The organism is Caballeronia sp. LZ065 (assembly GCF_031450975.1).
Lineage (GTDB): Bacteria > Pseudomonadota > Gammaproteobacteria > Burkholderiales > Burkholderiaceae > Caballeronia.
Map to the genome: position 1 here is coordinate 1,326,147 of NZ_JARUXV010000003.1, position 114,245 is coordinate 1,440,391.

The 114,245-nt window shown below is 63.6% G+C and carries 98 protein-coding genes and 1 pseudogene; 36 read left to right on the forward strand and 63 right to left on the reverse strand.

Translation table 11 applies throughout. From position 1 onward, the window contains the following. Positions 1-319: 319 nt before the first annotated feature. Genes QCE63_RS26055 through QCE63_RS26065 form a run of 3 tightly spaced genes read right to left on the reverse strand, consistent with a single transcriptional unit; the run spans position 320 to position 3,296 of the window. On the reverse strand, positions 320-631 hold the full coding sequence (locus QCE63_RS26055) for a hypothetical protein (RefSeq protein ID WP_309837096.1): 312 nt from the start codon (positions 629-631) through the stop codon (positions 320-322). Beyond that, positions 618-1,973 carry an acyclic terpene utilization AtuA family protein gene (locus QCE63_RS26060; protein WP_309837098.1) on the reverse strand — a complete coding sequence of 452 codons (1,356 nt, stop codon included), beginning with the start codon at positions 1,971-1,973 and terminating at the stop codon, positions 618-620. The genes QCE63_RS26055 and QCE63_RS26060 overlap by 14 nt, the downstream gene beginning before the upstream one ends. Before the next feature lie 18 nt (positions 1,974-1,991). Then, the gene (locus tag QCE63_RS26065) at positions 1,992-3,296 is read right to left on the reverse strand and encodes a citrate:proton symporter (protein ID WP_309837099.1); all 1,305 of its coding nucleotides are present in this window, start codon (positions 3,294-3,296) and stop codon (positions 1,992-1,994) included. Positions 3,297-3,396: 100 nt separating this feature from the next. Here QCE63_RS26065 and QCE63_RS26070 point away from each other — a divergent pair, with 100 nt between their 5' ends. Further along, entirely contained in the window at positions 3,397-4,287 is an 891-nt protein-coding gene (locus tag QCE63_RS26070) for a LysR family transcriptional regulator (RefSeq protein WP_309837100.1), read from the forward strand. Between the two features lie 54 nt (positions 4,288-4,341). Here QCE63_RS26070 and QCE63_RS26075 read toward each other — a convergent pair whose 3' ends face one another. Continuing rightward, on the reverse strand, positions 4,342-5,400 hold the full coding sequence (locus QCE63_RS26075; protein ID WP_309837101.1) for an NAD(P)-dependent alcohol dehydrogenase: 1,059 nt from the start codon (positions 5,398-5,400) through the stop codon (positions 4,342-4,344). A gap of 406 nt (positions 5,401-5,806) precedes the next feature. Here QCE63_RS26075 and QCE63_RS26080 point away from each other — a divergent pair, with 406 nt between their 5' ends. Then, positions 5,807-6,103 carry a hypothetical protein gene (locus QCE63_RS26080; protein WP_309837103.1) on the forward strand — a complete coding sequence of 99 codons (297 nt, stop codon included), beginning with the start codon at positions 5,807-5,809 and terminating at the stop codon, positions 6,101-6,103. Here QCE63_RS26080 and QCE63_RS26085 read toward each other — a convergent pair. Continuing rightward, positions 6,095-6,412, reverse strand: a complete 318-nt coding sequence (locus tag QCE63_RS26085) for an HNH endonuclease (protein WP_309837104.1) — start codon at positions 6,410-6,412, stop codon at positions 6,095-6,097. The genes QCE63_RS26080 and QCE63_RS26085 overlap by 9 nt on opposite strands. A 159-nt stretch (positions 6,413-6,571) precedes the next feature. Here QCE63_RS26085 and QCE63_RS26090 point away from each other — a divergent pair, with 159 nt between their 5' ends. After that, positions 6,572-6,874 carry a hypothetical protein gene (locus QCE63_RS26090; protein ID WP_309837105.1) on the forward strand — a complete coding sequence of 101 codons (303 nt, stop codon included), beginning with the start codon at positions 6,572-6,574 and terminating at the stop codon, positions 6,872-6,874. 7 nt (positions 6,875-6,881) lie between these two features. Here QCE63_RS26090 and QCE63_RS26095 read toward each other — a convergent pair whose 3' ends face one another. Further along, positions 6,882-8,087, reverse strand: a complete 1,206-nt coding sequence (locus QCE63_RS26095; RefSeq protein WP_309837107.1) for a nitronate monooxygenase family protein — start codon at positions 8,085-8,087, stop codon at positions 6,882-6,884. Positions 8,088-8,166: 79 nt separating this feature from the next. On the opposite strand from QCE63_RS26095, the gene QCE63_RS26100 reads away from it, so the two are divergent. The 6 genes and pseudogenes from QCE63_RS26100 to QCE63_RS26125 all read left to right on the forward strand — a co-directional run bounded on the left by QCE63_RS26100 (position 8,167) and on the right by QCE63_RS26125 (position 13,623). Further along, a complete protein-coding gene (locus QCE63_RS26100; protein WP_309837109.1) occupies positions 8,167-8,355 on the forward strand; it encodes a hypothetical protein in 189 nt (62 codons plus the stop codon). Positions 8,356-8,424: 69 nt separating this feature from the next. Beyond that, positions 8,425-9,311: pseudogene (cyoA, locus tag QCE63_RS26105) on the forward strand (ubiquinol oxidase subunit II). A gap of 3 nt (positions 9,312-9,314) precedes the next feature. After that, entirely contained in the window at positions 9,315-11,321 is a 2,007-nt protein-coding gene (gene cyoB, locus QCE63_RS26110; RefSeq protein WP_309837111.1) for a cytochrome o ubiquinol oxidase subunit I, read from the forward strand. Then, positions 11,322-11,930 (forward strand): cytochrome o ubiquinol oxidase subunit III, encoded by a 609-nt coding sequence (gene cyoC, locus QCE63_RS26115; protein ID WP_309837113.1) that lies wholly within the window; start codon positions 11,322-11,324, stop codon positions 11,928-11,930. Beyond that, complete coding sequence (cyoD, locus tag QCE63_RS26120; RefSeq protein WP_309837115.1) at positions 11,930-12,262, forward strand: cytochrome o ubiquinol oxidase subunit IV; 333 nt, start codon at positions 11,930-11,932, stop codon at positions 12,260-12,262. Before cyoC ends, cyoD begins: the two co-directional genes overlap by 1 nt. A gap of 194 nt (positions 12,263-12,456) precedes the next feature. Continuing rightward, a complete protein-coding gene (locus QCE63_RS26125; protein ID WP_309837352.1) occupies positions 12,457-13,623 on the forward strand; it encodes a PDDEXK nuclease domain-containing protein in 1,167 nt (388 codons plus the stop codon). A gap of 109 nt (positions 13,624-13,732) precedes the next feature. Here QCE63_RS26125 and QCE63_RS26130 read toward each other — a convergent pair whose 3' ends face one another. From QCE63_RS26130 to QCE63_RS26140, 3 genes are read right to left on the reverse strand one after another with little or no spacing between them, the layout of a single operon-like run. Next, entirely contained in the window at positions 13,733-14,011 is a 279-nt protein-coding gene (locus QCE63_RS26130) for a winged helix-turn-helix transcriptional regulator (protein ID WP_309837116.1), read from the reverse strand. Between the two features lie 15 nt (positions 14,012-14,026). After that, positions 14,027-15,889 (reverse strand): biosynthetic-type acetolactate synthase large subunit, encoded by a 1,863-nt coding sequence (gene ilvB, locus QCE63_RS26135; protein ID WP_309837118.1) that lies wholly within the window; start codon positions 15,887-15,889, stop codon positions 14,027-14,029. A 7-nt stretch (positions 15,890-15,896) separates the two neighbouring features. Then, positions 15,897-18,695, reverse strand: coding sequence for a 2-oxoglutarate dehydrogenase E1 component (locus tag QCE63_RS26140; RefSeq protein WP_309837121.1), 2,799 nt, complete (start codon positions 18,693-18,695; stop codon positions 15,897-15,899). Between the two features lie 323 nt (positions 18,696-19,018). Between QCE63_RS26140 and QCE63_RS26145 the strand changes: the two genes are divergently transcribed. Next, a complete protein-coding gene (locus QCE63_RS26145) occupies positions 19,019-20,059 on the forward strand; it encodes a GlxA family transcriptional regulator (protein WP_309837123.1) in 1,041 nt (346 codons plus the stop codon). Positions 20,060-20,061: 2 nt separating this feature from the next. Further along, complete coding sequence (mug, locus tag QCE63_RS26150) at positions 20,062-20,574, forward strand: G/U mismatch-specific DNA glycosylase (RefSeq protein WP_404990180.1); 513 nt, start codon at positions 20,062-20,064, stop codon at positions 20,572-20,574. Positions 20,575-20,585: 11 nt separating this feature from the next. Here the strand turns inward: mug and QCE63_RS26155 are convergent, their stop codons facing one another. Then, positions 20,586-21,515, reverse strand: coding sequence for a LysR family transcriptional regulator (locus QCE63_RS26155; protein WP_309837124.1), 930 nt, complete (start codon positions 21,513-21,515; stop codon positions 20,586-20,588). A gap of 272 nt (positions 21,516-21,787) precedes the next feature. Between QCE63_RS26155 and QCE63_RS26160 the strand changes: the two genes are divergently transcribed. Genes QCE63_RS26160 through QCE63_RS26175 form a run of 4 tightly spaced genes read left to right on the forward strand, consistent with a single transcriptional unit; the run spans position 21,788 to position 26,654 of the window. Next, positions 21,788-22,462, forward strand: coding sequence for an antibiotic biosynthesis monooxygenase (locus tag QCE63_RS26160; RefSeq protein WP_309837125.1), 675 nt, complete (start codon positions 21,788-21,790; stop codon positions 22,460-22,462). Further along, the gene (locus tag QCE63_RS26165; protein ID WP_309837126.1) at positions 22,459-24,024 is read left to right on the forward strand and encodes an MFS transporter; all 1,566 of its coding nucleotides are present in this window, start codon (positions 22,459-22,461) and stop codon (positions 24,022-24,024) included. Before QCE63_RS26160 ends, QCE63_RS26165 begins: the two co-directional genes overlap by 4 nt. Before the next feature lie 12 nt (positions 24,025-24,036). Further along, entirely contained in the window at positions 24,037-25,119 is a 1,083-nt protein-coding gene (locus QCE63_RS26170; RefSeq protein ID WP_309837127.1) for an HlyD family secretion protein, read from the forward strand. After that, complete coding sequence (locus tag QCE63_RS26175; RefSeq protein ID WP_309837129.1) at positions 25,116-26,654, forward strand: efflux transporter outer membrane subunit; 1,539 nt, start codon at positions 25,116-25,118, stop codon at positions 26,652-26,654. Before QCE63_RS26170 ends, QCE63_RS26175 begins: the two co-directional genes overlap by 4 nt. Before the next feature lie 122 nt (positions 26,655-26,776). Here the strand turns inward: QCE63_RS26175 and QCE63_RS26180 are convergent, their stop codons facing one another. The 6 genes from QCE63_RS26180 to QCE63_RS26205 form a co-directional block, all read right to left on the reverse strand. Beyond that, positions 26,777-26,977, reverse strand: coding sequence for a copper chaperone (locus tag QCE63_RS26180; RefSeq protein WP_309837130.1), 201 nt, complete (start codon positions 26,975-26,977; stop codon positions 26,777-26,779). Positions 26,978-27,049: 72 nt separating this feature from the next. Continuing rightward, entirely contained in the window at positions 27,050-28,603 is a 1,554-nt protein-coding gene (locus QCE63_RS26185; RefSeq protein ID WP_309837132.1) for a DHA2 family efflux MFS transporter permease subunit, read from the reverse strand. Between the two features lie 61 nt (positions 28,604-28,664). Continuing rightward, entirely contained in the window at positions 28,665-29,858 is a 1,194-nt protein-coding gene (locus tag QCE63_RS26190) for an HlyD family efflux transporter periplasmic adaptor subunit (RefSeq protein ID WP_309837134.1), read from the reverse strand. A gap of 31 nt (positions 29,859-29,889) precedes the next feature. Beyond that, positions 29,890-31,365: an efflux transporter outer membrane subunit gene (locus tag QCE63_RS26195; protein WP_309837136.1), complete on the reverse strand. Its 1,476-nt coding sequence runs from the start codon at positions 31,363-31,365 to the stop codon at positions 29,890-29,892. Between the two features lie 56 nt (positions 31,366-31,421). Beyond that, positions 31,422-31,859, reverse strand: a complete 438-nt coding sequence (locus QCE63_RS26200) for a MarR family transcriptional regulator (protein ID WP_309837138.1) — start codon at positions 31,857-31,859, stop codon at positions 31,422-31,424. 119 nt (positions 31,860-31,978) lie between these two features. Beyond that, a complete protein-coding gene (locus QCE63_RS26205; protein ID WP_309837140.1) occupies positions 31,979-32,533 on the reverse strand; it encodes a DUF4863 family protein in 555 nt (184 codons plus the stop codon). Positions 32,534-32,828: 295 nt separating this feature from the next. Here QCE63_RS26205 and QCE63_RS26210 point away from each other — a divergent pair, with 295 nt between their 5' ends. The 3 genes from QCE63_RS26210 to QCE63_RS26220 are packed head-to-tail and all read left to right on the forward strand — an operon-like array spanning position 32,829 to position 37,014. Continuing rightward, positions 32,829-34,403, forward strand: coding sequence for an MFS transporter (locus QCE63_RS26210; protein ID WP_404990181.1), 1,575 nt, complete (start codon positions 32,829-32,831; stop codon positions 34,401-34,403). A gap of 11 nt (positions 34,404-34,414) precedes the next feature. After that, positions 34,415-35,491 carry an HlyD family secretion protein gene (locus QCE63_RS26215; protein WP_309837141.1) on the forward strand — a complete coding sequence of 359 codons (1,077 nt, stop codon included), beginning with the start codon at positions 34,415-34,417 and terminating at the stop codon, positions 35,489-35,491. After that, entirely contained in the window at positions 35,488-37,014 is a 1,527-nt protein-coding gene (locus QCE63_RS26220) for an efflux transporter outer membrane subunit (RefSeq protein ID WP_309837143.1), read from the forward strand. The genes QCE63_RS26215 and QCE63_RS26220 overlap by 4 nt, the downstream gene beginning before the upstream one ends. Here QCE63_RS26220 and QCE63_RS26225 read toward each other — a convergent pair. The 8 genes from QCE63_RS26225 to QCE63_RS26260 form a co-directional block, all read right to left on the reverse strand. Then, positions 36,995-37,933, reverse strand: coding sequence for an aldo/keto reductase (locus QCE63_RS26225; protein WP_309837146.1), 939 nt, complete (start codon positions 37,931-37,933; stop codon positions 36,995-36,997). The two genes, QCE63_RS26220 and QCE63_RS26225, sit on opposite strands and share 20 nt — an antisense overlap. Before the next feature lie 16 nt (positions 37,934-37,949). Continuing rightward, on the reverse strand, positions 37,950-38,333 hold the full coding sequence (locus tag QCE63_RS26230; RefSeq protein WP_309837148.1) for a nuclear transport factor 2 family protein: 384 nt from the start codon (positions 38,331-38,333) through the stop codon (positions 37,950-37,952). Between the two features lie 36 nt (positions 38,334-38,369). Then, on the reverse strand, positions 38,370-39,689 hold the full coding sequence (locus QCE63_RS26235) for an epoxide hydrolase (RefSeq protein ID WP_309837149.1): 1,320 nt from the start codon (positions 39,687-39,689) through the stop codon (positions 38,370-38,372). Positions 39,690-39,742: 53 nt separating this feature from the next. Continuing rightward, positions 39,743-40,303, reverse strand: coding sequence for a VOC family protein (locus QCE63_RS26240; protein ID WP_309837150.1), 561 nt, complete (start codon positions 40,301-40,303; stop codon positions 39,743-39,745). A gap of 17 nt (positions 40,304-40,320) precedes the next feature. Next, positions 40,321-40,632, reverse strand: a complete 312-nt coding sequence (locus QCE63_RS26245; protein ID WP_309837152.1) for a BON domain-containing protein — start codon at positions 40,630-40,632, stop codon at positions 40,321-40,323. A gap of 183 nt (positions 40,633-40,815) precedes the next feature. Beyond that, positions 40,816-41,691: an alpha/beta hydrolase gene (locus QCE63_RS26250; RefSeq protein ID WP_309837153.1), complete on the reverse strand. Its 876-nt coding sequence runs from the start codon at positions 41,689-41,691 to the stop codon at positions 40,816-40,818. 10 nt (positions 41,692-41,701) lie between these two features. Next, positions 41,702-47,656, reverse strand: coding sequence for an AAA family ATPase (locus QCE63_RS26255; RefSeq protein ID WP_309837154.1), 5,955 nt, complete (start codon positions 47,654-47,656; stop codon positions 41,702-41,704). A gap of 144 nt (positions 47,657-47,800) precedes the next feature. Continuing rightward, positions 47,801-48,640 carry an enoyl-CoA hydratase/isomerase family protein gene (locus QCE63_RS26260; protein ID WP_309837155.1) on the reverse strand — a complete coding sequence of 280 codons (840 nt, stop codon included), beginning with the start codon at positions 48,638-48,640 and terminating at the stop codon, positions 47,801-47,803. A gap of 429 nt (positions 48,641-49,069) precedes the next feature. Here QCE63_RS26260 and QCE63_RS26265 point away from each other — a divergent pair, with 429 nt between their 5' ends. Next, complete coding sequence (locus QCE63_RS26265) at positions 49,070-49,816, forward strand: response regulator (RefSeq protein WP_309837156.1); 747 nt, start codon at positions 49,070-49,072, stop codon at positions 49,814-49,816. 8 nt (positions 49,817-49,824) lie between these two features. Here QCE63_RS26265 and QCE63_RS26270 read toward each other — a convergent pair whose 3' ends face one another. The 12 genes from QCE63_RS26270 to QCE63_RS26325 all read right to left on the reverse strand — a co-directional run bounded on the left by QCE63_RS26270 (position 49,825) and on the right by QCE63_RS26325 (position 61,713). Continuing rightward, positions 49,825-50,217: a DUF3331 domain-containing protein gene (locus tag QCE63_RS26270; RefSeq protein WP_309837157.1), complete on the reverse strand. Its 393-nt coding sequence runs from the start codon at positions 50,215-50,217 to the stop codon at positions 49,825-49,827. Positions 50,218-50,267: 50 nt separating this feature from the next. Further along, positions 50,268-51,290, reverse strand: a complete 1,023-nt coding sequence (locus QCE63_RS26275) for an alpha/beta hydrolase (protein ID WP_309837158.1) — start codon at positions 51,288-51,290, stop codon at positions 50,268-50,270. Positions 51,291-51,413: 123 nt separating this feature from the next. After that, the gene (locus QCE63_RS26280; protein WP_309837161.1) at positions 51,414-52,751 is read right to left on the reverse strand and encodes an acyl-CoA dehydrogenase family protein; all 1,338 of its coding nucleotides are present in this window, start codon (positions 52,749-52,751) and stop codon (positions 51,414-51,416) included. 89 nt (positions 52,752-52,840) lie between these two features. After that, on the reverse strand, positions 52,841-54,136 hold the full coding sequence (locus tag QCE63_RS26285) for an acyl-CoA dehydrogenase family protein (protein ID WP_309837162.1): 1,296 nt from the start codon (positions 54,134-54,136) through the stop codon (positions 52,841-52,843). 172 nt (positions 54,137-54,308) lie between these two features. Further along, entirely contained in the window at positions 54,309-54,950 is a 642-nt protein-coding gene (locus tag QCE63_RS26290; RefSeq protein WP_309837164.1) for a winged helix-turn-helix transcriptional regulator, read from the reverse strand. A gap of 83 nt (positions 54,951-55,033) precedes the next feature. Beyond that, complete coding sequence (locus QCE63_RS26295; protein WP_309837165.1) at positions 55,034-55,555, reverse strand: heme-binding protein; 522 nt, start codon at positions 55,553-55,555, stop codon at positions 55,034-55,036. A 49-nt stretch (positions 55,556-55,604) separates the two neighbouring features. After that, positions 55,605-56,282: a type 1 glutamine amidotransferase domain-containing protein gene (locus QCE63_RS26300; protein WP_309837357.1), complete on the reverse strand. Its 678-nt coding sequence runs from the start codon at positions 56,280-56,282 to the stop codon at positions 55,605-55,607. Between the two features lie 161 nt (positions 56,283-56,443). Next, on the reverse strand, positions 56,444-57,823 hold the full coding sequence (locus QCE63_RS26305) for an MFS transporter (protein ID WP_309837167.1): 1,380 nt from the start codon (positions 57,821-57,823) through the stop codon (positions 56,444-56,446). Between the two features lie 32 nt (positions 57,824-57,855). Further along, positions 57,856-58,611 (reverse strand): enoyl-CoA hydratase-related protein, encoded by a 756-nt coding sequence (locus tag QCE63_RS26310; RefSeq protein ID WP_309837359.1) that lies wholly within the window; start codon positions 58,609-58,611, stop codon positions 57,856-57,858. A gap of 88 nt (positions 58,612-58,699) precedes the next feature. Continuing rightward, entirely contained in the window at positions 58,700-59,476 is a 777-nt protein-coding gene (locus tag QCE63_RS26315; protein WP_309837361.1) for an enoyl-CoA hydratase-related protein, read from the reverse strand. A 16-nt stretch (positions 59,477-59,492) separates the two neighbouring features. Next, a complete protein-coding gene (locus QCE63_RS26320) occupies positions 59,493-60,710 on the reverse strand; it encodes a CoA transferase (RefSeq protein WP_309837169.1) in 1,218 nt (405 codons plus the stop codon). 109 nt (positions 60,711-60,819) lie between these two features. Next, complete coding sequence (locus QCE63_RS26325; protein ID WP_309837171.1) at positions 60,820-61,713, reverse strand: LysR substrate-binding domain-containing protein; 894 nt, start codon at positions 61,711-61,713, stop codon at positions 60,820-60,822. Positions 61,714-61,964: 251 nt separating this feature from the next. On the opposite strand from QCE63_RS26325, the gene QCE63_RS26330 reads away from it, so the two are divergent. Further along, the gene (locus tag QCE63_RS26330; RefSeq protein ID WP_309837173.1) at positions 61,965-67,586 is read left to right on the forward strand and encodes an AAA family ATPase; all 5,622 of its coding nucleotides are present in this window, start codon (positions 61,965-61,967) and stop codon (positions 67,584-67,586) included. Positions 67,587-67,635: 49 nt separating this feature from the next. Here QCE63_RS26330 and QCE63_RS26335 read toward each other — a convergent pair whose 3' ends face one another. Together QCE63_RS26335 and QCE63_RS26340 are read right to left on the reverse strand one after the other, a co-directional pair. Next, a complete protein-coding gene (locus tag QCE63_RS26335; protein WP_309837174.1) occupies positions 67,636-68,079 on the reverse strand; it encodes a DUF4174 domain-containing protein in 444 nt (147 codons plus the stop codon). A 54-nt stretch (positions 68,080-68,133) separates the two neighbouring features. Beyond that, a complete protein-coding gene (locus QCE63_RS26340) occupies positions 68,134-69,273 on the reverse strand; it encodes an FAD-dependent monooxygenase (RefSeq protein ID WP_309837175.1) in 1,140 nt (379 codons plus the stop codon). A gap of 151 nt (positions 69,274-69,424) precedes the next feature. On the opposite strand from QCE63_RS26340, the gene QCE63_RS26345 reads away from it, so the two are divergent. Next, complete coding sequence (locus tag QCE63_RS26345) at positions 69,425-70,357, forward strand: LysR family transcriptional regulator (RefSeq protein WP_309837177.1); 933 nt, start codon at positions 69,425-69,427, stop codon at positions 70,355-70,357. A 35-nt stretch (positions 70,358-70,392) separates the two neighbouring features. Here the strand turns inward: QCE63_RS26345 and QCE63_RS26350 are convergent, their stop codons facing one another. The 10 genes from QCE63_RS26350 to QCE63_RS26395 all read right to left on the reverse strand — a co-directional run bounded on the left by QCE63_RS26350 (position 70,393) and on the right by QCE63_RS26395 (position 80,698). Then, complete coding sequence (locus tag QCE63_RS26350) at positions 70,393-71,136, reverse strand: SDR family oxidoreductase (protein ID WP_309837179.1); 744 nt, start codon at positions 71,134-71,136, stop codon at positions 70,393-70,395. 29 nt (positions 71,137-71,165) lie between these two features. Next, on the reverse strand, positions 71,166-71,981 hold the full coding sequence (hpaI, locus tag QCE63_RS26355) for a 4-hydroxy-2-oxoheptanedioate aldolase (RefSeq protein WP_309837181.1): 816 nt from the start codon (positions 71,979-71,981) through the stop codon (positions 71,166-71,168). Positions 71,982-71,990: 9 nt separating this feature from the next. Continuing rightward, positions 71,991-72,794, reverse strand: a complete 804-nt coding sequence (gene hpaH / locus QCE63_RS26360) for a 2-oxo-hept-4-ene-1,7-dioate hydratase (protein WP_309837183.1) — start codon at positions 72,792-72,794, stop codon at positions 71,991-71,993. Positions 72,795-72,849: 55 nt separating this feature from the next. Continuing rightward, complete coding sequence (locus QCE63_RS26365) at positions 72,850-73,953, reverse strand: hypothetical protein (protein WP_309837185.1); 1,104 nt, start codon at positions 73,951-73,953, stop codon at positions 72,850-72,852. A 44-nt stretch (positions 73,954-73,997) separates the two neighbouring features. Then, positions 73,998-74,999, reverse strand: a complete 1,002-nt coding sequence (locus QCE63_RS26370; protein ID WP_309837186.1) for an ornithine cyclodeaminase family protein — start codon at positions 74,997-74,999, stop codon at positions 73,998-74,000. A gap of 63 nt (positions 75,000-75,062) precedes the next feature. Continuing rightward, on the reverse strand, positions 75,063-75,485 hold the full coding sequence (locus QCE63_RS26375) for a nuclear transport factor 2 family protein (protein WP_309837188.1): 423 nt from the start codon (positions 75,483-75,485) through the stop codon (positions 75,063-75,065). Next, a complete protein-coding gene (locus QCE63_RS26380) occupies positions 75,475-76,305 on the reverse strand; it encodes a fumarylacetoacetate hydrolase family protein (RefSeq protein WP_309837190.1) in 831 nt (276 codons plus the stop codon). Before QCE63_RS26380 ends, QCE63_RS26375 begins: the two co-directional genes overlap by 11 nt. A gap of 60 nt (positions 76,306-76,365) precedes the next feature. Then, positions 76,366-77,637: an MFS transporter gene (locus QCE63_RS26385; RefSeq protein WP_309837192.1), complete on the reverse strand. Its 1,272-nt coding sequence runs from the start codon at positions 77,635-77,637 to the stop codon at positions 76,366-76,368. Between the two features lie 112 nt (positions 77,638-77,749). Next, entirely contained in the window at positions 77,750-78,982 is a 1,233-nt protein-coding gene (locus tag QCE63_RS26390) for a porin (protein WP_309837194.1), read from the reverse strand. Positions 78,983-79,711: 729 nt separating this feature from the next. Next, positions 79,712-80,698 carry a hypothetical protein gene (locus QCE63_RS26395; protein ID WP_309837196.1) on the reverse strand — a complete coding sequence of 329 codons (987 nt, stop codon included), beginning with the start codon at positions 80,696-80,698 and terminating at the stop codon, positions 79,712-79,714. An 817-nt stretch (positions 80,699-81,515) separates the two neighbouring features. On the opposite strand from QCE63_RS26395, the gene QCE63_RS26400 reads away from it, so the two are divergent. Further along, positions 81,516-82,664 (forward strand): hypothetical protein, encoded by a 1,149-nt coding sequence (locus QCE63_RS26400; protein WP_309837197.1) that lies wholly within the window; start codon positions 81,516-81,518, stop codon positions 82,662-82,664. Then, a complete protein-coding gene (locus QCE63_RS26405; protein ID WP_309837199.1) occupies positions 82,661-83,404 on the forward strand; it encodes a hypothetical protein in 744 nt (247 codons plus the stop codon). The genes QCE63_RS26400 and QCE63_RS26405 overlap by 4 nt, the downstream gene beginning before the upstream one ends. 776 nt (positions 83,405-84,180) lie before the next feature. Here QCE63_RS26405 and QCE63_RS26410 read toward each other — a convergent pair. After that, on the reverse strand, positions 84,181-85,086 hold the full coding sequence (locus QCE63_RS26410) for a LysR family transcriptional regulator (RefSeq protein WP_309837201.1): 906 nt from the start codon (positions 85,084-85,086) through the stop codon (positions 84,181-84,183). A 167-nt stretch (positions 85,087-85,253) separates the two neighbouring features. Here QCE63_RS26410 and QCE63_RS26415 point away from each other — a divergent pair, with 167 nt between their 5' ends. Beyond that, positions 85,254-85,760: a DUF417 family protein gene (locus tag QCE63_RS26415; protein WP_309837203.1), complete on the forward strand. Its 507-nt coding sequence runs from the start codon at positions 85,254-85,256 to the stop codon at positions 85,758-85,760. A 111-nt stretch (positions 85,761-85,871) separates the two neighbouring features. Continuing rightward, entirely contained in the window at positions 85,872-87,302 is a 1,431-nt protein-coding gene (locus QCE63_RS26420) for an alpha/beta fold hydrolase (RefSeq protein WP_309837205.1), read from the forward strand. Positions 87,303-87,643: 341 nt separating this feature from the next. Here the strand turns inward: QCE63_RS26420 and QCE63_RS26425 are convergent, their stop codons facing one another. Further along, a complete protein-coding gene (locus QCE63_RS26425; RefSeq protein WP_309837206.1) occupies positions 87,644-89,890 on the reverse strand; it encodes a CheR family methyltransferase in 2,247 nt (748 codons plus the stop codon). After that, positions 89,805-90,074, reverse strand: coding sequence for a chemotaxis protein CheB (locus tag QCE63_RS26430; protein WP_309837207.1), 270 nt, complete (start codon positions 90,072-90,074; stop codon positions 89,805-89,807). Before QCE63_RS26430 ends, QCE63_RS26425 begins: the two co-directional genes overlap by 86 nt. Positions 90,075-90,602: 528 nt before the next feature. On the opposite strand from QCE63_RS26430, the gene QCE63_RS26435 reads away from it, so the two are divergent. Next, positions 90,603-92,414 carry an ATP-binding protein gene (locus QCE63_RS26435; RefSeq protein WP_309837208.1) on the forward strand — a complete coding sequence of 604 codons (1,812 nt, stop codon included), beginning with the start codon at positions 90,603-90,605 and terminating at the stop codon, positions 92,412-92,414. 63 nt (positions 92,415-92,477) lie between these two features. Continuing rightward, positions 92,478-93,272 carry an IclR family transcriptional regulator gene (locus QCE63_RS26440; RefSeq protein ID WP_309837210.1) on the forward strand — a complete coding sequence of 265 codons (795 nt, stop codon included), beginning with the start codon at positions 92,478-92,480 and terminating at the stop codon, positions 93,270-93,272. Here the strand turns inward: QCE63_RS26440 and QCE63_RS26445 are convergent. Then, positions 93,269-94,630 carry an AarF/UbiB family protein gene (locus QCE63_RS26445; RefSeq protein ID WP_309837212.1) on the reverse strand — a complete coding sequence of 454 codons (1,362 nt, stop codon included), beginning with the start codon at positions 94,628-94,630 and terminating at the stop codon, positions 93,269-93,271. The genes QCE63_RS26440 and QCE63_RS26445 overlap by 4 nt on opposite strands. Before the next feature lie 479 nt (positions 94,631-95,109). Here QCE63_RS26445 and QCE63_RS26450 point away from each other — a divergent pair, with 479 nt between their 5' ends. After that, positions 95,110-95,520, forward strand: a complete 411-nt coding sequence (locus QCE63_RS26450; RefSeq protein WP_309837214.1) for a hypothetical protein — start codon at positions 95,110-95,112, stop codon at positions 95,518-95,520. 11 nt (positions 95,521-95,531) lie between these two features. On the opposite strand, the gene QCE63_RS26455 is transcribed toward QCE63_RS26450, so the two are convergent. Then, complete coding sequence (locus tag QCE63_RS26455) at positions 95,532-95,996, reverse strand: response regulator (protein WP_309837216.1); 465 nt, start codon at positions 95,994-95,996, stop codon at positions 95,532-95,534. Positions 95,997-96,220: 224 nt separating this feature from the next. Here QCE63_RS26455 and QCE63_RS26460 point away from each other — a divergent pair, with 224 nt between their 5' ends. Further along, entirely contained in the window at positions 96,221-96,460 is a 240-nt protein-coding gene (locus tag QCE63_RS26460) for a hypothetical protein (RefSeq protein ID WP_309837218.1), read from the forward strand. Here the strand turns inward: QCE63_RS26460 and QCE63_RS26465 are convergent. Genes QCE63_RS26465 through QCE63_RS26475 form a run of 3 tightly spaced genes read right to left on the reverse strand, consistent with a single transcriptional unit; the run spans position 96,457 to position 100,784 of the window. Then, positions 96,457-98,007, reverse strand: a complete 1,551-nt coding sequence (locus tag QCE63_RS26465; protein WP_309837220.1) for an efflux transporter outer membrane subunit — start codon at positions 98,005-98,007, stop codon at positions 96,457-96,459. The genes QCE63_RS26460 and QCE63_RS26465 overlap by 4 nt on opposite strands. A 1-nt stretch (position 98,008) precedes the next feature. Continuing rightward, positions 98,009-99,595 carry a DHA2 family efflux MFS transporter permease subunit gene (locus tag QCE63_RS26470; RefSeq protein WP_309837221.1) on the reverse strand — a complete coding sequence of 529 codons (1,587 nt, stop codon included), beginning with the start codon at positions 99,593-99,595 and terminating at the stop codon, positions 98,009-98,011. A 4-nt stretch (positions 99,596-99,599) separates the two neighbouring features. Continuing rightward, complete coding sequence (locus tag QCE63_RS26475) at positions 99,600-100,784, reverse strand: efflux RND transporter periplasmic adaptor subunit (RefSeq protein WP_309837222.1); 1,185 nt, start codon at positions 100,782-100,784, stop codon at positions 99,600-99,602. Between the two features lie 364 nt (positions 100,785-101,148). On the opposite strand from QCE63_RS26475, the gene QCE63_RS26480 reads away from it, so the two are divergent. Then, entirely contained in the window at positions 101,149-101,613 is a 465-nt protein-coding gene (locus QCE63_RS26480; RefSeq protein ID WP_309837223.1) for a universal stress protein, read from the forward strand. Positions 101,614-101,634: 21 nt separating this feature from the next. Here QCE63_RS26480 and QCE63_RS26485 read toward each other — a convergent pair whose 3' ends face one another. Continuing rightward, positions 101,635-102,381: an IclR family transcriptional regulator gene (locus QCE63_RS26485; protein ID WP_309837224.1), complete on the reverse strand. Its 747-nt coding sequence runs from the start codon at positions 102,379-102,381 to the stop codon at positions 101,635-101,637. 135 nt (positions 102,382-102,516) lie between these two features. Between QCE63_RS26485 and QCE63_RS26490 the strand changes: the two genes are divergently transcribed. Beyond that, positions 102,517-103,704, forward strand: coding sequence for a fumarylacetoacetate hydrolase family protein (locus QCE63_RS26490; RefSeq protein ID WP_309837226.1), 1,188 nt, complete (start codon positions 102,517-102,519; stop codon positions 103,702-103,704). 13 nt (positions 103,705-103,717) lie between these two features. On the opposite strand, the gene QCE63_RS26495 is transcribed toward QCE63_RS26490, so the two are convergent. The 3 genes from QCE63_RS26495 to QCE63_RS26505 all read right to left on the reverse strand — a co-directional run bounded on the left by QCE63_RS26495 (position 103,718) and on the right by QCE63_RS26505 (position 105,718). Continuing rightward, complete coding sequence (locus tag QCE63_RS26495; RefSeq protein ID WP_309837227.1) at positions 103,718-104,701, reverse strand: substrate-binding domain-containing protein; 984 nt, start codon at positions 104,699-104,701, stop codon at positions 103,718-103,720. Positions 104,702-104,792: 91 nt separating this feature from the next. Then, positions 104,793-105,197, reverse strand: a complete 405-nt coding sequence (locus tag QCE63_RS26500; protein ID WP_309837228.1) for a DUF302 domain-containing protein — start codon at positions 105,195-105,197, stop codon at positions 104,793-104,795. Positions 105,198-105,211: 14 nt separating this feature from the next. After that, positions 105,212-105,718 (reverse strand): GAF domain-containing protein, encoded by a 507-nt coding sequence (locus tag QCE63_RS26505; protein WP_309837229.1) that lies wholly within the window; start codon positions 105,716-105,718, stop codon positions 105,212-105,214. A 319-nt stretch (positions 105,719-106,037) separates the two neighbouring features. On the opposite strand from QCE63_RS26505, the gene QCE63_RS26510 reads away from it, so the two are divergent. The 4 genes from QCE63_RS26510 (at position 106,038) to QCE63_RS26525 (ending at position 110,898) form a co-directional block, all read left to right on the forward strand. Further along, positions 106,038-107,279 carry an ROK family transcriptional regulator gene (locus tag QCE63_RS26510; protein WP_309837230.1) on the forward strand — a complete coding sequence of 414 codons (1,242 nt, stop codon included), beginning with the start codon at positions 106,038-106,040 and terminating at the stop codon, positions 107,277-107,279. After that, positions 107,269-108,813 (forward strand): sugar ABC transporter ATP-binding protein, encoded by a 1,545-nt coding sequence (locus tag QCE63_RS26515; protein ID WP_309837233.1) that lies wholly within the window; start codon positions 107,269-107,271, stop codon positions 108,811-108,813. The genes QCE63_RS26510 and QCE63_RS26515 overlap by 11 nt, the downstream gene beginning before the upstream one ends. Positions 108,814-108,836: 23 nt before the next feature. Continuing rightward, entirely contained in the window at positions 108,837-109,868 is a 1,032-nt protein-coding gene (locus QCE63_RS26520; RefSeq protein WP_309837234.1) for an ABC transporter permease subunit, read from the forward strand. Positions 109,869-109,950: 82 nt separating this feature from the next. Next, positions 109,951-110,898: an ABC transporter substrate-binding protein gene (locus QCE63_RS26525; RefSeq protein ID WP_309837235.1), complete on the forward strand. Its 948-nt coding sequence runs from the start codon at positions 109,951-109,953 to the stop codon at positions 110,896-110,898. Positions 110,899-110,907: 9 nt separating this feature from the next. On the opposite strand, the gene QCE63_RS26530 is transcribed toward QCE63_RS26525, so the two are convergent. Both QCE63_RS26530 and QCE63_RS26535 read right to left on the reverse strand, forming a co-directional pair. Then, on the reverse strand, positions 110,908-111,852 hold the full coding sequence (locus QCE63_RS26530) for a hypothetical protein (RefSeq protein WP_309837237.1): 945 nt from the start codon (positions 111,850-111,852) through the stop codon (positions 110,908-110,910). 75 nt (positions 111,853-111,927) lie between these two features. Next, positions 111,928-112,653 carry a hypothetical protein gene (locus tag QCE63_RS26535; protein ID WP_309837238.1) on the reverse strand — a complete coding sequence of 242 codons (726 nt, stop codon included), beginning with the start codon at positions 112,651-112,653 and terminating at the stop codon, positions 111,928-111,930. A gap of 107 nt (positions 112,654-112,760) precedes the next feature. Here QCE63_RS26535 and QCE63_RS26540 point away from each other — a divergent pair, with 107 nt between their 5' ends. After that, a complete protein-coding gene (locus tag QCE63_RS26540) occupies positions 112,761-113,303 on the forward strand; it encodes a hypothetical protein (protein WP_309837239.1) in 543 nt (180 codons plus the stop codon). Positions 113,304-113,307: 4 nt separating this feature from the next. Here QCE63_RS26540 and QCE63_RS26545 read toward each other — a convergent pair whose 3' ends face one another. Next, positions 113,308-114,216, reverse strand: a complete 909-nt coding sequence (locus QCE63_RS26545; protein WP_309837241.1) for a LysR family transcriptional regulator — start codon at positions 114,214-114,216, stop codon at positions 113,308-113,310. Between the last annotated feature and the right edge of the window lie 29 nt (positions 114,217-114,245).

The window sequence follows — 114,245 nt, forward strand, 5'->3', positions numbered from 1 at the left end:
CGCCCTCGTGCGCGACCTTGCCTCGACAGCATCGGGCGCTAACCCGAAGCTGGAAGATTGCGTTGTTGGCTTCGTTTTCATTGTCCCGACGACGACACAATCTTTTGACAAAACGGATTGTATTCAGCCGTTTTAGAACGGCCAGACAACAAAAATGTAAAAAAGTCTAACGAGAGCTTCAGGGCGGGTATTGGCTAATTTTTGTCTATCTTCAGACAGTGCTTTTTACTGATTTTGGCCAGAATGGTTAGTTAGTCACGCGATCTGAAGATGCATGGTGCATGCGTATTCAATCCATACGATGAATACACATTCAAGCTCATGCGGGTGCATCGATCTCGATATCGAGCAGTGCGGCGCTCACTGACTTGCCGTGCGCATCGAGCGCAAGCGAACGCGTGACCCCGCCGCCGAGCGCCTGACTCAGCACGAAGTTGAAGGCATGAAGATTCGGCAGTTCATGGCGCACGACTTCGCCTTTGACGACGTCCGCGAGATGCGCCTTGACACGCTCCGGCGTCACTTGCTCGCGGACGTGCGCGTAGTGTTGCGGGTGGAAGCAGATCACCGAGACATTGAGCGTGTTGCCCTTGTCGCCAGTGCGGCCGTGGGCCAGTTCACGCAGTTTCATCGTTTGTCTCCACGAATTCGAAAGCCGGCTTCACGTGCTCGCATGGCAACAGCACCGACTGCACAGCGATGACTTCGCGCGTCGCCTTCGTCACTCCGCCGCCGCCCGCCGGGCCATTGGTATACAGCGTCTCGACCTCGTTGCCGATGCGCGCCGCTTCGCGCGCGTTCGCCGCGCGTCCTGTTACACGCACGCGGACTTCATACGGTTCTGCGTGACCGGCGGCCAGCGTCTCGCCATACAGCGCGTTCACGCCGATCACGTCGAAACGCAGTTCGGACGTCTCGACGCCCGTGAGCGCGAGCCGTTCCCGCACGATATCGAGTGCAAGCCGCGCGCGTGCCAGCGCGCCCGGGCCGCCATAGGAAATCTGTCCTTCACCGATGAAGCCGTCTACATACGCCACCGATACCTTGAGCGTCCCGGTGCGTTCATGACCGCGCCCGCCCGTCACGCGCACGCGGTCCGGCGCTTCCTGCGCGACGCGGACTTGCGTGAAATCGGCGACCACGTCCGGCTGGAGGTAACGCGCCGGATCGTGGATTTCGTAGAGCAGTTGTTCCTTGCAGGTCGCTTCGGTCACCGCGCCGCCCGCGTGCGGCACCTTCGTCACGACGACCGATCCGTCCGCGCTCACTTCGCCCATCGGAAAGCCCAGGCGTGAAAGCGCGCTTACGTCCTTGTACCCGGGATCGGCGAAATAGCCGCCCGTCACCTGGCCCGCGCATTCGAGCAGATGACCCACGACCGTCGCCTGGCCGAGCGCGTTCCAGTCGTCCATGCGCCAGCCGAATGCATGGATCAGCGGTGCGGCGAACAGCGACGGGTCGGCCACCCGCCCCGTCAGCACGATGTCCGCGCCCGCCGCCAGGGCATTGACGATCGGCGCCGCGCCCAGATACGCATTCGCCGAGACGATGCGCCCCGCATAAGCGCCGACCTCGTCGCCCGATTCCTCGAAGCGCAGCGGCGCGCTCAGCACGACGTCCAGCACGTCGTCGCCGGTCACGGCCGCGATCTTCAGCGACAAGCCCAGTTCGCGTGCGATCTCGGCGGTCCTGCGCGCGGCCGCGCGCGGATTGGCCGCGCCCATGTTCGAGATGATGCGCACGCCGTTCTTCGCCGCGATGGGCAGCACGGCGCGCATGCGGGCTTCGAGCAAGGGGTCGTAGCCGGACCCGGGATCGTGGCGGCGCGACTGTTGCGCCAGCGCGATGGTGCGCTCGGCGAGACACTCGAACACGAGATAGTCGAGCGCGCCGTGCTCCGCGAGTTCGACGGCCGGCTCGATGCGGTCGCCCGAATAGCCCGCGCCTGCGCCAATTCTGATGATGTCCTTCATGACTTCGTCCAGTCGGGGTTAAAGCGGAAACACGCCCAGCAGCACGCACGCAAGCGTCATGACGAGCGACGCGCCGAACAGCAGCGGGAAAGTGAACTTCTGATGGTCCGCGAGATCGATGCCGCACAGGCCGACGACAAGAAAGGTCGCGGGCGTGAGCGGGCTGACGGGAAAGCCGGTCGTCATCTGTCCGAGCAGCGCCGCCTGGCCGACGTGCACCGGCGCGACGCCCAGTTGCGACGCCACTTCGGCGATCACCGGCAGCACGCCGAAATAGAACGAGTCGGGATCGAACAACATGGAGAGCGGCATCGACAGCACGCCGAGCACGACGGGAATGTGCCCCGCCATCGCGGGCGGCACGAAGCCGACCGCTGCCTGCGCCATCGCCTTGAGCATGCCGCTGCCCTGCATGACGCCGGTGAACACGCCGGCCGCGAGCAGGATGCCCGCCATCATCAGCGCGGCGCGGGCGTGCGCGTCGATGCGCTTGCGCTGCATCTCGACGTTCGGGTAGTTCACCATCAGCGCGATGCACAGACCCACCATGAACATGATCGCGGGCGGAATCTTCTCGCCCATCACGACCATCGTGCCGAGCACGATCACCGTCAGCACGATGTTGAACCAGAAGTTCTTCGGACGGCGCAGCGCCTGTTCCTCGGGCGTCAGTTCGCGCTTCGGCAGCGGCACGGAACCGCTCGCGCCGGAATAGCCGAGGCGCTTTTCCTCGCGCCGTCCGAGCCACCACGCCATGCCGAACACGAACACGAGGCCCACGGCCTGCACCGGGATCAGCGGATTGAAAAGCGCGGAAATGGGCAGATGCAGCGAGGCGGACGCGCGGATCATCGGCCCGGTCCACGGCAGGAAGTTGATGCCCGCCGCCATCGAGACCGCCGCCGCCAGCACGCGCTTGTCCATCTTCAGGCGTTCGTAGAGCGGCAGCATCGCCGGGATCGTGACAAGAAAGCAGACTGCGCCGGAGCCGTCCAGATGGATCAGGAGCGCGAGCAGCGCCGTGCCCATCACGATGCGCGTCGGCTTCGTGCCGACCGCGCGCAGGATGCGGTCGATGATCGGATCGAGCGTGCCGGCGTCGGTGATCGTGCCGAAGTACAGGATCGCGAACACGAACATGCCCACGACCGGCGCGAGACTCTTCAGGCCGTCGATGACGAACTTGCTGGTCTGCAAGCCGAACCCGCCGAGCAGCGACGCCGCAATCGGCACGATGATCAGCGCGACGAGCGGCGACATGCGTTTTGAGAGGATCGCCCCGAGCAGGACGACGATGGTGGTCAGGCCGAGCAGCGGCAGCATGAACGTGTCTCCGAATCTTGTTTTTTGATGCCGTTCAGCGTAAGTTCGATGCAGCGATAACACAATTGAAATGATTTGATCGCAGCCATCACATCTCATAATGGATCTGAATCTTCGCGACATCCGGGCGCTGGTCGCGGTGGCCGACACCGGCAGCTTCACGCGCGCGGCGCAGCGGCTCAATCTGTCGCAACCGGCGCTGACCGTGCAGATCCGCCGGCTGGAAGAGGCGGTCGGCGCGCGGCTGTTCGACCGCAATAGCCGCAACGTCGCGCTGACGCCCACCGGACGCGAATTGCTGCCGCTGCTGCGCAAGTCGCTGAACGACATGGAAAACGTGCTGCGCGACGCCCGCGCGCTCGGCGAAGGCGGCAGCGGCACGATCCGCCTGGCGTGCCTGCCCACGTTCGCGGCGAGCATGCTGCCGGAACTGATCATCGGTATGAAGCGCGAGGTGCCGCGCGTGGCCTTCCAGATCCGCGATGTCGTGGCGAGCGCCGTCAACGCGCTCGTGCGCAGCGAGGAAGCGGATATCGGGCTGACGGGCGGCGAGGTCGCGGACCCGTTGCTGGAGGTGCTGCACGCGGGCGTCGACCGGCTCGTGGCGGTGTGTCCGCGCGGGCATGCGCTGGCGCGGAAGCGGCGCATCGGTCCGGAAGATCTCGCTCGCGAGCCGCTCGTGCTGACCGCGCCGGGCACCAGCGTGCGCGCGGTCGTCGATGCCGCGCTCGGCGCCACCGGTGAAACGCTGGAGATTGCGTGCGAGCCGACTTACATGATGACCGCCGTCGCAATGGTGCGCGGCGGCCTCGGCGTGACGATCCTGCCCGAGACGGCGCGCGAGGTGCGCGCGGAGCCGGGGCTCGTCGTGAAAGCCATCGATCACCCGGCCTTCGTGCGGCCGGTCGCGCTCATCCGGAAGAAAGGCAGGACCTTGCCGGCGGTGACGGAGCGCTTCGTCGAAAGACTGCGCGCGGCCATCGCGCGGTGATTTCTGGCCGTGCAGGCGCGGCAATCACCGCCGCGCCTGCCATGACAACGTTGCTCAGCTCGGCATCGTCGACATGTCGATCACGAAGCGATACTTCACATCGCTCTTGAGCATGCGCTCGTAGGCGTGATTGATTTCGTCCATGCGGATCATCTCGATGTCGGACGTGATGCCGTGCTGGCCGCAGAAGTCGAGCATCTCCTGCGTCTCCGCGATGCCGCCGATCAGCGATCCGGCCAGCGCGCGCCGCTTGAAGATCATGTTGAACACCGCCGGCGACGGATGCGGATGCTCCGGCACGCCCACCAGCGTCATGGTGCCGTTGCGCTTGAGCAGCACCATGAACGGATCCAGGTCGTGCGACGCGGCCACCGTATTCAGGATGAAGTCGAAGCTGTTGGCATGCGCGGCCATCTGGTCCGGATCCTTCGAGATGACGACTTCATGCGCGCCCAGGCGCTTCGCGTCCTCGATCTTGCCCGGCGACGTGGTGAACAGCACCACGTGCGCGCCCATCGCGGCGGCGATCTTGACGCCCATGTGTCCAAGGCCGCCCAGTCCGACGATGCCGACCTTCTGCCCTTTCTGCACGTTCCAGTGACGCAGCGGCGAGTAAGTCGTGATGCCTGCGCACAGCAACGGCGCGACGGCTGCGAGGTCGAGATTCTCCGGCACGCTCAGCACATAGGCTTCATCGACGACCATGCTCGTCGAATAGCCGCCGAAGGTCACGCCGCCGGACTGGCGGTCGGGCGAGTTGTAGGTCTGGATGAAGCTGTCCGGACCGTCGCAGAATTGTTCGAGACCTTCCTTGCAGGCGTCGCAGACCCGGCAGGAATCGACCATGCAGCCGACGCCCGCGAGTTGCCCCACCTTGAACTTCGACACGTCCGCACCGACCTCGACCACGCGGCCGACGATCTCGTGACCCGGCACGATCGGATAGTTCGACGCGCCCCATTCGTTTCTGGCCATGTGCAGGTCCGAGTGGCAGACGCCGCAGAACAGGATGTCGATGCGAACGTCGTTCGGTCCGACCTCGCGCCGTTGAATCTCGTGCGGGCCGAGCGCTTTGTCGGCTGCGGCGGCGGCAAAGGAATACGCTTTGTACATGGTCTGCTTCCCTCCGGTGTTTGAATCTTTTGCGAACGAACGAGCATCTTTCCACGACGGAAAAACGTGACCGTTGCAAGGTGACAGGTGGATGTTATGTGCGACAGCGAACGTTCGCCGTGATGCTGCATGCTTCTGGCGGACGCCGTGCGGATCGCGCCGATGTTTCGGCGGCCATCCGCAACGCCAGTACTGTATGCCTAAAGGTAAGTTTCTGCCGGGACGGTCTTGCACTCGCCGGGGCGCCGGAGAATCCGGCAATCGCGCCCCTCGGGTCCGATCCCTGCTAAGGCGGGACTGGCCGTTTCGAACGTTGCGGTTCAGAGTGGTTGGCAACGAGAGAAAGCGCGCCGGGCAACGACGAAACAACGCGACGAAGCCACGCACAGAGAGAGACCAAAAGATCATGAAAGCAAAGGCCATTACGGCGAGCATCGACATGCCGGGGGGCGCGGTGAGCGCCGAATTCCACATCGATACCGGGCGGCTCAGGATTTTCGAGCGCGGCCTGTTGCGCGTCGAACTGTTCCAGCCGCAATCGTGGTTCGCAGTGGCCTCGGTGGCGGGCAACAGCCGCTGGGGCACGCGGCCATGCGAAGCGGACCTGAAACTCGTGGTCGAGAGCTTCATCCTGCAGCGCTTCGGCATGACGGCTTACCGGCGCGAGACGCCGCGCGTGCGCGAAGCGCAAGTCTCAGCGTGAGCGCGAACGCCGCGTGCGCTGATAGAAGCTGTCCGGTTTGGTCTTCACCCACTCGACAAACCCGCGCACCGCTTCGTGCGCGAGCAGGGCCTCGACGGACGAATAGCGCTGCGCCAGTTCCTTCTCCGTGAAGAGCGCATGCAATTGCCGATGGCAGATGCGGTGCAGGACGGCTGTCTGCCTGCCGCCCTGCGACTTCGGCACCATATGATGCAAGTCGCGTTCGGCGGGCGGCACTAGCCGCCCACACAGCGCGCAGACTTCATCCGCTGGCGGGTGATACCACGGTTCAGGCGTGCGCCGGGCCATTGCGTGACTCGCTTCGATCGCTGTCCATGAATCGAGTCTACGCTTCGATGCCTGTTCCCGCGTCCGGCCGTTTTATTTTGCGCGCGCCCGTGGCACCATGAAGACGCTGTTCATTGCTCACTGTTCACCGTCCACGCAGTGCCTGAGCCGGGAGAAGCCATGGAAGTGACCATCAGCGAATTGACGGGCATGCTCGCAGAACTCGAACGGGAAGATCCGGTCGACTACGGCGATCTTCCCTTTGCAGAACCCGAACTGCGCAGCCTCGTGATGACCGCGCTCGTGGACAAGCATCGGAAGCTCCAGGCCAGCGGACTCAATCCCGGCGACGTCAATCTCACCTACATGCTCACCACGGCGCTGCTCGTGCTGGAGAATCTCGTGCTGCACACGCGGCTGTTGCTGCTTCAGGGACAGCGCATCGACGTGAATGCGCTATTGCGCAAGTATTCGGGCGGCTGACGACGGCTCAGCAGGTCGAGGGCGAGGGCGCGGCGCTGGTCGCGCCCGTCAGCAGCACCTCGATAAGCTCGCGCACGCTGCGAATCGCCGCACCGAACGGCAGCCGTTCCTTGCCGCGAAAGAACAGCCCGTTGCCCACGTCGCCGCGCAGCGCCGCAGCCAGACGCGTATCGATGCAGAAGTGCCCGAACTTCTCGATGCCATCGCGCAAGCCGCACGCGCTCAGGCAGTCGAGCGCCGTCGGACAGGCCTGCGGACGCGCGCCGATCTTCGTCCGGATGCGTTCTTCGTTGCGCAGATAGCGCATGAGCCAGGGCGTCTTCACGGCCCGCGCGGGCAGCCCGGTCACACTCACGAATTCGACGATATCCTCCGGCCGCGCCTCCGCCAGCACGCGCTTGAACGCCGGATGCGCGTCGCCTTCCTCGGTGACCGCGAACGGCGTGCCGAGCTGCACACCATTCGCGCCCGCGTCGAGCCATGTGCGCACGGCCTCATGTCCATCGATGCCGCCCGCGACGATCACCGGCACCGCCGCGCGCGCCAGCCCAAGCGTGGCGAACGACGCATCCAGTTCCGCCAGCACGCGCTCGAAGCCGAAGCGTTCGTCGTGCATGTCGTCGATGCCAGCCACGCCGAGATGTCCGCCCGCGTGCGCCGGATGCTCGATCACGACGGCATCGGGCAAGCGGCCCTTCTTCATCCACTTCCGGAGCACGAGCGTGACGCCACGGCTATCGGAGAGTATGGGAATCAGCGCGATGTCATGACCTTGCGTGAGATCGGGCAGATCGAGCGGCAGACCCGCGCCCATCACGATGGCGTCCGCGCCGTGCTCGCAAGCGGTGCGTACATAGTCGGCATGCGCGCTGACGGCCTTCATCACGTTCACGGCAAGCATGCCCCGCCCTGCCGACAACACGCGCGCCGCTTCGATCTCACGGCCCAGTGCGATCAAATTGGCACGTTCCAGCGTGGCACGCGACGGGTCTGCGCGGCACATCGCGAGCAGGTCTTCATGATGATGACGCAAGTCGATGCTCGCGATGGTGCCCATGGCGCCCTCGCGCGCCACGCTGCCCGCGAGCCGATGCGCCGAGATGCCGACGCCCATGCCGCCCTGCACGACCGGCAGCAGGCTGCGGCCGCGTATCACGAGCGGGGCGAAAGAATGGACGTGAGGGGTCGAGGCGGAGTCGGGATGCAGGTTCATGATGAGGCGATGGCGGCAGGATGCTGCTGATCGTAGCCGCGCGGTCTTCGTCGCGACAAGCCGACGTCGGACACATCTCTTGACGTTCATCAGAGGCACGGCGCTTCGCCCGATTATTTTTATTACACCTGCGCGCATCGAAGCGCGTTGTAGACTCGCCGCTGTTTCGCAAAACGTTCCGAAGATCCGCGACACCCTGTCGCATCCCATTGATCTGAAACAAAATTTCAACCATTCGCGTCATCACGGGAGACCGTCGGTGGCATGATCCTGACGCGGCGCAATGCCGTTCAACGGCGTTCCTCCAACGCCTCGATCATCGAAACAAGCGAATGCAATGAATGACACTACTCAACGTTCCGCTGTACCCGCGCTGACGGCGTTGATGCTCGCCGCCGGCCTCTCGGGATGCAAGCTGGAAGTCCTCGATTCCAAGGGTGTGATTGGCGTGGCCGAGTCCTCGCTGATCGCCACCGCGACCTACGCGATGCTGCTCGTCGTGATCCCGGTGATCCTGCTCACGCTGTTCGTCGCGTGGCGCTATCGCGCGTCGAACACGAAGGCCACGTATGCGCCCAAGTGGGCTCACTCCACGGCCATCGAAGTGGTCGTGTGGGCCATTCCCACGATCATCATCCTGTATCTCGGCATCCTGACCTGGAAGACCACGCACGAGCTCGACCCGTACAAGCCGCTGGACTCGCACATCAAGCCGATCAACGTCGAAGTGATCGCGCTCGACTGGAAATGGCTCTTCATCTATCCGGACCTGGGCGTGGCTTCGGTGAACCAGCTGGCGTTTCCGGTGGGCACGCGGTGAACTTCCGCATCACGTCGGATTCGGTGATGAACTCGTTCTTCATCCCGCAACTGGGCAGCCAGATCTACGCGATGGCCGGCATGCAGACACGTCTGCATCTGCAAGCCGATCACGCCGGCGACTACGCGGGCATCTCGGCCAACTATAGCGGCGCAGGCTTCTCCGACATGAAGTTCCGCGCGCTCGCCCTGTCTCCCGCTGACTTCGACGCATGGCTGAACAAGGTCAAGACCGCGCCCGAGACGCTCAGCATGGACGTCTATGCGGGCGTCGCGCGTCCGAGCGAGAAAGTGGCGGTGCGTTACTTCTCCACCGTCGATCCGCGGCTCTTCAAAAACATCGTCGCCAAGTACAACGACGGCCGTTTCGACGTGAACGGCAACTACTGCGTAACCAAGGGGTAAGCCATGTTCGGCAAATTAACGCTCGAGGCGGTCCCGTACCACGAGCCCATCATCATGGGGGCGACCGTCTTCATGGCGATCGCGGCGCTCGGCACGGCCGGCCTCATCACGCGGCTCGGCAAGTGGGGCTGGCTGTGGCGCGAGTATCTGACTTCGGTGGATCACAAGCGCATCGGCGTCATGTATCTGGTGGTGGCCGGGCTGATGCTCGTGCGCGGCTTCGCGGACGCCGTCATGATGCGCATCCAGCAGGCCATCGCGCTCGATTCGCCGGGCTACCTGCCGCCGCATCACTACGACCAGATCTTCACCGCGCACGGCACCATCATGATCTTCTTCATGGCCATGGCGCTGCTGGTCGCGTTCTTCAACCTGATCGTGCCCTTGCAGATCGGCGCCCGCGACGTGGCCTTTCCGTTCATCAACTCGCTGTCGTTCTGGATGACGGCCGTCGCGGCCATCCTCATCAACCTGTCGCTGTTCGTCGGCGAGTTCTCGGCCACCGGCTGGCTCGCGTATCCGCCGTTGTCGGAGACGCAGTTCAGTCCGGGCGTCGGCGTGGATTACTACATCTGGTCGCTGCAGCTGTCGGGCGTCGGCACGCTGCTGACCGCCGTGAACTTCTTCGTGACCATCGTGAAGATGCGCGCGCCCGGCCTGACGTGGATGAAGCTGCCCGTCTTCACGTGGACCGCGTTCTGCTCGAACGTGCTCATCATGGCGACGTTCCCGATCCTGACCGTCGCGCTCGCGCTGCTCGGACTCGACCGCTATGCCGGTATGCACTTCTTCACTAACGACGGCGGCGGCAACCCGATGGTCTACCTGAACCTGATCTGGGCCTGGGGGCATCCCGAGGTCTACATCCTGGTTCTGCCGGCGTTCGGCATCTATTCGGAAGTGGTCGCGACGTTCTCGAAGAAGCCGCTATTCGGCTATCGCATGATGGTGTACGCCACCTGCTGCATCATGGTGCTGTCGTTCCTCGTGTGGCTGCATCACTTCTTCACGATGGGCTCCGGCGCGAACGTCAATGCCTTCTTTGGCATCATGACGATGATCATCTCCATCCCCACCGGCGTGAAGATCTTTAACTGGATCTTCACGATGTACCGCGGCCGCGTGCAGATGACCTCGCAGATCATGTGGACCATCGGCTTCATCGTGACCTTCACGCTGGGCGGCATGACGGGCGTGATGCTCGCGATTCCCGGCGCGGACTTCGTGCTGCACAACAGCCTGTTCCTGATCGCGCATTTCCATAACGCGATCATCGGCGGCGTGGTGTTCGGCTACTTCGCGGGCGTGTCGTACTGGTGGCCGAAGGTTTTCGGCTTCAAGCTCGACGAGAATCTCGGCAAGAAGGCGTTCTGGTGCTGGTTCGTGGGCTTCTTCGTGGCCTTCGTGCCCATCTATGTTCTCGGCTTCATGGGCGCGACGCGCCGTCTGAATCACTACGACAATCCCGCGTGGCAGCCTTACTTCACGGTGGCGGCAATCGGCGTCGGCATCATTGCGCTGGGCGTGGTGTTCCAGGTCGCGCAGATCGTCGTCAGTGTCTTGCGCCGCAATCAGCCCGCCTATCGCGACGTCACCGGCGACCCGTGGGATGGCCGCACGCTCGAATGGACCATGAGCTCGCCGCCGCCCGTGTACAACTTCGCGCGCCTTCCTGCGGTGCGCGCGCTGGACGACTTCGCCGACGCGAAGGAAAGTGGCCGCGTCGATGTCCGTCCGTACGGCGACATTCACATGCCGTCGAACACGAGCGCGGGTCTGTTCATCGGCCTGTTCTCGCTGATGTTCGGCTTCGCGGCCGTCTGGCAGATCGTCTGGATGGCGGCGGCGGGCCTCGTAGGCGTGGTGGCGATGGTGATCGGCTACAGCTTCCGCGACAACGCCGGCTTCATCATTCCGGCGGCCACGGTCAGGTCGATCGAAGAACCGAACGCTCCGCGACCGCCGGTCAAGGCCGGCGCGGAACGGGAACTGGAAATGGAGGTGCTGTAAATGTCGCAATCGACCCTGTCCGCGCATGCCGCGCATGACCACGGGCATGAACATCAGTCGCACTCGGTGTTCGGCTTCTGGGCTTACCTGATGACCGATTGCGTGCTGTTCGCGTCGCTCTTTGCCACCTTCGCGATGTTTGCGATGCAGACCGTGGGCGGGCCTACCGGCAAGGACCTGCTCAATCTCAACGACGTGGCGCTCGAAACCGGCCTGCTTCTGACGAGCAGCCTGACCTTCGGTTTCGCGATGATCGCCGCGACGCGCCAGCGCATCGGCGCGGTGCTCGGCTGGCTGTTCGTCACGTTCGCGCTGGGCGCGGGCTTTTTGTGGCTGGAGCTGAACGAGTTCGCGCACCTCGTCGCGGAAGGCGCGGGACCGCAGCGCAGCGCATTCTGGTCGGCGTTCTTTACGCTGGTCGGCACGCATGGTCTGCACGTGACCATCGGCTTGCTCTGGCTGGTCGTGCTCGTGGTCCAGATGACGGGCAAGCGCAAGCTGAGCGAACGCGACCTGCGCCGCCTCGCCTGTTTGAGCCTCTTCTGGCACTTCCTGGACATCGTCTGGATCTGCGTGTTTTCTTTCGTCTATCTCGGGAGCATCGTCTGATGGCTCAATCGCACGGCAATTCAAGCGATTTCCCGCACGTCACTGCACGCGGGTATCTGATTGGCTTCGCGCTGGCGGTCATGCTGACCGTGGCGTCGTTCTGGGCCGCGACGTCGGGCGCGTTCAGCGGTGAGAAGGCGATCGTCATGCTGGCGGCGCTGGCCGCCGTTCAGGTGATCGTGCACGTGGTGTTTTTCCTGCACGTCAATGCGTCGAAGGGGCAACGCTGGCACGCGATGTCGTTTGCCTACACCATTCTGATGTCGCTGATTCTGATCGTCGGCACGGTGTGGGTGTTGCATAACGTGCATGCGTTGATGATGGCGCGCTGAGGTTATGGCATCTGCCATCTGGCGACAACTGACATTGCCAATTCCGCTGTACCGACCTAGGTGGCATGATGCTGACAGCCCACAAGATCGTGGCGATGTTCATCCCGACGACAAGCTGGTGCGGGACGCGGCCGATTCGGGGCGAACCGGCAGCTGGCAACTACGCGGGCATCCAGTTCGTTAGAGGTGGTGGCATGACAAGGAAGAAGCAAGTGCCGACAGGAAAGCCTCCAGCCTTACCGGCTGGCTATGTCGGCATTCACAGCGGTATTGTGGAGTTGCTGGATGCTGCGCGTCAGGCAGCGGCGCGCAGCGTCAATGCGCTGATGACGGCCAGCTATTGGGAGATTGGCCGCCGGATTGTCGAAGCCGAGCAGAAAGGCAAGCGGCGGGCCGGTTACGGCGACCAGTTGATGGAGCGGCTGTCAGCCGATTTGACCGCCAGGTTTGGGCGCGGGTTCAGCCCCGACAACCTTGAGAACATGCGGCGCTTCTTTCTCAGTTACCCTTTGGCTGCAATTTCCGAGACAGTGTCTCGGAAATCTGGAGAAGGACTGCCCGCAAAGAAATCCGAGACAGCGTCTCGGAAATTTGACCTCTCCCAACTGGCTCAAGTCTTCACGCTGCCGTGGTCGGCTTACGTTCGGCTGCTTTCGGTCAAGACTGACCATGCCCGGCAGTTCTACGAGGCCGAGGCGCTGCGCGGTGGCTGGAGCGTGCGCCAGCTCGATCGGCAGATCGGCAGCCAGTTCTATGAACGCACGGCCTTGTCCAAGGACAAGGCGTCGATGCTGGTCAAAGGGGCCGCGGCCAAGCCTGAAGATACCGTTACGCCGGATGACGCGATCAAGGATCCTTATGTGCTGGAGTTCCTCGATCTCAAGGATGAGTATTCAGAATCAGATCTCGAAGCGGCTTTGATCCGGCGACTGGAAGACTTCCTGCTGGAACTGGGCGAGGGATTCACTTTCGTCGGGCGGCAGCGCCGGTTGCGCATCGATCAGACCTGGTATCGCGTAGATCTACTGTTTTTTCATCGCAAGCTGCGCTGCCTCGTCATCATAGACTTGAAGCTGGGCAGCCTGACCCATGCCGACGTCGGACAGATGCACATGTACTGCAACTATGCCAGGGAACATTGGGCCTACCCGGACGAGAATCCGCCAGTGGGCCTGATCCTGTGCGCCGACAAGGGTCATGCCCTGGCACGCTATGCACTTGATGGCTTGCCGACCAAGGTGATGGCGGCCAACTATCGGACGGTGTTGCCGGACGCCGAGTTGCTGCAAATAGAGCTGGAGAACACACGGCGTCTGCTCGAATCTCGCGGAACGTTGTGCCTCAAGAACGAAAAGGCATAGGCGAGCTCGGGCATTCCACTTCAGGGCTTGCGAGTTGCGCCCCCGCAGGCTCTGCCATCGCGCTGTTCGCTACTTGCCGACATCGGTCCTCTCTTGCGACCTAGCCAATTCACAAACTGCTCCGCAACTCCGCGATAAACGCCCCGATCACCTCCTCATTGCGCGACACGATGATGAACTGGCCCACATGCCTCGCCACGAGCAACCCGGCCTCGATCATCGCGGCGACATGCGCTGAAATGGTCGATTGCGACAGACCGCTGCGCGCCTGAATCGACTTGATCGGCAGGCCGCTGCCGAACGCGCCTTCCGGTTCCTTCAGCCACGTCAGAATCTCGCGCCGCACCGGACTGGCGAGCGCCTTGTGGATCAGATCCGCGTTCATCATGTCCTTGGCTCCGCGTCAGAACATGTCGCTGGGAGAGGCATCTGCGGCCCCCTCCGAACGCGCATCCGGATCCGAACGCGACGAAATGAACGGCCCCGTGATCATGGTTTCATAGGTCTGCCCTGGACCGACCATCGGAAACACATCGGCGTTCTCGTCGATCATCACTTCGAGGAACGCGGGACCGTCGAAGGCCACGAATGCCCTGAGCCTTTCTTCCAGCTTATCCTCCCGCTCGACGCGGCACGCAAACCCGAAGCCATCCGCCTGCGCCGCCAGCACGAAGTCCTTGCGATGCAGCGCCTTGTCGCTCACGGACATGCGGCCGTCGTAGAACAGACGTTGCCATTGACGGATCATGCCGTCGCCGCGATTGTTGAGCAGCAGCACCTTCACCGGCACGCCATAGGTAGTCGCCGTTTCCAGTTCGCCCATGTTCATGCGGATGCTGCCGTCGCCATCGATATCGATCACGAGCGCGTCCGGCCGTGCAAACTGGGCGCCGATCGCCGCGGGCAGGCCGAAGCCCATCGTCCCCATGCTGCCCGAGGTGAGGAAACTGCGCGGCGCGACGAAATCGAAAAACTGAGCCGCCCACATCTGATGCTGGCCGACACCCGTGCTGATGATCGCGCGCCCGCCGGTGATCTCGCCCAGCATTTCGATGACACGCTGCGGCTGCAGCGCCGGATTGCGCCGGTCGTAGTTCATGCCGTGATCGCGCCGCAGCGCGTCCACATGCGCGGCCCAGCCGGACGCCGGACGCGCGGCCGGACCGTCCGACATGAGCGCCAGCAACGCATCCTTCGCGTCGCCGACGTGACTCCATTCCACGCGCCTGACCTTGTTGATCTCGGCTTCGTCGATATCGATATGCGCGACCGCGTGCGCCTTCGACGCGAATGCTTCCGGCCGCCCGCCCGCGACACGGTCATCGAAGCGCGCACCCACGGCGATCAGGAAATCGCAGTCCTCGACCGCATAGTTGGCGCACGCCGCACCGTGCATGCCGAGCATGCCGAGGTTCAGCTCATGGCGCGCGGGCAGGCTGCCAAGCCCCATCAGCGTGGTGACGACGGGAATCCGGTAACGTTCGGCGAACTGGCGCAGTTCAGCACTCGCACCCGACGCGATGATGCCGCCGCCCGCATACAGCAACGGCCGCTGGCTGCGCGCGAGAAGCGCGAAGAACGCGGCGCGCTTTTCGTCGTCGAACCGGGCGCCCTTCGCGACGAGCCGAAGACGATCCGAATAGCCGCGATAGTGCAAGGTGCCGTGTCCGCGCCAGGCGCCCTTCCAGTTCTGAATGTCCTTCGGCACGTCGATCACGACCGGTCCGGGCCTGCCCGTGCGGGCAATCTCGAAGGCCGTCCGCAAGGTTTCTTCCAGCTTCGCCGGATCCGTGACGAGAAAGACCTGCTTCGCGCACGCCGACATGATGTTGGACACCGGCGCTTCCTGAAAGGCGTCGGTACCGATGGCCGCGCGCGGCACCTGTCCGCAGATCAGCACGACGGGCACGGAGTCGCCATTGCAATCGGCGATCGGCGTGACGGCGTTGGTCGCGCCCGGTCCGGACGTCACCATGAACACGCCCACCTTGCCGCTGGCCCGCGCATAGCCCGCGGCCATGAAACCGGCGGCCTGTTCGTTCGCGGGCACGACGAGCTTGATCTGCCGTGCAGGATGGTCCGCATGCGTTTCGTTGAAGCGAAACACGGCGTCATAGGTCGGGAGGATGGCGCCGCCACTATAGCCGAACAAGGTATCGACACCTTCCTCGGCGAGCACGCGCAGGATGATGTCGGCGCCTGATATGAGTTCGGCGTCGCCTTGCACGGGCTCGATCGGGCGTTTCACTGCTGGATTACGAATCATGTCAGTCTCACTTCTTGAATGCGCGGTTCAGCGCATCCGCTTGTCTTGCCACGTGCGTGGCGTGATGCCCCGGCGCGGTCGATGCCGATGCGTCCGGCCCGACATACGACAGATCCGCGCCTGAAGGCAGAAGCGCGCGCAGCTGCGGCTCGGCATAACTCCATGCACCCTGATTGCGCGCTTCTTCCTGACACCAGATCACGCGCTTGATGTTCGGATAGCGGGCAAGCTGCGCGGCAATCTGCGAGGCCGGAAACGGATACAACTGTTCGACGCGTATCACGCGTGCGTCGTCCATGCCGTGCTTGCGGCGATAGTCGACCAAGTCGTAGTAGAACTTCCCCGACGTCACGATGACGCGCTCGACCTGTGCGTCATGCGCGGCATCGGCGTGGGCGTCGGGCAGCACTTCATGAAACGCGCCTTGCGACAGTTCCTCCAGCGTGCTGACAGCTTCCGCATGCCTGAGCAGCGACTTGGGCGTCATCACGACCAGCGGCCTGCCGTCGAACGCAAGCACCTGCATGCGCAGCAGATGGAACAACTGCGCCGGGGTCGTCGGCTGAACCACGCGCATATTGTCCTGAGCGCTCAGCTGCAGATAGCGTTCGAGACGCGCCGACGCGTGCTCCGGCCCGGCGCCTTCCTGCCCATGCGGCAGGAACAGCGTCAGGCGGCTGCGTTGCCCCCACTTCGCCGCAGCCGCCGCGATGAACTGATCGATCACCACCTGCGCGCCATTCGCGAAATCGCCGAACTGCGCTTCCCAGATCACGAGCGCATCGCGCTTGACGGTCGAGTAACCGTACTCGAACGCAAGCACGGCCGCCTCGGACAGAATGCTGTTGGTCACCGTGAAGCGGCCTTGAACGTCGTGCACGTGATCGAGCGGAATGAACACGCCATCGCTGCGTTGCGTGCGCTTCTGGTTGTGCAGCACCGCGTGCCGGTGATTGAACGTACCGCGCCCGCTGTCCTGTCCGCTCAGTCGCACGTCGATCCCCTTTCCAAGCAGCGACGCGAAGGCAAGATGCTCCCCCATGCCCCAGTCGATGCGCTTCTTGCCGCTCGCCATGTCGCGCCGCGCGGTCATCATCTTGTTGACGAGCGGATGAAGCTCGTAGCCCTCGGGCACGCTGGCGATGCGCCGCGCCCAGACGCTCAATTGCTCGTGAGACGGTGCTTCGTAGCGGCCGGTCTGGCTCGCGCCCGTTTCAGCTTCAATGGGAAGCGGATCGCCGCCACGCGCGCCATCGAATGAAACACGCTGCGCATCGGCGTAGGCATCGATTTGCTCGGGCGTCGCCACGCGCTGCCGGATCAGCGACTGCGCATAGAGCGTCCGGACGCCCGGATGCGCGGCGATCGCGCGATACATCAGTGGCTGCGTGATGGCGGGCGTGTCCTGCTCCTGATGACCGTGCTTGCGGAAGCACACCAGATCGATCACGACACTGCGCCTGAACTGCGTCCGATAGTCGAGCGCGAGATGCACGGCCATGGCCACCGCTTCGGGATCGTCGCCGTTGACGTGAAGCACCGGCGCTTCGATCATCTTGACGATATCCGTCGCGTAGAACGACGAACGCGTATCGCGCGGGTCGGACGTCGTGAAGCCAATCTGATTGTTGACCACGACATGCACCGTGCCGCCCGTGCCGTGGCCGCGCGTGTAGGACAGGCTCAAGGTTTCCATCACCACGCCTTGTCCCGACATCGCCGCGTCGCCGTGAATTTCCACCGGCAGCACGCTGCCGGCGTGGCTCGGGCCGAGCGCGTCGGCCTTGGCGCGCGCCATGCCCTGCACGACCGGATTGACGATCTCCAGATGCGACGGATTGAACGCGAGCACGACCTCGACCGGACCTTGCGCGGTTTGCGTCACGGTGCTGAAGCCCTTGTGATACTTCACGTCGCCTTCGGGGAGCGGGTCGGCGTGCTTGCCGTCGAATTCATCGAACAAGGCGTGCAAGGGCTTGCCTGCAATGTTCACCAGCACGTTCAGCCGTCCGCGATGCGCCATGCCCATGATGACCGAGCGCACGTCTTTCGCGGCGCCGTAGCGCACGAGTTCATCGAGCAACACGATCAGCGATTCGCCGCCTTCGAGCGAGAAGCGCTTCTGCCCGACGAACTGCGTGTGCAGATACTTTTCGAGTCCTTCCGCCGCCGTGAGGCGTTCCAGAAAGCGGCGTTTCTCCTCGCTCGAAAACGAGGGCGCGGCGCGCGACGATTCGAGCCGCATCTGCCACCAGCGTCGCTCGTCGGCATCGGAGAGATGCATGAACTCCGCGCCCAGCGTGCCCGTATAGGTTTGCTCGAGCGCCGCAACGATCTCGGTGAGGGTTGCGTCTTCGTCGAAGAAGTACGTGTCCGCCGTGCTGAAGCGCGTGGCCCTATCGGCCGCCGTGAGACCGTAGTAAGCAGGCGTGAGCTCCGGCAGCACGCGCTGCGGTTCCCACCGCAGCGGGTCGAGATTCGCGCGCCGCGTCCCGATGGTCCGGAACGCGGTGACGAGCGATTGCACCGCCACTTGCTTCCGCGCGAGCGCAAGCGCGCTGTCGGGGTGAGCGGCAACCGGGTGCGGATGCCGCGCGAGTTCGACGAAACCGGAGACGACCGGCGTGTGCGGTTCGTCGTCGCGGTCGCTGCCGTCGACGGCGGGCGTTTCGCGCAGTGCGTCGAAATAGCCGCGCCATTCGTCGGTCACCGAGGCCGGCTCGGCAAGATAGCGTTCATATTGTTCCTCCACATAGGGCGCGTTGGCGCCGAACAGGAACGAGTTCTGGCGTTGTTCGATCAACATGATGAATGTCCTTCTTGTCTCAAACGGCCCGGTGCTTTCGCGCTACCGCACGCCGTGGTTCTTCGGAGACAGACCTGTCTACCTCATGCAACCAAGTCTAGTCAGCGGCGTCACGGAGGGGACGCGTATCTGGCGTCGCGGCGGGCCAATCGACGTCGAATTCGGGCCATGCCAAGCGGAAAGCAGTGCGGGGAGGCATGAAACGCGCTTGTTACACAGACGCAAAAGTTATTTACCGGGCAAGGTGTCACTCGCGCGCGAGGGCTGGGATAGAGTGGGGCAATCGGTCTCAGTCGATCGCTTTCCATCAAGAAGGTCACGGCATGAAAGTCGCCCTAGTTCTGTTCGACGGTGTCCAGGCACTCGACGTTGCCGGTCCGCTCGACGTATTCGCGGAAGCCAACACGCATCTGCCCCTGGATCAGCGCTATGAAGTCTCGCTGGTCGGACGCGAGGCAGGGCTCGTCACCTGTTCGAATGGCATGCAGCTTGTCGTGCCGGTCGGCTATCTCGACTCGGACGTGCAATACGACCTGTTGCTCGTGGCGGGCGGCCCGCAGTTGCCCGACTGGAACCCGCCGGCCGAGTTCCTTGCGTGGCTCCGCAGGCAGGCGCTTGGCGCGGCCCGCTTTGGCGCGGTGTGTAACGGTGCTTTCGTGCTCGGCCACGCCGGCCTGCTCGATGGCAAGCAGGTCACGACGCATTGGGCCGACGCCGGGCGCCTCGCCAAGACCTTTCCGCAAGCGCGCGTGCAGCCGGACAAGATCTTCATGCGCGACGACCGGCTGTTCACATCGGCGGGCGTGTCAGCGGGCATCGACCTGTGTCTCGCGCTGGTTGCCGAAGACTGGGGCCACGAACACGCAATGCGCGTAGCCAGACGCCTCGTCGTCTACATCCAGCGCGAAGGCGGACAGTCGCAATACAGCCCGTATCTCGCCGAGGTCACGGAGGAAGCGCCGATCATCGCCCGGGTGCATCGCTATGTGACCGAACATATCGCCGATGCGCTCTCCATCGAGCAACTGGCCAACGCGGTGTCGGTGAGCCGCCGGACCTTTTCCCGCGTGTTCGCCCGGTACGCGCAGGTCACGCCGTCAGCATTCGTTGAACAGGTGCGCGTCGATACCGCGAGAAAGCGCCTCGAATCCAGCGACGCGCCGCTCAAGACCATCGCGTTCGAATGCGGCTTTCATAGCGCGACGCACATGCGCACCACCTTTGCACGACGCCTGAACGTCACGCCGAAGCAGTATCGTGCGCGCTTCCGGGATGCGCCAATGGCTCAGCATGTCACGTCCCGATCCGATGTGATCGATTCCGTCTCGTTGACCGAGCTGGAAGAACTGGCGGAGGCCGCATAAGCGTGCCAACGATCCAGTCGCTTCCGGACATTCTCGAACCCGGTCTGAATGTCGTGTTCTGCGGCATCAATCCTGGGCTGCTCGCCGCATCGACGGGACACCACTTCGCGGGCCGAGGCAATCGCTTCTGGCAAACGGTTCATCTCGCGGGCTTCACGCCCGAGTTGCTGCGCCCCGAAGACGGGCGCGCCATCCTTCAATACGGGTGTGGACTGACTACCGCTGTCGCGCGCCCGACCGCGCGTGCGGACGGTTTGTCGCGCGATGAGATCGCGGGCGCGGCGGCATCGTTCGAACTGAAAATGCGCGGCCTGTCTCCACGCACCATCGCGTTTCTCGGCAAGATGGCGCTGTCGGCCATGACGGGTCAGCGGGAAATCGCCTGGGGACCGCAACAGCGCGGCATAGGTGCCTCACGCGTCTGGGTGCTGCCCAATCCCAGCGGCCTGAACCGCGCCTTCAGCCTCGACGCACTCGTCCGCGCCTATCGCGAGTTGCGTCTCGCCGTTGCATAGCCGAGACAGGTTCAGCGTCGCGCGGCCATCGTCCTGGCAACGCATTGCAAATGCGCGTTGCCGCGCAACGCATCGGTCACGAATTCGAGGAACGCGCGAATCTTGCCGCTCCCGCCGCGACGCTCCACATGCAGCAGACTCACCGGCACCGGATCGGGTTCGAAGGCCGACAGAATCGGCGTGAGCGCGTGGTCCAGCACTTCCGGCGTCGCCTGATAGGAAAGAAGCTGCGTGATGCCCACGCCGTCGCTAGCTGCGGCGATGGCGGCGGGCGCGAGATCGACGATCATGCGCGGCTGGAGACGCACGGCCAGGCGCGTGCCGCGCTCGGCGAACACCCATTCCAGCGGCTGCGTCACGCCCGTATAGGACACGCAGTCGTGCTGCGTCAGTTCACGCGGATGCAGCGGTTCTCCGCGCGTCTTCAGATAAGCCGGCGACGCATACGTCCTGCGCCTCACGAAGCCGAGCGGCACGGCGAACGTCGTCGAGTCGCCGAGATGACCGATGCGAATCGCGACATCGACGCCTTCTTCCAGCAACCGCGTCGTGCGATCGACATACACCGCATGGATGGTGATGTCCGGATAGCGCTTCGCGAAGGCATTGATCAAGGGCGCCACGAAGCGCTGGCCAAACAGCACCGGCGCCGACACCGTCAGCGTGCCGACCGGCTTGACATGCCACGCGCCAAGGCGCGCCTCCGCATCCGCGACGGCATCGAGCACGTGGCGGCAGGCCTCGAGGTAATCGATACCCGCATCGGTGGGACGCACCGAGCGTGTCGTGCGCGCGAGCAGTTGCGCGCCAGTGCGCGCCTCGAGTGAATTCAGCGCCCTCGATACGGCGGCCGTCGACAACCCGAGCCGCTCCGACGCACTGGTGAAGCCACCGCTATCCACGATGGCGACAAAGACTTCCATCTCACGCAACCTGTCCATTCCCTTTCCCACACCGCGACCATCCGCTTCGAGATTCTAGGCGGCGATGGAAGACGCGTAACCGCTCTTGCAGCGCGTTGGCCCGATTCGAGCACGGATTGGCCCACAAGAAGCACAGCACGCGCGTGAATGTTCGACCCCGTTCGCGATGGCCCGAGCGGCACATTCATTGTCCCGATTCCGGCACAGCCCGGACTTCAGCCACGCAGCTTGCTCACCGACAATTCATCCAGCCCGAAGCCATTCGGCAACGAACCAAGGAAGCGCCTGTCATGTTCTCTGCAATGCTGGAAGTCAATCCCTATCGCGATCAGTTCGACGCCTATCTCGGCATGGCCAACATGCTGCGCCCCGAGCTGCAAAAGATCGACGGTTTCGTCGACAACGTGCGCTACGCGAGCCTCACGCGCGACGGTTGGCTGCTGTCCCTGTCGAGCTGGCGCGATGAAAAGTCGCTGGTGCGCTGGCGCACGACGAGCCGCCATCACAAGATTCAGGAAGCGGCGCGCGACCGCGTATTCGAAGACTATCGGCTGCGCATTGGGCAGACCGTCGCGGACACGCAGATTCCCGCGGGACACGTTCTGCTCGAACAGCGTCTGGACGTGACCGAGGTCGGCGCGGGCAAGGCCGTAACGCTGCACGATGCAAGCCGCAAGCCGGACTGGATCAAGGAAGCCGGACCGCAAGCGGTCGCGGCATCGCTGGGTCTCGAACTCGCGGCGCCCGGTCTCGTGACTTGGGACGTGTTCGACGCGCTGCTTTCGCCGGGCGATGTCATCGCCGTGGCGACATGGCGCGATCAGACCGACGCCGATGCCTACGCACGTGAAGCCGCGCTCCCGAGCGACGTGCGCTCGCGCCAGATTCGCGTGATTCGTGAATACGGCATGTTCGATCGTCGCGAAGCGCCACAGTATTTTGAAGAAGCGCGTCGAAAGGCATGAGCACGGCAGAGCTTTCCATCCCCACGGCGCAGGCGCGTGCGCAGGACCGCGCCGCGCTCTCGCCCCGTCTCGCCACGGGCCTGGCCGGCATGCTGCTCGCGTCCTTGCTGGCGATCCTGAACGAACAGGTCACGGCCATCGCCATGACCGACGTTCAGGGTGCGCTGTCCATCGGTCACGACGACGGCACATGGCTCACGACGCTCTTCGAAGCAGCCAACGTCGCCACCATGGTGTTCGCGCCCTGGCTCGGCATGACCTTCACGCTCAAGCGCTTCACGATCGGCGCGGTGCTGGCGACGATGTTCTTCGGCGTGCTGTGTCCGTTCGCGCCGAACCTCGCTGCGTTGTACGGGTTGCGCGTGTTGCAGGGGATCGCGGGCGGCTGTCTGCCGCCGATGCTCATCATCGTCGCGCTGCGTTATCTCCCGCCGAAGGTCAAGCTGTACGGCCTCGCCGGCTATGCGATGACGGCGACCTTCGGTCCGGCACTGGGCACGCCGCTCGCCGCGCTATGGACCGAGTATGTCAGCTGGAAAATGGCGTTCTGGCAGATCGTCCCGCTGGGCGCGTTCGCGTGCGGGGCGATCCAGTACGGCCTTCCCGCCGATGCGCTGAAGCTCGACCGGCTGCGCGCCTTCAACTGGACCGGGTTCCTCACGGGCGGCCCCGCCATTGCGATGCTCGTGACGGCTCTGCTGCAAGGCGAGCGGCTGGACTGGTTCGAATCGGATTTGGTCTGCGCGATGTTCGTCGGCGGCGGTACGCTGCTTGCCGTGTTTCTCGTGAACGAGTGGTTTCATCCGCTTCCGTTCTTCAAGCTTCAGCTTCTGTCGCGCCGAAACTTCGCGCACGGTCTCACGACGCTCGCCGGTGCGGTGATCCTGCTGGTCGGCGTCGCCGCGATACCGGGGCAGCATCTTGCGCGTATCCACGGTTATCGCCCGCTGCAAAGCGCGCCGCTCTCCTTGCTGGTGGCGTTGCCGCTGCTCGTCGCGTTGCCGTTGACAGCGGCGCTGCTGAACCTGAAGCGGGTCGATTCCCGTTGGGTCATGGCGACGGGTCTCACGCTGATGATCGCGACCTGTCTGATGGGCAGCTCGATGACATCCGAATGGATCCGCGACAACTTCTATCTGCTGCAAGCCTTGCAGATCGCCGCGCAGCCCATGCTGATCCTCGCCATCCTGATGGGCGTCACCACCGGCCTGCCGCCGACGGAAGGTCCGTTCGCCTCGGCGATGTTCAACTCGCTCAAGACCTTCTCCGCCGCCGTGGCGACCGCGCTCATCGAAGGCGTCGGCACGGCGCGCGAACACTATCACTCGAATGTGCTGGTGGATCAGATCGGCAATCGTCCGCAGGTCGCGAACCCGAGCCTCGATTCCGCCGCCGGCCTGGCCGAACTCGCGCACCGCGTGCATGAGCAGGCGCTGGTGCTGATGTCCGCTGATCTCTATCGCGTCATGGCCTGCATTGCCATTGCGTTGCTTCTACTCGTTCCGGTGTTACCCGTGCGCATCTATCCGCCGTGGAGCACGACACCGCCCTCTTCACACTAAGGGACGCCTGTCATGTCATCCTCAACCCCATCCCAAGCCTCATTCCGTATCGTTCGCATCGCCGTGCCGACGGTTGCGCTCGCCGTCATCGCGGGACTGGGTTTCAAGCTTTCGTCCGACCCGGGGACCGAATCCACCAACGATGCCTATGTGCAGGCCGATTTCACACTGGTCGCGCCGCGCGTCGCCGGTCAGATCGCCGATGTCATGGTGCAGGACAACCAGACCGTCAAGGCGGGACAACTGCTGTTGCGCATCGACGACCGCGATTTCCACGCCGCGTTGATGAGCGCCCAGGCGGATGTCGTCGCGGCCCACGCGGCCGTCGCCAACTTCGATGCGGAAATTGCCCGGCATCCGTCGCTGGTCGAACAGGCGCGCGCCACATTGCGCGCCGATGACGCCGCTATCGACTTCGCACGCGCCAACGCATCGCGCTATCAGAACCTGTCGGAGAACGGCGCCGGCACCACGCAGGAACAACAGCGCGCAGCGAGCACGCTGGCGCAACAACTCGCGCAACAGGCCCGCGACCGCGCCGCGCTGAGCACGACCGAGCAGAACTTCGCCGTGCTGCATTCGCAGCGCGACAAGGCCGCCGGTGCGCTCGCCCGTGCCGAGGCCGCGCTGGAGCAGGCCACGCTGAACCTGTCGTACACGGAGATCCATGCGCCCGTCGATGGCAAGGTGGGACGCCGTTCGGCCCGCGTCGGCGCATTCGTGACGCCCGGTGCGCCGGTGCTGGCGATCGTGCCGCTGCGGGACGCCTATGTCGTCGCCAACTTCCAGGAGAACCAGATCACGCGAATGCGGCCCGGCGAAAGCGTACGCATCAAGGTGGACAGCTTTCCGGGCCGCGTCATCACGGGCCATGTGGAAAGTCTCGCGCCTGCGACCGGCGTGAGCTTCGCGCCTATCGCGCCCGACAACGCGACCGGCAACTTCACCAAGATCGTGCAGCGCGTGCCGGTGAGGATCGCGATCGATCGTCCGCAGGAAGCCGCCGATGCGTTGAGCGTCGGATTGTCGGTGGAAGCGGAGGTGTCGGTCGGCAGGCAGCGCGAACCGCTGGCCCTTGGAGGCGACGCCAAATGAACCCGAATGACATGCCGCTGCGCACGCTGGCGCTCGCCGTCCTTGCAAGTTTCGTGATAACCGGATGCACGGTCGGCCCCGATTTTGTAGCGCCGAAGAGCGCGACGCCCGACGTGCTCGAACGGACGCACAACGCACAGGCGCCGAGCAAGCCGGTGCAGGCCGACTTCAATCCGGACTGGTGGACGCTGTTCGACGACCCCGTGCTGAACGCGCTGCAACAGCGCCTCGCCGATGCCAACCTCGATGTGGCCGCGGCATCCGCGCGCTTGCGGCAGAGTCGCGCGACACAACGCGTGGCCGGTGCGGCCGCGCTGCCGACGCTCGATGGCGCGGCGTCCTACAACCGCGAGCGCGGCAGCGAGACCGGCGTGCTGTCGCTGCTGGGCGTCACGCCGACGCAAAGCCAGCCGCAGTCGGCGTCGGGCAGCGCGCCGCTCGGCGTGGCGGGCATGCCGGGCGCGAAGGGCTCGCCGGCCTACGATCTCTATCAGGCGGGCTTCGATGCATCATGGGAACTCGACATCTGGGGCCGCGTGCGGCGCGGCGTCGAAGCGGCGGGCGCGTTGTCGGAGGCGTCGTTCGAGGACCGCAATGCGATCCTGCTGTCGGCGCGCGCGGAACTGGCGCGCGACTATATCGACTTGCGCGACACCGAGTCGCTGCTCGATATCGCCCGGCAGAATCTCGACATCGCCCGCGATGCGGTCAGGCTCACGAAGATCCGCGTGCGCGAAGGCGTCACGACGGACCTCGACGTCGCCAATGCATCCGCGCAGATGGAAAACATCGAGAGCCTGCTTCCGACGCTCGAAGCGCGGCGCGACACCACCATCAACGCAATCGGCGTATTGCTCGGCGAGCAGCCCGGCGCATTGCGCGACATGCTCGCCGATGCCCGCGACCTGCCGAAGCTGCCGGAACAGGTGCCGGTGGGTTTTCCGTCGGAACTCGCGCGGCGCCGTCCGGACATCAGGAAGGCCGAGGCGCAACTGCATGCGGCCACGGCTTCCATCGGCATGGCCAAGGCCGACTTCTATCCGCGCATTTCGCTCAACGGCAGCGCGGGTTTCCAGAGCCTGCAACTTTCCAGTCTCGCTGATTGGGCGTCAGGGCAATTTGTCGTCGGGCCGTCGATCACGTTTCCGATCTTCGAGGGCGGACGGCTCAAAGGCACGCTGCAACTGCGCGAGGCGCAACAGGAAGAAGCCGCGATCGTCTTCAAGCGCACGGTGCTCGAAGCCTGGCGTGAAGTGGACGATGCGTTGCTCGTCTACGATGCCGAACAGCGCCGGCGCGAACGGCTCGCGTCCGTGGTGAGCCTCAACCAGCGCGCGCTCGCCGTCGCGGAACAGCGTTACAAGGCCGGTGCGCTCGACTATCTCGACGTACTCAACGTGCAGAAGCAATTGCTCGACGCACAGAGCAATCTGGAACGCAGCAAGGCGACGGCCGCCGAGAATCTGATCACGCTGTGCAAGTCACTGGGCGGCGGATGGGAAACGACTTACGATCATCGATACGCCAGTCGTTGAGGGCTCCGGCACGCCCCGCGTGTCATTCTTGTTGTTTCATGCGCCCGCAGCACAAAAGAGATCGCCGGCTCATTACTCGAACACTTCGAGCAACACAGCCGGCGATGGATCGCGAGACCACGCTACGCTTCAAGAATCTTCACGTCATAGTCTTCGTCCGCAAACGCGACGATGAACTCCTCCGGCATCAGCCACGAATCGACGCTCACCGTCTTCCCACCGATATCGACCTGGACCTGCGCGTTGGCATCGACGGTACGCATCGCGCGTTCGAGCGTGGCGATGTCGTCGGAATGAATCTCCTGCTTGACCGAGAATTTCATGATGTTGCTCCAGTAATGGAAGGATCGGTTGAATCATCCGCATGGCGGATCCGTGAATCGAAACCAGACGCTTCAGTGACCTCCCGCACCCGCCGCGCCTCCGCCCGCGCCCTTGCCCGGCTTCGTCAGCCAGATCAGCGGCACGATCGCGATGAAGATCACTCCGGACAACCAGAAGATGTCGTTGAGGCCGAGCATCGCGGCTTGCGTCGTCAGCGAGCGCTCGAAGAAGGCCAGCGCCTGTGACGGACTGGCGCCCAGCGCGCGTTGTATCGAGCCGATTGCATCGGTGAACAGCGGGTTGTGCACGCTCGCTTGTTCGACGAGCTGCGAGTGATGCAGGATCGTGCGGTCGTTCCAGCCCGTGGCCGCGAGCGACGTGCCAACCGCACCCGCGAACACGCGCGCGAAGTTCGACAGGCCCGCCGCCGCCGGAATCTTCGAAGGCGGTAATCCCGACAGGATGATGGCCGTCAGCGGCACGAAGAACAGCGCGGTGGGAATGCCTTGCAGCAGGGTCGGCACGACGAGCGTCCAGGTATCGACGCCGGTCGTGTAGTGCGAGCGCATGAAGAACACGGCCGCGAAGCCGAGGAACGCCAGGGTGGCGAGCACGCGGGCGTCGGAGCGCGGCATCAGCTTGCCCATCACCGGCGCAAGAATCACGGCGAAGATGCCGAGCGGCGCGGTGGCAAGGCCGGCATCGACTGAACGGTAATCGAGGTATTCCTGCATCCATTGCGGCAGCAGCACGAGGTTCGAGAAGAACACCGCATAGGCGACCGAAATCGCCACCGTGCCGCCCAGGAAATTGCGCCCGGTAAAGAGCGTGATGTCCACCACCGGGTTCTTCTCCGTCAGTTCCCAGATGAGGAAGAACACGAAACTGATAAGCGCGAACACGCCCAACGCGACGATCACCGGCGAGTTGAACCAGTCGAGGTCCTTGCCCTTGTCGAGCATGATCTGCAACGAGGCAACCCACGCGATCAGCGAGAGCAGCCCGACCTTGTCGATGGGGATGCGCTTCACCGGCGTCTCGCGATCGCGATAGATCGCCCAGGTCACGCCCGCCGCGAACAGCCCGACCGGAATGTTGATGTAGAAGATCCACGACCACGAATAGCTGTCCGTAATCCAGCCGCCGAGCGCGGGCCCCGCAATGGGACCGACGGTTGCCGTCATCGCCCAGAGCGCGAGCGCGGTCGAGCTTTTCTCCTTCGGATAGGACGCGAGCAGGATGGCCTGCGACATCGGGATCAGCGGGCCCGCCACCGCGCCTTGCAGAATGCGCGCGGCGAGCAGCACCGGAAGATTCGGCGCGATCCCGCACAACCACGACGAAATGACGAACAGCAGGATCGACCAGACGAACAGCCTGATCTGTCCGACGCGTTGCGTGAGCCAGCCGGTCAGCGGGATCGAGATGGCGTTGGCGGCGGCGAACAGCGTGATGACCCACGTGCCTTCATCGACGGAAACGCCCAGATTGCCCGCGATGGTCGGAATCGCCACATTGGCGATCGACGAGTCGAGCACGTTCATGAAGGTCGCGAGCGCCACCGCGAGCGTCGCGAGAACGAGTTTGCCGCCTTGCAGTGGAGCGGGTTGAGATGTCGGGTTCATTGCATAACCTGTTTTGTCTGTCACTGACCTGTCAGATAAATAGATACAAAAAATACGAGCGTCAGCGCGCCGTCACGTTGTCGGCGATGATCCGCTCGATCTCCGCGTCCGCTTCTTCGCCATAGCGGCTGAAGACATCGGTCTTGTAGGACGTCGTCGTGGCCGCGCCGAGTTGCGTGCCGGACCGGTCGCGCGATTCGACTTCCGTTTGCATCGAGAGGCCGATGCGCAGCGGATGCGCGTCCAGTTCACGCTGGTCGAGCCGGATGCGCACCGGCAAACGCTGCACGACCTTGATCCAGTTGCCGGTCGCGTTTTGCGCAGGCAACACTGCGAAGGCCGCGCCCGTGCCCGCGGAAAAGCCTTCGACGTGGCCGTGGTATTTCACTTTCGAGCCGTAGGCGTCGGCGGTGAGCGTCACCGGCTGACCGATGCGCATGTGCGCAAGCTGCACTTCCTTGAAGTTGGCATCGACCCAGACGCCGTCGAGCGGCACGATCGCCATCAGCGGCGCGCCGGGCGCGACCCGCTGCCCCACTTGCACCGAACGCCGCGCGACGTAACCGGTGACCGGCGCGGGCAATGTGTTGCGTGCGTAGGCCAGCCACGCGTCGCGCACTTTCGTGGCGGCCGCCTGGACATTCGGATGCTGCGCGATGGAGGTGCGGTCGGTCAGCGCGTGATTCGCCTCGGACTGCTGGCGCGCAGCATCGAGCGCGGCCTGTGCGGCGCTCACGGCATCGCGCGCATGGGCGACGTCTTCGCCCGACACCGCACCGGTTTCGGCGATCGAGATACGCCGTTTCAGGTCCGCCTGCGCGCGCGTGAGATCGGACTGGCGCTGGGCAATCGTCGCGCCGTAGTACGCGTTGTTGACGTACAGGCTGCTCACCTGCCGCACCGTCTGCGCGAGATTCGCTTCGGCATTGCCGAGCGCCACTTTGGCGTCGGCGGCATCGAGCGTGACGACGGGCGCGCCCTGATGCACGATCTGCGTGTCGTCCGCGTTGACGGCGATCACGGTGCCGCTCACTTCAGGCGTCAGTTGCACGAGGTTGCCGCTGACATAGGCGTCGTCGGTGTCTTCGAAGAAGCGGCCCGTGGTGTAGTAATAGCCGCCCCAGCCTGCGCCCGCCAAGGCTACGCTCGCCGCAAGCAGCGTGAGCAGCAGCTTGCGCTTGCTGCGCGGTTTCGTATCGACGGCGGAGTCGGATCGTTCCGCCTCGCTGCGTTCCTTGATGATGGTGTCGCTCATGTCCCTGCTCCCGTTCTGTTCATGATGTCGCTCAGCGTGCGGCGATGGCGTCGGCCTGCGTGTCCGTGTAGCCGCCGCCCAGCGCGGCCGCGAGTGCAATCTGCTGATCGCGCCGGTCCATCTTCAGGTCCGCGACCGCGCGTTCAGCCGCGAGCGCGTTGGTCTCGGCGTTCAGCACGGTCAGCTGATTCGTAAGTCCCGCGCGGTACTGCGTGAGCGCGAGTTGCTGCGCGCTGCGCGCGGCGTCCTGCGCAGTGGTGACGTCGACAAGCTGCGCGTCGGTCGAGCGGATCTGCGAAAGACCCGTCGCGACATCGCTCAGCGCCGTGACGAGCGTCTGGTTATAGGTGGCCACGGCGTAGTCGAAGTCGGCGTAACGGCCTTTCAGTTGCGCGCGCAATGCGCCGCCGTCGAAGATGGGCAGATGAATCGCCGGTCCCGCCCACATCGTGCGGCTCGCTGCCGTCAGCAGCCGGCCGAAGCCGAATGCATCGAGCCCGAGCGACGCGCTCAGATTGATGTCCGGATAGAACTCGGCCTTCGCTTCCTTGATGTCGTGCGTCATCGAATCGACGCGCCAGCGCGCCGCGACGAGATCGGGGCGGCGGCTCACCAGATCGGCGGGCAGATTGCCGGGCAAACGCACTTCATCGCCGATGCCAAGATGCGGACGTTCGATCGACAGCCCGCGATCCGGGCCCTTCCCCAACAGCGCCGCGATCTGATAGCGCGTGACGACGATGCGGCCATCGAGCGCCGACACTGTTGCGCGACTCGTTGCGAGATCGGCGTCCGCGGTCTTGCGCTCGACTTCGGTATCGAGCCCGTTGGCAATGCGGCCCGTCGTGATCCGCACGATCTGCTCGCGCTGGCCCACGTCGCTCTGCGCGATATCGCGTAACGCGTAGAGCCGCGCAAGCTGGTTGTAAGACCGTGCGATCGACGTGTCGAGCGCGAGTCGCACAGCTTCGGCGTCCGCCTGGCTGGCCTGCACCTGCGATACGGCGGCGCGCAGCGCCTCACGATTCTTGCCCCATAGATCGAGGTCATAGGACGCGGACAACAGCCCCTTGTTCTCGGATTGCCACGATCCCGCATACGGCGGCGGCACGAGCGCGTTCTCCGAATAGCGTTGACGCGTCCAGGAATACGACGCGCCGACCTGCGGCAAAGTGTTGGCCTTCGCGGTCTCGCTGTACGCCGATGCCGCCGCGATGCGCGCACGCGCCTGTTCCAGTGTCGGACTGCCTGCAAGCGCTTCGTCGAGCAGCGCATGCAGTTGTGCGTCGCCGAACTGATCGGCCCAGTCGGGCGCGGGCCAGCGGCCACCGTCGTCGGCGGCGGGAAGACTCTGTTCCGTCGCATAACTTTGCGGCTCTGCCATCTCCTTGTCGCTATGGATGCCGGCGTAGTTCGCGCACGCCGCCAGCACCGCAGCGAAGGCCAACGTGATACTGGTTTGCGCAGCCCGTGAAGCAAGATGGGCGCGATTCGATTGCTTGAACATTTTCTGACCTGTCAGATAAATGAGCGAAAAAATCACGGACGTCAAACGCCGTGCGTTCAGTCTTCGAGGAACTTGCTCAGCAGGCGGCGCAGTTCGTTGAACTCGGCCCGCGTGAATTTCCTCAGACGTTTATTGAGTACCGCCGGCGCGATATGCGGCAATTCGTCGGCGATCTTCTCGCCCTCTGGCGTCAGCGTGAGATTGACGACGCGTCGGTCTTCCAGACTGCGCGTGCGTTGCAGCAGCTGCCGCGCTTCGAGCTTGTCGAGCATGCGCGTCATCAGGCCGGTGTCGATGCCCAGCAGTTTTGAAAGTTCGAACGGCGTCTGCGTCACGCCGCCGCGCATGGACATGAGAATGCCCATCTGCTGCGTGGTGATGCCGAGGTCCTTCAACGCCGCGTCCAGTTCCGCAACCAGCAGGTTGCGCGCCTTGTTGACAGCAAAGCCGACGCTCTGGGTCAGCGAGAAGTTCTTGTGGGAGTAGTGGTCCATGGAGATTCTCCAGCGCAGCCCAACTTCAATGGATTCAACTTTACTGCAAAGTCAGATTTTGTCAAAGTCCGTTTTTGGAATAGTCTGTTGCGGGAACGCTCGGCTCAGGCTCGACGCGCTCACTGGTGGGGTGAAATGTCGAATGAAATGCGTCCCGCCGGAAGAAAGGTCAGCGAGATTACCGCGCCGCCCTTGACCTCCGGGTAATGGCGGCTTCCAGCGTCCGGCGAGGTCCAGCCGCCATGACACCAGCCATTGAGACCGCGAAGCGCGGCACCATCGTCCAGCGGAAACACCATATTGAATTCGCCGTAAGGATGCGCATGGAAGTGTCCTCTGAAGCTGTCTTCCGGATGTCCCTGCGTATTGCCGGCGCTATCCATCAGCACGACCGTGATGCTGAAAAAGAAGGTCCTCTCGCAAGGCGCACTGAGCAATGAACGGCGATAGCGCGGTCCATCGATCTCGAGATTTGCCGCCCAGCCGTCTTGCACGCCTTGCTTCACCCCTTGAGCGATTTCCTGGTACAGATCGCTCTGCACGCCATATTCGCTGTTGAGCCATTGCTTGATCTCCGGGCTTGCCGTCCTGTCCTTGATGCTCTCGAGCAACGTAAAGAGTCGCGCGAGCAATTGCTCTTGCGGAGGCGTCGCGTCTTGTTTCGTTCCGGGCATGGCCGTCGTGTCCTCGTTCGAAGTGGGGGGTCCAGATGAGAGCACGGACCGCCTTCGACAAGTGCAGGTGGGCCAGAAACCACACGCGAATGGCCAAAAAACACCTTGTTCCTGAAGAGAAGAAAGGTCTGCTCGGCCGGTCTGCACGCAAACTGCAACCGCAATTTTCCGCGCGTACACTCGACGCAGTCCAACTTGACATGCACGAGTCGTCGCAATGGGAATCCAGCGTTCCGTTGGGTGCCTCGTCCCGGCATGGGATGTCTGACCGAGCACGCGCAACAGGTCAAGCTTCATGAAACCAACCAACGTCCACGACAACGGCCGCGCAAACACGAGCGCTCCCGCGCCGCAAGCGCCCGTGCTGTCGCTGCGCGTTGCGGTGGGGCTGATCGGCATGCTGGGCGCCTCACTCCTTGCGATCCTGAACGAGCAAGTCACGGCCGTCGCCATGGCGGATGTCCAGGGCGCTTTTTCAATCGGCCATGACGATGGAACCTGGCTCACTGCCTTGTTCGAAGCAGCCAACGTCGCCACGATGATCTTCGCGCCGTGGTTCGGCATCACGTTCACCCTCAAGCGCTTCACGACAGGCGCCGTGCTCGCCACGATGCTCTTCGGCTTCCTGTGTCCGTTCGCTCCGTCGCTGATGGCGTTGTACGTCCTGCGCGTCCTGCAGGGCATCTCAGGCGGCTGCCTGCCGCCCATGCTGATCATCGTCGCGCTGCGTTACCTCCCGCCGCCAATCAAGCTGTACGGACTCGCCGGCTACGCGCTGACCGCGACCTTCGGACCGGCGCTCGGCACGCCGCTCGCCGCGCTGTGGACCGAGTACGTCAGCTGGAAAATGGTGTTCTGGCAGATCCTGCCGCTGGGCCTGGTGAGTTGCATCGCGATCGTGTGGGGCCTTCCCGAAGATGCGCCGAAGCTGGAACGGTTTCGCTCATTCAACTGGATCGGCTTGCTCACAGGGCTGCCGGCAGCGGCGATGCTCGTGATCGCGCTCTTGCAGGGCGATCGTCTCGACTGGCTCGAATCCGGTTTCATCTGCGCCCTGTTTCTTGGCGGCACCGCGCTGCTCGTTGCGTTTCTGATCAACGAGTATTTCCACCCGATGCCCTTTTTCAAGCTGCAACTCCTCAAACGCCGCAACTTCACGCATGGTCTGGTGACGCTCGCCGGCGCCGTCACGCTGCTGGTCGGCGTGGCCGCGATTCCCGGTCAGTTCCTGGCACGCGTGCACGAATACCGCCCGCTGGAGTCCGCGCCGCTCTCGCTGCTCGTGGCGCTGCCCTTGTTGATCGTGCTGCCGCTCACGGCCGCGACACTGAATATGCGGCGCGTGGACGTGCGCTGGGTGTTGTCGCTCGGCCTGCTGTGCATGATCGCGACGTGTGCGATGGGCAGCTACATGACCTCCGAATGGATCCGCGACAACTTCTACTGGTTGCAGTCCCTGCAAATCATGGCCCAGCCGATGGTCATTCTCTCGATCCTGATGGGCGTCACCACCGGCTTGCCGCCAACGGAAGGCCCCTTCGCGTCCGCGATGTTCAACACCGTCAAGACTTTCGCTGCGGCCGTGGCAACCGGCCTGATAGAAGGACTCGGCACCGCTCGCGAGCGCTTTCATTCGAACCACCTCGTGGATCAGCTCGGCAATCGCGCGCTCGTGACCAGTCAGAGCATCGACGCGACGCACGGCCTCGGCGAGCTCGCGCATCGGGTGCATGAGCAGGCGCTCGTGCTGGCATCGGCCGATCTGTATCGCGTGATGGCGTGCGTCGCCGTCGCGCTGCTCGTGCTCGTTCCCGTCTTGCCCGTGCGTATTCATCCGCCCTGGTACGTGAAGCCGTCACCCTCCCCTTAAGGGACGTCATCATGTTTTCCACCCTTCGCGCGCATTCCAGGCTCATCATCGTTGCGGCACTGGTTATCGCACTCGTTGTCGTCGCCTGGGTCGCGTACAGGTTGCTGTCGAACCCGGACGTCGAATCCACGAACGATGCCTACGTCCAGGCCGATTTCACGCTCGTCGCACCGCGCATCGCCGGCCAGATCTCCGATGTGCTGGTCAACGACAATCAAACGGTGAAAACGGGGCAAGTGCTCGTGCGCATCGACGACCGGGACTATCGCGCCGCGCTGCTGAGCGCCGAAGCCGATGTCACCGCCGCCCGCGCGGCCGTGGCCAACTTCGATGCCGAGATCGCGCGCCAGCCATCACTCGTCGATCAGGCGCGCGCGACCTTGCGTTCCGACGAAGCCGCTATCGAATTCGCGCGGGCCAACGCCTCGCGCTATCGAAACCTGTCGGATGCGGGCGCGGGCACCACACAAGAGCAGCAAAGCTCGTCGAGCACGCTGGCGCAGCAACTCGCTCAGCAAGCGCGTGACCGTGCCGCACTGAAGACCACGGAGCAAAACCTGCAAGTGCTGCGCACGCAACGCGACCGGGCCGCCGGCACGCAAGCGCGTGCCGAAGCGGCGCAGGAGCAGGCCAGGCTCAACCTTTCGTACACGGTGATTCCCGCGCCCGTCGATGGCAAGATCGGGCGACGCTCCGCGCGGGTTGGCGCCTTCGTGACGCCGGGTGCGCCGGTGCTCGCCGTCGTGCCGCTCGCGCAGGCGTATGTGGTCGCTAATTTCCAGGAGAACCAGATCGCCAAGATGCGGCCGGGCGCACGGGCGCGCATCAGGGTGGACAGCTTTCCAGGCGTCGTGATCCGGGGGCGTGTCGATAGCCTCGCGCCTGCCACCGGCGTCAGCTTCGCGCCCATCGCGCCCGACAACGCAACCGGCAACTTCACGAAGATCGTGCAGCGCGTGCCGGTCAAGATCATCATCGATCCAGGACAGGAGGCGGCATCGGACCTGAGCGTGGGTCTTTCAGTCGAGGCGCAAGTCGTAACAGGCCGGCACGGCGAAACCCTCGCGCAGGGAGTCGAGTCGAAATGAAAGCGAAGATTGTGCTTGCCCTGCCCGCATGCCTCGCGATCACCGGCTGCATGGTCGGGCCGGACTTCGAGCGCCCCACCGCCGCCACGCCCCAGATCTTCGACCGCACGCAGACTGCGCAGGCCCCAAGCAAGGCGGTCGAAGCGGCGTTCGTCCAAGACTGGTGGACCCTCTTCGACGATTCCGTGCTGAACGCACTCGAACAGCGTCTCGCCGATGCAAACCTGGACGTGGCCGCGGCATCGGCGCGGTTGCTCCAGAGCCGCGCGCAGCGGCGTATCGCGGGCGCGGCAGAATGGCCGACGCTCGATGCCGCAGCGTCGTATAACCGCGAGCGCGGCAGCGAGAACGGCATCCTCTCGCTGCTCGGCGTGACGCCGTCGCAGCGTCAGCCGGAATCGGCATCCGGCGACGCGCCGCTCGGTGTATCGGCGCTGCCGGGCCACAAGGGATCGCCGGCCTATAACCTGTATCAGGCCGGCTTCGATGCATCATGGGAGCTCGACATCTGGGGCCGTGTACGACGCAGCGTCGAGACCGCCAGCGCGCTGACGCAGGCATCGTACGAAGACCGCAACGCCATCCTTTTGTCCGCGCGCGCCGAACTCGCGCGTGACTATATCGATGTGCGCAGTACTCAATCGCTGCTGGAGATCGCACGGCAGAACCTCGCGATCGCACGGGACGCGGTCAAGCTCACGCAAGTGCGCGTGCGGGAAGGCGTCACCACTGACCTCGACGTCGCCAATGCCATGGCACAGAGGGAAACCATCGAAAGCCTGATCCCCACGCTCGAATCGAATCGTGATACGGGCATCAATGCCATTGGCCTGTTGCTCGCCGAGCAACCGGGCGCGTTGCAGCCCATACTCGCCGCGACCCGCGATACGCCAAGCCTGCCGCATCAGGTTCCCGTAGGCTTCCCGTCTGAACTCGCGCAGCGCCGGCCCGACATCAAGAAGGCCGAGGCGCAGTTGCATGCCGCGACGGCGTCCATCGGCATGGCGAAAGCCGATTTCTATCCGCGCATTGCCTTGAATGGCAGCGCCGGATTTCAAAGTCTCCAGCTGACGAATCTCGCCGATTGGGCGTCAGGGCAATTCGTGGTGGGGCCTTCCATCACGTTTCCGATTTTCGAAGGCGGACGGCTCAAGGGCACGCTTCAACTCCGCGAAGCGCAGCAGCAGGAAGCGGCGATCGTCTACAAGCACACCGTGCTCGAAGCATGGCGCGAGGTGGACGATGCACTGCTCGTCTACGACGCCGAACAGCGGCGGCATGCGCGCCTGACGAACGTCGTCAGCCTGAACCAGCGCGCGCTCGGCATTGCGCAGCAACGCTACAAGGCCGGCGCGCTCGACTATCTCGACGTGCTCAACGTGCAAAAGCAATTACTGGATGCGCAGAGCAAGCTGGAAGAAAGCAAGGCGACGGCTGCGGAGAATCTCATCACGCTGTGCAAGTCGCTTGGCGGCGGCTGGGAATCGAGCTACGAGGCGTCGCTTACGGTCTTCGGGGAATGAAGCCGGGGCTGCCGGTCTTGACGACTTCGTTAAAGCGCAACCTCGTCTGGATGCCGTCGATCTCGTCAAACGCTTCATCCGGCAGCGCGGAGACCGTGAAGTTTTCTCGGGCGCGCGCTTCGCTCTTGGGCGTCGTCAGCAACGCAGTGCCGCGTTGCACGGCCCAGGCGAGCAGCAATTGTGCGGGCGTTCGATTCAATTGCGCGGCCAGCCTGCCGATGACCGGATCATCCAGCGGTCCAGGTTTGATGCCATGTCCCAGAGGCGCGAAGGCAAGAAAAACGATGCCATGTTCTTCGCAAAACTCCAGCAACTCGCGCTCGGGCAGATAGGGGTGCGCTTCGACTTGCACGGCCGCCGGCTTGATGCGCGCGGCTTCGTAGAGCGGACGCAGTTCATCCAGCCCGATATCCGACAAGCCGATGGCGCGGCATTTCCCGTCATCGACGAGGCGCTCCATTGCCTTCCAGGTATCGAGCAAGGCCACGCCTTCGTCGTACAGAACGTTGCCGTTCGCATCGCGTGGATCGTGCTCGTCGCCCGCCTGAAACGCGAAAGGCGTGTGGATCAGATACAGGTCGAGATAGTCGACCTGGAGCCGTGCGCAGCTTGCATCGCAGGCCGTCGCCACCCGTTCCGGCCGATGATTGGTGTTCCATAGCTTGGTGGTGACGAAGATGTCGCCGCGCGACAGTCCTTCGCTTGCCATTCCTGCTTGCAGCGCCTCGCCGACTTCGCGTTCGTTGCGATAGCGCTCGGCACAGTCGAAGTGTCGAAAGCCTGCTTGCAACGCGGCGCGGGTCGCGCTCAACGTGATGGCCGGATCGGCAATGAGTGTGCCGAAACCGATGGCAGGCATCCGACCGGCGCCGTGCGCAAGCGGCAGCGTCTTCAGCCGGAAATCCTCGAACGTACTCATGACGGTATCTCCTTGTTCACGGCATACGCTGCACCCACCGGCTTCGCCACGCCGGCGCCTCGAACGTTTCAGTGAAATACTGGGTCTCGTGCACGACCTTGCCGTTCGCGAACGACATGATGCTCACGGTCAGCGCCGCGCGCTTGCCATACGTGATGACGTATTCCGTCACCCACAGATCGCCCATTCCCTGTATGCGCCTGACCTCGAAGCCCGAGGGACGGTCCGGATGACCGGAACGCAGCGCCTGGAGATTGGCCTTGCCGTGAATTCGCTCGCCTGATTGAGGATAGTCGCAGATGGCGTGGTCGTCGTAGATATCGTGTTCCGCATTGAGATCACCCGCCGCCGACGCGCGCCAGTGGGCATTCAATGCTTCACGTATCGACTCATCGTGCATGGCGGGCTCCTGTTCTCACGAGGACTCGGAAGGCCATCAACGCAGCGTCTGAAAACTCGCCCGGATTTCTTGAGTGAAAAGCTGAGGCTGCTCCCATGCCGCAAAATGCCCGCCCTTGGGAAGACGGTTGTAGTGAATCAGCTTCGGATACGCCCGCTCGGTCCAGCTGCGCGGCGCGCTGTAGATCTCGTCCGGGAACACGCTGACGGCGACCGGAATCTCCACGTGTTTCGGCGCGAAGAAGTTGAATTTGTTCTCCCAGTACAGTCGCGCCGACGAGATCGATGTCCCGGTCAGCCAGTACAGCGTGATGTTGTCGAGCACATCGTCGCGGCTCAGTCCTTCCGGCTGGCCTTGAAACACGCGCGCGATCATCTCCTGGCTGCGTGCGTCGTGATCGAGCATCCACGCGGCCGCACCGATAGGCGAGTCTTCGAGTCCGTAAAGCGTTTGCGGACGGTTCGCCATTTCCAGCGCATAACCCAAGCCATGCTTGTAGAAGTAATCGAGTTGCTCATAGGCATGCTGCTCGTCTTCGGAGAGCCCCGCCGGCGCGGGCTTGCCATATTTCAGATCGTCGGCGATATCGTCGGGAACCGTGGCCGGCATGTTGGTATGCATGGCGAGCAAACCGGACGGCTTCAGCAGCGCCATTTGTTCCGTCACGGCATTGCCCCAGTCGCCGCCCTGCGCAACATAGCGCGTGTAGCCCACGCGCTCCATCAGCGCAACCCAGGCCCGTGCGACGCGGGCGGGATCCCAGCCCGTGGTCGTCGGCGTACCGGAGAAGCCGTATCCCGGCAGCGACGGAATCACGACATCGAACGCATCCGCCGCCGTGCCGCCGTATGCGGTCGGGTTCGTCAGCGGATCGATGATCTTCATCTGTTCGATGACGGAACCCGGCCAGCCGTGCGTGATGATGATCGGCAACGCGTTCGCATGGCGCGAGCGCACGTGCGTGAAATGAATGTCGACACCGTCGATCTCGGTCACGAACTGAGGCCGCCCATTGAGTTTCGCTTCCATCTTGCGCCAGTCATACGCCGTGGTCCAGTAACGCGCGAGGCTTTGCATCGTCGCGAGTTGCACGCCCTGGGTGGCATCCGGAACCGTCTCGCGGCTGGGCCACTTGGTCGCCTTCACGCGCCGTCTGAGCTCCGCAAGCTGCGCTTCCGGCGCATGCACGCGCAAGGTCCGTATCGCCGTCTTGTCGCTGCCGGGCGGTCGGGACGTGGTGGTGACGGCGGTATCGGCGAAGGCGAACCGGCTTGCGGAACCGGCAGCCACCGCGGCTACGGCCGTTTCCATGAAACGCCGACGTGACGACGCTTCGACTTGAGTACTGTCTGCCATGTCATTCCCCTGGGATTCGTTCTGCCATTCCGGGCAAGCGCTCAACGCCCGCGTCATGCCTTTCCGTGCAACACCGCGAGAATTTGCGGCGTGAAGCGAGGATCGTCCGCTGCCACGTCGGCCGACAGTCGCGCCGTGATCTCCTGCAGGAACCAGCGATTACCGTCCGGATCGCTGAACGTGGCGAACGTCGCATAACTCCTGCGCTCCGGACTGGCGCCCGCGACGCACCCCGTGCCGTCATTGCGATGGAAGATGCCACCCTCGTCGTGAAAGAGCGGGCCCACCTGCACGCCTCGCCGTTCCAGTTCCGCACGCGTGGCCGCGATGTCGGTAACGATGAGGTAATGCCCGCGAGCCGTGCCCGGCGGGGCATCGGTCATGTTCTGCCCGAACATGACCGAGCATGCGGATTCCGGCGGCGTGAACTGGATCACCCGATAACCATCGTCACCTTTGAAGTCGACGTCCAGACGCCACCCCAGCTTGCTATAGAAGGATTTGGCGCGATCGACGTCGGACACCGGCACCACGGCGATCTCCAGTTTCATGCCCAGCGCTCCGGCGCCGGCGCTCGCGGATACCTGCTCGTTTTGCAACGAATCGGTGCTCATGACGGCTCCTGGAAAGATCAGTTGCCCGGTTCATAAATGGTGAGCCGGTTGTCGACACGCTGGACGCCCGCCACTTTCGCTGCGGCCGCCTGTGCGGTATCGATCTGCGACTGGTCCGGTACAGAGCCTTCCAGCGTGACCGTGCTGCCACGTGCAAGCACGTTGATATGCGAAGAGTCCAGACCTTTTACTTTGGTAAGCGAATGACGCACGGAACGGCCTAACGCGTGATTTTCCGCGCGGATGGCCTTCTTGCTGGTCGCAGCCGTGCTGTCAGGCGACGCTTCCGCAGCGCTTGCGCGTGGAACGGTTACGCCGAAGATGACCATGAATGACGCGGCCGCCGCGACAGTGAATTTCAATAATCGGGTTCGCATGCCTTGCTCCTTTCGGTAACGAAGTCAGCACCGACGCAACGCGTAACGCCGGTCGCCAAGCTTCATTACAGGACGGCGCGCGCGTTCCTTCAATCGTCGCCGGGTATGTCGAACCTTGCCGCGCGTATAGTCCCGTCAACCCAACGTCACGCGCCCCGGGGCACGGCGCAGAAACTCGCGGACGATATCGGCGATGTCATCGGCCTTTTCATCGAGAGCGAAATGCCCTGCATCGAGCAAGTGAACCTCCGCATCGGGAACGTCGTCCCGGTATGCGTGGGCTTCCCCGGGCAGAAACGAGGGATCGTAGCGCCCCCATACCACCAGCATGCGCGGCCGATGACGGCGCAGCCACGCCTGCCACGTCGGATAGGCGGCGACATTGGACTGGTAGTCGTAGAACAGATCGCTCTGGATGCGCGTCTGGTCCGGGCGCGACAGGAACGCGAACTCGTCGGCCCACAGATCCGGGTCGTATCGATCGACGTTCGGGCTCGTGCCGACATGGCGCTGTTTCGCGGCCGCGAGCGACATCAGATTCTGTTCGACCGCAGCCTGATACTTCTCACGACGGGCCCAGAACGCCCGGCGCGTATCCCACAACGGCCCGAGCCCCGACTCGTGCGCCACGGCGTTCTGCACGATCATCGCCTGCACGCGTTCCGGATACGCCAGTGCAAGCCGAAAGCCCACCGGGCCGCCATAGTCTTGCATAAAGAGCGTGTACGAATCGAGGCCGAGCGCGTTGACGAAACCGCCGACCACCTCGGCCACGTGATCGAAAGTGTAGGCAAACTGCTCCGGAGAAGGCGCGTCGCTATGGCCGAAGCCCGGAAAATCCGGTGCAATCAGGCGATATTCGTCGCCGAGTCTTTGCAGCAACGGTTCGAACATGCGTGAAGACGAAGGAAAGCCGTGCAGCAACAGCACGACACGTCGATTCTCCCAGCCTGCCTCGCGATAGAAAATCGATAACCCGTCGACAGTAATGGATTGGTATCTCACCTGCATGATGAGCGGCTCATGATGTGCCGGACTGTGCCAGCGGAAGGTTGAAGAAGAAGCGCGCGCCGCCGTGCACCGATGCGTTGTCGGCATCGATATGTCCGCCATGCGCTTCGATGATCGACCGGCAGATGGCGAGGCCCATGCCCATGCCGTTCTCCCGCGTCGTGAAGAAGCTTTGAAAGATGTGCGTCATGTCCTGTACATCGACGCCGGGGCCGCTGTCTTCCACGCTGCACGTGACGCTGGATGAATCGGGCAGGTCGGTGCGTATCGTGACGATGCGGGCGTCTGCGCCGTCCGCTTCCATGGCCTGCATCGCGTTGACGACCAGGTTCACGATGACCTGTTGCAACTGCACGCGATCGACGAGGACCACGGGCGCGGGGCGCGCGCACTTGCGCGCGATCGTGACGCCGCGCGAGCCGACGTCATGTTGCAGAAACAGCAGCGCCTCGTCGATGAGTTCATCCAGCGGCGCCTCGGCGCGCGTCAGACCGCGGCGCATGGCCATCGCCCGAATACGGTCGACGATGTCCACCGCGCGCTGGGCATCGATCCTGATGCGCTGGTTGACGAGGCGCGCCTCATCCACGTCCGGTGCCTTGCGATCGAGCCAGCGCGTGCTGAGCGCGCTGTTCATCGTGATCGCGGCGAGCGGTTGCTTCAGTTCATGCGCGATCGAGGCGCTCAGTCCGCCAAGCGTGGCAATGCGCGCCGCGTGGGCGAAGTCCGCCTGAAGCCGCTGCAACATGTCCTGCGCGCGAATGCGCTCCGTCAGGTCGACGAGACTGATCAGCGCAATGCCGAGATCCTCCGCCGCGATGGGACGCGCGATCGTCAACAGGACATCGATGATGCGTCCGTCGAGCGTCGGGATCCTCGTCGTCTCCTGAAACACCGATGCGCCGCTGTAACGGCTCTCCAGCGCACGTCTGAATGTACCCGGACTTTCGCGCCAGACCCAGGGCAAGGGACCGAGCAGCATGTCCGCCTCCTGGGCGCCGAACATGCTCGCGGCGTGGTGATTGACTTCCTCGATGACGAGCAGCTCCATCGCCCGGCTCAGCCAGCCGGGATGGTCGTCGATATAGTCGGACAAGCTCTCCACACCTTGTGCGCGCAGATCCGACAGCAACGCGATGAGCGGCTGGGCGTCGATCTGCCAGAGGCCCACGGGCATGTCGAAGAACAGACTGCGATAGCGATGCTCGCTGCGCAGCAATGCGGCATGGGCCTGCTTGCGCGTCGTGATGTCCTTCAGCACGCCGAGCACGCGTATGCCGTCATCGAGGTCCGCCAGCACGTGCGCCACTAGTTGCAGGTGCCGCACGGCGCCATTCGGCATCAGCAGCCGGTGCTCGATATCGAACGGCTGGCGTTCGCGCATCGCCCGGTCGAGCATCAGGCGCACGAAGGTCACGTCATCGGGATGCACCCGGGCCAGCATCAGATCCAGGGTCGGCAGCGTGGCCGTGTCGTACTGGAAGATCCGGAAGCTTTGCTTCGACCAGAACAGCTCGCCGCTCGACACATGCCAGTCGAAGCTGCCGGTGTCGCTCAGTCTCTGTGCATCGGCCAGCAGCGCCTCGGCATGTTGCAGGTCGGCATAGAGACGCGCTGTTTCGAGCGACATCGCCGCCTGCGATGCAAGCAGCCGCAAGATGGCGCTGCGCGCGGGCGTGAAGACGTTGGACGCGAGCGTGTTCTCCAGATACAGCACGCCGATCAGGCGTGTCTGCTTGATGAGCGGCAAGCACAGGATGGATCGGCAGTCGTGACGCATCACGTACTCGTCGGATGAGTACGGATGGGTGGAGGAAGCATCGTGGAGCAGCAGACTGTCGCTCGCGCGCATCACATAGCGCAGGACCGACCCCGGCAGGTCCACCTGGTCGATCCGCAACTTGAGCGAACGCACGTCGATTCGATCCGCACTCGCCGTGGCCTCGGCTTCGACACGCATGTCCTTGCGGCGTCTCAGCAGCAACAGACAGCGATTCGCACCGGCGTGTTCGAGGGCCAGTTTCATCAGCGTATGGATCAACTGCTCCAGATCGACACCGCTGAAGATGGCACGCGACACGCTGACGACCGTTTCCAGGTCGAGCTGCTCGCTGGTGGTGGCGATGGTCCCGTCGATGTCCGTGAGCGCCCGCGGCGCCTGTGCGTGGTCGCGCGCCAACTGGCGCACCTTGCTGTGGGCGCCCCAGCGCTCGTAGCAGGCGCGCGCATTCGCCAGATAGGTGCCCGCGATCGTCTCCAGGCCACGCCCGGCGAAAAAGCGCGCGGCCAGTTCATGTGCCAGCGCCTGGTGATGGATGAAACCCTGCTCGCGCGCCGAGCGCACCGCTTCTTCGTAGTGGTGCATGGCATCCGACGCGCGGCCTTCGAGACGCGCGGCTTCGGCGGAGATCAGCGCGTGGCAATGACGGAAATTGCTCGGGCAATGACTTGCCCAATCCGCGAACTTCGCGCAGACCGCATGCAACGTGCGGCGCCGTGCGATCCGCTGCTCCTCACTCGCCGAGGCATCCAGCGCCGTCAAGGTCAGCGCATGAAAGAAGTGAAACGTCGCTTCTATCGGCAGCGCCATGGCGGCATCGAGATTCGCCTGGGCGTGCCGGGCGGCGTCGAGCGCGTCGTCGTAGCGTCCTTCCAGATAGGCCAGCATCAGATCCATGATGTGACCGAACGCGATGCCGCAGCCGAAGTTCGCCTGCACGATGACCGCAAACGCGGCTTCGCGATCGAAGCGGGCGTCCGCCGGGGTGTCGTCGGCGGGTTCGCCCAGAAGCGTCGTCACGAAATGCTGTTGCAGGCGAACGGTCTCGTACACCGCGTCGTTGCGGCTCTGCCGTGCAAACGCCGCGTGACGCCGGGAGAGCCGCAGCACTTCGCTCAGCGGCGTGCCCTTTTCTATCGTCTGCCAGACGGTGGTGAAGGCCAGGTATCCGGCGAAAGCCAGGTCGCCGACATCGAGACACGCGCTGCTCGCGCGTTCGAGTATCGGCAGGTCGGTCATGATGTGACGACGCCAGAAGTTGATGTGATTGCCGTGAAGATGCAGCAGCTTGCCCTTGAAGCGCCGATTGCCGAACTTTTCGTTCAAGGCGAGCGACATCTCCGAGAACTGCACCGCGGAGGCAATGTCGCCGATCCGCGAGACCAGCATCAGCGCGTAGTTGCCATAGGCGAAGCTCGACTTGTCGGTATTGCCCGCGCGCAGCGACAGGTTCACCGCTTTCAGCGTGATGAGCGGATAAAAGGCCGGCCGGGCGATGAACGCGCAGGGCATCGATTCCACCAGCAAGTCGATGATCGTCCAGGTGGCCGGATCGGTTGCGACCGGCGCATCGACCAGCATGTCGATGCTGCGGCCCGCGAGGCCATGGGCAATGTCGTGCAGTTCCCGGTCGATCTCGGCGCCGGCGGCGGCGTCGTGCAGCGGCAGCAGCACGCCGAATTCGCGCAACGCGAGCACGGCGACGTCGAAACTTTCGTCGAAGCGGCCCGCTACCTGATACAGCTCCATGCGCAAGCCGAAGACCTTCGCACGGTCCAGGCTCGAACAGGCGCGTTCGAGCATCATGTCGAAGAGCGCGTCGGCCTCCGCAAAGCGCCCGGCGAGATATTCGCATTCGGAGAACGCCAGATAGAGTGCGAACGTGCGGGCGTAGTGCCCGGTCCACGCATCGCCGGACAGAAGCGCCACGCCTTGCGCGAGATAGTTGCGCGCCGCCGCGAATGCTGCCGAACTCATCGCGCGGCGCCCCGCCTCGTCATTCAGCACGAGGGTACGTTCGCGCTCGTCCGCATCGGTCATCAACGCGATCCCGCGATTGAGATGATTGACGATGTCGAAGAGGAACTCGCCGGGTTCGTCCGGCGCGCTTCCCGCCGCCAGCGCGCGGCCGATATGCAGATGCAGCGCGGGACGTTCATCCTCCGGGATCAGCGCATAGGCGGCTTCCTGCACGCGGTCATGCACGAACACATAGGCGTCGTCGACCCGACGCACCAGGCCGCTTTTCATGGCCTCCCACAGCCTGGCGTCGATCGCGTCTCCGGCTTCGCCATGGACGCGCGTCAACGCATCGATACGCGCCACGTTGCCCAGCGCCGCGAGCCGGCTCAGCGCTTCGCGCGTAGGCTCCGGCAGGCGGCCGAGCCGGGCGGCCATCAAGCTGGCGACGTTCTCGGTCAGTCCCTTCGCGCGGATCCGCCCGAGGTCCCACGTCCAGTGGCCGGCACGATGATCGAAGGCGAGCAGGCCCTCGTCAGCCAGCATCGTCAGGAACTGGATCAGGAAGAACGGATTGCCGCCGGTCTTCTCACGCAGCAGTTGCGCGAGCGGCGTTGCATCGTCCGCGGTGCAGCGCAGCGCCTCGCAGAGGAGCTCCGTCGTGCTGCCGGTCGCGAGGGCCTTCAGATCGATGTGCTTCACGTTCATGCCGGCGTCGCTCACTGCATCGATCATGTGGGCGAGGCGATGTCCCGGCTCGGCGCCCTCCACGCGATACGCGCCGACCAACAGCAGATGTGTCACGTCGGTATGGGCCGCGAGGTCTTCGATCAATTCGAGCGTCGCCGCGTCGAGCCATTGCAGATCGTCGATGAACAACGCAAGCGGATGCTCCGGTCGCGCAAACACGCCGAGCAGGCGGCGAAACACAATGTGAAGCCGGTTGCGCGCTTCTTGCGGCGGCAAGGCCGGCACCGCCGTTTGCTCGCCGATGATCAGCGCCAGTTCCGGAATCAGCCCGATCATCAACTGGGCGTTGGGGGCGAGCGCGTCCGTCAGTTCGCGCCGCCACTGCTTCAGTTCCGCATCGCTCTCGTTCAACAGCATACGCACGAGCGACTGGAACGCCTGCGTGAGCGGCACATACGGCGTATCGCGCTGATACTGGTCGAACTTGCCCGCTGCAAACAGGCCGCGCGACGGCACGAGCGCCTTCTGCAATTCGTTGACCAGCGCCGACTTGCCGATGCCCGCATAGCCCGAGACCAGGACGATTTCGGCATCGCCCCGGGTGGTCACGCGATCGAAGGCGGCGAGCAGCGCGTCGATCTGTGCCGCACGTCCATAGAGCTTCTCCGGGATGCGCAAGCGGTCGGATGCATCGCACGTGCCAAGCGTGAAGGACGGTATGTCGCCGCTCGCTTCCCACGCCGCGAGGCAGGTTCGCAGATCGGCCAGCACGCCGAGTGCAGTCTGGTATCGATCCTCCGCGATCTTGGCCAGCAACCGGTCGACGATGCACGCGACCACGGTCGGCAAGCCTTCAACGCAATCCGTCACGGGCACGGGCCGGCGCGCAATGTGGCAGTGGATCCACTGCATCGCGTCGGATGCGGCGAAGGGCGGCGCGCCCGTCAACATCTCGTAGAGCAGCGCGCCGAACGAATACAAGTCGCTGCGGGCATCGACCGAGCGGTTCATGCGTCCCGTCTGCTCGGGAGACATGTAGGCCAGCGTGCCCGCGATGACCTCCGGCGGCACCGCCGGCTGATGCTCGTGCGGCAGCAGCGACGCAATGCCGAAGCCGGTCAGGCGCACGTGCTCGTCCGCGCCGACCAGCACGTTCGCGGGCTTGATGTCCTTGTGGACGATGCCGAGCGCGTGCATCGCGACCATGGCCTGCGCGAGATTCACGGCAATGCGCAGGCAGCGCGCCAGTGCCAGCGGCTTGCCCAGCGCGCGGACGAGCGGGTCGCCGCCGCTGTCGTCGAGAATCAGCACGGGCGGCACGCGTCCGAGATCGAGCGCGAGCGGCTGCGCGGACCACTCGGGCGCGAGCAACGGGGCCAGGCCATATTCGTGTTCGAGCCGCATGATGGTCGGCGACGCAGGCTGATTCGCGACGCGCACGAGCAGCGTGACCGGCGAGTCCGGGCGATTCGCGCGGTACATGAGCAGGTCGCCGTCGTTGTGCAACGGTTCGAGCGCAAAACCGGTGAGGTCCATGTGATGCTCCCTTTCGCCGCTCTCATCCGACGAAATCGATACGCATCCGACGACCCGTACCGCTTCCGAGGCGAAAAGCAGCCTATCACGCAAGGAGCCTGTTTCACCTTCCCTGGCTTGCGCCACGCTTCGCCCGAAGAAGCACTAGCGCCACAACGATCCCGTGTAATGCGCGAGCCTGGCCTCCACGTCCGGATCCTTCTGCAAACCCATCTCCATCAATTGAGCGATCTTCTGGCGAGCGGCCGGCCGCTGCACAGCGGCGATGAAGGCGTCCCATTCGGGTGCGACGGACGTATCGGGCGGCAGGGTTTGCGCATTGACATGCCGCTTGATGACCGCGAGCGATTGCTTGTCGAAGGACGCGATACGCGTGGCGAGGGCCTCGACGAAGTCGTCGAGTTCCTCGTCCGGCAACGCACGGTTGACGTAGCCATAGCGCTCCGCCAGCGCACCGTCGAAGTCGTTTCCGCTCGTCAGCACTTCGAGCGCGCGACCCCGGCCAATCAGCCGCGACAGCCGCGTCATGGGCCCGCCCCCGGGAACGAGCCCGGCGCCGATTTCCCATTGCGACAGCAACGCCTTGTCGCGGCTCGCGAAGCGCATGTCGCTCGCCAGCGCCAGTTCGCTGCCGACACCGGTTGCGCGACCGCGAATCTTCGCGATGGAGATCACCGGCATGCGGCCAATGCGCACCAGCATGTCGGGCAAAGGCGGGAGGCCCGTGGGGCCCGGCGCCATGCTGGTCGTGGCTTCGAGCGGCGGCTCGAAATCGTAGTGCGTAAGAAAGAAGCCCGGCACCGCGCTCTCGAAGACCACCACTTGTACATGCGGGTCCGTTTCGAGCGCGGTGACCACGGCGTTGAGCTGCGGCAGCATGTCCGGCCCGAAGATATTGAACGGCGGCTGATTGATGATGACGCGCCAGTACGATGGGCTACGCGGTTCGATCCTGATCTGCGCGTGGGTGCTATCGAAGGTCATGTCGCTCTCTCCATTACCGATGTGTTCGGTCGCGTGATGCAGCAACTATAGTGGCGGAAACCGCGACCCGGCGGCCTGTTCATACCAACGTATGTCGCTCTATACGAGGTGGCACGCAGCAGCGATACGGCGCGTTGCAGAACCCGGTCAGCGCGTCGAAGGTTAATTAACCCGCGGCGCGGCGCCGGAGTCCGGATCGCAGCCAACATCGCTCACAACTCGGCAGAACTTTTTTATTAAATCCTGCTAGAGTGTTTCGCATCGCTATGTAACATGACGCTGACCCATCATTCATGACATGGCGCCAGGCCAGTGACCGAATGGGTCGGCCGCCTGGACACACCCCTTGCCTGTCGTGACGTTCCTGACGGTTCGATCCTGATTCTTGCCCCGGACTCATCCGCGCAAGGTCTCTGCACAGGAGGAAAGATGAACTCCATGCTGCTATCCGCGTCCGGCGGCGCCACGCCGGACGATCAGACACCGGTGGTCTATGTGGTCGATGACGACGAGTCGATCCGCTTCACCTTGCAGAGTCTGGTTCGTTCGGTCAGGCTGCGGGTCCAGACCTTCGATTCGCCCGCCGAATTCCTCGCGTTTCCCAAGTACGCCGTGCCGAGCTGTCTTGTCCTCGACGTCCGCCTGCGCGGCGCCAGCGGCCTTGCGTTCCAGACCGACCTGGCGCGCCATGGCGTCCACATGCCGATACTCTTCATGACCGCCTACGGCGACATCGAGATGACCGTCAAGGCCATGAAGGCGGGCGCGCTCGACTTCTTCGAGAAGCCTTTCCGCGACCAGGACATGCTAGACGCGATCGCCGATGCATTGAAGCGCGATGCAGCGCGCCGCGCGGCCGACGCGGCGCTCGCGGTCGTGTTTTCTTCGTTCGAGTCACTCACGCTGCGCGAGAAGGACGTCATGAAACGCGTTGTCGCGGGCATGCTGAACAAGCAGATTGCCTATGACATGAACCTCAGCGAAGTCACCGTGAAGATCTATCGCGGACAGGTCATGCGAAAAATGGCTTCGCGGAATCTGCCCGATCTGGTCCGCAAGGCAGAGGTGCTCGGCATCGGACACGCGCGCGACGTTCAAACGGTCGCGCCATTCGTCGCGCTGGATGCGATCGGGCGCGTCGCCGCTCCGCTGACGGCGCATCACGGTACGGTGTAGGCCGCGGTTCACGCCAGCGTGTATTGCTCGATCACCGATGCAAGGATCATCGCGTGTCCGTTGCACACGCTGGTGGTCCGGATCGGCGCATAGACGAAATCGCCTGCCGCAATCGACTCGCCGCTGATTGCACACCGCCCTCGCTTGCGCGCGCGCCGGATTCTCCACGACTGATCGCAATAGCTGCAACGCGTCGGATCGCGCCAGTAGATCGTGGCGGTGGTCGGCGTGGGGCGTTCTATCACGCTCACCACAAGCGCGGCGCCGCAGGGATCGGCGCTCTTGTCCGGCAGCCCGCACACCGCGTGTCGCGACACGGCGAGGCCCGCCGAATTCATGCACGATCGCATCATCACGATGGTCCGTGACCATGCATCGATGGTCTTCATCAGGTCCGACATATCCAGGCTCCTTGAAGGCGCAGCCATGTTGATGAGCAGCCGTGCGTGTGTCACAGGCTGGCGGCCTGCCGGATCGCGTCCGCGAAAGCTCGGGGCGCCTCTTGCGGCAGGTTATGGCCGACGCCGCCCTCTATCGTGTGGTGGACATACTTGCCGCTGAACTTCCGTGCGTAAGCCGCCGGTTCCGGATGCGGCGCGCCGTTTGCGTCGCCTTCCAGCGTTATGGTTGGCACCGCGATGGCGGGTGCGGCGGCCAGACGCTGTTCGAGGGCGTCGTATTGCGACTCGCCTTGGGCGAGGCCGAGGCGCCATCGATAGTTGTGAATCACGATGGCCACGTGATCCGGATTGCGGAACGCGGCGGCCGAACGTCGATAGGTCGCGTCGTCGAACGACCAGCGCGGCGATGCGAGTTGCCAGATCAGCCGGTTGAATGCATCCAGGTTCGCCGCATAGCCCAGCGCGCCGCGCTCGGTCGCGAAATAGTACTGATACCACCATTGAAGTTCGGCCGATGGCGGCAGAGGCTTCCGGTTCGCGTCCTGACTGCCGATCAGATACCCGCTGACCGACACCAGCGCCTTGACGCGCTCGGGCCAGAGTGCGGCGACGATGTCCGCGGTGCGCGCGCCCCAGTCGTAGCCGCCAAGCACGGCCTGGTCGATGCCGAGCGCGTCCATCAGGGCGACGAGATCGAGTGCGGTAACGACCTGCTGCCCGTTGCGTGGCGTGTCGGACGAGCGGAAGCGCGTGGAGCCATAACCCCGCAGATACGGCACGATGACGCGATAGCCGCTCGATGCCAGCAGCGGCGCGACTTCGACATAGCTGTGAATATCGTAGGGCCAGCCATGGATGAGGATCACCACGGGACCGTCACGCGGACCGGCCTCCGCATAGCCGACATTCAGTGCGCCTGCGTCGATCTGGCGGATCGCTTCAAATGTTCCGGAGGCTCTCGTTGGCGCCGGCTGTCCGCTCGCCCTGAACGACACACCGCACGCCACCGCGCCCGCCAGGGCGAAAGCCGCGCCGAGCGTCCGGCGGCGTTGCGTGTTGATGATGTCGTCCATGTCCGGCTCTCCGCATCGACCTGTTTAACAGTCTACGAAGAGCGGCTCACATTGACATCCTGACATTGGTATTCCCGCATCGTCGGTTGATATAGCCGACGCATCCCATGGTATTTCGCCGGTTCACTGGGACGCCGGTTCGCGTCGTGGCAGCACCGCGCCGGCGCTTTCCATTGTCTTACGGAAGCTCATCCGACGCGTATCGGCAATCGCTCGCGGGTCGAAATGTTCGTCCAGCATGACCCCCCAGATCTTGCGCATCTGCATGCCTATGTTGCCCGCATCGTACAAGGGGAACACGGCAGCTTCGCGCAGGAACTTCTCCATCGGATGCTGTCTGTCGAGCGCATTCACCCCCATCACCTGAAGCGCCCGGAACACCGCGCCGAACAACGCTTCTCCGCAAAACACCTTCGCCATCGCGGCGACCGCATGGCCCTCCGAATCGAACTGGTCGAGGTAGTGCGCCGCCTTCCACGAGAACGCCCGGCATGCCTCGATCTTCATGGCAATCTCCGCGAGCATGTAGCCCACTGCCTGGTGTTGAATCATCGGCACGCCCCCGCCCGCGCTGCGCGTCTTCGACCAGTTCAGCGCGAACTCGTAGGCCGAGCGGGCCACGCCGACCGCCGCAATCGCCGCCACCGGCCCCGACCACGTGAATGCCTTGCTGATGACGAGGTCGCCGTCGCCTACGGCGAACACATTCTCCTCGGACACGCGGCAGTCCGAGAACGTCATCGCATTGTTCTGGCACAGGCGATGCCCCAGCTTGGAGATGGGTGGGGCATAACTGATGCCTGCCGTTCCGCGCGGAACGATGATCGCGCTGAGTCCCTCGCGACCGCCTTTTGAAGTATCGGTGCGTACGATACAGACGTTCACGTCCGCGCCCTTCAAATCCCAGCCGCCCGCATTGCACGGCCAGTACTTGGTCCCGTTCAGCACATACTCGCCGCGGCCCTTGTCATGCTTCGCGATCAAGCCGATGCCTGCCGGACTCGCCGCCGGGTGATCGAAGTTTGCCGTGCCGCCGGTTTCACTGACCGCCTCGCTGACCGTCCATCCGGCGATATATTCCCCGCGCGGATCGCTCGTTGCCTGTGTGAGCCACTTCTGCTTCTGTGCATCCGATCCGAACCAGACCAGCGGCATCAGCGCGAGTCCGTTCACCAGCAGCACGGTAGCGAATCCCGGGTCGACGGCCGTGATTTCTTCCGCGACGATCTGCAAGTCCAGGTTGCTGATCCCGCCGCCGCCGTATTCCTTTGGCAAGAAGCCCATGGCAAAGCCGAGCTTGTAGCATTCGAGGTAAGCGCTCTTCGTGATGGCGAACGCCTTCTGCGTGTCAGTCTCCTCGTCCGCCCGCCTGACCACTGGCTGAAGAATGTCGATGGCGAATTCGCGGGCATTTTTCTGCAACTTCCGTTGCGGGCCGGTCAGTGTGAAGTCGATTGGCATGAGATGAGTCCCTGACGTCTGGATCGTTTCAGGCATGACGAGCGTACGCTCGCTCCATTTATTCGATGACGTTGCCCGCCGCGTGCGCTTCATCCAACCCCTTCCGCTAGCGACAGCGAATAGACAGCCTGATCATCGAGAGCGGCGCGCGGATTGAATCGTTCGTGCGCCATGATGCCGCGCACGCGGCGCCGTTGCGCGGCCATGTTGCCGCTGTCATAGATGGGCAGCAGCGCCGCATCGTGCAAATGTCTGCTGAAACTGAATTCGTCGTCGCCTGTACGCGTGCCGACCAGTTGCATGCATCTGAACACGCAATCGAACATCATTTCCGTCACGTTGATCTTGCACATCGCGCCGAAGATTTCTCCGTGCTGATCGTGTTTGTCCAGATAGTCGGCGGCGCGCCACGCAAAGTAGCGCGCCGATTCGATCCTGGCCGCGACCTCGCCCAGAACATTGCCCACGTTCTCGAAGCGGCTGAGCGGCGCAAGCGAGCTGCCCGCATGACGTTTCGAGAAGCGCAAGGACACTTCATACGCCGCGCGCGCCACGCCGGCCGCCGCGATGGCCGCCATCGGACCGAACCACGCGAAGTTGCGGTCGATGACCCGATCTCCATTGCTTTGACTACCCGGGAGCAGATTGTCGGCGGCAACTTCGGCATCGTGGAATTCAATGGTGGCGCTCGTGCCCATTCGATACTCGTCCTGTGGCGCCGCATGACACGCCACGCCCGATGTGCCGCGCTCCACCACGATCGCGGAAAGCCCTCTTGGGCCGACGGTCTGCCCGTCGGTGCGAACGATGACGGTCTGGGTATCGGCGCCGAGTCCATCCCATCCCGCGGCCGACGACCACTTCTTGCGTCCGTTCAGCACGTAGCGATCGCCGCGAAGCGTTGCGGTCAGGGTGATGTCGGACTGCGAACGCGGATCGTCGACGTCATTCACCGCGTGCGCCGATGGATGCGGCTCGGCCGCCGTCCAGGCGCCGAGATACTGTTCGCTGGGGTCCGACGTGGCCGCACTGACGAAGCGTTGCTTCTGGTCCTCCGTCCCGTACCAGATGACCGGCATCAGTCCGAGGCCATTGCATAGCACGGTGCAAGCGAATCCTGGATCGATGGCCGCGATCTCTTCCGTCGCGATGGTGAAGTCAAGACAGGAATAGCCGCCGCCTCCGTAGGCGGCCGGCAGCATCGCCGTGGCAATGCCTTGCCGATAGGCTTCGATATAGGCCGGCCTCTTCTTCACGAATGCCGTGGTCAGATCGGATTCGTGCTCGGCCTGGCAGAGCAAGGGGGCGAGGACGTCTTCGGCAAACGCCCGAGCTCTCGATTGCACCGCCTTTTGCGCCGACGACATGGTGAAGTCAATAGCCATCTGGAGCCTCTTGATAGAAGCAGGTCACGCGTGTCACTGGGGCGAGTCACACGCGGCCTGTGGCATCAAGATAGGCACAGCTTTTGGCAGGCGCAATAGTCAAAAGTGTTGAAAGGCCCGACTGTTACAACTTCGTCGTGCAAACTTGACTGCGACCGATCGCTCGGCGAGTTCAGGGAAACGGCTTGAAGCGAAAACGGCAGGCTTCTCCGCCGCGTTGCATGCAGGCCTGGTGTTCGACCTCGGTGCCCATCAGGCCGGTGAGAAAGCCGATATCGAAACGGCACACCTCGGGATAGTCTTTCGTCAGATCATGGTAGACGCAGTTGGTGCACTCCACGCGCGATAGCGTGGACACGCGGTCCGGACCAATCTCCATGGCCCGGAAGCCTGCCTCGTTCATGATCTTCACGGTTTCGGTGACGCGCTCGGAACGCGTCTTCCCGACCAGACGCGGAATCATGCTCGCCGACGTCCTGACGCCCAGATCGAACATGTAGTGGTCGAGCCGCTCGGTGCCGAGCTCATCGCGCAGCGTCGACACGAGCAACGCCGAAAACCACGAATACTGCTTGGGAAACTGATTGGTGCCCTCTTGCGTGAGGACAAAGACCTGAACCGGCCGCCCGCCGGTTTTTCTGAGAGCGCCCTTCTCGATGAAGTTGCGGCGTTCCAGCGCAATCAGATGTTGATTGACCGCTGTCCTGCTCAAGCCGACGGCCTCGATGATTTCATCGACCGTCAAACCGCTCTTGCGCTGGAGCAGGATGTCCAGAATGCCCTGACGGGTGCTGGACAACGGATCGGTAGCCATGTCGATCGGAGGTCGTTTGAGAGGGGCCATGCGACTGACACAAGCATATACCCTTCTTCAAAGCGACATCAGTACGACCTGGCTCAATGCGGCAGTTCGTTCGCGACCTTCGCGACGCCGGCGGCCGCGCACACTTCGTCCTTGTCGCCGCCCGGTGCGCCGCCGATGCCGAGGGCGCCGACCATCTCGCCGTTGACCTTGAACGCCACGGCGCCCGGCAGCGCCATGACGTTATGAACCGTCGCAAGCTGCGGCGCGTAAGGACTCGTCTTCATGAGTTCGAAAAAGCCGCTCGACCGGTCGAAGCCGAACTCGGGGCCGAGCGTGACCACAGTGAATGCCTTTCGGAAACTGGATTCGGCGGTGTGTACCGTGGCCTTGTCGCCACGCAGCACGAGTTGCGGCACGCCGTCCATGTCCACGACAGTCGCGGTCACCCAGTAATGCTGCTGCTCGCATACGCGCAGCGCTTCCTCTGCGGCCTCGAGCGCGACTTTCAGCGGCAGGCTATAGCGCCAGCCTGATCTTCCCTCGTCCTGCGCATGGCCTGTCATGCCGATGAAAAGCTGACCGCAAACGAGCGCGGCGGATGCAAGGCGTTTCATAGGTTCTCCACACTCGACCCGTGGCCATGCAATGCAGGAACGGGTTCGCTCAGGCGTTGAGAAGCTTCAGCAATTCCCTTGCGGTCGGGCCCGACGATGCCGGGTTTTGCCCGGTAATCAGCCGCCCGTCGGTTACGGTGAGGACGTCCCAGTTCTTGACCTTTTCGAAGCGTCCGCCCAGGCGCTTCAATTCATCTTCGACCAGAAACGGCATGACCTTAGTCAAGCCAACCGCTTCTTCTTCGTCGTTGGTGAAACAGGTGACGCGCTTGTTCTTCACGAGCGGCTGGCCTTCGAATGTCGCGTGACGAAATACGCACGGCCCGTGGCAGACAGCGGCCACCGGCTTGCCGGCGTTATAGAAGCTTTCGATCAACGCAATCGAAACGGGATCCTCGGTGAGGTCCCACATCGGTCCGTGGCCGCCCGCATAGAAGATCGTGTCGTGATCTTCTGCCCGCACGTCGGAGAGCTTGACGGAATGGGCGAGCACCTTCTGGGTATCGGCGTCTTTCTTGAAGCGTTGCATCGTGTCGGTCTGATTGTCGGGATCGTCGCTTCTCGGGTCGATCGGCGGGTGGCCGCCCTTCGGCGATGCCACGGTCACTTCCACACCCGCATCCTTGAACGTGTAGTAGGGCGCGGTGAATTCCTCGAGCCAGAAGCCCGTGGGCTTGCCTGTATCGCCGAGAATATTGTGTGACGTAAGAACGATGACGGTCTTCATGTTCGATCCTTCAAAGGAAGCGTTGCGAAGGCAAACGCGTCGTATCGACGCGGCCGACGTCTCCATTAAAGTCGAATCAACAGCCCGCACCATCAGACGATGGTTTTGCGGCGACATCTGCTGGTATAGCGGCAGTGCGTCAGGGTCATCGCACGAGCCACTCAATGCATCGACACCGGCTCACCCGGCTCACCCGTCCCACGCGCCGACACGCCATCCGTCCTCGCGCTTCTCGCGCGTGCGTCCTGCTTCAGCCCCCAGATCCACGTCACGGCGAGACAGGGCAGTAGCGAAGCGATCGAATATCCGACGCCCGCAAGCGGATTCCCCGTCAGGTTGACGAGCGAGAGACTGATGAGCGGAAGGAATCCCCCGAACACGACATTGCCAAGTTGTTGCGCGAGGCCGAATCCGGTCGTGCGGCTTTGCGGCGGAAAGCATTCGGCAATGAACGCGGGCAGCGGCGCCATGATCATTGCGGTGAGAATGGCGAGCACCGCGATCAGCAATGACACCGACACCCACTGCGCCGATGCCACGTTCGCACGGATGCCGGCGAACGCCGGATAAGCCGCCGCGATCCACAGCACGATGCCGATCAACATCACGCGCGCCCGTCCGATCGCATCGGACAGCTTGCCGAACACGGGATACAGCGGCGCCGCGATCAGTATGCCGAAGCCGAGACACAGGTTGGCCTGCATCGGCTCGACCTTGAGTACGTTCTGCAGGAAATACAGCATGTAGACAATCGACGTATAGAGCGAGACCGACGTGCCGCCCTGCGCGCCGAACATCGCGACCAGAATGGCTTTCCACGCCGTGCGGCTCGACAGCGTTTCCTGCAACGGCCGCTTCGACAGGCGGCCTGCTTCCTTCATCTCGGCGAAGACCGGCGTCTCCGTCATGCCGAGACGGATCCAGGTCGCGACGGCCACGATCGGCGCGGAGATCACGAACGGCACACGCCATCCCCATGAAGCGAAGCTCGCTGCGTCGAGCGACAGCCGCAACGCGCCCACGACGACCAGCGCAAGCAGCAGGCCGATGCTCGCCGTGCTTTGCAGGACGCTGGTTGCCGCGCCCTTGCTGCCTTCCGGCGCATGTTCCATGACGTAGACGACTGCTGAACCATACTCGCCGCCGAGCGCGACGCCCTGCACGATGCGCAGCGTGAGCAACGCGATGGGTGCGGCGACGCCCGCCACGGCGTAGGTCGGCAGGCAACCGATGCCGACCGTGGCGATCCCCATGATGGCGAGCGTGATGACGAAGGTTTTCTTGCGGCCAATGCGGTCCGACATCGGACTGAAGATGATGGTGCCGAGCGGTCGTGCGACATAGGCGATGCCGAAGGTCGCGACGCCAACGAGTGCCGCGACGGCGCTGTCGGTGGAAGGCAGGAAGAGATGCGTCAGCGTCGCCGTGAGGGCGACATAGACGAAGAAGTCGTAGTATTCGAGCATCGTGCCGAGACTCGATGTCGCGATGATCCGCAACATGCCGGGGCCACGTTGATGCACGTGAGGTCGGGTTGTCATGCCTGTCTCCATCGTTGGTCTATGCGTCTGCGTCAGGACGCCTTTTGCCGCGCCTGTTGCTCCAGAAAGCCGGACACCGCCTGCTTGTGCTCGCTGCCGCACAGGAGAATGGCCTGCATGTTCGCCGCCAGTTCGAGCGACACGGAGAGCGTGCCCTGCGCCGACTCCTGCACGAGCTTCTTGGCCATGCGCAACGCACACGGAGGATTCGCGGCGATGCGCAAGGCAAGCGCACGCGCTTCATCGTCGAGCGCGGCATCGGGATGAACCTGGGCGACGATACCCAGACGACGCGCCGTTTCGGCATCGACGAACTCGCTGGTAAGCGTCAGTTCGAGCGCCTTCGCGGGCCCGACGATGCGCGACAGGAACCACGCGCCGCCGATCCCCGACACGAGACCGAGTCGCAGGAAGCTTTCCGCGAACACGGCACGCGCGCCCGCCAGCCGGATATCGCACATCAGCGCGAGATCGCAGCCTGCACCCACCGCCGCGCCATTCACGGCGCAGAGCGACGGCACGTCCATCGTGCTCAGTGCCCGCGTGATCCGGTGCAGGCCATGACGCAGACGCTCGCGCACCACTTCGACACCACCGTCCATCAGATCCCTGCCGCTCTGCATGTCCTTCACGTTGCCGCCCGTGCAGAAGTGCTTCGACGATGAACGCAGCACGACACACTGCACGTCGTCCCTGCCGTTGACGCTTTCGAGCACGTCCGACAGCGCCGCAGTCATGGCAAGCGTGAGCGCGTTGCCGTTCGACGGTTCGTCGAGCGTGATGGTCATCACGCCCGCTTCCACTGCGTGGCGAACCAGCGGCCTTCCGCTTGCATCGGGTTCCTTGTCCTTCACAGTTCGTCTCCTTATCTGTGCTTCATCGATTGACAAAACCGGCGGTGCGCCGCTCGAGAAACGCGGCCATGCCTTCTTTCTGGTCCGCCAGCGAAAAGCCCGCGTGAAACAAGCGCCGTTCGAACAACAGCCCTTCCGCCAGCGACGACTCGAAGGAACGATCGACGGCCTCCTTGACAGCCACGATCACCGGCAGCGAATGCCGGGCGATCTGCTGCCCGATCCGCAACGCTTCCTCGATCAGCGCATCCGGCTCGACCACTTTCGATATCAGGCCGCACGCCAGCGCGTCGGAGGCCGAGAGCGCTTCGCCCGTGAGGCACGCGAGCATCGCGGTCGACTTGCCCGCCGCGCGCGGCAGCCGCTGCGTGCCGCCCGCGCCCGGCACGATGCCGAGCTTGATTTCCGGCTGGCCGAACAGGGCATCGCTGGCGGCAATGGCGATGTCGCAGATCATCGCCAGCTCGCAGCCGCCGCCGAGCGCATAGCCCCTGACCGCCGCGATGAGCGGTTTGCGCAGCCTGCGCAGGTGATCCCAGTTCCGGCCGATGAGGTCGTCGGAGAATGCTGTCGCGTAGTCGAGCGGCGCCATCGCGGCGATATCCGCGCCCGCCGCAAAGGCCTTGTCCGATCCGGTCAGCACGGTCGCATGCACGGCGGGGTCCGCGTCGATGCGCTGCATTTCGCGGACGAGCGCGTCGATCAGCGCATCGGTCAGCGGGTTCAGCGGGTTGTCGGAGGCCAGCCGCACGAGCGCGACGCGGCCATGCAGTTCGGTATGTACGATGGGTTGTTCCATTTCCATGTGGACTCTCCTAGACCGTTCCGGCATGCGCCGCGGCGGCACGGATCACGCCGGCATTGAGCAAGGCGGCGATGGCTTCGTCGTCGAAGCCGTACAGGCCGAGCATGTCGAGCGTGTGCTGGCCGGTCACGGGCGCGGGGGTTTCGTCACAAGCAGGAGGATCGGATGGGCCGAGCGCAAACCCGTGTGTCCTGATGCACCCCGCCACCGGATGCTCGACAGTGCGCGCAATGCCGCTCTGCCGATACTCCACCGACTCGATCACCTCGCGATAGGTCGTGACGGGCGCGCAGAGGATGTCCCTCGCCGAGAGCGCCACGATCCACTCGGCCGTGGTCCGCTGCTCGAAGCGCGCCGCGAGAATCTCATGGAGTTCGGCGCGATGCCGCACGCGCGCATCGTTGCTGGCGAAGCGCGCATCGGCTTCGAGTTGCGGCGCATCGAGCAACTCGCACAGCGCGCTCCAGCGTGCCGGATGATAGGCGACGACCATCATCCATCCGTCGCGGGTGGGGAAGGCTTCATTCGGGCAGGCATAAGGGGCCGCGCTGCCGATCTTTTCCGGCTCCGAACCCGAAGCGAAGAACGCGGCGAAGCCGATCTGCTGCAGCATCAGCGTCGCGTTGTAGAGGCTCACGTCGAGGTGCTGGCCCTTGCGCTGCGCACGCGCCGCATGCAACGCGCCCAGCACGGCGATGGCGGCGAGATAGCCGCCCATCATGTCGGCGACGGGCACCGGCACCTTCAGCGGATCGCCCTGCGCCGTACCGAGCGTACTCATGAGCCCGCTCACGGCCTGGATCACACCATCGACGCCCGGCCGGCGCGTGCTCTCGCCGCGCTGCCCGAACGCCGAGATCGAGCAATAGACCAGTTGCGGATTGAGCGCGTGGAGCGTCTCGTAGCCGAGTCCCATCGACGCCATTACGCCGGGACGGAAGTTCTCGACCACGACATCCGCCTGGCGCGCCATCTCGGCGACGGTGCGGCGCCCCGCGTCGGTCTTGAGATCGATCGCCACGCTGTACTTGCCGCGATTGACGCTCATGAAGGCCGGGCTGACGCCGTTCACCCACGGCGGGCCGATCTGCCTGCCGATCTCGCCGCCCGGCGGCTCGATCTTCACCACGTGCGCGCCGAGATCGGCAAGCGTCATCGAACATACGGGGCCTGCCAGCACGTGCGAAAAATCGAGCACGCGAACGCCTTTCAAGCTGTCTCGAATCATGTCGTTGTCCTGTCTCCGGGTTCGACGTTGCATCGAACCATGGCCGCAGATTAGAGTTGCGCGACCGGCGGAACAATCGACTTTTTGGAAACGAGGCTTTGACTTTTTGTTAAAGGGTAATGTCCGTCTTCACGAGCGACACCAGCCAGTCGCGGAAGGTCGTGAGCGCCTCGGACGCGTGCCGCGCCGGCCAGGCGAAGTAGTAGGTATAAGCGCCCCGGTCCAGCTCGAAACGAAACGGCGCGACCAGTTGCCCGCTGTCGAGCTCGGCGCGTACGAGCGCTTTTTGCGCGACGGCAACGCCATGTCCCTCGATGGCCGCCTGATACGCCAGCAACGAAGTCTCGTAACGCATCTCGCGGCGGCGCGGATCGCGTGCGAAGCCGGCTGCTTCCATCCAGATGGCCCAGTCGTCGGCGCGTGCGAGCGAATGCAGGAGCGTCTCGCCGGTCAGCTTGCTGCGCGCGCGGATCTTGCGCGACGGCGCCGCGACCGGCACGAGTTCGTTGGGAATCAGCCGCTGCACGGAGAGGCCGGGCCAGCGGCCATCGCCGAGCTGGATGCCGCCGTCGATGTCCTCGCGCCTGAAATCCAGCGGCGCCGATGACGTGGTGAGCTGCACGTCGATATCCGGGAACTGCCGATGGAAACTCGCGAGCCGCGGAATCAGCCAGCGCACGGCGAACGTGGCGGGCGAGCGGATCTTGAGGACATGAGAGCGTCGGCCTGCGGTGCGAATGCTGTCGGTGGCCTGGCGCAGACCGGCGAACAGCGGCATCAGTTCGGCGAGATAGCGCGCGCCCGCCGAGGTCAGTTCGAGCCGTCCCCTGACGCGCTCGAACAGCTGCAGCCCGAGGAAGCCTTCGAGCGCCTTGACCTGGCGGCTCACAGCGGCCGGCGTGACCGCAAGCTCGCTCGCCGCTTTGGAAACGCTCAGCGTGCGGCCCGTCGCTTCGAATGCCCGGATCGCGTTGAGCGAAGGAAGAGTGACGGCACGGTTCATGAGCGGTTTGCGCGGGGTCTGACGTGATGGTGCGGAATTTTTTTCAGCAAGCGTGACACGGCGAAAAAATGATCGCGTCAAATCCGTCTCGCGCGTGCGTCCAGACGTTACCATGGCGGCCGCGCAACGCCTGATCCCGCCTCATGCTCGAACGCCCGCGCCTCCGGGTCTCGATCTTGCTGCGGCTCAGCGTCTGAAAAAATCGCTTAAATGCGCTAATGTCGGCATCTGCCGCACTCTAAAGATCGCTGATGGCTTCGATGGACTTGCTGCGTCTCAACCTGACCGTCCAGGGCATTCCGGCGACGCTCGACGCGGGTGCTGCCGCCATGGTCAGCCGGAGCGCGCGCAGCATGGTCAGCCGGATCGAGTCGCCGGAGGTTCGCCTGATTCTCAAGGAAACCGTTGCGGGCATCGATGACGTCGGCGCCATCGCGTCCTTGCGACATGAGCACGCACTGCTGGACGGTCTGGATCTGCCGGGCGTCGTCAAAATGGTGGGACTCGCTGGCAATCACAAGCGGCTGGCGCTGGTCATGCACGACGGCGGACCGTTCAACCTCGCCGACCGGCTGTCGACCGGGCCCATGGCCATCGACGATGTGCTCGACATCGCCGTGCAACTGGCCGAGGCAGTGGCCGCGCTGCACGCGAACAAGATCGTTCATCGGAACATCAACCCGGCGAACATCGTGCTCGATTCGACGCTGCGGCTGACGCTGGTCGATTTCGCGATTGCGACCACGCTGTCCCAGCTTGCGGTGGAGCGCACCAGTCCCGCGTTGCTCGAAGGCGCGCTGCGCTATCTCTCGCCGGAGCAGACCGGCCGGACAGGACGTTCCGTGGATCTGCGCGCCGACCTCTATTCCGTCGGCGCGACGCTCAACGAAATGCTGACCGGCTCGGCGCCCTTCACCGCCGACGATCCGGTGGAGCTGGTTCATGCGCATCTGGCCCGCCGGCCACGGCCGCCGCATGAACTGCGCGCGGGCGTGCCGCTCGCGCTGTCGCATATCGTGCTCAAGTTGCTGGAGAAAGAGCCCGAGTTACGCTATCAGACCGCCGAAGCGCTGGCCGCCGACCTGCGTCACGCGCGTGCGCAGTGGCAGGCGACGGGCGTCATCGAGCCTTTCGCGCTCGCCCGGCATGATGTGCCGCGCGAATTCAAGATCGCCGAGAAACTCTACGGCCGCGCCGATGAAGTACGCCTGCTCGACGAGACCTTCGCCCGCGTCAGCGCCGGACAGCGCGAACTGGTGTTGATCACGGGTGAACCGGGCGTCGGCAAGTCCGCGCTGGTGAGCCATCTGGAGCGGCCCGTCGTCGAACGTCGCGCGCGTTTCATTGCGGGCAAGTTCGATCAGCTTCAGCGCGGCGTGCCGTACACCGGCATCGTGCAGGCTTTCCGGATGCTGGTGCGGCAGATCCTGTCCGAATCCGAAGCCGCGCTCGCGGTCTGGAAACAGCAGATCCAGGACGCCGTGGCCCCCAACGGCCAGGTGTTGATCGACGTGGTGCCTGAAGTGCAGCATGTGATCGGACCGCAAGCGCCGGTTCCGGCCTTGGCTCCGGGCGAGTCCGTCAGCCGGCTCAACCTCGTCTTCACTGCGTTCCTGGGCGTGTTTGCCAAGGAAGCGCATCCGCTCGTCCTGTTCCTCGACGATCTCCAATGGGTCGATGCCGCGTCCCTCCAACTCATCACGCGCTGGATGAGCGATGGCGACCACCGCTTCCTGTTCATGCTCGGTGCGTATCGGGACGAAGAAGTCGGCCTGTCCCATCCGTTGAACCTGACGCTGGCGGCCATTCGCAGCGGCAACGCGCATCTGCTCGAACTGCACCTCGGGCCCATGCGCGGCGAAGACCTGGTGAGCCTGATCGCCGATGCGCTGAATCAGCCTTCCGACGAAGTCCGTCCGCTCGCCGAGCGGGTTCTCAGCAAGACCGCGGGCAATCCGTTCTTCGTGCGCCGCCTGTTGCATACGCTGCATCACGAGGACCTCATTCGTTTCGATCAGGACGCGGGCGGGTGGCGCTGGGATCTCGTCGAACTGGAGCGCGCGCCGCTGAGCGGCAATGTCGTCGAACTGATGGTGCAGACGCTGAACCGGCTGCCCGAGCCGACCCAGCATCTGCTCCAGGCGGGCGCGTGTCTGGGGCATCGTTTCGATGTGAGTCTGCTCGCCGATGTCACCGCGCGCTCCGGCATGGCGGTAATGGGCGATCTCTGGCCCGCACTCGAAGAGGGGCTGCTGCTGCCGTTGCACAACGCCTACAAGCTGCCGCGCGTGGCCGGCCCGCTCGACGACAAACTGGCGAATCTGCCCGCCATGCTGCAATTTGGCCACGATCGCGTGCAGCAGGCGGCGTACTTGTCGATGAGCCCGCAACAACGGCGGTCGGTGCATCTGGACATTGGCCGCCGCTTGCTCGGCCGATGTACCGTCATCCAGTCCGACGAGTCGCTGTTCGATGAATCGCTGTTCGATATCGCGGATCAGCTCAATCTCGGGCAGGAACTCATCGAGCGTCCGGCGGAACGCCTGAGCCTCGCGCATCTGAACCTTGCCGCCGGCCGCAAGGCCAAGGCCTCGGCGGCATACCAGGCCGCCTTCGACTATCTCGATGCCGCCCTCCGGCAACTGCCCGAAAACGCGTGGACCGAACACCGCGATCTGACCTTCGCCGTGCATCGCGAACTGGCGGAATACGCGTATCTGACGGGCCGTCACACCATCGCCGACGATCTCGCGCAAAACGCGCTCGGCCACGCGCGCTCGAAGAGCAGTCAGGCGGACCTCTGCACGCTGCGCGTGCTCGCGGCGATGGTCGCGGGCAACTCGATCCGCGCGTTGCAGATCGGCCGCGAAGGGCTGGCGCTGTTCGCAGCGGAATGGCCGCTCGATGATCTCGCTGCCGCCATCGAACGGGAAGCGGCGAATGTGGTCGCGAGTCTCGACCAGCGGCGCATCAGCGAATTGAAGGATGCGCCCGAGGTCGCGGACGAGGATGTGCGGGCCTGCATGCGCCTGCTTTCGACGCTCGGACCGCCCGCCTACTTCAGCGGCGCCAACGACGTCCTCGCCTTCGTCACGATGAAAGGCACCGACATGGCGCTGCGCTACGGGCCGTCGGCGTCTTCTTCCTATGCCTATGTGTTCTACGGAGCGCTGCATCACGCGCGCACCGGCGAGTACGACACGGGTTACGCGTTCGGCGCGCTGGCCGTGGATCTTGCGCGCCGCTTCGGCGACAGCGGCGAACTCGCGCGCACGCTTCAGGTGTTTTCGCTGGTGGTGAGCGTCTGGAAAGCGCCGCTGCGCGATACGCTGCCGTTGATGCAGGAAGGCTATGCCGCTGCGCTGAAATCGGGCGAACTGGCTTATGCGGCCTTCACGCTCGCGGGTCTGCTGATCAACAGCCTGCCAGTGGCCGTTACGCTGAGCGAACTGCTCGAACAATCGGAGATCGGTCTGGACTTCGTCATCACGCAGAAGAACCAGATTGCGACGTCGATCATCCTGCCGTTCCGTCAACTGGTACGCAACCTCACCGGACAGACCGACTCGGTCACGAGTTTCGACGACGCCGACTTCAACGAGTCGGACTTCCTCGCCGAGGCGTGCGGCAACGATACGGCCATCGGACATTATTGGGTCGCGCGTTTGCAGGCGGCTTATCTCGCCGGCGATCACGCACTCGCCCAGCGGTGTTCAAGCGAAGCAAACGCCGCGTTGAAGGGCATCCAGGGGATGATCACGTCGGCGGAACACGTGTACTACACGATTCTGTCGCTGATTGCCTCGCATGATGCTTCGGGCGGCGAGGCGCGTCCGCCGGTCACGTCGATGCAGCAGCAACTCGCCGTGTGGGCCAGCCACTGTCCGCAGAGCTTCGACCACAAGCTCGCGCTCGTCGATGCCGAACTCGCGCGTCTCGACGGCGATGGTTGGCGCGCGTTGCAGCTTTATCGCGCGGCTATCGAAGGCGCGGAACGTGAAGGCTTTCTTCAGGACGAGGCCATCGCCCATGAACTGCGCGGGCGTTTCCTGCTGGCGCAAAATGAACCGGCCTTCGCCGCACTGCACATCCAGAAGGCGCACGACGGATACAGCCGCTGGGGTGCGACCGTGAAGGCGCATCGGCTGACGCAGGATTACCCTGCGTTCTTCGCGTCGAAACTGCCGGCCCTGCCATCCCGAGGCGGCGAACTCGATACGCTCGGCCTCATCAAGTCCTCGCAGGCCATCTCCGCCGAAACGGTCCAGGCCCGCTTGTATGAGCGCATCCTGCAAATCGTGGTGGAAGTCGCGGGCGCGCAAAAAGGCATTCTGGTGCTGGACACGCCGGGCTCGCTGATGGTGCGCGCCCGGGTAACGGCGGACGAAAGACTGATCACGGCATCGGAGAGCACGCCGCTCAGCGAATGCGCGGATATTCCGCAGGCCATCCTGCGTTATGTCGCTCGGAGCAAGGAATCCCTCGTGCTCGCCGATGCCGCCGCCGACGGCCTCTTCGCCAATCATCCCGAAGTCCGCCAGCTCGGCACACGCTCCGTGCTGTGCGTGCCGCTGCAGCGTCAGGAGCGGTTCATCGGCCTGCTGTTCCTGGAAAACCATGCGTTTGCGAACGCGTTCACGCAGGAGCGTGTGGAAGTGGTCCAGGCGCTGGCGACGCAGGCGGTGATTTCGCTCGAGAACAGCACGCTGATCCTGCAACAGGAACGCACCGAGATTGCGCTGCGTCAGGCGGATCGCCGCAAGGACGAATTCCTGGCGATCCTCGCGCATGAACTGCGCGGGCCGCTGGGCGCCATCATGAACACGGTGCACTTGCTTGACCGCCGTGCCGATGAACCTGCTGCACGCCGCTTCATCGACATTCTTCATCGGCAGACGGCCATGCTGCGGCGTCTGGTGGACGATCTGCTGGATGTGTCGCGGATCACGAGCGGCCTGATCGAACTGAAGCATGACCGGGTGGATCTGCTGCATATCATCGAGCGCGCGCTGGAAGCGGTGCAGGGCTTGATGGATGCCAAGCATCACGACGTGAGCGTCACGCTGCCGCGTCGCGCGGTGGAGGTTGTCGGCGATGCTGTGCGGTTGGAGCAGGTTTTGGTGAATCTGTTGACCAATGCCGCGAAATATACCGACGACGGCGGGTCCATCGCGCTGATTCTCAAGACGGACGATGGGCGCGCGCGCTTGCATCTGCGGGATAACGGCATTGGGATGGCGGCGGAAGTGCTCGAGCGCATCTTCGAGCTTTTCGGGCAGGCGGAACGGGGACTCGCGCGATCGCAGGGTGGGTTGGGGATTGGGTTGACCATCGCCCGGAATCTGGTGGAGCAGCATGGCGGGGAGATCGAGGCTGTCAGTGCGGGGCTGGCGTTGGGGTCTGAGTTTGTCGTCACGCTGCCGCTGGCACCTGTTGTCGAACCGGTGGCTGAGGTGGAGTTGCAGTCGGTTATGCCCGAGGCCGTGCGCGGCAAGCGCGTGCTGGTCGTGGATGACAATGTCGATATCGCACAGTCACTGGCCATGCTGCTGGAAGGATGGGGACATCATGTCGTCACCGCTCACGATGGGCACGGGGCGCTGGCGATGGCTAAATCCGAGAACCCGGAAGTTATCTTGCTGGATATCGGGCTGCCGGGGATGGATGGGTATGAAGTGGCGCGAAGGCTGAGGGCAGATCCTCGCATGAAGGGGAAGACGCTCGCGGCGATTACCGGGTACGGACAGACGCGCGATAAGGCGATGGCGATCGAAGCCGGGTTCGATCGCCATTTTACGAAGCCGGTGGATATTCCTGAGTTGGAGGCGTTTGTGGATGCGGTGAGCGGAGGCGGGTGGGGGATGGGGCGCTGATTCAATGCGGCCGGTCGACCCATGCAGATCGGAGCAAGCGTGTGAAAGACTACGTCCCGCGGCCTGATGCCTCCTGCTTGCGCATCGGCATGGCGTCGATGGTCTTGAACAAGTCACGGGATTCGATCGGCTCGTGCGAATCCAGTTTTACGCCGCCGTCCTTCCCGACGAGCAGCACGCGAAACACGCCGGCCTTGACGCCGTATCGTTGACGCAGGGCGCTGGCGGAATCGGCGACGCCTTGCACGTCATTCCCGATTACTTCGATCACCAGGAGATCGCGCTCCGGAAAGCCCTTGCGTCCCTCGATTGTCGCGCGCTGTTCCGACAGTGCAGCAGAATCTGCATTCCCGGCGAAAATAATAAGCAAACGCTTCTGCCACGAATACTGCTCGATGGACGAGGGCGCCGCGCTCCCTCCGGCATTCGATAGTGCGGCCATTCCCATCAGCATCGTTCCAATCATGCCTGCAAATAACAGATACCGGTTCATTGGCAAGCCCCTTGGACAAGATCCACGACATCGTCTGGACGGCGCCTGATGAATTTATCTCGTTCCGATCGCTTCGCCGAGCAGCCCGGTCAAATCGATTCCGTTCTTCGCTGCATCCAGTTGCTCGTCCGGCACCGGCCCCTGGCGCTCCGGATCGACCAGTGCCTGGTTCAGGTCGACATACGGACGCATGCGATTCTCGTAGGCAGCAAACGCCGCCGCAAAATCCGACCCATTGCGCACCAGTTCATGCGCAAGCACCAACGCGCCGACAAGCGCCAGGCTCGTGCCCTGCCCCGAAAACGGCGATGCACAGTGCGCCGCATCGCCGATCAGCACGACACGGCTCTTCGACCACGCAGGCATGTGAATCTGCGCGAGCTCGTTGTAGTAAAACTGCTCCGTGCTTTTCATTGCCTCGATGAAGCGCGGAAACTCGCCTTTCAGATGCGCGCAGCGCTCTGACACGATGCGCTTCTGTGCTTCGACATCGTTCCGGGACAACGGCGGTTCAGGCGCAGCGAAGCCCGCACCGATGCGCAACTCGCGCTTGTCGCGGCTCGGATAAATGACGTAACCGAACTCGGCGACGCGATGCCCGATCTGCCAGTCGTCGAGCGCAATGAAGTTGGGCGTCGAGAACAGCGCGAGGACGACACCCAGCGGAAAAACAGACGCGGCTTCGTCGTTGAACACCTGCTTGCGGACATTCGAGTAGATTCCATCCGCACCGATCAAGAGATCGAAGGATCTGTCGGCACCGCTTTCAAACGCGACGCCGACACTGTCCTCGTGCGGGTGGATCGCGCGAATACTGTCGCCATAAAGGAACTCGACCTTCGCGCTCAGTGCGTTCATCAGCAATTCGCAAAGGTCGTCGCGAAAGATCTCGATGTCAGTGCTGTCGAGACGGCCTGCACTGTAGGTGCGTTCTTCCGTCCGATGTATCTCGTTCCCATCGGCATCGAGCATCGACATGCCTTTGAGCTGCGTGCGCAACGCCCGTGCATCGTCGAGCAAGCCCATCGCTTGCATGACATCCAGCGCGACGCCGCGAATATCGACAGCCTGACCGCCGCGCCGGAACTCGCTGGAACGCTCCACGAGCGTCACGTCGTACCCGGCACGGTCCAGCCAGAAGGCAGCAGCCAGGCCAGCGACGCCGGCGCCTGAAATCAGAACGTTTCGAGTCATCGCAAACCTCCTCGCTGTCAATCTTGCCGGCGATTTTATCGCAATCGGCCAGCGTGCCCTGCGCCATTCGCGTAAGCGCTTCTATTAAAAATCCGACCTTCGTTGTACCCTTGTCACCCTCTCCGCGGGCCAGGGCGATACTGACAATCAAATGGACATCAACCGCCTGGACCTCAATCTCCTCAAGATCTTCGACGCTGTTTACCGTCTGCGAAACCTGTCGGAAGTCGCCAAGGAAGTCCATCTCAGTCAGCCGGCAGTGAGTCACGCGCTCGGGCGGCTGCGCGAGGCCATCGGCGACCGCTTGTTCATCAGAACGTCCGCCGGACTCGAACCGACGGCGCGCTGCGAGCGCCTTGCGGAGCCCATACGCTCCGCGCTCGCAACCATTCAGGATTCCCTGCTGGACTCGATCGAATTCCTGCCGGAAGAATGCACGCGCGAATTCCGCCTGCTGCTGTCTGATGTCGGCGAGATCCTCTTCATTCCTCGCCTGCTCAGCCGCCTCAACGAGATTGCGCCGAAGGTGAAGCTTGCGATCTTCCAGGCGCCCCGTTCGAGCTATGAGCAGATGCTGGTGGGACGCGAAGTGGATCTGGTGGTGGGTCACCTGAACATGACCCGGCAGACCATCCGGCATGCCCATGTGTTTCGCGATCAATGCGTGGTCGTGACGCGCAAGCGGGAACGTGCCGACAGCGCCTCCAATGCGCTGACGCTCGATGAATTCCAGTCGTGTTCGCATGTCGCCATCAAACAACTGGACGACCCGGTCGAGTCCGCGTTCGAGGATCTCAACATCCGGCGCACGGTGGTCATGCGCATGCCGAACTATTTCGCCTTGCCGAGCGTCATCGCGCAGTCTGACCTGCTCACCACTGTGCCGTCGCGCGTCGCCGCGCACTTCCAGCGCAGCATGTCGCTCGATGTCTACGACGTTCCTTTCCCCTGCCCATTCTTCGATGTCCGCATGTACTGGCATACCCGCTTCGACACCGATCCCGCCCATGCATGGCTGCGCGAGACCTTCCTTTCCCTGTTCAAGTCAGACGAGCAAACGGTCGCGGCGCTGACGGCGCGGTGATGGTTACCCGAAGGCGACCGACATCGCCCGCTGCATCAGAGACCGCCGCGCACATCCATCAGACAGCCCGTCACATAGGACGCAGCGGGCGACGCCAGCCACACCACCGCTTCCGCGACTTCATCCGCAGTTCCCATGCGTCCCATCGGAATCGTGCTCGCGAACCGCGCCAGCGAATCAGCTGTGCGCTGCTGGTGCAATTCCGTGTCGATGACGCCGGGCCGAACCGCGTTGACGCGAATGCCTTCCTGCGCCAGTTCCTTCGACAGGCCGATGGTCATCGTATCCATTGCGCCCTTGGTCGCCGCGTAGTGCACCCATACGTTGGGCGCACCCAGCACCGACGCACCGGAGGACATGTTGACGATGACGCCGCCCGCGCCGCCTTGCGCCGTCGACATGCGCCGCACCGCCTCGCGCGTGGCGATGAACGCGCCGATCACGTTGACGCTGAACACCTTCGAAAGGTCGTCGCTAGCGAGATCCGCCAAGCGCGACATGCCGCCCGTGATGCCTGCGTTGTTCACCAGCACGCCGATGCGCCCCAGTTCGTCGATCTGCCGAAACGCTTCGAGTAGCGTGTGCTCGTCGCCCATATCCGCGCGGATCGCCCACGCCTTGCCCGCTTTCGCCTCGATCTCATCGACGACACCCTGTGCAGCAAGCGCGTCGTCCTTGTAGAGAATCACAACGGGATGCGTCATCGCGGCGCGACGCGCAATGGCCGCGCCAATGCCGCGGCTGCCGCCCGTGACCACGAACAATGGTTTATCGCGCATCCAGCTTCCTTTTCCAGTCTGATAGAGGTCTAGTAAGCGCCGTCGTTCGGATGCGACGCGCTTTGCTCGGCAAGAGCCACCGCGCCGAAACTGCGCGCAAGCTCGGTTGCCGCGCGCACCAGCAAGGTCGTGTCGACACCAACGGCCACGAACTGCGCGCCTGCCTCCAGATAGTCATGCGCGAGCTGGCGATCCGTCACAAGGACGCCCGCCGCCTTGCCTGCCCGTCGCACCACCGCGATTCCCTCGATGATCGCCGCTCGCACATCGGGGTGATTGGCCTGTCCGCGCAAACCCATGTCCGCCGACAAGTCGGACGGGCCGAAGAACACGCCGTCGACGCCATCGGTCGATGCGATCTCGTGCAGGTTGCCCATGGCTTGCCGTGTCTCGGCCTGAACCAGCAGCGCAACCTCGCCGTTGGCCTGATTCAGATAGTCGTCGATCTGGTTCCAGCGCGACGCCCGCGCCAACGCAGCGCCGAGCCCCCGTACGCCCTCGGGCGGATAGCGCATGGCCTGCACCATCAGACTTGCCTCTTCGGCGGTGTTGATCATCGGAATGAGCAGCGTCTGCGCGCCGATATCCAGGTATTGCTTGACGAGCGACACCTCGGCACGCACCGGACGTACCACCGCATGCGACGCATACGGCTCGATCGCACGAAGCTGGTCCAGCGTCGTCCGCACATCGTTGGGCGCGTGCTCGTTGTCGAGCAGGAGCCAGTCGAAGCCCGTCGCGGCGAGCAACTCGGCGGCATTGGCGTCGGCGAGTCCCACCCACAGCCCGATCTGCCGCTCTCCTGCGTGCAACGCCCGTCGAAATGAATTCTCCCGAATCTGCATCTAAAGTCCTCAATGGAAGCGGAACGAGATCGCGCCGAGCGGACCATAGTCGACATGGAAGCTGTCGCCGAATGCCGCGAAACACGGCCGCGTGAACGAGCCCGCCAGCACGATGTCGCCCGCCTCGATCTGCTCGTCGTAGGGCGCGATCTTGTTCGCGAGCCACGCCACGCCGTTTGCCGGATGATTCAGCACGCCGGCCGCCAGCCCGGTTTCCTCAATGACGCCGTTCTTGTAGAGCATCGCGCCGATCCAGCGCAGATCCACCTCCAGCGGATTCATCGGACGTCCGCCGAGAACGATGCCCGCGTTCGCCGCGAAGTCGCTGATGGTGTCGCAGACCCGGCGCATGGCGCCCGATTCGCTGTCGCGCTGTTCGATGCGCGCGTCGATGATCTCGATGGCCGGGACCACATAGCTCGCCGCGGACAGTACGTCGAACATCGTGATGCCCGGGCCCTTGAGCGGACGGTTCATGACGAAAGCCAGTTCCACTTCGACGCGTGGCGCGATGAAGCGATCGAACGGGATATCGCCACCGCCCTCGAAGAACATGTCATCCATCAATGGCGCAAAATCGGGCTCGGTAATCTGGCTTGCCTGCTGCATCGCGCGCGACGTCAGGCCAATCTTTCGTCCCTTGATCTTGCGGCCGTCCGCGACTTCGAGTGCGACCCAGGCACGCTGGATTGCATAGCCGTCGTCGATGGTCATCTGCGGATACTGTTTCGTGAAATGCGGCAACTGGACGCGCGTCTTGCGCGCTTCATACAACTGGCGGGCGAGTTGCGCGATGGTGTCTTGCGGAAGCATGAATCGACCTTTTACTTTTGGCTGTCGGATGGAGGGTGCATTGGACGGTCATGAATCAGCCCGCCATGCGCGGACCGACATAACCCGTCTGCCCGGCTTCCGACCCGAGGTTCAGAATGGGGCCGTCCATGCGCTCCTGCCAGATCAGCGACTCCATACCGATGTGCAGCGGATGATCCTGGATCGTGAGAATGAAGGTCGCCTCGTCGTCGTAGTAGTGCGCATGCTCCGACCACGACGGTCCCGAGAGCAGCAGGTCGCCCGCCTTCCATGGAATCTCGACGCCATCGACGATGCTTCTTCCGTGCCCCGTGAAGTGATAGTTGATCGCGACCGAGCTGTGCTTATGGCCGCGCCCGACCTTGCGTGCCGGCTTTCCCACGGGATGCGAGAAGATCGTGGCGAAGAACGAGTGGGTCGTGCCGTTGCGCCGTTCCGTGGCCGGGTTATAGAGAAGAATGATGTTGCGCTTCGCATCGCCGTTCTTCATCGTCAGCATGTCCGCGACGGCTTCCCACGGCCACACGAGCGGCCGGTTGCGCACCACTTCGATATCCGTCAGGAACTCATAGCCGCGCAGCCGCGCGCCCGCCTCCGAAATCTGCCGGTCGGGCGCGTTGTTGCGGTTATAGCTGTGGTCGAGTCCCGTCGCGGAGGTCTCGACGTTGCGCTCGGCGACCGAATCGGCATAGTTGATCCAGTGCACGGCGAGCTTGCGCAACAAGGGCGCGTTGGAATACGTGAGACGCACCCAGGGCTCGTCGCCGGTGTTCTTGTGCGAATACGCCTGCATAGAAGGGATGGTGAGCGTTCCCCACTTGCTCAACTGATGCGCCTCCGTCCCTACCTCGACGCTGCCCAAACCGCGGATGCAAAACTCGATCTGATTGGAATTGCGCATCAGCGCACGCGTCTCTTCGCCGGGATTGACTACGCTGATGGTGACATCGATGCCAGGCGCGAAGCCCATCGAGCCATCCGTGCATGACGGATGAACGATCAACGCCGCACGCCGGCCGTCCTCGGGCAGCGGCATCTCGCTCAGGCGGCTGATCTCCCGCTCGATCTCCTCGCGCGGGACCAGCAACGGTTGCCAGGGGGTGATGGGCGCCGGTGCGGCTGCGCGGCCGTCCAGCATCGTGAATGTGGGTTCGCTCATGGTGTCCTCCGATATGCCTGAACTTGTTGTGAGGTGGGAGCTGGTCAGTTCCTGGACCAGCGGATCGGCGCAGGACCGCTGAGCGGCAGACGGATCTCCGCGCCGTGTCCCGTCACCGCGCGCTCATAGGCAAGCTTGGCGACAGCCAGATCCGAAATGCCCATGCCCATGGCCTTGAAGAGCGTGATGTCGCCCTCACGCTTCTTGTCGAGGCCGTGTCGAATGACGTCGGGCAAGGTCTGAACGTGGGCCCAGCCTTCACTCGCGGAGCCGAAGAAGTCGATGAATTCGCGGGATGCCTTTTGTGTGTTGACGAGGTTGTCGACCACGATCGCGCCCGCGCGCTTGAACACGTCGGGAAAGAACTCCGCGTTGTGCGGCAGGATCGCGCCGACCGCATTCAAGTGCGCATTCGGCGCAAGCAAGCGGGCGTTGAAGAAAGGCTGCGTCGCCCGCGTGACCAGCGTCACGATCTCGGCGCCGTCGACTGCATCCTCCAGCGACGCTGCCTCGACGACCTGCGCCGAGCCGAGACTGGTTGCCACCTTCTCGAAGAACGCGTGACGCTTGTCGGCGGTAGGACTCCAGATGCGCAGGCGCTTGAGCGGCCGAACCGCGTTGACGGCGAAAATCTGCGCAAGCGCCTGACGTCCGCTGCCGATGATCGCCATGTCGCTCGCGTGCCTGCCGGCCATCCAGCGCGTGCCGACAGCGGTCATCGCGGAGGTCCGGATCTGGCCGAGCGTGTTCGCTTCGAGCATGGCAAGCAGCCGGCCGTTCTCGGTGCTGAACAACGAGAACACCGCTTTCGCGCCGGCGTTGGTATGCACCCACGTCTTGAAGCCGCACACGCCCTCTCGCAGCGACGCGGAGCCGAGCGCATGCATGGAACCGCCATCACCGATATCGCCGATTGCCTTGGGCACGTTGAACGCTGTGTCGTTCGCGATCTCGCCGAGGCTGTTCTCCAGTGCATCGATGGCGTCGTCGAGCGGCACCAGCTTCGATACATCGGATTCCGTGATCCAGATTGCTTCTTTTGTCATCAGTTATCCTGCCAAATGTGAATGGAGTGTGGGGCGACCGTGGTCGCCGCCGGCTACATCGAATCAGATGAATGGAAGATGACGCTCGCTCGACTTGCTCGCGATCAGCCAACGCTCGCCATCGAAGACCAGCGTGTCGATGCAGCGTCTCACTGCCGAGGGTGTCAGCGGCGGCGTGTCGCTCGCGTCCGTGCGTTGCGCTTCGAAGGCCATCAGGAAGAAGCGCACTTCGGCATGGGTACGATCCACCCGCGACACCAGCGGATTGCAGACCGCATGGAATGTTCTCCGGGTCTCCGGGCGCGCAGCGAGCGCCCGGCCGATGCTTTCACGGCCGCGCAGTGCTTCGCCGTTTCGATGCCACACGCCATCCGGCGCGAACAGCGACACCGCCAGCTCGTGGGTACGCTCGTCGAGACAGTGGAAGAACGCGAAGACGGTTTCGGTGCAGGCCATCGACGCTGCAAGCCTTGCTTCATCCGACATGCGTCCTCCGCTCGTTGGTCACCGTATTGGCAAGCGTGCCGATGCTCGACACATCGACCTCGAAGACATCGCCTTCCCGCAGATAGCGCGGCGGCTTCCGGGTCATGCCCACACCCTCGGGCGTGCCGGTGGCGATGACATCGCCGGGATCGAGGGTTGTGAAGGAGCTGAGGTAAGCAATCAACTGCGGCACGCTGAAGATCAGATCGTCTGTTCCGGAGCGCTGCACCACTTCGCCGTTGAGCCGGCCAGTCAAGACAAGCCTGCCCGGATCGAGCACTTCATCGGCGGTGACAATCCACGGACCCAGCGCGCCCGAACGCTCGAAGTTCTTGCCCGGGGTCGCCTGCGTGTTGTGCTGCTGGAAATCCCGCACCGAGTTCTCGGCCATGCACGTATAACCGGCTACGTATTCAAGCGCGTCCTCGACGCTCACATGCCGCGCAGGCTTGCCGATGACAACCGCCAGTTCCGCTTCGTAGTCGAAGCAGTCGGAGTTGAAGGGACGAGCGACCGGCTCGCCATGTCCGACCAGCGAATTGGCGAAGCGAACAAAGATGGACGGATACTCGGGGAAGGCACGCTTCATTTCCACCAGATGCGCGCGATAGTTCAAGCCCGCGCAGAGGATCTTCGCATCGCGCCCGACCGGCGGCAGAAGCCTCACAGCGGAGAGCGGCACGGTCTTGCCAGCGGCGCCGGAGCGCGACCGTGCGACGGCCTCTTCGAACGTGTCGGCGCCGTCGATCGACGTCACTTGATCGTCATTCAGAACGCCCCACCGCTGGCGACTTGCGTGCTCAAAACGAACAATTTTCATCTCGCACTTCCCATTGAAGAATTCACTTGCGCATCGAAACCATGCGTCGCTATGCGGGGATCAACGCGGATACCGGTACGGGCCGATCAAGGTGATCGCGATTGCGCTGACGACGCATGCAGCCGACGCGAACATCATCACGGGCGTGTAGCTTTGCAGGCGATCGAAAGCGATGCCGAAAAGAATGGGGCCGCCCAGCGTGCCGAGACAGAACAGCGAAATCATCACGCCGTACACGGAGCCGAACGAACTCAGACCGAAGTAGCGCTTCACCAGGAAGGGCATCAGATCGCCTTCCGCGCCTACGAGCATGCCGGTCAGTGCCGCGCCCGTTGCGAGCAACGCGTAGGACGGGTTATGCGACGAGGTCGCGAGGATCAGCCCGCCGACAGCGCCCAGCAGAAACGCGCCGCAGGCCACCACGCGAGCCGGAACGATGTCCAGCAGCACGCCCGCGCCGAAGCGGCCGATGGTGAGGCCGATCGCCGAGAACGCCGCGCCGGCCACGGCCTGGTTCGCCGACAAGCCCTTGTCGGTCAGTAACGCGGGAATGTGCACGATGCTCCCCAACCCGACCGCCGCCACAATGGCGATGCTGATGCTGATGATCCAGAAGCGCGGCTCTGCGAGCGACTCGCGCAGCGAGTTCGACGGCCCGTGCTTGCCGCCGCGAGTGGCCGCCGGAATCGGCAGCGTTGCCTGACGGTCGACGCGCAGCAGCAACAGCGCGGCCACACCCATGACTGCCGCGAGCACGCCGAGCACGGCGTACGCTTGCTCCCAGCCGTAGCGGGCCATCGCCCAGCGCGCGACCCAGGGCGCCGACGCCGCACCGATTCCAGCGCCGATCGATGCAACGCCGAACGCAAAGCCCGTCCGCCGCTCGAACGAACGCGCCAGGATCGGCAAGTAGCCGACCGGCGAAGTCGCGACGCCGAGCAGCCCGATCACGAAGGTCTTGAAGCCGATCAACAGCGGCGTCGCAGGGCCGACGCAGATCAGGAGGAAACTCGCCACGAACAGCGCGAGCGACCACGCGATCACGCGATAGGCGCCGTAGCGGTCCATCAGCTTGCCGGCGATCGGTGCGCCCAGCGCAAGTCCGAGCGATGCCATGGCAAGACAGGTGGACGCGACCGCACGGCCCGAGCCAAGCGCTGACGCGATCGGCAGCAAGAAGACGCCCGTCGTGCCGGCGAACAGCGAGGTATAGCCGCCTGCCAGTCCCAGCGACGTCGCGAGCAGCAGAATGACGCTGCGCAGGACGGAGTGCCGGGTGTCGCCCGAAGATGCGGCAATCGACTCAGAAAGAGCCGTGTGCGAGCCTTCCATCGTGGTGTCTCCTGAATTTGATCTGGATTTTTTATGAATGAAATCTAGCGGATCTGCACGGGCGTTGACACTGAAACCTGTGCATTCGCCAAGTGCACGCGCTGCATCGAGCCTAGAAGCGATGGGCAATGTCGGCCCGCACGGCGGTCTGGGCATGGGTCGCGGACGGACTCAGACCGGAGATCGAGGCGACCGCGGCATGGCCCGTCGAATCAATTCCGCTCGCGCGCTGATAGACGGCGGTGGTGTAGATCGTGGTGCGTTTGGACAACGCGTAACTGGCTCCCAGACCGAGCTGGCGATACCAGGCGCCGTCGTGCCCGCCCACCGATGCCGAGCGTGTCAGGCTCGCCATCACCCCGGCGAGCAGCGCCGCCGAGAACTGGTAGCGCAGGTTCAGTTCGACCGTGTTGATGGCCGCCGTGCCCGTGTATCCGAGCGGATTGGGCCCGGATGTCGCGACATCGCCGAGACCTGTGTAACGGACATTGGTGTAGATGACGCCAGCGGTGGCCGCCTGCCAGGTGACGGATGCGCCGGCTCCGAAAAGATCGAACGCATTGGCCGATGCGTAGCCCGCATACAGCGGATTGCTCTCGGGCGTCGTCGCACTGCCAAGCGAGCCGAGATTGTTTGCTCCGACACCCGCACCGTTCGGATTCGCGCCATAGAAGGCGACGTTCGGATTGCGCACGGAGAGCCAGGCGGTACCGGCGCGCAGCGCTCCGCCATCGTAGGCGGCGCCGAGCGACCAGGCCGAGTTGCGCGCATTCGATCCTGCTGCGCCTCCCACGCTGTACAACGCTTCCGACGTGACGCCTCCGATCTTCGGCATCACGTATTTGATGCTGTTGTTCAGCCGGCGCGTGCTCAACAGGTTGTCGATGTCGCCGGGATGCGTGGCGGCATAGCCGCCGAACTGCCATGGGGCGGAGAACGGTGCGACGATGTCGAGATGCGGATCATATTGCCGGCCGAGCGCGACCCGGCCCAGTCCCGACTCGATGCCCACGAAGGCTTGCCGGCCGAACTCACTGCCGCCTTGCGCGAGGGCGCCGTTGTTCAGCGTGAAGCCGCTTTCGAGCGTGAAGATGGCTCGCAAGCCACCGCCCAGTTCTTCAGTGCCGCGAATACCCCATCGACTTCCGCTCAGACCGAACGCGCCGTCGGTCATGGCGAGCTGGTTTCCGCCGCCGACCGGGCGACCGTTGATTACGGCTCGCTGCGAGCCGACGGCATAACTGATGCCGACATCCAGAAGACCATACAGCGTGACGCTGGATTGTGCGTAGGCGGGGACCGCGAGCACACCAGGGATGAGTGCCAATAGCACATACCTTTCCATCCAATCTCCTCCGAATTGTTTTACATGCTTTGCTTGAGTGGAATCGTGTCCCTTTGCGCTTTTCTTTAACGCTGCAAGCGCGAGCGGACGCCGCAAATCTATCGGATGACAGATGCATCCGACACTGAAACCTGCGCATGAGAGACATGCACGAGCTGAATCAAGGGCAACGTGCGTTCAAAGCCCCGGGTAAGGTCGAATCGTGAGCGAGCGGTGAATGGCGCTATGGTGCGTGCGGATTGAAGTCAGCGTGTTCCTCGCGGGGATTTTGCGACTTGTCTGGATCGATGAGTTCGTGGTGTCGCCGGCGTGCGGCGGTTGGTGAAGCGGGAGGAGTGTGAGACTGAAAGGTGGTGGCGGATACGCGGATCGCAAAGGGATGTGACGAGGGCGATAGATGGCGGACGGTCCGCCATACAGTGCGCTGCTGCCGCTCGATCGGCCGGTGGCCGAGCGCGGACTTCAACCTGCCGATTTACGACAGAAGCGATGCTTTAATTGCCGAGCCGCCTAGACGAAGCCGAAGTGCGTTCACCAAGGCGTTGCAGTTGCGCAGCAGCCATGCGAGCTGCTCGGCGTCTCGCGCCGCTCCATCTCCTTGCGCTTCGAACCGAACGCCAAGCAGTCCCGCTACCCGCTCCCCATCCTGTCCACCGCTGATTTTGAATCGCATTGGCTGTCCGACTTCCTGTTCTAGCGCTGCCTGATCCTCGATGAACGCTTGCAACGCTATGAGCCCGTCGGCGCCAACGAACTTGACGAAGAGGCCGACCGTCGACGGCTGCTCCCGGTAGGCGACGAGTCCTTGCACAGGGCCCGGTAAATCCAAGCGGACGAAGTTGTTACCGCCATGTCGGGGCGGCGTCTGGTCCGGGTGATCAAACTCAACCTGCTCAATGAATTCGTCCCAGAACGCGCGATTCTGAAGCCTCGACGCGCTAACGGGCGTCGGTCGAGCCGTGGACCGCTCCGTCGGCACCACTTCATCAAGCGGAGTTGTGCCTCAAGCAGGACGCCGTCGGGGCGCACGAGCACCTCGCGTTGCACGACTTCAGTGTGCAATGGGACGGACGGCACGAGAAGCGTGCGCCCCGCCGCATCGCAATACCTGCGGATCTCAACGAGCGCGAGTTGAGACAGGACACCGCCCTGCGCGCCGAGCAACCGACGCAACGACTGCAAGTCGCTACGAATGCCGTCTCCCGCGATGGCACAGAGGAAGTCACCGCGGTCGAGCGACCGGTTCACAGAGTCGACGAATGCAGCCTCGCCCAGTCCGGGGTACACGGCTTCGACCGCGGCGAATATGGGATTTTGGCCAGTAAGGCCACGAGCCTTCTTGAGACGCGCCTCCAAGTCTGAATACGTCCACTCGGAAAGCAACGATGCATATTCGAACAACTGCGCAATGACCTCGCGGCGAGCTTTAGGATTACGCCACAACTTGCATTGGACGAGCACGAGTCGGCCAGTCACGGAAACGCCCAGAATGTCGAGGAAGACGCTCGAAGAGCCATAACGCAGTGGAAGCTCGCGGCAAAGCGGCACGAAGCTCTCCCCATGACCGAACATCTCGCCCATGGGAAGCAACTTCGGAAGCTCAAAGATCCTTTCTTGCAACCAGCGTTCATTGCGACCGGTCCCGGCCGTCAACGCGACCGGTTGAAAGGATGCGGGTGAGTCGAAGGTCTGCTCGTCGTAGAGGTAAAGGGTCATGCGCGGGTGTTGTGGTTCTGCGGCGCCCTGCGTCCAAGCGTGCGCGCGCGGATGTTATCGATGCTGCCGATTGTTCGGCTCCGTCGTGACGAAGTGCTGCGCATCGTGCGGCTAGCCGATATTGAGCTGGGTCGTCCATTTGGGGTGCACGGGCGTTCTGTAGAGCTTGCGCTGAAATCACATGAGTCTCTCTGGGACCCTTCTCAACTGCTCGATAGCCGGTGCGTTGCATGTCTCTTCGTGACGTGCAATGGTCATTCGCTCGCGGCCGCCGCCGGCGGGTTATTGGACTTTACGGACATTGAGGTTGATTCCTTTTGGGGTCGGCAGCATGGCAGATTGCAGACCCTGGCGGCGTCGCCCGGTATGGGCCTGCAGCCGCCTGCGTCAGCGAACTCAAACTCAATTTCAACAACCGTTTCAAAGGCCTAGCAGTCAGGTTTCGAGATGCGGGTCGCACGGATCGGGACACCCATCGTTCTGCGACTTGATACGTTCCTCAACGGCAAGGAATGTTTCTGAGCCTTTCTAGAACCCATCATCAACGCCTGACATCGTCGTCCGACTATGCATCAATCACGGAAGTAGCATGACCGGACCTAACGATACCGGCAATGCGGCACCAGTGAAATGTTCGCTGACCAACACAAAAAATCGGTAAATTATATATGTATCTGCGCGATCGCCTATACCGCGTTATAGCTCCAATGGTAGTTAGCCGATATCCAAATTCAGCTCGTCGAAATCGCTTCTGTAAATATTTGGACACGACAGTCTCAGCGATTCCCGCGTTCACGCTGCTAAAAGTGGAAATGACATGAATCAGTTCCTGAATTACCTCAGCCGATGCGCCGAATATTTAGAAATCAAAGGAAAAACCGGTTATGCAACTGAATACGTCAGAGTGATCGATCAACCGGAAGTGCGTGTTGCCGACCTGAGTACTCCAAAAGGACTGGTTGCATGGAACTTGATTGAGGACGCGACATTTTACAATCGCCTGATTTGCTATTGGTTGTCGAAAGGAGATTATGAGCGAGACAAAATTGAATGGGAAACGGCACTGACCGGGGGATATGCGCTTAACGCGGCAGGCTCAGTCCTCGAAGTTTTCTCTGACAAATCAACCTTAAAAAAGAAAAGCGTTTTCCTGCAAAATAGTGTGCTCACCATCGCGGGATTGCTAGCCGCACTTACAACAATAGGAAATTTTTGGGACTTGCTTTTCGCTTATCCGCACATAACCTACCGTCCTGACGAAAAAGGCTTCAGCATCATTCAGGGTGAGCCCATTAATCTGAAGGTTGCGCTTGTAAATCAGATACAGACACCCAACAAAGACGTCACCGTGCAAGCGGCCGTCATGCATGATCACCGGCAGAGCGCGCCCTCCGCCGATACGACATTAGAGGCGCTGACGATTTCCGAAAATTCGATTCCAGAATTGACTGGGGGCGAGAAGCGTGATTTGACTATCACTGGAAAAACGCTAGCGCCGGGCGACTACAAGATCAACTTTGTAACCCATACGACAGCAGGAAGACTTCGCTTCGATAAGGAGTTTCACCACACTGAGGTGCTAAAAGTCTGGCCCGAACGTCCCACGACACGCTTTGATTTGCAGAAATACCGGGACACGAATTTTCGCGTTTTTATGGGTGAAGTCGATATCGGTCGTGCAGAAGACAATGGCGTGAACTGCGCTCTGGAAATTGACAAATTGGGTAAGTTCCAATATTTCGGACTGGACGCACCGGTCCTGCCATCCGTGCCGCCCGAGGTCAGCTACAACGGGGAGCGTGGAAACGATGTATTTCTAATCCGCTGGACAATCAGGCCCGTCAAGTCGAAGCAAACCATGTGGGTCAATATCAAGCTCATTCCGCCAGACGCGACTGACTGGAAAGTAGTCAAGCAGGCGGCCAGTTTTGAATGCCAATACGCAAAGGGAGGATCGCAGCCATGAGATTCTTAAATCACTCCGCAATTCTGATTCTGGTCGTTGCACTCTGCGGACGAGGTGCCTGGGCCCAGCAGAAGATAACGGGTACAGTCCTCGATCCAGGCGAGGGGGCGGGCGGAGGCATCCCTGGTGTCAAGGTGACCGTGAAACAGGCGGGCGGCACTACTATCAAAACAGATATCACCACTATCGACGGTCGGTATTCCGTCGAGTTGCCGTCCGGGACACGGCTTCCGGTCGTTGCCGAATTCAGCAAGATCAGCTACGTCGACGATCCGATGGTGGTACCGGTCACAGAAACGAACATCAAGGACCTAAAAGTTTATCTCGCACACATTGGACAACAGCAAGCCTACTATAACCAAATAGCGTTGAATATTGCCCAGCAGAGCAATGTCGATCAGCGGACTTCGCAAATGTACGCGGTCGCGGCCTTGCCGCTAGATCACAAAGATCAGGTCGCCCAAGCCTTAGCGACACGAGGAGACCCAGCACTCGTGAAACAGTTAGCCGAGACGAATTCGAAGCGCACTGCGTATGTGCAAGTTCGCGACGCGCTACAGGAGAGCAAGGCTAAAAACGTCTATGCAACCCCCGATTTTAAGGGGTCAAACATCTTCATCAACGGGGACGTCGCGAGTCAGTGGAACAAGAACAAGATTGAAAACGTGATCAATAGCCAAGACTGGTCTAAATTCGATAGTGAGGTCAAACTCGCGCCCTTGTCGGGGTCAATGAAATAATCGTATTCGTACATGAAAGCGCGGTTATTCCAGACGACGGACCTCACATCTGGTGTGAGGGCCGCGCTGTTGCGAATGCAGGGTTCGTCCACACGATCGTTATAGAGCGTTGGGGAGAACGCTGCACACATGGAGCCATCGGGCTTTTGATGAACCGCTAAACCCACGTTATCCTGACAGTTGTTGCCCTTTCGATAATTGCGCCCGTTGTTGGGGTCGCAATCCCGCATGTGCAACGAAAAAGCGTTGGAAAAGTAGCGCCATGCGCCCTAGGGATTCTTCAAAACTGAGCGAGTCTGGGCTCGGTCGCTGTGCCGAGCAATGGAAGATCATGGCCGATGGGCCTCATTCCTCGATACACAAGGTCGTTACTTAGATGCCAATCCAGGGACGACGGCTGTATGACGAAGAGCCGTCGGACCTGGTAACCGAATTCACCGTCCTCAAAGACCAACAAAGAAGCGTCTATTTCCGAAAATCGACCAGCCGGTTACAGCATAGAACTGACGCCTGCGCGTTCGACTGACGAAGCATGTGACCTGTGGGAATTACCGGACAATCACCTCGAACCGTTCCGCCGTTGATGCCGAACACCCCTTGAATCCCCGACCAAACACGCCATCGCATCTCTCTCACGATGATTGACGCGCAACTGACGCCCGAACAAGCCCACGCTCTCCGAGCGCCCGCGATCAAACAACATTGCGCGCCGACACAGCAACCTGGACCTATCTCCGACCGGTTCTCGCCAAGCTTCCAAACCGAACGCGCATCGCTCAAAGACTCGCCTCCTTCACCCGTTCCCGCAACCGCGGCACCACAAAATCCACGAACGTACGCAACTTCAGCGGCAACCTGCGTTGCCTGTCATACACGAGATGAACCGGCCGCGCCTCCGGCTCGAACATCTCCAGCACGACGCGCAACCGCTGCTGCCGTACATGCTCAGCCACCTGATAGGACATCGCCCGAACCAGACCTGCACCTGAAAGCCCGGCGTCGATTGCGGCATCGATCGTATTGACGCTCAGCCGCGGCCGTATGGCGGCGGAAATCTCCTCGCCATCCGACCAGAAACTCCATCGCACCGACGCCGATATGCTGTCGAACGAAATCACGCTGTGAACTGCGAGGTCTGCCGGCTCATTGGGTTCTCCTCGCGTATCGAGATACTCCGGACTGCCGCACACCACACGCCTGATCGAGCCCAACCCGACCGCAATGAGGTTGCTGTCCGGAAGATCCCCGACGCGCAGCGCCACGTCCACCTGATCGTCGAGAAAATGCGTCACACGGTCGGTCAGAACCAGGCCCACGGCGACCTCCGGATAGGAAGCAAGGAAGCGCGTGACAACCGGCAGCACATGCAGCCGGCCGAACATGATGGGCGCCGTCACGACCAGGTCACCTTTCGGCTCGGCGTACTCTCCTGCCGCCGTTCGCTCCGCCTCGACCACCTGCTCGAGAATGGCTTTCGCTGACACCGCGTAAGACCGGCCAGCGGGAGTCAACTCGAGCCCTTTCGCTGAACGGATCAGGAGCGTCGCTCGCAGATGCATCTCCAGGTCGGCCATCTTGCGGCTGACCGTGGCGAGCGGAACACCGAGCCTGCGGCTCGCTTTTGAAAAACTCCCCATTTCAGCTGCGGCGAGAAACACCGCCATTGCATCGAGCTGATCCATGGCCTTCCAGAAAATGAGAGGTCGCTTCCCCATATTAGCGTCTATCGCCATTCTCCGGAAATGCGCAGACTGCTCTCACGACTTAAGCACAGCTTCGCTTGAGCCGGCCCTTCGAATCGCGCAGCAAGCCCACATTCCACGGTTGTTTCTTCATACGGAGTTTCATCATGGCATCGATTCCGCAATCCGCGTTGTCCCAGTTTGCAGTGGCCGAACGATCGTCAGGCGCTTATATGTCACAGGCCCTGCTGAGATGGTCTTTGGTGATCGTGTTCCTGTGGTTTGGCGGCATGAAATTCACCAGCTACGAGGCACATGGCATCGCGCCCTTCATCGCCCACAGCCCGATCATGAGTTGGCTGCATGTGGCATTCGGCATTCAGGGTGCAAGCTATGTGATCGGGACGTTGGAACTGTCCACCGCGGTCGCACTCGCAGCCGGCGCGTTCGTTCCCGTGCTCTCGGCGCTCGGCGCAGCCATGTCGGCCATGACCTACCTGATCACGTTGACCTTCTTCGTTACGACACCGGGTGTGGCTGAAGCCACCGCCGGCGGCTTTCCTGCGATCTCTGCGCTGCCAGGCCAGTTTCTGCTCAAGGACCTGGTGCTTCTCGCGGCTTCAATCAGTCTTCTGGTGACGTCCTTGCCGCGCCTGCTGTCGCGGGTACGTTGATTGACCCGTCACGCTGCCCGGCCTGTTCGTCGCGCAGCGTGATGACGTGCTTCGGCCGCACCGTCATACTCGAATCCCCTCTGTATTTACCAGCCCAATCTGGAGGTAATCATGCTCGCCACGCCGACGTATCAAACGGTCGCTGTTGCTGATCGTCGTACAGGATCGACCATCGATGTGTTCTATCGCGATGCCGGACACAAGGACGCGCCGGTTGTCCTCCTGCTGCACGGTTTCCCGACTTCGAGTCACCAGTATCGAGGGCTCATCGCCCGGCTCGCCGACAAATACCGTGTGATAGCCCCCGACTTGCCCGGCTTCGGCTTCTCCGCTGCGCCTGAAGCCCACGCTTTTGCCTACACGTTCGACCATCTGGCCGAAGTGGTCGAAAGCTTCACCGAGGCAATTGAACTGAAGCGCTATGCACTGTATGTGTTCGATTACGGCGCCCCCGTCGGCTTTCGACTGGCTGCGTCCCGGCCGGAGCGCGTCAGCGCGCTGATCACACAGAACGGCAATGCCTACGAAGAGGGGCTCAGCGAAGGCTGGAATCCCATTCGAGCGTATTGGGAAGCGGAAACAGACGAAAACCGCAACGCCTTGCGTGCGTTCCTGAAGTCCGAGACGACGTCGTTTCAATACACACACGGTGAGTCGGACACCTCCTTGATCGCGCCTGAGTCGACCACGCTCGACCAGCATTTCCTCGACCGCCCTGGCAACGCCGAGATTCAGCTCGATCTGTTTCGCGACTACAAGACCAACGTCGCGGCTTATCCCCGCTTCCATGACTATTTCCGTACCCACCGCCCTCCGACGCTGGCTGTATGGGGAAAGCACGATCCTTTCTTTTTACCCGCCGGCGCGGAAGCCTTCCGCCGCGATCTTCCGGAAGCGGAAATTCACTTCGTCGACGCGGGTCACTTCCCGCTGGAAACGCATCTCGACGAAATCGCTCGGATCATTCGTGCCTTTCTGGCCCGGCACGTGGATTCGAAGCAAGGCGCGGCGCTGTTCGGCACGCTCGAAGAAGCCTCTGCGCCTGCCGAGGCGAAAGAGTTGATCGACGTGATGCGTGGCGTGTTCGGCTTCGTGCCCAACCTGGGCTACGCCCTGGCAGTCGAACCGTCGGTGCTTGGCGCCTATATCGCCATGCTTCAGTCACTCGGCGCAAGTTCGCTCGACCCCGTCGCACAGCAAGTCGCGATGGTCGCCGCAAGCCACGCGAACGCCGCGGATTACGGCATTGCCGTGCATGCAACGCTTGCAGCGAAACTGGGCGCGTCGGCCGATATCGTGCAGGCTTTGCGCAACGGAAGCGTGATCGACGATCCCAGGCTGGATGCGGTACGCCGCTTCGCCGCCGCTATCGCCACGAATCGGACGCAGGTATCGGACAGTGACGTGAATGCCCTGAAAGCGGCAGGATTCGATCACCGGGCAATGGTCGCCATCGCTTTGGCCGCGGCCGCAAAGACACTCGTCAATACAGTGGCACATCTGTCACGGCCGGAAATCGACGCTGCCTTCCGGGCGGGCTAAGCGTCGTCATCTGAATCGCGGGACGGCATCTCAAATGCCGCCCGCCAATCACCCCTGCCGAAGTCGGCTGTCTCGGCTCCCCGGAATACATGGCCAGCGGCCTGATGAGACTTCGTTCAGTCGACTCCGCCGTGAATGACCCACAATCCCGGCAGCCGAATCTCTCCGCCAGCCACGTCCACGGCTGCCAACGCGGTTCGCGCAGCACATCGGCCCTGCTCATACGAGTGATTCGACAACGTGCGAGCCAGGATCCCCAAGCATGTCTCCAGCGACGCGCCGTTCATGGCGGCCTGGAAGCGCTTCCTTCTGCGCCGGGAGCCAGGCGCGGCTGCGCGCGATCACAGCGTCCGCGCGGCGTGATCGCTGATGTCCACGAACGTCACCGCGACGCCAGAGATGGTCTCCGTATCCGACACATACGGATAAATCTTGCGCAGGAAAGTGTGGTCATGGCCGTCGCGAATGATTGCTTCGCGCGGTTCACTGGCGCGCAGCACGGCGTGGATGTCCGTGTAAAAAGCCGCGTCCGGAAACTTCGAGACAAGATCCGCGATATTCCTGCCCGTGTCGCGCGACGTCAACGGGAACACGTCCCGCATCGACGGCGTGAACCATCGAAGCCTCAAATCCGGGTCCAGGAACATCGTCATCACGGCGCCCGAGGACAGCACGCGGCTTTGCATCGCAAGCTGTTCGATGTTCTCCTGCAAAGCGACGTTCGCCACGTTGAGATCGCCGTTACTGCGATTGAGCTGTTCGTTCGATGCCCTGAGCTCTTCATTGAGCGCCTGCAATTCCTCCCGCGACGCTTCCAGCTCCTCACGCGAGACCCGGGCCTTGCTTTTCCAGTCGACCGACTCGGCAATGTCGAGATCACCCGGCATGAGCAGAGTCCCGTCAGCCTCGAATACATCGGCCGCATCCTGCTCCCTGACGAACGACACCAACACACGGTCGCACGCAGCGCCGAAGGACGTTTGCAGTGGAGTGAGCCGCACGCGCATCGTGATGTTTTCCGCGGCGTCGAGTTTCATGCATTCCAGCGTGATGGGTTCCTGATTGGCGAATACCCGTTGAATGGCGTGCTGAAGGCTCGCCTCCCACTGTTTCGGCACGAGATCCGTGATCCTGAGCGAGGGCTCGCCCGCAGCAAACCGCAGCACATCTTTCGTGTCGCCGTAAATCCGCAAGATGCTGCGGTCTTCGTCGATCAACACGGAAGGAACGTCGAACTGCTCGTAGGCGAGGCGCAGCGCAAGCTTGGCCAGTCTTTCCTCATCCGACGCCACTCTGCGCACCGTAGTGTGCGGCTCCTTCCGCATCGGCCCGACCTTGCGATAGATGTTCCACTTCCGGGAAACGATCTCGAAGCCCTGTTCGTCGAGAGGGTAAGCCTCGCTTCTGCCAAGAAGAAGATAACCGCCCATCCGCAATGAGGTGTTAAGCGAGAACAGTACGTCCCAGACCGTCTCCAGCTCCAGGTAGATGAGCAGGTTGCGGCACGTGACGAGGTCGAGCCCTGAAAGCGGTGGATCGGAGATCAGATCCTGCGGGGCGAACACCAGCTTTTCACGCAGGAACCGCTTCACGCGGAAAGAGGCGTCGACCTGGTAGAAGTAGCGTCCCCGACGTGCGGTCGACACGCCGGCCAGCGACCTCGCATTGAATTGACCCAGGCTCGCGCTTGCGATCAGTTCCGGCGCGGCATCGGTAGCGAAGATCTGGAAGTCAAAGGGCTCAGCCGCTTCGCGTGCAATTTCATCAAACAGCATCGCAATGGAAAACGCTTCCTCACCTGTCGCGCATGCCGGCGTCCAGACTCTCAAGATACGCTCCGCCCCCGCCCCCGCCTGCGCGACGAGCGGCTCAAGCACATTGGTTCGCAAGACCGGCCAGGCATCCGCATCGCGAAAGAATTCGGTCACGTGTATCGAGATGCCGCGCGCCAACGCTTCGAGTTCGACAGGATCGTCCGCGAGCAGCGAAGCGTAGTCCTCCAATGACCAGACCTTGCGCATATCCATGCGTTGCTGAATGCGCCATAACAACGGCGAGGGCTTGTATCCACTGAGGTTGAAACCCGCGCGCCGCCGGATCAGCTCGACAATATGAGCGAGCGTCGTCGATGTGCTGTTGGACCAGTCAGCCGGCGGCGTCGGACGTTCGTATGCGGGATCGGCGCAGGCCAACAATTGCCGGCCGATGGCCCCGGCAGGCAGGACATGGTCGTGAATGCGCCGCTGAATGACCGCGTTGGGCATGGCGTCATGCAGCGCCGTCAGCGGATCCTGAACGATGACAATACCGCCGGCCTGCCGGATGAATGTCGCGCCCGCGGTTCCATCCATGCCGGTGCCCGACAGGATGACGGCGACCGGTGGCGGCGCTGTGCGTAGCGCAAGGCTTTCGAGAAAGCAATCGATCGTATCGATGCCGGGACGCCGCCCGCCGCCTTCCAGCGGTCTCGTCTGAAACAGGTTGTCTTCCAGCGTCAGGATGTCATCCGGCGATGGAATAGATGGTTCCAGTCTTGGGAGGCGCCCCGCTGATAGCGGGCTGAACCGGCAAGTGCGTCCATTTCGCAATCAGACCAGGCAGCGCGCTGGGCAGGCCAGCGGGCAGGTGGTGGAGCACGACAAGCGCAAAGGGCAGGTTGGCGGGGAGCCCTTTGAAGAGCCGCTGCAACGCGGTAATGCCGCCGGCCGAAGCGCCGATAGCAACGATCCGCACATCAGTGTGTCTTCCGTCCGCGCTCAGTAGTTCGGCCATGGCTGTCTTGTACGGAAGCCCCCCGGTTGGCGAGGCGACATGTGCGCGCCAGCACGACCGATGAGGATGCAGACAACCGGCTCTGCGATCGGGGCTCACTGGCGCCAGACCAGGTTGCACACAGGCCTTTCGCTTCACTTCGCGGGAAGCAAGATGCGCAGCCTGCCGACGCCTGATCTTCATGGTAGGTTAAATCGAGAGGCGCCGCTCGCTGCATCACGCGCGGAGCGCGGCACCCTGTGCATGCACCAGCCGCATTGTTCAGGCAAACTTCCCGCCTGAGCGATGATCGCCGCATTGGTTCACTGAGCTCGCCGCCGCCGGGGACGCAAAGCGTCTCATGATCCCATGTGGGTAGTTCCTCATTCGAGAAGGGACGCGGGTTCGTTCCGTGCTTCCTGCTTGCAAGCGCTTGTGGTTTTTCGTTGCGACCTGAAGCAGCACTGTCACTTAAGCGCCCTTTTCGTCCTCGCTTCAACCCCTTTCGAGGCCACCCGTTTTGATCCTGCATCATTGGCAGCGCACGTGATGAACCCACAAGCAAGTTGGCCGGCGCATGCATACGACTGTAGCGGCTGGCAGGGCGAAATGGCCGGCCGCATCGCCGCTTTCGAGTGGGGCAGCACGGCACTGGGACCCATCGATTCATGGTCGAACAGCCTCCAGTCCGCGGTTCGATTCGTGCTCGCGTCGCCCTTGCCGCTCGTCATGCTCTGGGGCACGCCCGGGACCATGATCTACAACGACGCGTATGCCGTGTTCGCGGGCGGCAGGCATCCGTTTCTGCTTGGCAAACAGGTCGAGTACGGGTGGCCCGAGGTCGCGGCATTCAACCGGAATGTCGTGGATACCTGCCTGACCGGGCAGGTGCTGTCGTACAAGGACAAGCAACTGACGCTGCATCGCAGCGGCAAGCCTGAAGCAGTGTGGATGGACCTGCATTACAGTCCCGTGACCGAGGACGACGGTCGTCCCGCCGGCGTCATCTCCATCGTGTTCGAAACCACGGAGAAAGTGCTGGCCGAGCGCGAAAGGCAAATCGCAGAGGACAAGCTGCATCGCCTCACCCAGACGCTGGAGGAACGGGTCGCCGTTGCCGTCACTGCACGCGTGGAAGCCGAAGAGCGGTTGCGCCAGGTGCAAAAGCTGGAGGCCATCGGCAATCTCACTGGCGGCGTCGCTCACGACTTCAACAACGTGCTGCAGATCATCTCGTCGAACGCGCAGCTGCTCGAACTCCTCGCGCGCGACAACCCCCGGCTCAAGGAACGTCTGGATATCATCTCCAGCGCCGTCAGTCGCGGCAGCAAGCTGGCCTCGCAGATGCTGGCGTTCGCCCGCCGGCAGCCGCTGAATCCGAAGGTCGTGCGCCCGCTCACCTTGCTGAACGCCGTCTCGGAACTGATGGCGCACGCCCTTCCAGAGCACATTGCGCTGAGCCCGGTGGTCGCGGAGGATGTCGGCAATCTGCTCGTCGACCGTCATCAGCTCGAGAACGCCCTGCTCAATCTGATCATCAATTCGAGAGACGCCATCCGGGAGCGTGGGGACATTCATGTCGACGTGCGCAACGACGCCGGCAACCGAGTGCTGTCCTCGGGGCTCGCGCTGCCGGAAGGCGGCTATGTCAGGTTCAGCGTGACTGACACCGGCGTGGGCATGTCCGAGCACGTCAAGTCACGCATGTTCGAGCCTTTCTTCTCGACCAAGCCCGAAGGGCACGGCACCGGGCTCGGACTCAGCATGGTGTTTGGCTTCGTGAGCCAGAGCGCGGGTTTTGTCGAGGTCGACTCGGAGGTCAATCAGGGAACGACGATCACGCTGTACTTCCCGATGTGCAGCGAGCAGGAATGCCCGTCTGAAGGAACGCTGCCGGTGAACCCGCGTTCAGTGGCGGGCGGCGAGACCATCCTGGTCGCCGAGGACGACCCCGATGTGCGTCTGGCGGCCATCGACATGCTTGCACAACTCGGATACACGGTGTTCTCCGCGCACGATGGCGACGGCGCGCTGAATGTCCTGCAACGAGTCCCGCATGTGGATCTGCTGTTCACCGATGTCGTCATGCCCGGCACCGTGCGCAGCAGCGAACTGGCGCGCCTGGCCAGCCAGCCGCCGCATCGGGCGGCGGTTGTATTCGCTTCGGGCTACACGCGCGACGTCATCTTCCATGAAGGCCGCATCGACGAAGGCATTACCTTGCTGAACAAACCGTACAGCCTTTCGGAACTCGCGGGCACGATCCGGCAGGCGTTGGACGCACGGGCCAATGGGCTGGCTGCATCAGAGGGCAGCGATAGCGCCGCGATGAACCGCATGTCCGCGAACACCGTGCGCTAGGAGCATCGTCAGCGCGTTTGCAGCGGTCATCGGCGGCTGTCTCATGGCATGATTCTGGACATCATGCCTTCAGACACCCCTTCCTCCGACGCCGCCAAGGCCACCGGCACCGCCGCCTTCTCCAAATTCATGGCGATCCTGCAACTCGTAGCCGATGCCGCCGATCCCCCCACCATCGCCCAGCTCGCGGCAGAGAGCGGCTATCCGCGCCCGACCGTGTATCGCATCGTCGGCGCGCTGATCGCTGAAGGGCTCGTCGTGGAAGGCGAGCGCGGCGGTTACGCGCTCGGCCCGCGCCTGATGTCGCTCGCCAGCCGCAGCTGGGAACGCTCCGACCTGCGCATCGCCGCCACCGACGCCTTGCAGGCGCTGCGCGACGCCACCCAGGAAACCGTCCACCTCGCCGTGCGCAGCGGCTCGGAAATGGTGTACGTGGAGAAGCTGGAAAGCCCGCACGCGGTGCGCATGACGTCGCGCATCGGCACGCGCGTCACGCTCTATTCGAGTTCGGTCGGCAAAGCCTATCTCTCGATGCAAACGCCCGCGGAACGCGACGCGCTGCTGCACGGCATCGTCCTGCAACGTTTCACGCCGCATACGGTCACCGACCGCAGCGCGCTCGACGCCGAACTCGACGCCACCCGCGCACGCGGCTATGCCGAAGACCGCGAGGAAAACGAGGCGCAGATTTTCTGCTACGGCAGCGCGATCGTCGGGGCGAACGGCGCCACGCTCGGCTGCGTGAGCATCAGCATCCCATTGTTCAGAAAGAGCGCGACGCCGCTCGACACCTACATCGAACCGCTCAAGGAAGCGTGCCGCGCGATCGCGCAACGCATGAGTCCGGGCATGCGCTAACGCAGCACGGTATCGCTCGTGCGCTGGGTCGCCGCCGCACGTTGTGCGATGAGCGTCGGCAGGCGCGGCAGCATCTGCGGCCAGTGCGTCGCCTCGTCCGCGAGACGCGTGGCCATGCTGCGGAGACTGAAGCGGTCGGCGGCAAGACGGAGAATGACCTTGCGCGCGATGGTCCAGACATCGACATCGGGCGCGATCTCCCGCGCCACGCGCTCGATCCGTTCCGCCGATCTCGACAGCAGCACCGCCCGCGACGCAATGCGCCCGTGCGCCGCGCTGAACATGTGCTCGGCGGGCGCCCGGCCGATGGCGCCGAACAGATGCGCCACGCCCACGTTGCGCCGCGCGTGAGGCGAGGCAAAACGCTCGGCCTCGCGCCGGTAAGTAGACTCCACGCGCATTTCATGATGACTCGACTGCGCGTCCGGACGGCCCTGTTCGAGATGCGCGCGCGCCGCGGCCTTGTGATCGCCCTGGATCAGCGCATGCGACACACTCACCAGAAAGTCACGCTCGTGCGCGGCGAACAACATCATCGGATTGTCGGCTTCCAGCACGATCTGGCCGCGCGTCCCCTCTTCGATGCTGACCCGCGCGCCCGCCGCATCGAGGCCCGCGTGATACAGCCCGATTCCCAGCGCCATCTCGAAGAACGCTTCGATCAGCGTCGCGACGACATCGGCCGGATCGAGCCCATGCGCCGCCAGCGTTGGCATGTCGCGCAGCGCGGCCGTTTCGATCGCACGCGTCGTGAGCACCGTATCGTTGCAGTAGTCCCACAGCACTTCAGGCACGGCGATGCGCGCGTCCTCGCGCAGACGAAAGCGCAGATAGCTTTGATCGGCGGCACGCTGGCGCAGGTCGATCATTGCGTCGATGCTCTCCCGCGCCCGCTGGACCCATTCCACCGGGTGGATGTCGCGCGCCTTTGCCGAACGTCGCTCGGCGAAGCGTGCTGCCGCGAGCGCGAGGTCGAGATCGTCGGCCAGTTCAGCGCGCGCGTCCGCGCGCAGCAGCGTGACGCGCACCGGTGTCGCGCCGATGCGCGCCGTATGCGTCTGCTCCGCGACGCCCGAACGCAGCGGCACATCCTGCAAGTCCGTCATTTCGAAGGCCAGCGTGGCGGGAAACGCCTCGGCGCAAGCCTTGCTGAAACGCGCGGCATCGTAAGGCGTGAACAGCGCATCCATCTCGGCCAGCGCGACGCGCACGGCGGTCTCGGCGAGCGCGGGATGACTGGCGAGCGCACCCGACGCGTTTTCCAGCACGCGCGACAGTTGCGACAGCGCGGGCACACCCGCCGCAAGCGGCGCCGCCCGCGCGCCATGCGTGGCGAAGAAGCGCGCGACGCGGGTCATCGCGGCGCCGTCATCGACATGATGACTTTCGCGGACGAACGCTCGGCCAAGGCGCCACAGGGTGACGAGTCGTCGGACAGGCAAGTTGAGGCTCGCTGAAAGTGAGTTGAAACCGCTGTAAGACTGCAAGGCCGCCGCGAATGGCAACAGCCGCTTCAATGTGTAACACGATTCGCCATGCCGCGCACGCCGATGGTGCAATGCCGGCCGCTGTGTCGCGATCCGTGATTTGTTTCGTGATCCGCAGCAATCCACGCATGAACGAGACGCCTGCAGCACGCGAAAATTGCGTCGTCAAGGCCATCCATACGCGATAAATGCGCCCGCGTTTCCATTTGTGGATTTTTGTCGACCGTCATTTCGGATTAATCTCAGTGCGGTATCTTGTAAAAGCGTCGCGACTGGACACCAGCCGGCCGGGCGCCGACCGCTTCCTGCATCCACGCGCGAAGATCGATAACGATAAAGCTGAGAGCCCCATGCCACTTCATTCCGCAGTGCCGTTGGCGAAGGTCATGTATATCCTCGGGCAGATTGGCGCGATCATCTGTCACGAACGCGGCCCGAGCCCGCAGACCAGCGTGTTGACGCGCATGGCGTCGCGACCCGCGGACGGCTTGGCAGACGCGCTGGCGGAGATGAATGCGCTGGGCAAGCCGCGCCGCGGGCATCGTCGCGCGCTGCTGCAATGGAAGCATGCGGAGATACTCCGTCTGCGCCGCATGCTGCCCGCAGCGCTGCCGGCAGCGGCCTCGGCGCACACGCAGATGCCTTTCTGGGCGGGCTATTGCCAGTACTGGGAAGAGATCCTCAAGGCGCACGCCGAACCCGACAGCGAGCGTCCCGTGCTCCGGCTCGTCGATACCTCGCGCAAGCATCCGGACGCCTGAACCATCGCGTGTCATCCGCGCAAGGGCGCGGCTGCATGGTCGTCGCCTTGCGGGGAGAAATACGTCCGGATCACGTCGATCATGCGGTCGAGTTCCGCGGGCTTCAGGAAGTAGCCGTTGAAGCCGGTGCGCTGGGCGCGCGTCCAGTCGTCCGGATTGGCGCGCCCGGTATGCGCGATCAGCAGCATCGTGATGTCGATGGCGCGTATCGCCTCCGCCGCCTCCCAGCCGTCGCCGAGCGGCATCGACAGATCGAGCAGCACCACGCCCGGCCGCCACTTGCGCGCCAGAGAAACCGCATCGAGCCCTGTGTGCACCGCGCGCACGGAGAAGTCTGCGTCCTCGAGCGCAAGCGCGATCGCGCGCGTAGCCTCGGGATCGTCATCGGCGATCAGCACGCGCGGCTCGTCGGGAGGCGTCGCGCGCACCGGCATCTGCCAGAGCGATTGATGCGGAACAGGAACGGGTCGTTGCATCGTGGTGGCCTCGGAACGAGCGAATCTGAAAGCAACCCTCGTTCCCCATCTGAGTGCGAAGAGCGTCGATTCAGACGCCATGCGCCTCGCCGACGTTACACTCCGGGAATACCCGCTGGCCGGCTTCGTGCGCCGATGCACGCACTTCGTGCAGCTTTTGCATCGGCCTCGCGCGAGTTCGCCGGAACCGTGCGGACGTGCGTCCCACAACGTGAGGAGGATCGATGTTCGTCGTCTATTGGCTCGACGGCAATCCGGATGCCGAAGGCGCGTCGCGCTTCCGGCGTTTCGATCCCGCTTCGCTCGCCGAGGCGTTGCGCTTTGCCGAAGCGCTGAGAAAGCGCCAGGCCGATGGCGATGACCTGAGCTTCATCACGCTGTGCAGCGAGAATCCGCAGTCGGTGGGCAAGCCGGGCGCGGCCGATCCGCCCGCCGGCTACGACTGGAAGAAGCGCAGGCGCTAGTTCTGCGCGGTGGCGTCGGCGTCTTCCTGCCAGCCGCCGCCGAGCGACTTGTACACGGCGATGAGATCCGTCGTCACGTTCACCGTCGATTGCGCCAGTTGCTCGCGCGTCTGGGCGAGCTGGCGTTCGGCATCGAGCACGGTCACGAACGCCGTCAGCCCCTTGCGATAGCTGTCCGTCGCGAGTTGCAGGCTGATGCGGTTGGCCTCGACCGTGCGCACCAGCGCCGCACGCCGGTCCTGCTCGGTGCGATAGTTGACCAGGGCGTTATCGACGTCCTGCAATGCGCTCAGCACCGTCTGCCGGTATTGCAGCGCCGCCGCGCCCGCTTCGGCCTTGGCGACACGCACGTTCGCACGCAACTGGCCGCCCTCGAAGATCGGCAGCGAAATGCTCGGCCCCACCGACCAGAACAGGCTCGACCAGTGGGCGAGGTAATTGGCTTTGGATGCCCGCATGCCCACTTGGCCGGTCAGCGAGATATCCGGATACAACTGCGCCACCGCCACGCCCACTTCCGCCGTCGCCGCATGCAACTGCGCCTCGGCGCGACGAATGTCCGGACGCCGCCGTGCTAGCGTGGAAGGCAAGCCGACCGGCACGGCAGGCGGCACCGGTGGCACGACGGCGCTGCCGGCGGCATCGGCAAGTTCGGCATCGAGTGTGCCGGGCGGACTGCCGCTCAGCACGGCAAGGCCGTTCATCGCCTGCGCGATCTGGGCATCGAGCGTCGGCAGTTGCGCCTGAAGCGTGCCGACCTGCGCGCTTGCGCTCTGTACGTCCTGCTGGCTCGTCAGGCCGACGCGCGCCTGCTCGCGCGTGAGATCGAGGATCTGCTGTTCGGCGTCGATCTCGGCCAGCGTGATCTGCTTGATCGCCTGCGCGCCGCGCAATTGCGCGTAGGTGCGCGCCACTTCCGATTCGAGCGACACGAGCGCGTCGTTGCGGCTTTCGATCTGCGCCTGCGTCTGCGCATCGGCGGATTCCACGGAGCGCCGCACGCGCCCGAACAAGTCCAGTTCCCACGACGCATCAAAGCCGTATTGATACAGCGTGGTGGGCTGCGTCGCCGAATCGAGGCCCTGGCGAATCTGCGCGCCGTTGGCGCCGCCGATCTGGTTGATCTGATCGTAGACGCCCTGCGATTCCAGGAAGCCCTTCACGCCGAGCTGCTCGCGCTTGACGCTCGCGTTCGCGCCGATCTGCGGCAAACCGGCCGCACCTGCCGCAATCGACTGTTCGCGCGCTTCGGTGATACGCAGCACCGCGGCCTGCAAGTCGAGGTTGCCCGCAACGGCGCGTTCGATCAGCGAGTCGAGCAGCGGATCGTGGAACTGCTTCCACCAGCGCGGATCGGGATCCGCCGACGTTTGCGCCACCGAAGGCGCATCCGCATGCGGCGCGCGCGGATCGTCCGGCGCGTTCTGCGCGCGCTGTATGTCGTTCCAGTTGGCGGGGGCTTCGGCGGTCGGGGCCTTGAAATCCGGGCCGACAGCGCATGCGCCCAATAACAGCGCCGGCAACAGCATGAGGAGACGCGGCTTCATGTCAGTGTCCTCCCGCCTGACCGGACGCCTTGACCGGTGAAAAGAACAGCGACAACGGAATGAACATGAACGAGAAGATCGCGCACGCGAGGAATACATCGAGATAGGCGAGGATGGTCGCTTGCGAAACGAGGGTCTTGTACATTTGTCCGGTTGCGGCGGTCATCGCCTGCGACATCGACTGTCCTGCATCCATCAAAGTGCGGGCAATGCGATTGACCGAATCGGTATAAGGCTGATTCAACGGCGTCATGTGTTCCACCATGTGCGCCATGTTGGCCTGCGTGCGCTCACGGATCGCGGCGGTAGCGAGCGATATGCCGATGGACCCCGCCACGTTGCGGAACATCGTGAACAGTGCGGAGGCGTCGTTGTTGAGCGACTTGGGTAGCGAGAGATAGGCGAGCGTCGTCACCGGCACGAACAGGAAGCCGATACCGATCGACTGCGCGCTGCGCATCTTGGTCAGCGTGACATAGTCGATGTTGGGCACGAGATGATGCGAGTAAAGCAACGCGCAGCCCATCAGGAAGAAGCCGAACGCGACGAGAAAACGCGTCTGGATCACGTTCATCAGCTTGCTCACGATCGGAATCAGGAACACGATGCAGATCGCCCCGGGCGAGAGCACGAGGCCCGCGAGCGTCGCGGTATAGCCGAGTTGCTGTTGCGCGAGCTGCGGTATCAGCACGGCACTGCCGTACAGCACGGATGCGAAGCCGAAGATCGCCGCCGAGCCCAGCGCGAAGTTGCGGTCCTTCATCACGCGCAGGTCCACTACGGGCCGCTTCGCGTACAGCAGCCAGACCGTCGCGCCGATAATGCCCACCGCCGCGAGCACCGCGAACGTCACGATGAAGGGCGATGAGAACCAGTCGTCGTCTTCACCGCGATCGAGGAACACTTGCAGGCAGCCGAGCCCCAGCGCGATCAGACTGATGCCGACCGCGTCGATGCCCACTTTCTTCGGATCCTGGCGCTTCTCCCACGGCGGATCCTCGACGAACTGCATGACCGCGAAGGTGGTCAGCACGCCCACGGGCACGTTGATGAGAAAGACCCAGCGCCAGGTGAAGTTGTCCGTGATCCAGCCGCCGAGCGTCGGCCCGAGCACCGGCGCGACGACGATGGCGACCGCCGAGATCGAAAACGCGCGGCCGCGCTGTTCGGGCGGGAAGGTGTCGAGAATGATCGATTGCTGGCTCGGTTGGAGGCCGCCGCCGAAGAAGCCTTGCAGGATACGGAAGACGATCAGCTCGCCCAGGTTCGTGGCGATGCCGCACATCAACGAGCACACGGTGAACGCGCCAATGCAGATCAGGAAGTAGCGCTTGCGCCCGAGGATCTTCGAGAAATAGGCGGAGAGCGGCAGCACGATGCCATTCGCGACGAGATAGGACGTGAGCGTCCAGGTGGATTCGTCGTAGCTCGCGGACATCGTGCCCGAGATGTGCGGCAGCGCGACGTTGACGATGGTCGTGTCGAGCACTTCCATGAACGCCGCGAGCGTGACGACGACGGCAATCAGCCATGGATTCGACCGGGGTTTCCAGCCGCTGTGGTCGTGTTCTGCGGTGGTATCGCTCATGGCGTCAATGCCTGAGCATCACGGTCGGCACCACGGACAGCCCGAGCGGCAGCGGCGCGCCCGGCTTCAGGCCATCGTCGATGATGATCTTCACCGGCACGCGCTGCACGATCTTCACGAAGTTGCCGGTGGCGTTCTCGGCGGGGAACGCGGAGAAACGCGAGCCGCTGCCGAGCTGCACGCTGTCCACGTGGCCGTGCAGCTTCATGTCCGGATACGCGTCGACGTCGATATCGACCTTGTCGCCGGGATGCATGCGGTCGAGTTGCGATTCCTTGAAGTTGGCCGTCACCCAGAAACGCGTCGTGACGAGCGTGAAGATCGACGTGCCCGCCTGGAGGAAGGTGCCGTATTGCACGTTGCGCTTCGTGATCCAGCCATCGGACGGGGCGCGCAGTTCCGTGTACGAGAGGTTCAGTTGCGCGGACTCGACTTGCGCTTCCGCCTGTCTCACTTGCTGGCGTCTTTCTTCCACCGCCGCGATCACGGTCGCGATCTGCTGCGGCACGAGCGCGGCGGTGCGCACCTGCGCCCGCGCCTGCGCGACGTTCGCCTGCGCGCTCTTTTGCTGGGCCGTGGCCGTGTCGATGTTCTGCTGCGACGTCGCGCGGACATCCACCGTTTTCTGGCGGTCGTATGCGGCGCTGGCCTGCGCGAGACTGGCGCGCGCGGTCTGTTCCTGCGCCTGTGCCTGAGCGAGTTGCGCCGGATATTGCACGCGCGCGACTTCGAGCTGGGTTTCCTGGGCGTGCAGTTGCGCCTGAGCGAGGCCCAGCGACGCGTTGGCCTGATCGAGTTGCGCCTGATAGTCGCGTGGATCGATCTTGATCAGCAGATCGCCCTTGTGGACGAACTTGTTATCGTCGATGTTCATCGCCACGACATAGCCCGATACCTTCGGCGCAATGGTGACGGCGTCGCCATCGGTGTAGGCGTCGTCGGTGCTCTGCTGGTTGCGCGTCATGAACCACCAGATGAATGCGCCAATCGCGAGCACCACGACGGCGACGCCGAGAATGATCAGCGGCTTCTTGCCGGGCTTCTTGCGGCCGTTTTCTTCCTTGCCGTGGTTCTGGTCGTCGCCGTCCTTGCTATTCGACTTGGCTTTCAGGCGTGGCTTGGCTTCGCCGGTGGCATCGGCCTGCGGGCCGTTGCGTGCTGGGTTCTGGGTATCGTCTGAATCTGGCATTGCCGCTCACTCGGTGTCGTAACTCGGCGCTGAATCCCGGACGGACGCCGGGTGGAACCGCTGGGTGGACCTGCGCGTGCAATCACGTCGATGACCGCCGGGCACAGGACTACCCAGGCCAGCCATCCGTGGCGGTGTCGTTGAGCAAGTGGCGTTCCCTTGCCGCGCGAAAGCGGCTCCATCCGGCGCGGAGCGAACGTGCGTGCGGCTTGGCACGGAATTGTTCCGCTTGTCCGGACGGGATGAATGCGCTGCCTTTTTTGGCCCATGAGTAAAACCTTCAGCGGCGGCGCGGCATGGGGCGCTCATTCCGCTCTAAGTCGCGTGGCACAGGATGGCGCCTGTACTCGACAGGAGATGCACCATGTACAAGCACATTCTCGTCGCCGTTGGCAGCAGCCTCAGCGACACCGCCCTCACCGCCGCGATCCACTGCGCACGCGAATCCAACGCGCGTCTGACCGCCATGCACGTCGTCGATCAAACCCCGTGGTGGGCCGTCGTGACCGCGGATTGCAGCACGGCGGAAACACTCGCGGTCATCGACCAGCACGCCCGCGCCGTCGCTCGGCATTGCATGCGCCGGATCAACGAGGCGGGCATCGAAGGCAGCGCGTTCACGCTCACCTTGCCGCTCAACGCGAATCTGGGCGAGACGATCGCGAAGGCGTCGACGGAACTGGGCGCGGACCTGATCGTGCTCGGCGGCGAAGCGGACATCGGCTGGAGCCACGGCGACCCGCGGCTGCGCGACGTCGTCTGTGCGCACGTGAAGTGCAACGTGCTGATCGCGTCACACCTGCGGACGCACGCGGAAAGCGTGATCTAGCGTCCGCGCAATGCAAGCGCGTCAGAGCGTCCCGCGCAGTTGCGTCGCGAGTTGCACGATGCCGATGCAGATCCGCCGCTCGCGCTTCGGATCGAGCCGGCCGATGGGCACGCTCGTCGACACGGCAATGCGCTTGCCGGCCGGCGTCATCCCGACATAGGCGGCGAAGCACGCGAGACCTTCCGCGACTTCCTCGCGTTCGACGGCAAGACCGCTCGTGCGAATGACGGCGAGTTCGCGGAGCAAGGCCGCGCGCCGCGTGATGGTGCGCGGCGTGACGGCTTCGAGCCGTTCGGGCAGGCGTTCGATGACGGCTTCATCGGACAGTCCGGCCAGCAGCGCCTTGCCGAGCGCGCAACAATGCGCTGGCAGGCGCGAGCCGGGATCCGACACGAGCCGCACCGGCCGATGCGCATCCTCGCGCGCGACATACACGACATGGATGCCGTCGAGCACGGCGAGCTGCACGACCTCGTTATGCTGGTGGATGAACGCGGCCGCGCCCTCGCGAAACGCCGCCTGCAACGTGTCATGGCGCACGTAGGCATTGCCGAGCTCGAACAGACCGACGCCGATCACATAGCCATCGTCGCGCTTCTCGATCCATTGCATGCGCGCGAGCGTTTCCAGCATCAGATAGAGCGTGCTGCGCGACAGCCCCGTCCGTTCCGCGAGCGTCGCGGCGCGCACCGGCTTTGCAGCGGCCGCAAGGGCTTCGAGAATGTCGCTGGCACGGCGCAATGCGGGCACGTCGTAGGTTTTTTCCATGCATTTTCCATGCAGCAGTGTGGCTGATTCAGACCGCACATATTCCAACAGGTTGGATAAACAATCAACCCAATGGACACTTCGGGGTCGTGCGGGCTACGATCGGCTTTCCCTTTTCAGCCTGCTATCCACGCCATGCAAACCGTCACCGTGACCTCCTGTCTGCCCGAAGATTTCGCCGATGCCGTATTGATCGGCCGCGTCTGGCGTCCCGCGCCGGTGAACGGTCCGAGCGTCGTGGCGGTGCGTCAGGGCGAAGTGTTCGACATCACGCGCGCCGCGCCGACCACCGCCGATCTCTTCGATCACCCCGAGATGATCGAGATTGCGCGGCATGCGGAAGGCGAGCATCTCGGCAATGTGCAGGACCTGCTGCAAGCAACGCTCGACGCCACGCCGGACGGCCTGCGGCTGCTCGCCCCGTGCGACGTGCAGGCGGTGAAGGCCTGCGGCGTGACCTTCGCGGTGAGTCTGCTGGAGCGCGTCATCGAGGAGCACGCGGGCGGCGACGCCAGCAAGGCGCAGGAAGTGCGAGACACCATCAATACGCTGATCGGCGCCGATCTTTCGAAGATCAAGCCGGGTTCGGAAGGGGCGGCGAAGCTGAAGGCCGAACTCGAACGTCGCGGCGCGTGGTCGCAGTACATGGAAGTGGGCATCGGGCCTGATGCCGAAGTGTTCTCGAAGTCGCAGCCTATGTCGTCGGTTGGCTTTGCGGCGGAGGTCGGGCTGTATCCGACGTCGCAATGGAACAACCCCGAGCCGGAAATCGTGCTGGCGGTGAATGCGCGCGGCGAGATCGTCGGCGCGGCGCTTGGCAACGATGTGAATCTGCGCGACATCGAAGGCCGCAGCGCGCTGCTGCTCGGCAAGGCAAAGGACAACAATGCGTCGTGCGCGATCGGACCGTTCGTGCGCCTGTTCGACGGCCGCTTCACGCTGGATTCGGTGCGCCAGACGAGCGTGTCGTTGCGCATCGAAGGCGCGGACGATGGCTTCGTGCTCGAAGGCGTGAGCCACATGAGCGAGATCAGCCGCGATCCCGCGGACCTCGTGAAGCAGACGCATGGCGCGCACCATCAGTATCCGGACGGCTTCATGCTGTTCCTCGGCACGATGTTCTCGCCGATCAAGGACCGCGACGCTCAAGGCGGCGGCTTCACGCATCATCTCGGCGATGTCGTGACGATCTCGACGCCGAGTCTCGGCGCGCTGGTGAATACGGTCAGGCTTTCGACGGAAATCGAACCGTGGACGTTTGGCGTCAGGGCGCTGTATCAGAGTCTCGCCGCGCGGGGGTTGATGGGGGCGGCGGGGGGGTGAGCAGTCCCTTACCTCAAGACGCCCCCAGCCGAAACCCTTTCGGCTGCCCCTTGGTCACGAGTTGCACGGGCGTCTCCATATAAGGCGAAAGATCCCGCTGCCTGCGCTTCTCCAGCAGCGCTTTCACCGCGACATCCACGCCGAATACCGCCTGTCTCGCCCCAAACTGTTCGACGGTAGCGAGCAAGCGGCCGTCATCGAGCATCGGCTGTACGGCTTCGATGTTGTTATAGCCCGTCACGAGCACCCGGCCCTTCTTGCCCGCGATGCGCAGTGCATCGATCGCGCCCATCGCGATGTTGTCATTCGCGCACATCAAACCGCGCACCGACGGATGCCCCGACAGAATCTGCAGCGCCGCGACCTTGCCGCTTGCGGCGTTCCAGTCGCCACCGTCGATGGCGCTCACCCGCATGCCCGCCGCGTTCATCGCGTCCTTGAAGCCGGCCGAACGCTGCTGCGAATTGCGGTCGTTCGCCGGGCCTTCGATGATCGCCACTTCATCGCCCGCCTTCAGCTTCGAGGCGAGATACGTGCCGACGAGCTTCGCCCCGCGCCGGCTATCCGGGCCGACAAACGGAATCACGCGTTTCGCGTCTTCCTGCGCGCGTTCATCGAAGGGATTGTCGATCGCGATCACGATGATGCCCTCGGCAATGGCCCTCGCCGTCACCGGCAGCAATGCCCGCGAATCCGCCGGCGCGATGACGATGGCATTCACCTTCGCATCGATCAGCGACTCGACGATGCGGATCTGCCCGGCCACGTCGTTGTCCGTGTCCGTGCCGCGCGTTTCAAGGTTGAGTTGCGCTGCGAAGTGGCGCTGGTAGTTCTTCGCGCCTTCGATCATCGACATGACGAACGGGTCTTCCAGCGACTTCATCACCAGGGCGATGGTCGCCTTGTCGGTCGCGGCGCGCGCATTGCGTCCGCGCGCCAGACCGCATGCGCTCAGAGCGCACGCGGCGAGCAGGCGGCGGCGGACAAGGCTCGTCATGGAATGAAAGAATGAGGCCAATGGATCGCCTCATTGTAGACGCAGCCGTTCACCCCTTGGCCAAGTCCCGCAGCGACGCGGGACTTTCGACTCAGCGCGCCGCCGCCTCCACGAGCGCGCGCAGGCCGCTGACGGGCTGCATCAGGTCTTCATCGAGTCCGTAACGCGCGCGTAGATACTCGGTCGCGTTCCAGGAAAGCCACGAGGCGCCCTGCGCGTCTTCCCACGCAAGCACCTTGAGCGGCAGATCGAGCGCGGCGGTGGGCACGGCCTGTATCAGCGGCGTGCCGGCCTGCGGATTGCCAAACACGAGCAACTGGCTGGGCGGCATCGTAAGGCCGGCGCGCGCTGCGTCGCCACTGAAGTCGATGCGCGCGAAAAGCATCAGCCCGCGCGCGCGAATCAGTGCTTCGAGCTTGTCGGCGGTAGCGAGCGCGCCGTGCGCGCTCGGCATCGTCACGACGCCGTTTCCGGCGCTTGCATCGGGCATCGACATGAAGCCTCCGAAGGTCAGCGCGCCGCGCGCTTCGTCCAGGCCAACGAGACAAAGGCCGTGCACAGCGCTTCCATGCCGAGTGCGTCTTCGTCGTCGAAACGGTTGGGCACGGGACTATCGACATCCCATACGCCGATCAGCGTGCCATCGGCGGCACTCAACGGCACGACGATCTCGGAACGCGACGCCGCATCGCAGGCGATGTGGCCGGGAAACGCATGCACATCCGGCACGACCTGGGTCCGGCGCTGCTCCGCCGCCGTGCCGCACACGCCGCGTCCGAGCGCGATGCGCACACACGCCGGCTTGCCCTGGAACGGTCCGACGACGAGTTCCGTCCCGTCGAACAGATAGAAGCCGGCCCAGTTCAAGTCGGGCAGCGAGTGATAGAGCAGCGACGAGAAATTCGCCGCATTGGCGATGAAGTCCGGTTCGTCGCTGATGAGCGCGCGGGCTTGCTGAAGCAGGTCGTCGTACTGGGCGGCCTTGCTGGCGTGACTGGACCGGGAGATCGAAAACATGATGGCGATGAAGTTGGGCCGCAGCGCGAACGCGTCCGCGACATCGAAAAAGTGTCGCCGACGATAGCACAACGCTCCGCGTCACGCTTTCGATGCCGGAAAGCTCATCGCAAGGAAGCGCCGCCTGGCTTGGCAGTGCGCGAGTGCATCGCCTAGTGTTAAACCCGCCGGATGTCGCTGTCTACGACGCAACTGTAACGAGTGCTTAAAACCGTGTCCGGGATTTCCCTCCTTTACTTCGCTTCACCGGCGGCATTAAATCAACCAACTTGATTTAATTAATGGCCACGACAAGATGGCCCTCTGACGGAGACATCGAGTGAAATCCCCGAGCGGCAAAGGAAGCAACTCCGCGAACGTGCGCCGGTACAACGAGCGCCTGCTGCTGCAGGCGCTCAGGCGCACCGAACCCGCGTCAAAGGCCGACCTTGCACGTCTCGCGAACCTGACCAGCACGGCGGTCGGCAGCATCGTCGATTCGCTTCAGCAGTCCGGTTTGATCGAGTACACGGGACGCCGTCTCGAAGGCCAGCGCGGCCAGCCGGCGTCGCTGCTGCGGCTCGATCCGCGCGGCGCGTTCGGGATCGGCGTGCGGCTGGACCGGACGGGCATCGAGACGGTGCTCGTCAATTTCGCCGGCGACGTGCTGGCCCGCAGCGCGCTCGATTCCGTGCTGCCGCATCCGTCCACCGTGTTGAAGATCGTGCAGCGCGACGTCGCCAAGATGCTCGCGCTGTTGAGCGAGGCCGAGCGCGAGCGTCTGACGGGCATCGGCGTCGCGCAGCCGTTCAACCTCGGCAGCTGGCTGCGGGAACTCGCGCTGCCGGCCGAAACCTTTCGCGCCTGGGACGAAATCGACTTCGCCGACGAACTCGGCCGCGCGCTCTCCCTGCCCGTCTTCAGCGAGAACGACGGCAACGCCGCTGCCACCGCCGAACTGTTCTACGGCCACGGCCGCCGCTGCGACGATTTCGTCTATCTGTTCCTCGGCTCGGCGATCGGCGGCGGCATCGCGATTCATGGCGACTGCCTGCGCGGCGCCTCGGGCAATGCGGGCGACATCGGCGTGATTCCGGTGCCGCCCAGCCGCCTGCCGTCCGCGCCGCAGCCGGCGGGCCAGTGGGACATCCTGCTGTCGCGCGCGTCGCTGAATGCGCTGGTCCGACATCTCAGCTATTGCGGCGCGGCGGCTGACAACCGCATCGATCTCCAGTCGTGCATCGAGCGTGATCTGCCCGCCGTCGACGAATGGATCGACGACTGCATCGAAGCGCTCGCGCCCGCGTTGCGCGCCACGCTGTGCGTGCTCGACGTGCCGATGGTCGTGATCGATTCCGACATCGATGGCGGCCTGCTCGACAAGCTCGTCGCGCGTCTGGCCGCGACGCTCGCCGCCAACGCGCCCGAGGCGCGCGGCACCCCGACGCTCGTGCGCGGCACCTTCGGCCCGGATGCGGGTGCGATCGGTGCGGCCACGCTGCCGCTGTTCTTCAACTTCTCACCGCGCGCGGCGATCCGCCACGCGGGCATCAAACCGCAAGAGGTGAACCATGCCGCATGACGTATCCAGCCGGCCGCCGCTTCTCGAGATGCGCGGCATCAGCAAGACCTTTCCCGGCGTCCGCGCGCTGAACGACGTGCGGCTCTCGGTCTATCCCGGCGAAGTGCATTCGCTGATGGGCGAAAACGGCGCGGGCAAGTCCACGCTGATGAAGATCCTGTCCGGCGCCTATCAGGCCGACGCAGGCGGCCAGATCCTGGTCGACGGCGCACCCGTCACGATCGACGGCCCGCTTGCCGCGCGCTCGCTCGGCGTCGCGGTGATCTATCAGGAACTGAGCCTCGCGCCGAATCTCTCGGTCGCCGAGAACATCTACGCGGGGCGCGAATTGCGCCGCGGCCGTCTGGTGGATCGCGCGGGCATGGAGCGCGGCTGCGCCGACGTGCTCACGCGGCTCGGCGCCAACTTCAGGCCGCATACGCTGGTGGGCGATCTGTCGATTGCGGAGCGTCAGCTGGTCGAGATCGCGCGCGCCGTGCATGCGCAGGCGCGCATTCTCGTGATGGACGAACCGACCACGCCGCTGTCATCGCGCGAAACCGACCGCCTGTTCGAGCTCGTGCGCCAGCTGCGCGAGGAAGGCATCGCGATCATCTACATCAGTCACCGGATGGCGGAGATCTATGAGCTCTCCGACCGCGTGTCCGTGCTGCGCGACGGCTCCTATGTCGGCACGCTGATGCGCGAGGAACTGTCCGCCGAAAGCCTCGTGAAGATGATGGTGGGCCGCGATATCTCGGGCTTCTACAAGAAGGAACACGCGGCCTACGATCCCGGCAACGTGGTGCTCTCGGTGCGCGATCTCGCCGATGGCAAGCGCGTGCGCGGTTGCAGTCTCGACCTGCACGCGGGCGAAGTGCTGGGCATCGCAGGGCTGGTCGGCGCGGGCCGCACCGAGTTCGCGCGCCTGATCTTCGGCGCAGAGCCGGCCGTGCGCGGCGACGTGACGATGCACGGCAAGCCGCTGAAGCTGCGCACGCCGCGCGACGCAATCGACGCCGGTCTCGTCTATCTCACCGAGGACCGCAAGCATCAGGGCCTGTTCCTCGACATGAGCGTGCGCGACAACATCAACATCACGATTGCCGGGCGCGACGCGAAGATGGGCGTGATGGACCTGCCGCGCGGCAACTCGCGCGCGAAGGACGCCATCGCCGCGCTGACGATCCGCGTGCCGAACATGCGCGTGAACGTCGGCGCGCTGTCGGGCGGCAACCAGCAGAAGGTGCTGCTGTCGCGCCTGCTGGAAACGAAGCCCGAAGTCCTGATCCTCGACGAACCGACGCGCGGCGTGGACATCGGCGCGAAGTCGGAGATCTACCGGATCATCAACGATCTGGCGCGCTCGGGCGTCGGGATCATCGTGATTTCGAGCGAGTTGCCGGAAGTGATCGGCGTCGCGGATCGCGTGCTCGTGATGCGCGAAGGCGAGATTGCAGGCGAACTCGGCGGCCATTCCGGCAAGCCGATTTCACAGGAAAGCATCATCGAACTGGCGACCGGCTCGAAGGCCGCGCTCGGCCAGGCGGCTTGAGCCTATCTGGACTGGAGAGAGACATGGCTAATACGACGAAACCCCAAGACACCGCGCCGGCTTCCAAGGCGGACAACCCGGCAGAACGGCAGACCCGCATCGAGCACAAGGAACGCATGCAGGTGCTGATGCGCACGGCAGGCATGCTGCCGGTGCTGATCCTGCTGTGTATCGGCTTCGGCATTGTCACGGACGGCTTCTTCAGCCTCCAGAACCTGTCGATCGTCACGCAGCAGGCGTCCATCAACATCGTGCTCGCGGCCGGCATGACCTTCGTGATCCTAACGGGCGGGATCGACTTGTCCGTGGGCTCGGTGCTCTCGGCGGCCGCTGTCACTGCGCTGCTTGCCTCGAACCTGCCGGGCCTCGGCTGGCTCGGCATTCCGGCGGCGCTCGCGGTCGGGCTGGGCTTCGGCGTCGTCAACGGGTTGCTGATTGCGCTGCTCAAACTGCCGCCGTTCATCGTGACGCTCGGCTCGCTGACAGCGGTGCGCGGCATCGCGCGGCTCATCGGACACGACACGACCATCTTCAATCCGCAACTGTCGTTCGCGTTTATCGGCAACGACTCGCTGCTCGGCGTACCCTGGCTCGTCATCATCGCGCTGGCGGTGGTGGCCATCTCGTGGTTCATCCTGCGGCGCACCGTGCTCGGCCTGCGCATCTATTCCGTCGGCGGCAATCCGGAAGCGGCGCGGCTGGCGGGCATCAAGGTGTGGGGCATCGCACTGTTCGTCTACGCGATCTCCGGCCTGCTCGCGGGGCTCGGCGCGGTGATGTCGGCAGCGCGCCTGTATGCCGCGAACGGCCTGCAACTCGGCCAGTCGTATGAACTCGATGCCATCGCCGCAGTCATCCTCGGCGGCACGAGCTTCGTCGGTGGCGTCGGCTCGATTGTCGGCACGCTGGTGGGCGCGCTCATCATCGCGGTGCTCTCGAACGGTCTCGTGCTGCTCGGCGTCTCGGACATCTGGCAGTACATCATCAAGGGCCTGGTGATCATCGGCGCCGTGGCGCTCGACCGTTACCGCCAACGCGGCTCGGCCCGCACCTGATTTTTCCATCCTCCATCCGGGCGCTTGCAGGGTCCGCTTGCGCCCGACTCAAACACGAACGGACCAACCTGGAGACAACACCATGCGCAAGCACAACCCGCTGTTCGCCGGCGTCGCACTCGCCCTGGGACTCAGCCTGTCGATCCCGGCCCACGCCGCCGACAAGCCGCTCAAATCGATCGGCGTGACCGTCGGTTCGCTCGGCAACCCGTACTTCGTGACGATTTCGAAGGGCGCGGAAGCGAAAGCCAAGGCCATCAATCCGAACGCGAAGATAACGGCCGTGTCGGCGGATTACGACATGAACAAGCAGTTCACGCAGATCGACAATTTCATCTCGGCGCACGTGGACATGATCCTCATCAACGCCGTCGATCCGAAAGCGATCGAGCCGGCCGTGAAGAAGGCCAAGGCGGCGGGCATCGTCGTGGTCGCGGTGGACGTCGCGGCCGCCGGCGCCGATGCCACCGTGCAGACCAACAACGTGCAGGCCGGCGAACTCGCGTGCGATTTCCTCGCGAAGAAGCTGAACGGCAAGGGCAGCGTGGTGATCGAGAACGGGCCGCAGGTCTCGGCGGTGATCGACCGGGTGAACGGCTGCAAGAGCGTCCTCGCGAAGAACCCGGGCATCAAGGTCCTGTCCGACGACCAGGACGCGAAGGGCTCGCGCGAAGGCGGCATGAACGCCATGCAAGGTTATCTGACGCGCTTCCCGAAACTCGACGGCGTATTCGCGATCAACGATCCGCAAGCCATCGGCACGGACCTCGCGGCGAAGCAATTGCATCGCAACAATATTGTGATCACGTCGGTGGACGGCGCGCCTGATATCGAATCCGCGCTCAAGTCCGACACCATGGTGCAAGCGTCCGCGAGTCAGGACCCGTGGTCGATGGCCCAGCAGGCCGTGAGCGTCGGCTACGACCTGATGAACGGCAAGAAGCCCAGCAGCACGATGATCCTGATGCCCTCCACGCTCATCACGCGCGAGAACGTGGGCAATTACAAGGGCTGGTCGTCGCCGCGCTGAACGCGGTGGTTACCTGAGCGGCAGCACGCGGAGGGCGCTCGGCTGGCTGGTCGAGGTCGAGCGATCCACCGCTATCAGCCGCTTGCGCGCCACGTCCACGGCGACGCCGCGCGGCGCGTCCAGGTCGTTGGCGATGACGGTCGGGCGGCCGCGCTTCGAGAAACTGCATACGGCGTGCGCGCCGCATTTCGTGTAGAGCGTGCCGTCGGGCGTCGCGGCCAGCAGGTCGGGCGCTTCGACGGTCGCGAAGACATCGCTGGCGACAAGCGGCGCGTCGGCGGTGCGCGCCGCCGGCAAGTCCACGCGGTAGATGCGGTTCGCGGCCTGATCGCTGATATAGAGCGTGTCGCCAGCGATCGCGAGCCCGACCGGCTTCTTCAGGCCCGTGACGATATCCTGCTCGATCACCTGCCGTGGCGCCGCGCCCCGCGTGATGATGCTCACGCCGCCCGTCGCGGGCGCAGCGCCTTCCTTCGAAAACCAGCTCGACAGGAACGTGCCGCCATCGAGCACCAGCAGACCCAGACGACGCCGCGCGGCATTCGTGTCGGATGCGAGTGTGACCTGACCGCTCGGCGCGACATCGAACACGGCGCTCGACGAACCAAAGCCGAAGCGCTCCACCAGCAGATGCCCGTTCGGCGCAAACGCGATCTGGCTCAGGCCCGCGCGACCGCCATTCGCCGCCGGCAGGCGTGCATACGGCGAGAATGCCGATGCATCCGCTTCGCCGATGTGCTGCGTCATCAGGATGCCGTTGCTGTCGTCGTCGGTGACGAACACCGCGCCGTCCGAATCGCGCACCGCGACGCCGTTCGGCGTGCCCGTCAGCGGCACCTTCTGCGCCGTCGAGACGGGCGCGACCGAGCCGCAGGCCGCCAGAAGCATCGTCGTAGCAAACGCCGTTATCAGCCGTCGATTCATCGCGGTGCCTCCCATCGAGTTGATGTTCATCCTTTCCTCCGACTCAGATGATAGTGGCCCGCTTCAACCCTTGCCGACTCGGCAAGCCCTGAAGCGACCCGCCTTTCAGCTGTTTTGCGGATGATGCGGGTCCGTGTCGTCCGCATGATGGCTGCCGGGCATGCCGCCGCCTCCTCCGCCGCCAAGCCCCGCTCCACCGCCTCCGCCGCCCTCGCCCTTGCCTCCCTGCCCCTCGCCCTGCTTGCCTTTGGCCCCGGACGGCCGGGCCGGACCTTGTGCCGGAATGCGGACGCTCACCGGCACGGCATCCAGATCGAGCGCATCGCGGATGAAATCGCGCAGTGAGATCACGAGTTCGGCGGTATGAATCGGCCGCCCCTGCACCATTTCGGTCGCGGCATGAGCGGCCAGACGCACCTGTTCTTCCGTGCCGAGCAAGATGATGTCAGCCAGCGCGGCCTCCACCGAGTCGCGTATGCGCCGCGACCTTTCGGTCTTGCCCGGATCGTGAGAATCGCGTGCCGCGCCGGAATCATCCAGCGCCGCAAGGGCGTCATCGACGGCGGGCGGCACGGCCATCGAAGCGCGTTTGAGATCCTTGAGATGGGTCGGATCGACGGCGAGATTGCCGGTGAACGATCCTCCCAGCGTCTTGTACGCGGCGATCAGCGTACGCAGCCGTTCGTTGATCTGCCGATTGGCGCGCTCGCGCCGCTGCTGGACCGTCTGCATCAGCAGCAAGCGGACACCGACGCCGATCAGCGTCACGACGGCCAGCGTGAAGAGCGTCGAAAGAAGGGTTTGCCAGGAACTGAAGTTCAAATCGCGCATGAGTGGACGTCAGAAAGGTTGGGAAACACAGCCACGGTCCGATATGAAGTCGCAAGGCGCGCACCCGTAGAATGACGCGCTTTCGCAACCGAACCCGAGGGACATCGATGCAGTTGAACAGACGCGCATTCCTGTCGCTGATGGCCGCAACGGGCGCGAGTCTCGCGGCGCCCCGCTTGCACGCGCAGGAAGCGCCGCTGAATAGCGACATGATCGAGATCACGTCCGATGGCAAGTGGCTCTACTGGGCCTCGCCGACCGGGCCGTTGGTCCGGATCGAGACACGCTTCCTGAAGGATGCGAACCTGTCCGACGCGCAACTGGCCGCGCGCGTCGAGCATGTCTTCGATAACCGCTTCTCCGGCGGCTGCTGCATGGACTCGGCGGGCAACGTCTACTTCTCGGAGACGGTCACGCATCACCTCACCGTGATGTCGCCAGAGGGCCGCACGGCGGTACTGGCATCGGACCCGACGCTCGTCCGTCCGGACGGCTCGTTCATCAGCCATGACCGGCATCTGTATATCCCTGTCAAGCAGGCCATCGGAGAGAATGCCGCGCACCAGCAGGCGCCCTACGTGATCTATTCGATCGCATTGCCCGAGCGCTTCGACGGCATCGCGCTCGGCGGGCCGGTGACAGGCGCATGACGCGTCAATCCAGCGCGGAGCAGACCTCGAACAGCATGTCCCGCATCCATCGATGCGCCAGCGAATGATGCGTGCGTTCATGCCACGCCATGGTTTTCGTGAAGCCGTCCACGTCGACGGGCGCATCGACGATCACGAGTCCATCGCCCGGTTGCACCAGCCGGCGCGGCACGACCGCGATCAAGTCGCTGCGCTGGAGGATGCGCGGCAGCACGAGAAAGCTCGTCACCGACAACGCCACGCGACGCGCGCGGCCCAGACGTTCGAGCGCCTGATCCGTGGCGCCGCTGAACGCGCCGCCGTTGTATGACACCAGCGCGTGATCGAGCGCGCAGAAGCGATCCAGCGACAGCGCGCCACCGTGCGCATCCGAATGACCCTCGCGCATCACGCAGACATAGCCCTCGTCGAACAGCCGGCGCGCGTGCAACTCCGGCGGCGTCGTATCCGGCGTGACGAGGGCGAGGTCGAGATCACCGCGTTCGAACTGGGTCTGCAAGAGCTGATTGCGCACCGGCACCACGGCGATGCGCACACCGGGCGCGCGTTCCCGCAGCCGTTCCATGAACGGCACGATCACTACTTGCAACGCGTAATCCGTGGCGGCGAGGGTGAGCGTCATGTCGGCGCTCGCCGGATCGAAGGCGGGTGCGCGGAAGATCGTTTCAATATCGCTCAGCACCTGCTTGAGCGGCACGGCGAGTTCCAGCGCCCGTTCGGTCGGCACGATGCCGCGCTGCGTCCGCACGAACAGCGGATCACCAAAGCTCTCGCGCAAACGCGTGAGCATGCCGCTCACGGCCGGCTGCGTCAGCGCCAGCCTGCGCGCGGCTTTCGTGACGTTGCGTTCGTCCAGCAGCGCATCGAGCGCACGCAGGAGATTCAGGTCGATGTTTCTGATATCAGATTGCATGATGACTGAAATCATCACATGTAATTGGA

Excerpts from the sequence above, each read along its gene's own strand:
- QCE63_RS26300 (WP_309837357.1), bottom strand. The coding sequence starts at position 56,282 with ATGAAGACCGTCATCGTTCTTACGTCACACAATATTCTCGGCGATACA.
- QCE63_RS26320 (WP_309837169.1), bottom strand. The coding sequence starts at position 60,710 with ATGATTCGAGACAGCTTGAAAGGCGTTCGCGTGCTCGATTTTTCGCAC.
- QCE63_RS26280 (WP_309837161.1), bottom strand. The coding sequence starts at position 52,751 with ATGCCAATCGACTTCACACTGACCGGCCCGCAACGGAAGTTGCAGAAA.
- QCE63_RS26215 (WP_309837141.1), top strand. The coding sequence starts at position 34,415 with ATGTTTTCCACCCTTCGCGCGCATTCCAGGCTCATCATCGTTGCGGCA.
- QCE63_RS26435 (WP_309837208.1), top strand. The coding sequence starts at position 90,603 with ATGAACCCACAAGCAAGTTGGCCGGCGCATGCATACGACTGTAGCGGC.
- QCE63_RS26305 (WP_309837167.1), bottom strand. The coding sequence starts at position 57,823 with ATGACAACCCGACCTCACGTGCATCAACGTGGCCCCGGCATGTTGCGG.
- QCE63_RS26400 (WP_309837197.1), top strand. The coding sequence starts at position 81,516 with ATGAATCAGTTCCTGAATTACCTCAGCCGATGCGCCGAATATTTAGAA.
- cyoD (WP_309837115.1), top strand. The coding sequence starts at position 11,930 with ATGGCTCAATCGCACGGCAATTCAAGCGATTTCCCGCACGTCACTGCA.
- QCE63_RS26145 (WP_309837123.1), top strand. The coding sequence starts at position 19,019 with ATGAAAGTCGCCCTAGTTCTGTTCGACGGTGTCCAGGCACTCGACGTT.
- QCE63_RS26335 (WP_309837174.1), bottom strand. The coding sequence starts at position 68,079 with ATGAACCGGTATCTGTTATTTGCAGGCATGATTGGAACGATGCTGATG.
- QCE63_RS26230 (WP_309837148.1), bottom strand. The coding sequence starts at position 38,333 with ATGCACGATGAGTCGATACGTGAAGCATTGAATGCCCACTGGCGCGCG.
- QCE63_RS26160 (WP_309837125.1), top strand. The coding sequence starts at position 21,788 with ATGTTCTCTGCAATGCTGGAAGTCAATCCCTATCGCGATCAGTTCGAC.
- QCE63_RS26380 (WP_309837190.1), bottom strand. The coding sequence starts at position 76,305 with ATGAAAATTGTTCGTTTTGAGCACGCAAGTCGCCAGCGGTGGGGCGTT.
- QCE63_RS26185 (WP_309837132.1), bottom strand. The coding sequence starts at position 28,603 with ATGAACCCGACATCTCAACCCGCTCCACTGCAAGGCGGCAAACTCGTT.
- QCE63_RS26235 (WP_309837149.1), bottom strand. The coding sequence starts at position 39,689 with ATGGCAGACAGTACTCAAGTCGAAGCGTCGTCACGTCGGCGTTTCATG.
- QCE63_RS26405 (WP_309837199.1), top strand. The coding sequence starts at position 82,661 with ATGAGATTCTTAAATCACTCCGCAATTCTGATTCTGGTCGTTGCACTC.
- QCE63_RS26060 (WP_309837098.1), bottom strand. The coding sequence starts at position 1,973 with ATGAAGGACATCATCAGAATTGGCGCAGGCGCGGGCTATTCGGGCGAC.
- QCE63_RS26365 (WP_309837185.1), bottom strand. The coding sequence starts at position 73,953 with ATGAGCGAACCCACATTCACGATGCTGGACGGCCGCGCAGCCGCACCG.
- QCE63_RS26440 (WP_309837210.1), top strand. The coding sequence starts at position 92,478 with ATGCCTTCAGACACCCCTTCCTCCGACGCCGCCAAGGCCACCGGCACC.
- hpaI (WP_309837181.1), bottom strand. The coding sequence starts at position 71,981 with ATGCAGATTCGGGAGAATTCATTTCGACGGGCGTTGCACGCAGGAGAG.
- QCE63_RS26275 (WP_309837158.1), bottom strand. The coding sequence starts at position 51,290 with ATGGACGACATCATCAACACGCAACGCCGCCGGACGCTCGGCGCGGCT.
- QCE63_RS26545 (WP_309837241.1), bottom strand. The coding sequence starts at position 114,216 with ATGCAATCTGATATCAGAAACATCGACCTGAATCTCCTGCGTGCGCTC.
- QCE63_RS26140 (WP_309837121.1), bottom strand. The coding sequence starts at position 18,695 with ATGTTGATCGAACAACGCCAGAACTCGTTCCTGTTCGGCGCCAACGCG.
- QCE63_RS26265 (WP_309837156.1), top strand. The coding sequence starts at position 49,070 with ATGAACTCCATGCTGCTATCCGCGTCCGGCGGCGCCACGCCGGACGAT.
- QCE63_RS26260 (WP_309837155.1), bottom strand. The coding sequence starts at position 48,640 with ATGACCTTCGATAGCACCCACGCGCAGATCAGGATCGAACCGCGTAGC.
- QCE63_RS26370 (WP_309837186.1), bottom strand. The coding sequence starts at position 74,999 with ATGACAAAAGAAGCAATCTGGATCACGGAATCCGATGTATCGAAGCTG.
- QCE63_RS26500 (WP_309837228.1), bottom strand. The coding sequence starts at position 105,197 with ATGTCGATGCCCGATGCAAGCGCCGGAAACGGCGTCGTGACGATGCCG.
- QCE63_RS26165 (WP_309837126.1), top strand. The coding sequence starts at position 22,459 with ATGAGCACGGCAGAGCTTTCCATCCCCACGGCGCAGGCGCGTGCGCAG.
- QCE63_RS26095 (WP_309837107.1), bottom strand. The coding sequence starts at position 8,087 with ATGAACCTGCATCCCGACTCCGCCTCGACCCCTCACGTCCATTCTTTC.
- QCE63_RS26395 (WP_309837196.1), bottom strand. The coding sequence starts at position 80,698 with ATGACCCTTTACCTCTACGACGAGCAGACCTTCGACTCACCCGCATCC.
- QCE63_RS26345 (WP_309837177.1), top strand. The coding sequence starts at position 69,425 with ATGGACATCAACCGCCTGGACCTCAATCTCCTCAAGATCTTCGACGCT.
- QCE63_RS26190 (WP_309837134.1), bottom strand. The coding sequence starts at position 29,858 with ATGAGCGACACCATCATCAAGGAACGCAGCGAGGCGGAACGATCCGAC.
- QCE63_RS26485 (WP_309837224.1), bottom strand. The coding sequence starts at position 102,381 with ATGGAAAAAACCTACGACGTGCCCGCATTGCGCCGTGCCAGCGACATT.
- QCE63_RS26295 (WP_309837165.1), bottom strand. The coding sequence starts at position 55,555 with ATGAAACGCCTTGCATCCGCCGCGCTCGTTTGCGGTCAGCTTTTCATC.
- QCE63_RS26495 (WP_309837227.1), bottom strand. The coding sequence starts at position 104,701 with ATGACGAGCCTTGTCCGCCGCCGCCTGCTCGCCGCGTGCGCTCTGAGC.
- QCE63_RS26085 (WP_309837104.1), bottom strand. The coding sequence starts at position 6,412 with ATGGCCCGGCGCACGCCTGAACCGTGGTATCACCCGCCAGCGGATGAA.
- QCE63_RS26325 (WP_309837171.1), bottom strand. The coding sequence starts at position 61,713 with ATGAACCGTGCCGTCACTCTTCCTTCGCTCAACGCGATCCGGGCATTC.
- QCE63_RS26285 (WP_309837162.1), bottom strand. The coding sequence starts at position 54,136 with ATGGCTATTGACTTCACCATGTCGTCGGCGCAAAAGGCGGTGCAATCG.
- QCE63_RS26490 (WP_309837226.1), top strand. The coding sequence starts at position 102,517 with ATGCAAACCGTCACCGTGACCTCCTGTCTGCCCGAAGATTTCGCCGAT.
- QCE63_RS26530 (WP_309837237.1), bottom strand. The coding sequence starts at position 111,852 with ATGAACATCAACTCGATGGGAGGCACCGCGATGAATCGACGGCTGATA.
- QCE63_RS26065 (WP_309837099.1), bottom strand. The coding sequence starts at position 3,296 with ATGCTGCCGCTGCTCGGCCTGACCACCATCGTCGTCCTGCTCGGGGCG.
- QCE63_RS26505 (WP_309837229.1), bottom strand. The coding sequence starts at position 105,718 with ATGTTTTCGATCTCCCGGTCCAGTCACGCCAGCAAGGCCGCCCAGTAC.
- QCE63_RS26175 (WP_309837129.1), top strand. The coding sequence starts at position 25,116 with ATGAACCCGAATGACATGCCGCTGCGCACGCTGGCGCTCGCCGTCCTT.
- QCE63_RS26220 (WP_309837143.1), top strand. The coding sequence starts at position 35,488 with ATGAAAGCGAAGATTGTGCTTGCCCTGCCCGCATGCCTCGCGATCACC.
- QCE63_RS26430 (WP_309837207.1), bottom strand. The coding sequence starts at position 90,074 with ATGGCCGAACTACTGAGCGCGGACGGAAGACACACTGATGTGCGGATC.
- QCE63_RS26255 (WP_309837154.1), bottom strand. The coding sequence starts at position 47,656 with ATGGACCTCACCGGTTTTGCGCTCGAACCGTTGCACAACGACGGCGAC.
- QCE63_RS26385 (WP_309837192.1), bottom strand. The coding sequence starts at position 77,637 with ATGGAAGGCTCGCACACGGCTCTTTCTGAGTCGATTGCCGCATCTTCG.
- QCE63_RS26225 (WP_309837146.1), bottom strand. The coding sequence starts at position 37,933 with ATGAGTACGTTCGAGGATTTCCGGCTGAAGACGCTGCCGCTTGCGCAC.
- QCE63_RS26535 (WP_309837238.1), bottom strand. The coding sequence starts at position 112,653 with ATGCGCGATTTGAACTTCAGTTCCTGGCAAACCCTTCTTTCGACGCTC.
- QCE63_RS26450 (WP_309837214.1), top strand. The coding sequence starts at position 95,110 with ATGCCACTTCATTCCGCAGTGCCGTTGGCGAAGGTCATGTATATCCTC.
- QCE63_RS26455 (WP_309837216.1), bottom strand. The coding sequence starts at position 95,996 with ATGCAACGACCCGTTCCTGTTCCGCATCAATCGCTCTGGCAGATGCCG.
- QCE63_RS26415 (WP_309837203.1), top strand. The coding sequence starts at position 85,254 with ATGGCATCGATTCCGCAATCCGCGTTGTCCCAGTTTGCAGTGGCCGAA.
- QCE63_RS26290 (WP_309837164.1), bottom strand. The coding sequence starts at position 54,950 with ATGGCTACCGATCCGTTGTCCAGCACCCGTCAGGGCATTCTGGACATC.
- QCE63_RS26480 (WP_309837223.1), top strand. The coding sequence starts at position 101,149 with ATGTACAAGCACATTCTCGTCGCCGTTGGCAGCAGCCTCAGCGACACC.
- QCE63_RS26520 (WP_309837234.1), top strand. The coding sequence starts at position 108,837 with ATGGCTAATACGACGAAACCCCAAGACACCGCGCCGGCTTCCAAGGCG.
- QCE63_RS26470 (WP_309837221.1), bottom strand. The coding sequence starts at position 99,595 with ATGAGCGATACCACCGCAGAACACGACCACAGCGGCTGGAAACCCCGG.
- QCE63_RS26240 (WP_309837150.1), bottom strand. The coding sequence starts at position 40,303 with ATGAGCACCGATTCGTTGCAAAACGAGCAGGTATCCGCGAGCGCCGGC.
- QCE63_RS26090 (WP_309837105.1), top strand. The coding sequence starts at position 6,572 with ATGGAAGTGACCATCAGCGAATTGACGGGCATGCTCGCAGAACTCGAA.
- QCE63_RS26205 (WP_309837140.1), bottom strand. The coding sequence starts at position 32,533 with ATGCCCGGAACGAAACAAGACGCGACGCCTCCGCAAGAGCAATTGCTC.
- QCE63_RS26330 (WP_309837173.1), top strand. The coding sequence starts at position 61,965 with ATGGCTTCGATGGACTTGCTGCGTCTCAACCTGACCGTCCAGGGCATT.
- QCE63_RS26070 (WP_309837100.1), top strand. The coding sequence starts at position 3,397 with ATGGATCTGAATCTTCGCGACATCCGGGCGCTGGTCGCGGTGGCCGAC.
- QCE63_RS26350 (WP_309837179.1), bottom strand. The coding sequence starts at position 71,136 with ATGCGCGATAAACCATTGTTCGTGGTCACGGGCGGCAGCCGCGGCATT.
- QCE63_RS26155 (WP_309837124.1), bottom strand. The coding sequence starts at position 21,515 with ATGGACAGGTTGCGTGAGATGGAAGTCTTTGTCGCCATCGTGGATAGC.
- QCE63_RS26315 (WP_309837361.1), bottom strand. The coding sequence starts at position 59,476 with ATGGAACAACCCATCGTACATACCGAACTGCATGGCCGCGTCGCGCTC.
- QCE63_RS26055 (WP_309837096.1), bottom strand. The coding sequence starts at position 631 with ATGAAACTGCGTGAACTGGCCCACGGCCGCACTGGCGACAAGGGCAAC.
- QCE63_RS26540 (WP_309837239.1), top strand. The coding sequence starts at position 112,761 with ATGCAGTTGAACAGACGCGCATTCCTGTCGCTGATGGCCGCAACGGGC.
- QCE63_RS26445 (WP_309837212.1), bottom strand. The coding sequence starts at position 94,630 with ATGACCCGCGTCGCGCGCTTCTTCGCCACGCATGGCGCGCGGGCGGCG.
- cyoC (WP_309837113.1), top strand. The coding sequence starts at position 11,322 with ATGTCGCAATCGACCCTGTCCGCGCATGCCGCGCATGACCACGGGCAT.
- QCE63_RS26270 (WP_309837157.1), bottom strand. The coding sequence starts at position 50,217 with ATGTCGGACCTGATGAAGACCATCGATGCATGGTCACGGACCATCGTG.
- QCE63_RS26250 (WP_309837153.1), bottom strand. The coding sequence starts at position 41,691 with ATGCAGGTGAGATACCAATCCATTACTGTCGACGGGTTATCGATTTTC.
- QCE63_RS26195 (WP_309837136.1), bottom strand. The coding sequence starts at position 31,365 with ATGTTCAAGCAATCGAATCGCGCCCATCTTGCTTCACGGGCTGCGCAA.
- QCE63_RS26130 (WP_309837116.1), bottom strand. The coding sequence starts at position 14,011 with ATGATGAACGCGGATCTGATCCACAAGGCGCTCGCCAGTCCGGTGCGG.
- QCE63_RS26465 (WP_309837220.1), bottom strand. The coding sequence starts at position 98,007 with ATGAAGCCGCGTCTCCTCATGCTGTTGCCGGCGCTGTTATTGGGCGCA.
- ilvB (WP_309837118.1), bottom strand. The coding sequence starts at position 15,889 with ATGATTCGTAATCCAGCAGTGAAACGCCCGATCGAGCCCGTGCAAGGC.
- QCE63_RS26340 (WP_309837175.1), bottom strand. The coding sequence starts at position 69,273 with ATGACTCGAAACGTTCTGATTTCAGGCGCCGGCGTCGCTGGCCTGGCT.
- QCE63_RS26410 (WP_309837201.1), bottom strand. The coding sequence starts at position 85,086 with ATGGATCAGCTCGATGCAATGGCGGTGTTTCTCGCCGCAGCTGAAATG.
- hpaH (WP_309837183.1), bottom strand. The coding sequence starts at position 72,794 with ATGCTTCCGCAAGACACCATCGCGCAACTCGCCCGCCAGTTGTATGAA.
- QCE63_RS26390 (WP_309837194.1), bottom strand. The coding sequence starts at position 78,982 with ATGGAAAGGTATGTGCTATTGGCACTCATCCCTGGTGTGCTCGCGGTC.
- QCE63_RS26125 (WP_309837352.1), top strand. The coding sequence starts at position 12,457 with ATGACAAGGAAGAAGCAAGTGCCGACAGGAAAGCCTCCAGCCTTACCG.
- cyoB (WP_309837111.1), top strand. The coding sequence starts at position 9,315 with ATGTTCGGCAAATTAACGCTCGAGGCGGTCCCGTACCACGAGCCCATC.
- QCE63_RS26075 (WP_309837101.1), bottom strand. The coding sequence starts at position 5,400 with ATGTACAAAGCGTATTCCTTTGCCGCCGCCGCAGCCGACAAAGCGCTC.
- QCE63_RS26460 (WP_309837218.1), top strand. The coding sequence starts at position 96,221 with ATGTTCGTCGTCTATTGGCTCGACGGCAATCCGGATGCCGAAGGCGCG.
- QCE63_RS26525 (WP_309837235.1), top strand. The coding sequence starts at position 109,951 with ATGCGCAAGCACAACCCGCTGTTCGCCGGCGTCGCACTCGCCCTGGGA.
- QCE63_RS26200 (WP_309837138.1), bottom strand. The coding sequence starts at position 31,859 with ATGGACCACTACTCCCACAAGAACTTCTCGCTGACCCAGAGCGTCGGC.
- QCE63_RS26375 (WP_309837188.1), bottom strand. The coding sequence starts at position 75,485 with ATGTCGGATGAAGCAAGGCTTGCAGCGTCGATGGCCTGCACCGAAACC.
- QCE63_RS26515 (WP_309837233.1), top strand. The coding sequence starts at position 107,269 with ATGCCGCATGACGTATCCAGCCGGCCGCCGCTTCTCGAGATGCGCGGC.
- QCE63_RS26180 (WP_309837130.1), bottom strand. The coding sequence starts at position 26,977 with ATGAAATTCTCGGTCAAGCAGGAGATTCATTCCGACGACATCGCCACG.
- QCE63_RS26310 (WP_309837359.1), bottom strand. The coding sequence starts at position 58,611 with ATGACCATCACGCTCGACGAACCGTCGAACGGCAACGCGCTCACGCTT.
- QCE63_RS26210 (WP_404990181.1), top strand. The coding sequence starts at position 32,829 with ATGAAACCAACCAACGTCCACGACAACGGCCGCGCAAACACGAGCGCT.
- QCE63_RS26170 (WP_309837127.1), top strand. The coding sequence starts at position 24,037 with ATGTCATCCTCAACCCCATCCCAAGCCTCATTCCGTATCGTTCGCATC.
- QCE63_RS26475 (WP_309837222.1), bottom strand. The coding sequence starts at position 100,784 with ATGCCAGATTCAGACGATACCCAGAACCCAGCACGCAACGGCCCGCAG.
- QCE63_RS26420 (WP_309837205.1), top strand. The coding sequence starts at position 85,872 with ATGCTCGCCACGCCGACGTATCAAACGGTCGCTGTTGCTGATCGTCGT.
- QCE63_RS26245 (WP_309837152.1), bottom strand. The coding sequence starts at position 40,632 with ATGGTCATCTTCGGCGTAACCGTTCCACGCGCAAGCGCTGCGGAAGCG.
- QCE63_RS26080 (WP_309837103.1), top strand. The coding sequence starts at position 5,807 with ATGAAAGCAAAGGCCATTACGGCGAGCATCGACATGCCGGGGGGCGCG.